The sequence below is a fragment of the Avibacterium paragallinarum genome (assembly GCF_900450705.1).
Classification (GTDB): Bacteria; Pseudomonadota; Gammaproteobacteria; order Enterobacterales; family Pasteurellaceae; genus Avibacterium; species Avibacterium paragallinarum.
This window is the reverse complement of the sequence record NZ_UGHK01000002.1, coordinates 907,938-1,023,280: the sequence shown is the minus strand read 5'-3', so window position 1 is coordinate 1,023,280 and position 115,343 is coordinate 907,938. Positions and strand designations below refer to the sequence as shown.

Below are 115,343 nucleotides of genomic sequence, written 5' to 3'. Positions count from 1 at the left end.
TGTACTCGCGTTTAATCCTTCCCATTTAGAAATTGTGAATCCAGTTGTTCTTGGTTCCGTTAGAGCAAGGCAAACTCGTCTTAATGATATTGAACGATCGCAAGTTTTACCAATCACTGTTCATGGTGATTCTGCTGTTGCAGGGCAAGGCGTTGTTCAAGAAACCTTAAATATGTCGGCAACAAGAGGATATTCTGTTGGAGGGACGATCCGTATTGTAATTAATAACCAAATTGGTTTTACCACATCCAACCCACATGACACGCGTTCAACGGAATACAGTACAGATATTGCCAAAATGATCGAAGCACCAGTGATTCATGTCAATGGAGATGATCCAGAAGCCGTAGCCTATGCAGCAAGAATGGCAGTGGAGTTTAGAAATAAATTTAAACGAGACATTTTTATTGATTTAGTTTCTTATCGCCGTCATGGACATAATGAAGCGGATGAACCTTCAGTAACACAGCCATTAATGTATGAACGTATTAAACGCCATCCTACCCCACGCAAGGTTTACGCAGATCGCTTAATTGAATCAAATGTGATTGATGAAGCTTACAGTTTAGAATTGATGAATAATTATCGAGATGCACTTGATAATGGTGATTGTGTTGTACCTGAATGGCGTGAGAGAGATGTAGAAGCAGCGGATTGGATGAAGTTTCTGAGTAAAGAATGGAGCGATTATAATGGCAATTTTGATGAGCAGCGTTTTACAGATCTTGCACTTAAAGTATGTGAATACCCAGAAAATCATCTCCTTCATTCAAGAGTAAAAAAAATCTATGACGATCGCAGATTAATGGCGAAAGGTGAAAAGCTATTTGATTGGGGAATGGCTGAAACGATGGCTTATGCGACTTTATTAGATGAAGGTTATAACGTTCGGCTATCTGGAGAAGATGCAGGACGTGGTACGTTTTTCCATCGTCATTCTGTCTTACATAACCAAAAAAATGGTACGGTTTATACACCACTGACACAGTTACATAACCAACAGGGACATTTTGAAGTATGGGATTCAGTGTTATCTGAAGAAGCTGTGTTGGCTTATGAGTACGGTTATGCGACGACAATGCCTAAAACGCTAACATTGTGGGAGGCCCAGTTTGGTGATTTTGCCAATGTCGCCCAAGTGGTCATTGATCAATTTATCAGTTCGGGAGAGCAAAAATGGGGCAGAATGTGTGGTTTAGTGATGTTGCTTCCACATGGTTATGAAGGGCAAGGACCTGAACATTCCTCCGCACGTTTAGAACGTTACTTACAACTTTGTGCCCAGCAAAATATGCAAGTATGTATTCCTTCTACGCCAGCACAAATTTATCATTTATTACGTCGTCAGATGTTGCGTAGAGTGCGTCGCCCATTAATTGTGATTACGCCAAAATCCTTACTTCGTCACCCTCTTGCTATTTCAACTAAATCAGAATTAGTAAATGGAACCTATCAAAATGTGATAGGAGAAATTGACAGCATCGATCCAAAACAAGTGAGAAGAGTGGTTATGTGTTCAGGTAAAGTATATTATGATTTACTGGAGCAACGACGTAAAAATAATCAAACTGATATTGCGATTATTCGAGTGGAGCAGTTGTATCCTTATCCACACGAAGAAATGAAAAATGCATTACTTCCTTATCAGCACGTTACGGATTATGTATGGTGCCAAGAAGAGCCACAAAATCAAGGGGCGTGGTATTGCAGTCAGCATAATTTTATCAGTTCGTTGCCTGAAAATGGAAAACTTCGTTATGTGGGAAGAGAGGCTTCAGCTTCACCAGCGGTGGGGTACTTGGCTTTGCATAATGAGCAACAACGTGCTTTAGTTACTGAAGCATTAGCATAATTTAAAGAAAGTGCGGTCAAAAATTGCCGCACATTTGAATGTAAATGGCATAATTAAAACAAAAAATAAGGAATACAAAATGAGTGATTTCGAGATCTTAACACCCGTTCTCCCAGAATCTGTAGCAGATGCGACAGTTGCAACTTGGCATAAAAAGGTAGGAGATGAAGTAAAACGTGACGAAGTGTTAGTGGAAATAGAAACAGATAAAGTGGTATTAGAAGTACCCGCACAGGCAGATGGTGTGCTTGAAAGTATTTTCGAGAACGCAGGGGCCACTGTTGTGAGTAATCAAGTTCTAGGTAAAGTCACGGCATTAGCGGTTGCAGGAAGTACAACAAAAGAAAGTGTACAAAAAGTGGAACAAACTCCAGCAGATCGTTATTCAGCAAATTTATCTGTAGAAAACCCAAATAGTGATATTCTAACTCCTGCGGCACGTCGTCTATTAGCCGAAAATGATCTTACGGCAGAAGAAGTACAAGGAACAGGGGTAGGCGGGCGTATTACCCGTGAAGATATTCAGAGAACTGTGGCACAAAAAGCAATTCAAACGCCTTCTACACCATCTCAGCCACAAAGTGTAGAAGATTCCGGATTGAACTTTTCGGGACGTACGGAAAAACGGGTACCGATGACTCGTCTGCGTAAACGGGTAGCAGAGCGTTTATTAGAAGCGAAAAATAATACAGCAATGCTCACAACATTTAACGAAGTTGATATGCAGCCCATTATGCAGTTGCGTAAAAAATATACTGAAAAGTTTGAGAAAATGCACGATACCCGCTTAGGTTTTATGTCTTTTTATGTGAAAGCCGTTGTTGAAGCCTTAAAACGTTATCCTGAGGTTAATGCTTCTATTGATGGTGATGACATTGTGTATCATAACTATTTTGACATTAGTATTGCAGTTTCTACACCTCGGGGCTTAGTCACTCCCGTGCTGCGTAACTGCGATAAATTGAGTATGGCAGGTATTGAAAAACAAATTAAATTGCTCGCAGAAAAAGGGCGTGACGGTAAACTTACGGTGGAAGATCTTACTGGGGGAACTTTCACGATTACAAATGGCGGTGTATTTGGTTCATTGATGTCCACACCGATTATTAATCCGCCACAAAGTGCAATTTTAGGTATGCACGCGATTAAAGATCGTCCAGTGGCATTGAATGGTGAAGTAGTCATCCGTCCAATGATGTATTTGGCTCTGTCTTATGATCATCGCTTAATTGATGGACGGGAAAGTGTGGGCTTTTTGGTTACGATTAAAGAAATGCTCGAAGATCCAACACGTTTATTACTAGAAGTTTAAGTCTAATATTAAGGCGATAGGGATTCTTATCGCCTTATTTGTATCAAAATAGGGATAAAAAGGGAGAACAAGAGAAGATGAATTTACACGAATACCAAGCAAAGCAACTTTTTGCTCAGTATGGTTTACCAATTAGCGAAGGCTATGTGTGCGAAAATGTAGAGCAAGCTTTTGAGGCAGTGAAAAAGCTAGGCGGTTCAAAGTGGGTGGTAAAGTGCCAAGTTCATGCCGGCGGACGGGGCAAAGCAGGCGGCGTAAAAGTGGTCAGCTCTGAAAAAGAAGTGCGGTCATTTTTTGATAAATTTTTAGGTAAACCTCTAGTTACTTTCCAAACAAATGCTAAAGGTCAGCCTGTTAATAAGATTTATCTTGAGCCTTGTATTTCAGTTAAAAAAGAGCTTTATCTAAGTGCTGTGATTGATCGTAGCTCACAGCATATTGTCTTTATGGTTTCTTCAGAAGGTGGGGTAAATATTGAAGAAGTGGCAGAAAAATCACCGCACTTACTGCACCGTATTCGCCTTGATTTACTCGTGGGAGGAATGCCTTATCAAGGGAGAGAATTGGCCTTTAAGCTTGGTTTAAAAGGTAAACAAATTAAACAATTTAGTGAAATGTTTTGTCAGCTTAGTCGGTTATTTATTGAAAAAGATCTTGCCTTATTAGAGATTAATCCATTAGTTATTTTAGATAATGATGAACTGCATTGCCTTGATGCAAAAGTGGTAGTGGATAGTAACGCGTTATATCGTCATCCTGATTTGCTTGCAATGCGAGATTTGAGTCAAGAAGATCCCCGTGAAGCTGAAGCAGAAAAATGGAATCTAAATTATGTGGCATTAGATGGTAATATTGGCTGTATGGTAAATGGGGCAGGTCTAGCAATGGGAACGATGGATATTATTAAATTATACGGCGGACAGCCAGCCAACTTCCTTGATGTTGGTGGCGGTGCAACTAAAGAACGCGTTGCTGAGGCGTTTAAAATCATCTTAACTGATCCCGCTGTAAAGGCGATTTTAGTAAATATTTTTGGGGGGATTGTGCGTTGTGATTTGATTGCTGAAGGTATATTAGCCGCGAGTAAAGAGGTGGGAGTGAGTGTGCCTGTTGTTGTTCGTTTAGAGGGAACGAATGCCGAACAAGGTAGAATGATGTTGACTCAAAGTGATACCAATATTATTTCAGCACAAAGTTTACAGCAAGCGGCAATTGAAGTCGTTAAGGCAGCAAAGGGAGAATAAAATGTCAATTTTAGTCGATAAAGATACCAAAGTAATTTGTCAAGGTTTTACTGGAGGGCAAGGTACTTTTCATTCGGAACAAGCACTGGCTTATGGTACAAAATTAGTGGGAGGTGTGTCACCAGGTAAAGGAGGGACGACACATCTTGGATTACCCGTGTTTAATACTGTGCGAGAAGCCGTGCTACAAACAGAGGCAACAGCAACAATGATTTATGTTCCCGCTCCTTTTTGTAAGGATGCGATTTTTGAAGCTATTGATGCTGGGATATCGCTGATTGTTTGCATCACTGAGGGAATTTCAACGTTAGATATGCTACAAATCAAACAAAAACTTAACGAAACGGGCGTGGTGATGATTGGACCAAACTGTCCTGGTATTATTACGCCTGATGAATGTAAAATCGGCATAATGCCAGGAAATATTCATCAAAAAGGATATATCGGCATTGTATCTCGCTCAGGAACATTAACTTATGAGGCAGTAAAACAGACTACGGATGAAGGCTTTGGGCAATCCACCTGCGTCGGTATTGGTGGAGATCCAATTCCAGGTTCCAGCTTTATTGATATTCTTAAACGTTTCCAAGTGGATCCTGAAACACGAGCAATCGTAATGATAGGAGAAATTGGTGGTACGGCAGAAGAGGAGGCAGCATCTTTTATTCGTGATAATGTTACTAAACCTGTCATTGCGTATGTTGCTGGCATCACCGCACCTAAGGGTAAACGAATGGGGCACGCTGGAGCTATTATCAGAGGTGGAAAAGGCACAGCAGATGAAAAAATTCACGCATTACAACAAGCAGGGGTAGTGACAGTGAGTAGTTTAGCGGAGATAGGATTGGCATTGAAAAACGTGTTAAGTTAAGGCAATAAATTATTTTATAAAAAATGTAAGGGGAATCTATTTCCCCTTTTTTTTAAGTATGCTTATGAAATTATCGCGAATATTCTTTGCAATGTGAATAGTGCCGTTTTTGTGCTGTTATGTAATAGCTTTCTGAATGGCATTTAAGAAATAACAAAATTTTTGAAAAATCCCACAGCACTTTGAAAGGTTTCGCCATAAAAAATCAGTGGAATGCGGTTGCGTTGCCACACGGGGACATTATGGGCTTGCCAGCATTTTTTGATATCTTGGTTAATGCCATTTGGGTTTCTCACTTTGCCTGAATAGGCGAAGCGAATACTAATAGGGGCTTCAGGTTTAGGCAGGGGCTGAATGTAATCTTGCCACATTGCTTGCACGCCCGTTGGGGTTTCCGTTAAGCAAATTTGCCCTAACTTGTCGGGCAAAGTTATAGGTTGGTTGAGGGTTACGGGCAGGCTAAGCTGGCGGAGATCGGCAAAATGCTCGGTGAGATACAACCGATGTTGATAACGGCGGAGCATTTTATCACCAAGCTGAAATTGCGGATTGCGATCCACCTCGGCAAGAATCACGTCTTGAATGATTTGTGAGAGCTGTTTACTGCTAGGCATTGGCTGTTGCAAGGTTTCCAGCCATAAGCGGAGCAGGGCTTTTTGCTTCAGCATTGACCATTGGTGAAAATTCGTCAGGTCAAAAGTGCGGTCGTTTTTTCGACTATTTTTTTCTAGCTCTGCTTGGAGCAATTCCGCTAATAATTGCTGTTGTTCGGCACAATGGTTAGCACTGCGTTGCACTGCTTGATCGAAATACGCCCAGCGTTCACGCAGTTGGGGCAAAATTTGATTGCGTAAAAAATTGCGTTCGTACTGGTTATTTTGATTGCTTTCGTCTTCAATCCAATTTAGCTGATTTTCAATGGCATATTGATGAAGTTGCTGGCGAGAGAAGGGGAGCAGGGGGCGAAAAATCGTGAAATTAAACACCGCACTTTGCGTTTTCATCGCTGATAATCCGTTGACACCGCTACCTCTTTTCAAGGCAAGAAAAAAGGTTTCCGTTTGATCTTGTTGGTGGTGGGCGGTAACCAACATTTCTTGCGGCAAAATATGGCATTGAATGGCGTGATAACGGGCTTGGCGAGCAGCTGCTTCCACCCCCATTCCCCGTGAAAGTTGCACTTTTTCAACGATCAAGGGAATGGAAAATTGCTGGCAAAGCTGTTGGCAATGTGCAACCCAGTGATCCGCATTCGGGCTTAACCCGTGATGAATGTGGATCGCCCGCAGTTGTAAGTGCGGTTGTTTTTGGCGATATTTTTCCCATAATGCGAGCAGCACGGTAGAATCCAGCCCACCGCTTAAGGCAATCAGAAAATGCGAGTGGGGCTGGCGTTGTAATTGCTGTTGAAATTGCTCAATTAGCGTCATAGCAAGGGCAATGTTAGGCGATTTTCACTGCGTTAAATTGGCTCACAGGGCGAACAATCTGTTCACGTGCAGCCACAATTTGCAGTTCATAGTTATCCTGCTGTTGTGTTACCGTCATCACATCATTAACGGCATTGGCGGTATGCTCAAAGGCTTCCACATCGCTTTTGCCGTTGAGTAAATTTGCCATAAATAGCCCTGCGGTTAAATCGCCCACGCCCACAGGTTCTTTAGCAAATTGGTGTAGCGGACGGCTGATGTGCCAAATGCCTTGCTCATTGGCGAGGAGCATTTCAAACTGGCTCGGATCTTGCCCCACTTTGCTAAGATGTTTCACCAGCACTTTTTTCGGCCCTTTGGCTAAAATTGCTTTTACCGCTTCAATGGCTTGAGCAAAGTTTTCTACTGGTAAACCGCTCAGTTCACGCAGTTCCACCAAATTCGGTGCGATAATATCCGCTTTCGCCATAGCAAGGTTGATGAGGTTTTCTTTCACGCCATCAGCCACGATGCAGCCTTTGTCAGGGTGTCCCATCACGGGATCACATAAATAAACTGCGTTAGGGTTGCGAGATTTCACTTTTTGCACAGCGTGGATAATTTCTTCCACTTGCTCCGCTGAGCCAATGTAACCCGAAATTACCGCGTCGCATTTGTGTAATTGACCAATATTATCAATGCCTTGCACGATTTCCCCAATTTGTTCTGGTGGCATTACCATTCCCGTCCACTGCCCATATTGGGTATGGTTGGAAAATTGCACCGTGTTTAACGCCCAAACATCAATGCCGAGTAATTGCATTGGAAAAGTGGCAGATTTATTTCCTGCATAACCATAGACAACGTGAGATTGAATTGAAAGTAAACATTTCATTTAAGAATGCTCCTTAATCAGTTGGTACATAATTTCTAATACTACATTATATTTTGGCTATTTGTTGAGTAAAATCTATGGAGAGTAGCCAAAGTGGCTACAATGATCTTTACAGCTTATAGAAAACAAATTTGTAAAGTCAAAACTTTTATTATTTAATCAAGCCAAGTAACTAATTCTTTTAATGATTTTCTTGATTTGGGTTTAATATTTTTGGCTCGATATCCAAAGGTCACAATTACCGATACTCCCCACTCATTAGGATCAAAAGCCGCTGAGTCGGCTAAAATTTGGTTAACAGCATCATAATTAAATCCTTCAATTGGGCAGCTATCAATACCAATGAGTGCCGCCCCTGTCATCATATTTGCTAAAGCAATGTAAGTTTGTTTGCTGCACCAATCAAATAATGTACGTTCATTTTCGAGTATTTTCATATCATCTTGTTGGAACGTGCGATATTTCTCTTTAGCTTTAGTAATTTGTTCTGAACTTAAGCCTCGCTTTAGTAGTATGTTATGAAAATAATCTGAATCATAGCGAGCATTTTTCTTTGCTAAAATTGCTACAATATAGCTTGCATCATCAAGTTGCGTAGCCATTCCCCAACTTACGGGTTTTAATTTTTCATGCAATTCTGCATTGAATTACGATAAAATGCCAAGGCTCAGATCCAACCGAACTTGGTGATAAACGTGCAAGTTCGAGAATATAATCAAAGTCTTCACGGGACACTTTTTTATTCGGGTCGTAGAAGCGTGTTGCGGCACGAAAATGAAATTTTTCTAATACTTGTTCTTTACTGATGAAATCCATTCTTAGTCCACCCAATAATGTTAAAATACCCTTATTATAGCAATATATAGAATAAACATAGAAAGGCTATATTTACCTAATTTGATCGCGGCTAAATAAAAAAGTTACTCACTTTTGATGAGTAACTTTCTTTTTTTAACTTAAAAATGTAGATTATTCAACGACTAATGTGCGACAAGTATTTGTTCCACCAGAAGTTAATAAATCTCCTTGTGTTAATAATACAAGATCACCAGTTACTAAGTAACCTTTATCTTTCAATAATTGAATTGCTGATTTTAATCCTTCAATGGTACGACTTTCTTGATCGAAATGTACTGGTATAACACCACGATATAAAGCACAAAGATTTAAGGTTTCTTGATGACGAGATAATGCAAAAATAGGTAATCCAGAACTAATACGAGACATTAGTTTGGCGGTATGTCCGCTATTTGTCATTGCAATAATTGCAGCGACCCCTTTCATATGATTAGCTGCAAACATCGCAGACATTGCGACAGCTTCTTCTATTGTGTCGAATGTACGGTCTACGCGATGGCGTGAAACATTTACGCTAGGCATTTTTTCGGCACCTAGGCATACTTTTGCCATTGCTGCTACCGTTTCAGAAGGATATTGACCAGCTGCAGTTTCTGCTGAAAGCATTACCGCATCTGTGCCATCTAATACTGCATTAGCAACATCCATTACTTCAGCACGGGTTGGCATTGGATTGCTAATCATTGATTCCATCATTTGCGTTGCTGTGATGACTACACGATTTAACTGGCGAGAACGACGAATCAATTTTTTCTGTACGCCTACTAATTCAGGATCACCAATTTCAACCCCTAAGTCACCACGCGCCACCATAATAACATCAGAAGCAAGAATAATATCGTCCATTGCTTCATCCGTCGCGACGGCCTCAGCACGTTCAACTTTAGCGACTATTTTGGCTTTTAATCCCGCATCTTCAGCAAGTTTACGTGCATAATGTAAGTCTTCGCCAGAACGAGGGAAAGAAACTGCTAAGTAATCTACGCCAATTCGTGCCGCAGTGATAATGTCCGCTTTATCTTTTTCAGTTAAAGCATCAGCAGATAAGCCTCCACCTAGTTTATTAATCCCTTTATTATTTGAAAGTGGACCACCAACGGTAACTTCTGTGAATACTTTTGCACCTTCAGTAGATAAAACTTTTAACTGAACTCGACCGTCATCTAATAATAAAATATCGCCTGGAACAACATCTTGAGGCAAAGTTTTATAATCTAAACCTACTGATTCTTGGGTACCTTCACCTTTTGGTAATTCGGCGTCTAAAACAAATTTCTCACCAACATTTAAGAAAATTTTGCCATCTTTAAAGGTGGAAACACGAATTTTAGGACCTTGCAAATCTCCAAGAATGGCTACAGTTTTACCTAATTTTTGTGCAATTTCACGTACACGTTGAGCTCGACCAATATGATCTTCAGGGGTTCCGTGAGAGAAATTCATTCTTACTACATTTGCACCTGCTGCAATAATTTTTTCTAAATTATTACCACGATCAGTTGAAGGTCCCATAGTACATACGATTTTTGTTCGTCTAAGTCTTCTAGACATTATTTATCTCCATTATTCATAATATTCAATTAAAAAATTGCCCCACATTATATGCTTAAAATAGAAGAAAATCGAGATCGTTGATGATAAAAAATAAAACGCTATGGTTAATTTTATAGCGATTACTAGGCAAGTTTTATAAACTCTATTGTATTAGTTAATGGAATTAGATATACTCACAGGAAATAATACATGCGACTATAGCTCAGTTGGTTAGAGCACCACCTTGACATGGTGGGGGTCACTGGTTCGAGTCCAGCTAGTCGCACCAAACAGCCTATCTGAGCCTTTCGAAACCTCTCGGAAGGCTTTTTTAATGCCCGAAATATTAAGGTGTTAGCCTATTTTACCCCTTGCAACTCATCATAATTAACTGCCTATAACCAAAGATTTTAGTAACAAGAGCCTACATTTTAACTTCTCACAATGTTGCGATTAGAAGAAGGGAAATCTTTACACCACTGATCACTAATACTAATTTTTAATAAAAATAATCCAATCTTGCCGGTTTTTATCTGTCAAAGTTAAAAAAATGATACTTGGATCACAAATTTAGTTAAAATATTTTAACTTTTGTTTGAGTAAGTAGTAAACTATTTTTAACTAATGGAGGGGATATGTCAGTAGAGTTATCAAAGAAACTTTCAGTAGGGGATCAAAAAATTTTAGCATCGTATTTTCCTTTGGCAGATCTATTAGCCAGTTTATTGGGGGATTTTGCGGAGATTGTCATTCACGAACTGAGTGAGTTAAGCTGTTCGGTGGTTAAAATTGTGAATGGGTTTCATACTGAACGTAAGGTAGGCTCACCTATAACAGACAAGGCATTAAAAATTTTAAAGGCCTATCAGGCTAACCCAACACATATTGAGCAGAGCTATTTTTCCACAGCCGCTAATGGCAGTGTAATGAAATCAACCACCCATATTATCATTGGTGAACAAGGGCAGCCGATCGGTTTGATTTGTATTAATCTGAATTTATCTTTTCCTTTTCATTCTATTTTGCAATCTTTTCAATTACCTACAGGAAACCTCGTTAATAATGAGGTTTTCGGGGCTGATGTTGAGCATTTGGTTGAGCAATCGTTACAAAAAGCAAGAATGCAACTTGAGCAACATCATAATGTTACGGCGAAAAATAAAACGAAATTATTAATTTCATTATTAAATGAAAGCGGTATTTTTGAGCTAAAAGAGGCAATTAATGTTACCGCAGAGAAATTAGGGATTACAAAACACGCAGTGTATAAACATTTGCGTGAATTAAAATCAAATTAATGTTTAAAACATCAAGGAGAAATACTATGGGTACGCCACTTTCTAAACAAGAAATGAAACAAGCGATGAAATTTGATTCCACCGATTTCGGTTGGGTGATTATGAGTATTGGTATGGCGATTGGGGCAGGGATTGTGTTTTTACCTGTACAAGTTGGATTAATGGGAATGTGGGTGTTTTTGCTTTCCTCCATTATTGGTTATCCCGCGATGTATTTATTCCAACGGCTTTTTATTAATACCTTGGCAGAATCGCCAAAATGCCAAGACTATCCCAGTGTGATCTCGGGCTATTTGGGTAAAAACTGGGGTGTGTTATTAGGGTTGCTTTATTTTGTGATGTTGATTATTTGGATGTTCGTTTATTCCACTGCCATCACCAATGACAGTGCCTCTTATTTGCAGACTTTTGGCGTTACAGATGAACTGCTATCCAAAAATCCATTTTACGGTTTAGTGATTATTTGTTTTTTAGTGGCGATTGCTTCACGCGGTGAGCAATTATTATTTAAATTGTCGAGTTTTATGGTGCTAACTAAACTTTTCGTGGTGATTGCACTAGGTTTTTCAATGATCGGTATGTGGCACTTGGCAAATATCGGAGCCTTGCCTGAAACAGGGCTGTTAATTAAAAATGCCATTATTACCTTGCCTTTTACGCTTACTTCAATTTTATTTATTCAAACACTCAGTCCAATGGTGATTTCATACCGTTCCAGAGAACAAGATCCTGAAATTGCCCGTCGTAAAGCGTTGCGTGCGATGAATATTGCGTTTTTGGTTTTATTTACCTCTGTGTTTTTCTATGCCGTTTCTTTTACTCTCGTAATGGGGAAAGAAGAAGCACTCAAAGCTTATGAACAAAATATTTCTGCATTAGCCATTGTGGCTCAATTTTTTCCTGGCTCCTGGGCAACTTATGTGGGAATGATTTTAAATATTTTTGCTGTAATGACCGCCTTTTTTGGCGTATATCTTGGTTTCCACGAAGCAACACAAGGTATTGTATTGTATTGAATATGCTACAGCGTTTTATGCCTGCTGAAAAAATTAATCATAAATGGGTTGCGAAAGGCATTATGTTGGCGGCGATTTTACTTGCTTGGGGAGCGATTGTATTGAATGCTCCAGTATTGAGTTTCACCTCAATCTGTAGCCCGATTTTTGGTTTAGTGGGTTGTCTTATTCCAGCTTATTTAGTGTATAAAGTACCAATGTTGCATAAATATAAAGGAATAGGGCTTTACATCATTATTATTACTGGTATTTTATTGTGCCTTTCACCATTCTTAGCATTAATGTAGGAGCTTACGATGAACGAAAATTTACGAAATTTTGAAACCGCACTAATTGATATTGTTCAACAAGATGTGGTTCCTGCTTTAGGCTGTACAGAACCGATTTCGTTGGCGTTAGCTTCAGCAACTGCCGCTCATTATTTAGGGCTATATCCCGAAAAAATTGTTGCAAAAGTTTCACCTAATCTAATGAAAAATGGTTTAGGCGTTGCTGTACCGAGAACCGGAATGGTTGGGTTACCCATAGCCGCAGCAGTGGGTGCACTAGGTGGTGATGCCTCAGCGGGTTTAGAAGTGTTGAAGAAAATTACCCCAGAACAGGTTGAACAAGCCAAACAGCTACTTCAGCAACATAAAGTAAAAGTAAGCATTAAGCAGACCGACCAAATTCTGTATGCAGAATCCACGATTTATGCGGGTGAAGATTGGGTGAGAGTGGTTATTCAAGGGCAACATACGAATATTATTCTGATTGAAAAAAATGGCGATGTGTTGTTTAAAGCGGAAGAAAGCCAAGCACAGCAGATCGATCCTTATGCAATGTTTAACCAATTAAAAGCCAAAGATATTTTTGATTTTGCTACACAAATTGAATTAGAAAAGATCAAATTTATCCAGCAAGCGGAAAAACTTAATGCGGCATTATCAGCGGAAGGGCTTCGTAACGATTACGGCTTACATATTGGACGCACGCTACAAAAACATATTGGCGATGGCTTAATGTCAGATGACTTGCTTTCCCGCATAATGATTAACACCACCGCCGCGTCCGATGCCAGAATGGGCGGAGCAACACTTCCCGCGATGAGTAATTCAGGATCTGGAAATCAGGGGATTACAGCGACAATGCCTGTGGTTGTGGTTGCCGATCACATTCAAGCTGATGAAGAGAAACGAATTAGAGCATTATTTTTATCGCATCTAATGGCGATTTTTATTCATAGCAAATTACCGAAACTTTCTGCCCTTTGTGCCGTAACAACGGCAGCGATGGGAAGTTGTGCGGGGATTTCTTACCTACTCACCAATAAATTTGATACGGCAGCAATGGCAATCAGCAGTATGATTGGTGATATTAGTGGAATGATTTGTGATGGTGCAGCGAATAGCTGTGCGATGAAAGTTTCAACCAGTGTGACTTCAGCCTATAAATCCGTGCTGATGGCAATGAACCAAACCGGTGTTACAGGAAATGAAGGCATAGTGGATCACTGTGTGGATCAAAGTATTGATAATTTATGTGCGATCGCTTGTAAAAGTATGCAACATACTGATGTACAAATTATTGAAATAATGGCGAGTAAGCCACAAGATTAAGTAAGCATTTTTCATTGCTTAGCCAGGATAAAAGTGCGGTGTTTTTTTGATCTGCACCCCAAAAGTTAGACTAAACAACCAACTGATTAAGGTGCAGATTTTTTATGACTAAATATACTCAACGTTTCAAACAACAAGTGCTCGACTTTTATCATCAAAATGGAAAAAACCGTTCGCTTACTCGCCAGTATTTTCAGCTTCCCCAAAGCACGTTAGCACGTTGGATTGCGAAATTTAATCATAATGGAATCAATGGATTAGCTGTGTTAGGTAAAAAACGATATTATTCTGTTGAGTTTAAATTAAAGGTTATTCAAGCTATCAAAAAAGGCCAGTGCTCCGCTGAAGCCGCCTGCTTTCGCTTTGATATCCCCAGTTCAGGGATAATTAGTCAATGGTTGCAACGCTTTGAAAAACAAGGTATAGATGGGTTATTACTCAAACCTAAAGGTCGTCCAAGTATGAAACTCAACTCACCTAAAATGCCACCAACGCCCAAAACAGAAGAAGAACGCTTGCGTTACCGAATTTTGGAATTAGAAGCGGAGAATGCAATGCTAAAAAAGTTGCAGGAACTCAACCAACAAAAAATGCAGAAAAAGCCGTCATCGTAAATGCCTTACGCTCGCGTTTCCCGTTGGAATTGTTACTCAGGCTAATCGGATTGGCACGCAGTTCGTTCTTTTATCATCTCAAGCCAAAGTCGGATAAAAATGTAGCGATTTCACAGAAAATAGAGGAAATTTATCGCAAAAATGACGAAAATTATGGTTATCGTCGAATTACCTTGGAATTAAGGAAATACTTGATTATCAACCACAAAAGGGGGCAAGCGATAATGCAACGTTTGGGGTTAAAAGGAAAAAGTAAGCAGAAAAAATATCGTTCTTACCAAGGCAAAGTGGGACACATTGCCGATAATCTGTTGCAACGGGATTTTACGGCAACGATGCCGAATGAGAAGTGGGTAACGGATATCACCGAGTTCAAATGTGCGGAAGGCAAAGTGTATTTATCGCCGATTAAAGACTTGTTTAATAACGAAATTATTGCTTATGATGTGGCGAGAAGTCCGAGTTTTGAGCAGATAACCAGAATGCTGACCCAGGCGGTGAACCGATTAGCGGGGGAAAAACCGATACTGCATTCCGACCAAGGATGGCAGTATCAAATGATGGGTTATCGGGAGATATTGAAAAAACACGGTATTACGCAAAGTATGTCGAGAAAAGGCAATTGCCTTGATAATGGTGCGATGGAAAGCTTTTTCGGGCGATTGAAGACGGAATGTTACTTTGGCAAGCGGTTTGAAACCTTTGAACAGCTTGAAAAAGTGATTCACGAGTACATTCATTACTACAACAATGAGCGTATTCAAGTGAAGCTCAAAGGACTAAGCCCTGTGGAATACAGAACTCAGTCCTTGAATGAAATTAGAATATAGTCTAACTTTTTGGGGGCAGATCATTTAACGCCTTTCTCATTCAGCTCTCGATATTTATCACAGCCCTCTTGGCTACCCGCATCACAGGCTTCGCCAAAATAGACTTTCGCTTTAGACTGATCGCTTTCCTTTTCGCCTAGCAAGATCAAGATTTTTGGCTCTTTACTCGCCACCATTTCCTCTTCTAACTGCTCAATTTTATCTTGAACAAGCGGATCATCAATTTTATCTTTCATTCCTACAATATAAATTTTTAAATCCGATAAGGTAGCAATATCCTCTTCCTGTGCGATTTCTGGAATTTCAGCCAACAACGCTACCGCTTTATCCTCATTTTTTGCTGTGCCACTTCCTCCACTAACATTAAGGCGGTGAGCTTATCATCCTCTTCTAGTGCGTTTACTGCCAATAACATCTGACTACCTTTATCCCCAAGCTGATAGGCTTGTTTCAGAAATTCGATATATTTTTGTTGGTTGTCGTGTTTTCGTGCTTCAATAAGGGCTAACTGGCGATAAGCCATTGCAAAATGCTGTTCTGCTGCTTTTTTAAACCACGTTTCTGCTAGTGCTTTTTTATCTTTACTATCGTAATAAACCCCTAATTGATATTGTGCTGCAGCGTTGCCTTTTTCCGCCAGCAATCGTAAACGCTCATGGGGAACTTGTTCAAGGGCTTTCCAAGCTTCTTCATCGTCATAATCTCGCACTAGTTGTACATTTTTTTCTAACTGGCGAATTTCCCGTTGTTCAGGAGTGAATTGTGTATAGTAAACGCCCCCACTGATGACCGCAGAAATAAAAAGTGCGGTGAAAATTTTTGTTGTATTTTTCATTATTCTTCCTTTTCGCTAAACCAATACCATAACAGCCCACTTATCACGCCCACGGGTAAGCACACATAAGTAATTTTCACTCCCACATAGGGTAAAAAGGCAATGCAAGCGGCTAAAATCGCAAACGCCAAAAACGCCATCTTGCCAAAGAATGAAGCTAATTTTGCTCGCATTTATTTTCCCTCATTTAACATACGATACACATCACACCCATTTTGCTCTCCATTCTCACAAGCTTTGCCCGCCCACATTTTGGCAAGATTATCATCTTGTTTAACGCCTTTCCCTAAGCGATACATTATCCCCAAATTATTTTGAGCCGATGCATCTCCCTGCTCTGCGGCTTTTTGATACCATTTCACCGCTTGGAAATCATCCTGTTTTACCCCTTGTCCATTTTTATACATCAAAGCCAAATTAAATTGAGCATCTGCATTTCCCTGCTCTGCCGCTTTTTGATACCATTTCACCGCTTGGAAATAATCCTGCTTTACCCCTTGTCCCTTACGATACATCAAAGCCAAATTAGATTGAGCACTTGCATTTCCCTGCTCTGCTAAAGGCTTCCATAATTGCAATGCGGTCGCAAAATTACCACGTTCCGCTGCCTCTAAGCCTTGTTGGAACTGTGTTTCTTGATCTGAAACCGCATATGCCATTTGCGAGGCACTCAATACAGAAAATGAAAAAAGAGCGGTGGTTAATAATGTTTTTGTGAATTTCATTGTGTTTCCTCTTAAAATAATTCTCTTAAAAAATAATAATACGAATGTTATTTCAATTTTAATGTAGCTAGTTTATTTACTAAAAAAGGTGAGTAAGGTAAAAAGTCTTTTACAACCTGTGCATGAGGATGTTTATATCTACAGTTAGTATTATCCGCAGAAAAAATACTAACTGTAGGTTTTATCTGAGAAGCTAACCCGCTGTACCAATTAGAGCTAGCACCGTGATGCATTACTTGTAACGCAAAAATATTGCTAATTCTGTCATTACCTAATACTTTCTGTAAATTAGCCCATTCAGTCGGATTAGATAAATAGCCGTCTCCAGTATAAAGAATTGCATTTTTAAAACGCCCCCATTTTTTACAAGTTATTTGATTAAAAACCACTGTATAAGGAGGCTGAATTTGATAATATTCTGCCGAACTAAATCCAAATGAATTTAATTCATTTACATAAACAAACAATGATATTTTATTTCTATTTCTTTTACCAAAAGTGCTATCATATAACTTAGTTAAATTTTGAATCATTGCCTTAGCATTATTGGAATTTTTTATAATAGTATCAATTTTAGGCTGAATATTTTGAAGAATATTTCCAGACAAATTCAATGTATTCAATGGTACATTATAAGGTACAAACTCAACATCGTTACACAACAAAGAATAATAGGGATCTAATAGTTTTATATGCTGAGCATTGCTATAGCTTTCATCTTGTTTAAAATCTTTTTTTATTTCTTTAAACCATAAATTATCATTATTTATCTCAGAAGTGGGAGAGGTAATTTTTTCGTATTTATTTTCTATCTCAGGTAATAATAAAAAAGTACATTCTTTCAAACTATCGCCATATTTTTTCTTTAAATAATTAACAGGATCAAGATAAAAAGAAAATAATTCATTTTCTTGGTTTATCCCTGAAAGATGAGCAACTAACAACCGCTTCCAAAGAGGATAATAAGGTAATAACCAATAACGAACTTTATAATTTCTCAATAACTCATCAATACCATTAATATGATCTCTATCAAAGTGAGAAATCATCATCAAATCAATGTATTCTTCTGGATAATCTTGCTTCATTGCCTGAATGGCATTACTAATAAATTTTTTTGCAGAGGATGTTCCACAATCATAGACCCAAATAAAATCATTGTTATCTCTTTTAATTTTTCCACTAGAAAACAAGCCTTGCCCAACGCCCCAAAAGGTGCAAATTAAACTACTCATCTTATTTCCCCTCATTTAACATACGATACGTATCACACCCTTTTGGATTTCCATTATCACAAGCTTTGCCCGTCCACATTTTGGCAAGATTTAAATCTTGTTTTACCCCACGTCCGTTGTCATACATAAACCCTAAATAAGATTGAGCTAGTGCATATCCCTGCTCTGCGGCTTTTTGATACCATTTAAACGCTTGGAAATACTCTTCTCTACTTGCATATGCGAAACCCAAAACACTCTGTGCCATCACATTTCCTTGAGCAGCTAGTGGTTGAGCCAAAGAAATAACCGTATCAAATTCTTCCCTTTCAAAAGCCTCCATAACTCGTTTTAATTGTTCTCCATCAGATAAAATAGCTTGCTCAACAAGCTCAGCATTATTGGTTTCTGCATACGCTATTTGCGTGGTGCTAAATACAGAAAGTGAAAAAAGAGCAGTGGTAAGTAATGTTTTTGTAAATTTCATTGTGTTTTCCTTATATAAAGCAATTAAACCAATGATTGAAACAATAAGGCAAAGAGAAGGCTTTCCACAAAGAAAAAGGCAGTGAGCATATTCCTTTCTCTCTGTTGTACATATTTCAATCGAAGTAACAAGATTTTTTCCTTTCGGCAAAGGGTTTTGTTCTCTCTGTAAAGAGAGAACAACAGGGAGTATACTCCCTTGAAATTGTTGAATATTTAGCCTAATTTTAAGAGAGGGAGATGATGAAAAATGGCTTAAAAAACCACCGCACTTTTAAGAGAAAATGCCTGTTTTATACGCTGATAAGAAAACGAAAAAAACCGAGCGAGGTTTTGCCCCGTTCGGTTAAATTTGCTGAAAAAATGAGGGGTTATCTTTAACGAGAAAGAAACAATGCCGCCGCCCCACGCACGCCGCCTGAGTCGCCGTATTTGGCTTTTTTAATCACTGGCACTTTGGCACTTCGCATTAAGTGGTTAGGGAGGGCTTTGGGTAAGGCTTGGTAGAGATAATCAAAATTCGACAAGCCGCCGCCTAGCACGATGAGATGAGGATCAAGGGCGGTGATGATGTTGCCGATAGAAATCGCGGCGAGTTCCACAAACATTGCCACAAAATCCACCGCACTTTGCTCTTGGGCGTAAAAACGTTGAATGATGTCTTTCGCTGAGAGGGCTTCGCCTTTGAGGTCGCGATAGAGCATTTCAAAGCCTCGCCCTGAAAGATAGGTATCTAAGCAGGCGGAATTGCCACAGCCACATTGGTAAATTGGTGCATTATCCCAGCCGAGCAATTTTAATGCGTGGTAGTTGAGCTGCATATGCCCTAGCTCGCCTGCCATTCCAATTTGCCCTGAATAGATTTTGCCGTCAATCACTAACCCGCCACCAAAGCCTGTGCCAAGAATGAGCCCTAACACGCTAGAATATTGCTGATTTTCCTCCGCCCACGCCTCAGATAATGCGAAGCAATTTGCGTCATTTTCCGCCCGCACTTCACGTTCTAAACGCTGGCTTAAATCTTGTAAAATGGGTTTGTTGTCTGCTACGCGAATGTTGGTTATTTCTGCCAAGCCTGTATCCTGATTTACAAACCCTGGCAAACCTAAGCCCACCGAGCCTTGCGAACCAAATTTTTCATCGGCTTTTTTCACCAAATTCACAATGGTATCAAGCCATTGTTCGTAGCTTTCTTTTGGTGTATCCACCCGTTCGGAATAGTGCTTTTCTAATTTTTCATCGAAAACAGCCAGCTCAATTTTCGTGCCGCCAATGTCGAAACCGTATAACATTTTCTCCTCCAGATAAAAACTTTCTCGAAATCCTACCGCACTTTTATTTTATGCGAATCACTGCCGTTTACTGATTTTTCGGCTGAAAAATACGCCAACGAGGTAGCAAGACGAACAGCACGCAATGGAAAAGCCACGCGATCAACACCGATGCCAATAAATCAACAGGATAATGCATTCCTAAACGCAAACGGCTGACTAGTATTAACACCGCCCAAACGGCAATGCCTGCAGTGAGATATTTCATTCCTTTATTGTTACGTCCAAGCAACTGCCCAAAGCCTACTGCAAGCATTAGCCAAGTAGCGGCAAAAATGCTGTGGCCAGAGGGGAAAGAATAGCCTGTTTCTTTGCTACGGTGATGTACTAAATGCATATCAATTTGTTTATCTGCATAATAATCTAACACGATTTGTTCACGCACTTTGCGAGGTTGTCCGTAAAAATAGTCAGGGCTAACGCTTGATTTTTCCCCCAATTGCACAATAAAAGGACGAGGTTCAGCAAACACCGTTTTGAGCACCGATTTCACCCCTTGGGTTACCCCAACAGAAATCGCCATCACTGCAATCACCGCAAGGGCTTGTTTTTTATTCCGAATAGCGAAAAAATATACCAATGCAAAAAAAGCACAGGTCAGTATGGCATAAGGTGAACTGCCTGTTTCGGTAATAAAATAAAGCAACGTATCAATTTGTGTATAATTTGTATCCCCTTGCCAATGCCAGTTAATTAACCACGCAAAAAAAGGCACACAACAAAGCAATAAGGTATATAATGAAAGGCGTTTTAACATTTTAATCACTCCATAAATTTGAGTGCATATTTTAGCATTATTCAATAAAAAAAGAATGAAGGATTTAGCGATGACAAAAATTCAACGGGTTACCGAAGCCAATTTACCGACCGAATTTGGTTTATTCCGCATTGTGGGCTTTGAGTTTCCCGACACTAAAAAAGAACACGTTGCCTTAGTAATGGGCGATATTTCAAACCCTGATGAACCTGTTTTAGCCCGCATTCATTCGGAATGTTTAACGGGCGATGCGTTACATAGCCTGAAATGCGATTGCGGTTTTCAGCTCGCCACAGCACTACGCCAAATTAGTGAAGAAGGCCGTGGCGTGCTGATTTATCACCGCGAAGAGGGGCGTGGCATTGGCTTAATTAACAAAATCCGAGCCTATTCCCTGCAAGATCAAGGAATGGATACCATTGAAGCCAATCTTGCCTTAGGCTTTGCCGCAGATGAGCGTAATTTTGAAGTTTGCGCGGATATTTTTGATCTACTCGGTGTAAAACAAGTTCGCTTGCTCACCAACAACCCAAATAAAATCGATACAATGAAAAAAGCGGGGATCAACGTGGTGGAACGTGTTCCATTAAACGTAGGCGAAAACCGCTACAACACGGAATATTTAGGCACCAAAGCAAAAAAAATGGGCCATTTCATCGTGCATAACAACCAAAAACACCTAATGACCTGCCCACATTGTCAGGAAGAAATTCCACAAAAAAAATGACCGCACTTTAGACTATGAAGTAAGTGGCTCAGTATTCTGAGCCATTTTTGCGATCACTATCGCAAACTTTAAATATGCCGATTCACAACACAAAATCGTTTCGTTAGTCTATTCTCATTTTGAAGTCGATACCGTTTTAAACATAATGCAAATGCAGTTTTTAGAAAGTATATTTGAAAATATCCGACATCAGTTTACTAAAATCTGGACTAGTTTTTGTAACGAAAGAAAGTGCTGAAGCAATGGCTAAATCCCTACTTAATTATAAAGTGGAAGTGAAAAATGAGTGGGTAGATTAGAACTAACGAAAAACAGCCAGAAATTGATTCTGAAATCTTAATTATTCACCATAGAAACTAAAAAATGTTCAATATTTTCAAAAAACCTTATGAAAAAGGGACATTAGAAGCGTGGACGAAAATGTGTGATGACATAGCAAAAGTTGCTATTTTAGCCGTACCTGTGATACTTTATAACAACGATCCCTTTTTGCAAAAAGTCATTAACCTCATTGCACTCGCCATTAGTGCATACAGTACAATATGGAGTGCAAGAATTTGTCGTAAACTCACAGAAAACAAGGAGGACTAAATGGGATTAACCGTCGGATTAATTATTCTTGCCATTGCAAGCCTTACCTTTGCAATTAAAATGAAGGGGCTGTCCTAGATAACTAGACTAAACTCCCTTTAACCAATTGTTTTAAAATAGAAATTTGACTTTTTATGTTGCTGTAATTAAAACGCCATTCACATTCCTTTAAATAAAGCTCAAAATGTGCTTTTGGGATACCATTAAATTTGCGTAAATGGCGTTTTGCTTGGCTTCAAAAATTCTCAATTCCGTTAATGTGGTTATGATTTTCAGCAAAATGTGTGCTGTGATTGATACGAAAATGACTAAATTCACTCACATCAAGCACGTCATAACTACGATAATTATCGGTGTAAACAATACTATCAGGCTTTACCTGCTCCCGAATAATGGGTAACAAGGTGGCAGATTGCGTATTTGGAACCGCAACGGTATAAACCTTGCCATTGCGCTTGAGAAGCCCGAATACCGCAATTTTCCCTGCCGCACCACAACCACGTTTGCCTTTGCGAGCACCGCCAAAATAACTTTCATCGGCTTCAATTTCACCTTCAAACATCTCTAAGTGAAGGCTGTTTTGATAGATGAGTTGGCGTAAACGATGAAAGTAATATGCGGCAGTCGTTTTGTTTACATTGACTAACTCTGCTGCTGTCCTTGCAGTAACACCTGCAACAAATAGCTCAATGAGTTTATTTTGTTTGTGCTGACTTAGACGACTTTTTCTCATTGGTTCATTCTAACCTAAATAGATTTTTTAGTTGTTATCTAGGACAGCCCCAAAATGAATAATCAACTTAAAACCAAATAAGCCAAAGCGGGCTTTTTAATTAAGGGGAATTTTCCTTAATTAAAAAATTTTACAAGTCATCAAACCAGCTAAACACAAAAAACACTACTTTTTTGCTGAAAAATACATAAAATAGACGGCACATTTGCACCCTGAATAAAATATTGTTAAAGTGCGTGGCAAATTTTGCCGAAATAAAACTAGGAAGAATGAATGAGCCAAGAATATTTAGATTTTGAACTCCCGATCGCCGAATTAGAAGCGAAAATTGAATCCTTGCGTGCGGTTGCGGGGCAAGACAGCGAAATCAATCTTGATGATGAAATCGCTCGCTTACAGAAAAAAAGCGAAGAATTAACCAGAAAAACCTTTGCCAATTTAGATGCGTGGCAAGTTTCGCGTATGGCACGCCACCCAAATCGCCCTTATACCTTAGATTATATCGAACAAATCTTCACCGAATTTGAAGAGCTAGCGGGCGATCGTGCCTTTGCAGACGATAAAGCCATTGTGGGTGGTTTAGCCCGCTTAGACGGTAAACCCGTTATGGTAATTGGACACCAAAAAGGACGCAGCGTAAAAGACAAAGTTAAACGCAACTTCGGGATGCCTGCTCCAGAGGGCTATCGCAAAGCCTTGCGTTTAATGGAAATGGCGGAGCGTTTTAAACTCCCGATCATTACCTTTATTGACACACCGGGAGCATACCCAGGTGTGGGGGCGGAAGAACGTGGTCAATCAGAGGCGATCGCTCGCAATTTGCGTGAAATGTCGATGCTTAAAGTGCCAATTATTTGTACGGTGGTTGGTGAAGGTGGCTCAGGCGGTGCATTAGCCATTGGCGTGGGCGATAAAGTGAATATGTTGCAATACAGTACTTATTCCGTGATTTCCCCTGAAGGCTGTGCTTCCATTTTATGGAAAAGTGCCGACAAAGCATCCACTGCTGCCGAAGTGATGGGACTCACTGCACCACGCCTACAAGAGCTAAAACTTATCGATAGCATCATACCAGAGCCATTAGGCGGTGCACATCGTGATTATGAACAAATGGCACAAAATCTAAAACAGCGTTTACTGGCTGATTTAGCTGATTTAGAAATTCTTGATCCAGATACCCTACTCGAACGCCGTTATCAACGCTTAATGAGTTACGGATATTGCTAATACAAAAAAGTGATCTGCCCCCAAAAAGTTAGACTATATTCTAATTTCATTCAAGGACTGAGTTCTGTATTCCACAGGGCTTAGTCCTTTGAGCTTCACTTGAATACGCTCATTGTTGTAGTAATGAATGTACTCGTGAATCACTTTTTCAAGCTGTTCAAAGGTTTCAAACCGCTTGCCAAAGTAACATTCCGTCTTCAATCGCCCGAAAAAGCTTTCCATCGCACCATTATCAAGGCAATTGCCTTTTCTCGACATACTTTGCGTAATACCGTGTTTTTTCAATATCTCCCGATAACCCATCATTTGATACTGCCATCCTTGGTCGGAATGCAGTATCGGTTTTTCCCCCGCTAATCGGTTCACCGCCTGGGTCAGCATTCTGGTTATCTGCTCAAAACTCGGACTTCTCGCCACATCATAAGCAATAATTTCGTTATTAAACAAGTCTTTAATCGGCGATAAATACACTTTGCCTTCCGCACATTTGAACTCGGTGATATCCGTTACCCACTTCTCATTCGGCATCGTTGCCGTAAAATCCCGTTGCAACAGATTATCGGCAATGTGTCCCACTTTGCCTTGGTAAGAACGATATTTTTTCTGCTTACTTTTTCCTTTTAACCCCAAACGTTGCATTATCGCTTGCCCCCTTTTGTGGTTGATAATCAAGTATTTCCTTAATTCCAAGGTAATTCGACGATAACCATAATTTTCGTCATTTTTGCGATAAATTTCCTCTATTTTCTGTGAAATCGCTACATTTTTATCCGACTTTGGCTTGAGATGATAAAAGAACGAACTGCGTGCCAATCCGATTAGCCTGAGTAACAATTCCAACGGGAAACGCAAGCGTAAGGCATTTACGATGACGGCTTTTTCTGCATTTTTTGTTGGTTGAGTTCCTGCAACTTTTTTAGCATTGCATTCTCCGCTTCTAATTCCAAAATTCGGTAACGCAAGCGTTCTTCTTCTGTTTTGGGCGTTGGTGGCATTTTAGGTGAGTTGAGTTTCATACTTGGACGACCTTTAGGTTTGAGTAATAACCCATCTATACCTTGTTTTTCAAAGCGTTGCAACCATTGACTAATTATCCCTGAACTGGGGATATCAAAGCGAAAGCAGGCGGCTTCAGCGGAGCACTGGCCTTTTTTGATAGCTTGAATAACCTTTAATTTAAACTCAACAGAATAATATCGTTTTTTACTTAATACAGCTAATCCATTGATTCCATTATGATTAAATTTCGCAATCCAACGTGCTAACGTGCTTTGGGGAAGCTGAAAATACTGGCGAGTAAGCGAACGGTTTTTTCCATTTTGATGATAAAAGTCGAGCACTTGTTGTTTGAAACGTTGAGTATATTTAGTCATAAAAAATCTGCACCTTAATCAGTTGGTTGTTTAGTCCAACTTTTGGGGTGCAGATCAAAATACTGCAATTTCCACGATACACGCCTTGTACAAAAGTACCACGCTCTCTTTTATCTGCCACAAATTTTTCTGCAAAAATTTCAGCTAGAAGGAAAAGTAATAACGTGCCGAATACACATACCCAGATCATCATTAACTGCTCATTTAAATGCTTAATCGGGTTCTGAAAAACATTCAAAAATAATAACGCAGGTAAGGTAATTTTGAACACGATTCCCGTAGCCTGCTGACTAAACCTATCATCAATAACGTTACGTTTTCGCAAAAATATTCCAAGAATTAACAAAAATAAAGTGGGTAACGTTACACTAATGGAAAATAATATTGATCCCCAGAAATCATTCTGCATTTTGCACTCCTAAAAAGTGCGGTGAAAAATAACTATATTTTTCACCGCACTTCACTTTTTCTATATCATTGCTTTTCTCTATAGCGTAAATAACGCTCCACCGTATCGACAATAGCCTGTGTTTGTGGGTCGATTTCAATATTGACGAAATCCCCCACTTCACGCTTACCAATTAATGTACGATGAAGTGTTTCAGGAATAAGGTTCACACAAAATGCATTGCCTTTCACTTCCCCTATGGTCAGGCTGATCCCATCAATGGCAATAAACCCTTTGGTGAGAATGTATTTCATCAAGCTAGGCTCAGGCAACTCGAACCAAATTTGCAGGTTATTCTCTGAAACAATACGCTGAAAAACCTTAGCTGTGGTGTAAACGTGGCCAGATAAAATATGCCCCCCAATTTCATCCCCCATCTTCATAGCACGTTCAATATTCACAAAATCACCTGCTTGTAACTGCCCCAAATTGGTGATACGGAGCGTTTCCGTCATTAAGTCAAAACTCACTAACGAGCCTTCAATTTTCGTTACGGTTAAACATACACCGTTATTTGCCACTGAAGCACCGATTTCTAGATTTTCCATCAATTCCTGTGGCATTTTTACGGTCTGTGTTCTAAAATGCGATTTTTCGTCAATAGAATGAATTTGGGCAATGCCCTGCACAATTCCTGTAAACATAATTAACTCTCTTATTCTTAAATAATCATCGCCGATCATTCGGTTAAAACTTGCAATAGTATATAACAAATTCGGATATTTTATGTTATTTCGTTTTATTCAACGCCATCAATTAGAAATACAAAAATTATTAGCTATCGCCTTTCCTATTTTACTTGCTCAATTTGCCCAAAATTCAATGGGCATTGTTGATACCATTATGGCAGGGCGTGTCAGTGCGGCGGATATGGCTGCCGTTTCTGTGGCTGGATCAATTTGGTTTCCGTTAGTTTTAATGGGGCACGGCTTACTGCTTGCATTACCGCCCATTATTTCTTATCTCAACGGCTCAGGACAACGTCATCGTATCGCTCATTATGTACACCAAGGCTTGTGGGTGGTGGTATTAAGCTGTCTTCCTATTGGCTTAATTATTTATTTTAGCGATTATGTCATTAGCCATATGGGAATGGATCCGAAATTAGCACAGATTACCATTGATTATTTGCATATTATGCTTTGGGGCTTACCCGGTTACTTATTAATGATTAATTTTCGTTGCCTCAATGATGGCATTGCCAAAACCAAACCCGCGATGGTGATTACCTTTGCAGGATTACTCCTCAATATTCCGCTCAATTATATTTTCATTTATGGCAAATTCGGTATCCCTGCTTTTGGAGCGGTGGGCTGCGGGATCGCAAGTGCAATCGTCAATTGGGCGATGTGTTTGATGATGATCACCTATTCTCATCAAGCAAGAAATCAACGAGATCTAAAAGTTTTTCAAGGGCTTATTGAGAAACCGAATATCACCACATTAAAAAAAGTGCTAGGTTTAGGCTTTCCTATCGGCATTGCATTATTTTGTGAAGTGGCATTATTTGCCCTTTCCTCGCTTTTGCTCTCCCCTCTGGGTACGGAAGTGGTGGCAAGTCATCAAATTGCTTTAACCACAAGTTCCTTTATTTTTATGCTACCGATGTCTTTGGGAATGGCAACCACAATTTTGGTCGGGCAACGTTTAGGCGAGGGGTTGTTAAAACAAGCCAAAGCCATTTTTTATTCAGCCCTAATCGTTGGGTTAAGTTTGGCTTGTATCACAGCATTAATTATTGTGCTATTTAATCAACAGATCCCTAGAATTTATGTTTCCGATCAGCACGTTATTTTAATTGCGAGCCATTTGCTCTTAATCTCCGCCCTTTATCAATTTTCTGATACCATTCAGGTCATCACCGCAGGTGCATTGCGTGGCTATAAAGACACGAAATCTATTTTATACATCACGATGTTTTGTTATTGGGGGATTGGTATGCCACTAGGTTACCTTTTATCTCGTACGAATTGGCTAATTCCAAGCATAGGTGCGGCGGGATTTTGGGTTGGATTTGTGGTTAGCTTAACCGTTGCTGCGGCATTGCTTATACAGCGTATAAGAAAAATCCAGTCATTACCCGAACAACGTATTTTGGAAAAATTAACAGAAATACAATAGGAAATTAAAATGCAAAAAATTCATATCGCTATTGCTGGCTTTGGAATGTCTGCCAAAACGTTCCATATGCCATTTTTAGATCTCAATCCTCGTTTTCAGGTTTGTAAAGTGTTTGAGCGTCAAACGGAAAATGCCAAAAAAGCCTACCCTTATCTTGAGGTGGTACATCACTTTGACCAATTACTCACTCCAGACATTGATTTAGTGATTATTACAACGCCGAATCTTACTCATTACGAAATGGCAAAAAAAGCCATTCTCGCGGGAAAACACGTGATTGTAGAAAAACCCCTTGCTATTTATGCCAAGCAAGCAGAGGAACTTGATTTACTCGCCAAACAACATAATGTAATGCTTTCGGTTTATCAAAACCGCCGTTGGGATAACGGTGCATTAACAGTGAAAAAATTACTGAAGCATAAGATGCTTGGCGACATTGTTCGTTATGAAATGCGTTATGAACGTTTTAGTCAAAAACCTAACAGCAAAGCGTGGAAAGAAACGGGCGAATTTGGTACGGGATTAGTTTACGATCTGGGCGTGCATTTAATCGATCATTGTGTGGATTTATTCGGAATTCCTACCGCACTTTATGCGGATATGACCGCTCAACGTCCCGATGCCAAGTCAGAAGATAATTTTGACATTACCTTTTATTATCCCGATAAAAAAGTTGTGCTTTCCGCCACAAAATGTGCAAGAGAACCCGCCCCCTATATTATTCTACAAGGCACGCAAGGTAGCTATATCAAACCAACAATCGACAATCAAGAAGCCTTATTATTAAAAGGCATTAAGCCTCAAGGTCATTGGAATGCTGAACCAGAAAAAGATTGGGGGTTATTGCATACCGAAATAAATGGAATAGTTATTCGTAGCCCAATAGAGAGCGAACGCGGTAACTACCAAGCCTATTATGACAATATTTATACGGTACTCACTGAAAAAGCCCCATTGCAAGTTACCGCTCAACAAGCAATTCAAGTCTTAAAACTGATTGAGCTTATTTATCAAAGTGCAGAAGAGAAAACAAGAATAAATATCACCAAATAAATAATAACAATTCTCATTGATTGAAAGATAGAGTTTCTCTATAATTTTCCTCACCTCTCACTGAATAGAGGGGTGAGGAACGACCGCCTTTGAGCAATCAACTTAACAATGAATGAGAAAACTATGCAACCGACTATTCCTGTAAAATATAGCGTAATTTACACCGCACTTTTTCTAAGCCTTTCTTTTACAGCAAAAGCTGAAACGAATAAGCCTGAAAATAGCTTAGAACAAATCAATGTCATCACTGAACTTGAATCTTTTAAAGCCACAAACAAATTAAAATCAAATGTAAACTTAAGCCTATTAGGTGAACAACTCGCCTTCACTTCTCCCATCACCGTGATTAATTACGATGAACAAGCCCTTGCCGATACGCAACCTCGCAACATTGTTGATGCCCTTGCGAAAACAGATGCGTCAATAATGAATTTTGGTGGTGAAACCAATACCTTACAAGGGGTCTATGTGCGAGGTTTACAACTCGATGCCCGTCAATTTAGCTTAAATGGACTAGCTGGTCTTTATTCAACCTATAATTCCCCAACAGCCGCGGTGAGTTCAGCTCAATTAATTAAAGGGGCTTCTACCGCAACGGTGGGTATGGATCCAGAAGGCTCATCAGGTGCTTCTATCAATATTGAAACAAAACGTGCCACTGATAAAGCCATTAATCGTCTGGGTTTCGCTTGGTTTAGCCGTTCCCGTTTGTAAGAATCTATCGACATTGGACGACGTTTTGGCAGCAATAATGAATGGGGCATCCGAATCAATGGGCTTTTTCGTGATGGAAATACCCCGAGAGATCATTATGATGAACGCAACAAGGAGCTTGCCATTTCCGCCGATTATCGAGGCGATCAACTACGTGCCGCCATTGATTACCTTTATGCCAAACGCACCACTCATGGTGGACGAGCCAGAGTACAAGATATTCAAAATTTAACTTATGCCCTACCTACAGCACCAGAGGGAAGCATTAATTTAATACCCGCTTGGTCAGGTCAAACAACGCGAGATCAAACCTTAATGCTCACCGCTTCTTATGATTTTCCTTATGAGATCACTTTATCCGGTGGAATTGGACATATGCTATCCAGATATTATGGAAACTTCGGGCAAATACTCGCAACAGATATAACTCCCAATGGCGATTATAAAATCAGTCAAATGCGAGCAATAGATTATATTACACGCACTACCAGTGGAAATTTAAAATTACAAGGTAATCATTTTATCGGTAATGTAAGTCATAACTGGAATCTGGCATTAGATGCCGTAGTGCGAGAAAGAGATTTTGACCAAAGCCCAATTATTAAAAAATTTTCTGGTGGAAATATCTATCACCCGAATTTTGCTCCTGCCGAAGATTTTAAACCGTTAGCACAAGGCTCAACCGATCAAAAAATAAGGGGCTGTCCTAGATAACTAGACTAAACTCCCTTTAACCAATTGTTTTAAAATAGAAATTTGACTTTTTATGTTGCTGTAATTAAAACGCCATTCACATTCCTTTAAATAAAGCTCAAAATGCGCTTTTGGGATACCATTAAATTTTCGTAAATGGCGTTTTGCTTGGCTCCAAAAATTCTCAATTCCGTTAATGTGGTTATGATTTTCAGCAAAATGTGTGCTGTGATTGATACGAAAATGACTAAATTCACTCACATCAAGCACGTCATAACTACGATAATTATCGGTGTAAACAATACTATCAGGCTTTACCTGCTCCCGAATAATGGGTAACAAGGTGGCAGATTGCGTATTTGGAACCGCAACGGTATAAACCTTGCCATTGTGCTTGAGAAGCCCGAATACCGCAATTTTCCCTGCCGCACCACGACCACGTTTGCCTTTGCGAGCACCGCCAAAATAACTTTCATCGGCTTCAATTTCACCTTCAAACATCTCTAAGTGAAGGCTGTTTTGATAGATGAGTTAGCGTAAACGATGAAAGTAATATGCGGCAGTCGTTTTGTTTACATTGACTAACTCTGCTGCTGTCCTTGCAGTAACACCTGCAACAAATAGCTCAATGAGTTTATTTTGTTTGTGCTGACTTAGACGACTTTTTCTCATTGGTTCATTCTAACCTAAATAGATTTTTTAGTTGTTATCTAGGACAGCCCCTTAATTTTTTAAATATCGGCAAAAGGGGCAAACTTTCCCCTATATTATCCTCCTCTATCCCCCAAATAACACTGCACCACCTTGTACAGGCAAGGTGGTGCCATAAAACAGAGTCACGGCGAAAAAGATCACCACAAAACCCGCAATAAATTTTACGATAATGTCAGCATAGGGCATTTTCCCCATCGAAAAATACCAACGCCCTAATTTTACTGCACTTTGGCGGGCGTATTGCACGATCAAAGCAAACAAAGAAAGAGTGATTCCCGTTCCCAATGCCATTGCCATTGTTGCAGCCACGCCCCATTCATACAGATTGAGCATATAAGAAAGAAAGAGAATAAAAATTGCCCCTGAGCAAGGCCGCACGCCAATCGCCAATACCACTAATAAACGAGATTTAAAGGTAGTAGCGTAATTGAGTTGCTGTGAATTGGGCAGATGTTGGTGTCCACAGCGACAAGATGAATGATGCTGGCAAGAAGATTGAGAGGGGGAAAGATCCTCCCTTTTGAGGGGGTATTTTGCCATTGGTTTGATTGCGTGAATTTTTACCTCAGAAATCGTTTTTTTATTTTGTCGAAATTCGCGATAAAATCTGACCGCACTTTGATAAATCCAGTAACTCCCGAGCAAAAACATTAATAGAAATGCCGAGCGTTCAAGCCAGATCTGGCTCAATTTGAAGTAATTGGAGGAAAGGCGTAGCCCAACCACAATAATTGAGGTGGCTAACACTGCAACAATACCTTGCATTAGCGAGGCAGATAAGGTGAGTTTAACGCTGGTTTTCAATTTGGATTGATGTGTAGATAAATAACTGGCAATCACAAATTTGCCGTGTCCGGGGCCCAACGCGTGTAAAACGCCGTAAAGAAAACTCATCGCAATCAGCCCAATCCCTGCTTGTACGGGGCGTTGTGCAATTTGGCGAAGAGAGCTAGAAATGCTCTGATTAAACAGCTTTTGCCATTCGATAGTTTGTGCGAATAGGTATGGAAACAGAAAATAGCTGGCAGCAATCAGTATCGCTAAAAGCAATATGAGTTTATAAGATCGAGTTAATTGCATAGAATTTCGACTTTTTGGCTGAAAATTTGTCCTAAAGAGCGGTCTTCATCACGCTGATTGCGATCTAAAGCGGCGGCATATTGACGTATTTTTTCATCAACATTAGGTTCTATCACTTTGCCTTGACATTGGGGCGGAAGAGCTGAAAAATCCACCGTATTTTGTTTTTTATTGAGGTGTTTATGAGCTTCAGGGTAACTCATCGCGACAAAATAAGTGGGATCATAAGTGCTTAATTCAAAACGATTATTTTTTAATAGCTGCGGTTTGGAAAGTAAAAAATCAAAATAATATATCACTTGCGAACCGTTTGATTTCATTCCATAGTTTTGTGGTTGTGCTTGATATTTAATTTTTTTCTTATCTTTATCAAAGAGATAACTAAAATAATGCTCGTTCACAATATTTTTCATCGCTTCATCAACGAGCTTTTGCTTCTGTGCTGGCTCGCGTGATTGATTGAGATCGTAAATAATGCTGGCAGAGCTGGGTTCATCAAGTGTCCATTGCATTGAAAATCCAATAAGTTGCTCCTCTTGCACTAACACTTTGTTTTGCATATCAATAAAGGCGTGCGGGTGGGCAACGCTCAGCAGCGGGATAAACCACAGCAAGCCTAAGCTTTTCTTTAACATAGCTTTCAAAATCTAGTTCTTAAAATATATTGGATATAAAATATGAAAAATAGTTCACTTTTAAACCTGATGTTTCATCAAAACATAAGTATTTTTTATGATATACATCAAAAAAATGTAAAGTCATTATTTATTTGTCTATGTATTATGAGTAGTATACATTGCATCAAGTAATGTGATAACTTGATATTCATAAAGTTCCTAAATAAAATAATCAAAATAAATAGCTAAACTACTTTCCTACCTCCCTTTTGGGAGGTTTTTTTTCGCTTTCAATTCGCCAAAAGGCAAAATCTCAAGTAAAATAGACCGCACTTTTTATAGCTAAGAGAAGAATTTATGTCATCACAATTTGTTTATACGATGCACCGTGTCGGTAAGGTTGTGCCGCCGAAACGTCATATTTTAAAAGATATTTCCCTAAGCTTTTTCCCTGGTGCCAAAATTGGTGTGCTGGGGTTAAATGGTGCAGGAAAATCCACCCTACTCCGCATTATGGCTGGCGTGGATAAAGAATTTGAAGGGGAAGCACGTCCACAGCCAGGCATTAAAATCGGTTATCTTCCGCAAGAGCCGAAACTTGATCCTCAACAAACTGTGCGTGAAGCGGTAGAAGAAGCTGTTGCGGAAGTGAAAAATGCCTTAACCCGATTAGATGAAGTGTATGCACTTTATGCTGATCCTGATGCGGATTTTGATAAACTTGCCGCAGAACAAGCAAAACTAGAAGCCATTATTCAAGCACACGACGGGCATAATTTGGATAACCAACTGGAGCGTGCCGCTGATGCCTTGCGTTTACCAGATTGGGACGCAAAAATCGAGCATCTTTCAGGGGGCGAACGCCGCCGTGTGGCACTGTGCCGTTTGTTGCTTGAAAAACCCGATATGCTGTTACTCGATGAACCAACCAACCACTTAGATGCCGAATCTGTAGCTTGGTTAGAGCGTTTCTTACATGATTATGAAGGCACGGTGGTGGCAATCACTCACGATCGCTACTTCCTTGATAACGTGGCAGGCTGGATCTTAGAACTCGACCGTGGCGAAGGTATTCCTTGGGAAGGCAACTATTCTTCTTGGTTAGAGCAAAAAGAAAAACGTCTAGCCCAAGAAGCAGCGGCGGAATCGGCTCGCCAAAAATCCATTGAAAAAGAATTAGAATGGGTACGCCAAAATCCAAAAGGTCGCCAAGCGAAAAGCAAAGCGCGTATGGCTCGCTTTGAAGAATTAAACAGTGGCGAATACCAAAAACGTAATGAAACCAATGAGTTATTTATCCCACCAGGCCCACACTTAGGGGATAAAGTGATCGAAGTGAGCAATTTGAGTAAATCCTATGGCGATCGCACTTTGATTGATGACTTATCTTTCAGCATTCCAAAAGGTGCGATTGTTGGTATTATCGGGGCGAACGGCGCAGGGAAATCCACCCTTTTCCGTATGCTTTCTGGGCAAGAACAGCCAGATCAGGGTAGCATCACCCTTGGTGATACTGTGGTGCTTTCTTCTGTGGATCAGTTCCGTGATGAAATGGACGACAACAAAACCGTATGGGAAGAAGTTTCACACGGACAAGATATTTTGCGTATTGGCAACTTTGAAATCCCAAGCCGTGCCTATGTTGGGCGTTTCAATTTCAAAGGTGTCGATCAACAAAAACGCGTTGGCGAGCTTTCAGGTGGGGAACGTGGACGCTTACATTTAGCTAAGCTATTGCAAGCGGGCGGTAACGTTTTACTACTGGACGAACCAACCAACGACCTTGATGTGGAAACCTTGCGTGCCTTAGAAAATGCGATCTTAGAATTCCCCGGTTGTGCGATGGTGGTTTCCCACGACCGCTGGTTCTTAGACCGTATCGCCACCCATATTTTGGACTACGGCGATGAAGGCAAAGTCACTTTCTACGAGGGCAACTTCTCAGACTATGAAGAATGGAAAAAGAAAACCTTCGGTGCAGAAGCTACTCAGCCACATCGTATTAAATATAAACGTATTGCGAAGTAACCAATCAAAAAAACTGAACACTTCGTTACTTTTTAGATAGTAAACCAAAAGAGCGGTAATTTTTCACCGCTCTTTCAATTTCATAAAATTTCACTCACTCTTTCAAAGGTTGAAGCCCCTTAATCCTATTGCCAGCGATAAAACCACTTTAAATGTTTTATTCAATTTTATTAAGACAACTTCATATTGCAAAAGCGATGATGATTTCAGCATTTATGTCTTTATATTGCTCTTTTTCTTAAATTAAGAGAAAGATATTTACTAGACCATTCATTATCACCAAGCTAAGAAATCCCTCTACTCTTTCATTTTATTTTGCAGCCAATTCAATCAACTTCAATGTTAATTCACAAGACTTTACAAAAGCTGGAATAGGCAGAAACTCAAAACGGGAATGAAAGTTATGTGCGCCAGTGAAATAATTAGGGGTGGTGATACCTCTCACAGATAGAGCAGCACCATCTGTACCGCCACGCATAGGGATCACTTTGGGCTCTACATTGATCTGTTCCATTGCATTAAATAGTAAATCAATGGATCGGCGATCTTCACCTAAACTATTGGCGATATTGCCATAAATATCAGAAATTGTGCAATTGATTACCGCTCTTGGATAACGCTGTTGAATTTGTTGTACTGCTTGTTCGATGAAAGCTTTGCGTTGCTCAAATTGGGCTTTATCAAAATCTCGAATCGCAATGCTAAGCTAAGCTCAGCTTGGCTTTGGTTTGCTTCAAAATAATTAAACCACCAGTAGCCTTCTTTGTTTTCTGTACATTCTGGGGTTTGGCTGCGATCAAACAAGGCGATGAAATCTTGTGCGACTAAAATAGGATTAATCAGCACATTTTTTGCCGACATTGGGTGTGCACTGACGCCTTGAATAGTTATGCTGGCAGAAGCGGCGTTAAAGTTTTCATACACCACTTCGCCTAGCTCGCAACAATCAATGGTGTAGGCGAACTGTGGCTTAAATTTGTTAAGATCCAATAACTTCGCACCACGTAATCCAATTTCTTCATCAGGCACAAAAGCGATATAAATATCCCCTGTGGCAATATTATTCTGCTTAATCATTGAAAGTGCGGTCATAATATTGGCAATTGCCGCTTTGTTATCTGCACCTAACACACTCGTGCCATCACTAAAAATGATCTCTTGCCCTTGGTAAGGCAAAATTTCAGGGTGTTCAGCAACTTTCAGCCAAATATTTTTCTCCGCATTAAGTTGTAAATCCTGTCCGTTAAAGGTTTGAATTTGCGGTGTGATATGAGGAGATAACGCAACATCTACGGTATCCATATGAGCACAAAAACCGATGGCAGTGGCATTCGTTTTAGTGCCTTTCAAAACGCCTGTTACATTGGCGTGTTGGTCAATTTCAACCTCTTGCACGCCTAATTCTTGCAATTCTTTCGCCAATAGCTTTGCCATTTCCCATTGTCCTTGGCTACTCGGCACAGAAGGATTACTTGCATCACTTTGACTGCTAATCGCAAGATAACGAAAAAAACGATCAATTAATTGTTGTTGCATAATGCCTCCCTCTTTTCACTATGCTTTAGGATATGTGTAGCCGCTATCAAAACCAAGCGGAATGCCTAAGCCCCAGAATACATATAACACAAGGGTTAGCACAATAAATAAGCCGATAGTATATGGAATCATCATCGAACAAAGCGTTCCCACGCCAGTATTTTTACAATAACGCTGACAATAAGAAATAAGCAATGGATAAAACGCAAACATTGGCGTTGAAACATTCATTACTGAATCACTAATTCTAAATGCCGCTTGGGTTAATTCGGGTGAAATATTCACTGACATTAGCATTGGTACAAGAATTGGCGACAAAATAGCCCATTTTGATGTGGCGGACGTGATAATAATATTTAGCAATGAAGCCGTCCGCGAAAAATGAGAAAAGCATCCACATAACTTGAGAAAAAAATTTCCCACGTTATGTGGATTTTTTATGATATTTAAACACTATTTAAACTGCTTTTAAACGATGCTGAAATAGACCTCCATACCTCCCCAGCTACATTGTTAGTCAGTCGGCTTAACTACTGCTTATTTCCCCTTTACTCCTCGTCCCCAACGAGCAATGATGCCCCCAACACAAAACAACAGGGACATAAAAATGAAATTTAATACACGAGAATTTATTCAACACTTAACCACCAGACTTGAAAACCATCACGGCTTTAAAAATGGGGAATTTGTGCAAGGGAAACGTCGCTTTCAAGTCCGTCAAGATAGTTATCAAAATGAGCCAACAATTTATTTACTTTATATGCCACAAGGCACGCTGGTTGAACACTCTGAACATTGTCGCCAACGCGTTTCAATCGAGACTAACTTTGACATTGTCGCCCAGCAAATCGCTGACAAAATCGCAAACATTTTAAGAGGGAAATAAACAATGAAAAAACCAACTGAAAAAACCATCGCAAAAATATTAGAAACCATTGCAAAAGAGGTGGGGGATATTGAAACATTAGAAACCCGAATGAGCGACCATTTAGATTTTTATGATATGGGCGTGTGGAATATCAAACGCCTTATGCGTGCGGCTTATGAGGCAGGCTATAAGGCGGGCATTGAAAAATAGGGGCGTTAGCCCCTTAATTTTTAGAATTTAAGCACCAAATTATCCTCATAGCTAACCTGATAGTTTAACGATGTTTGAAGGACTATCCGCTCAGCTCCATCAAAGGCTTGCCAGTTATCCTTTTTCGCCTGCACCATATACGCAATAAACCGCACAAACTCTGACTTAGTGGAGCTAAAAAACACATAAGGCGGTCGTGTTCGGTCAATAAGCTGCAAGAAATCAATCAAATCAAAATAATTTGCCATTTTATAGCTGTTTTGCTTGGTGCAAAGATAAGGCGAGTCTAACACAAACAGGGCTTTAGGGTTGTCGGCAAACTTAGGCAGAAGCTGTTGAAATGGCTCGCTGACTATCTCAAGCCCATCAAGGTAATCCTCTGCACTAGGATAATCAGCCAGCTTTATTCCATTCCAAAATGTCTTGCTAAATAGCTCCTCAAATGAGCTGACTTGTTGCCCACTGAAAAGCAACCAACTTGCAATGGTGTTGAGGTCTTTAAATCCCTTAAAATCATTGATTTTATTGATGATTTCTTGCTTTTTATTGTTATCTAATCGCTTGTTTTTGGGTACAATATCGCCAACAATTTGAAGCAGTTCAGCTCGTAAACGATTTGTATCGCTTATGTGTTTTAACCTGTCGGCATAGCCATCAAAATCATTATAAATCACCCGTGCTTTGGACTTGATACGCTTTGCCACATGGCTTAATAAACCACTTCCTCCAAAAGCATCGACAATCGTCCACCCCTCCCCATCATCAGAAATATGCTCATTTAAAACCTGTTTAAAGGCATTTAAAAACAGCCGTTTTTGCCCGACAAACGGCAACGGTGCTTGATTAAAATGACGCATCGTTACCCCCTAATACCTCAATAATACGACGATAAATATCGTGGATAAGCGGCAACGGAATGGCTGAACGGGCGTTATAACTGTGTAAACAGTCAAACATCGTTTTGCCCGAAATATAATGCTGATAACGCAAATTTAGCGGAATATTGCTTTTAAACTTAGTCGCCTTTTTGCAGGGCCAGCCATAATTCCCATAATAGGTAGGGTTCGCATAAGGAAGAGGAAAGGCTAAAATCTCATCAAGATAGTGCCAAAGGCGGCTCGCATAAGGGTTTTCAATCACATAAATTTTCGGCTGATACCGTTTAATAATCTCAATGGTGTTATAAATGCAAAGCTCACCATTAATTCGATTTAAAAAAGAGGTCTCATAACGATAACGTCGCTTTTTAACCGCTGCCGCGTCAAAATCTTTGCGACGACGAATAGCAAAGCGTGTATTTCCCTGCCATTGCCAACAGACATTCCCGCCCTTAATAGAGTTGGCAACGGAAAAACTCTCACAAGGCGGACTGGCTAAAATGACATCGGGTTTAGGGAGGCTATCTAGCTTATTAAACAGGGTTTTATCACCAAACAACCGCCCAAAATCCGCTAAATTCAGCGGTAGAAAATGCCGATTTTTACGCTCAATATCAATGCCGATAGGATAGATTTTAATATTGCGAAATGCTTTTGCTGCTTGGGTATAGCAGCCGTTGCCGCTATCAAATAACGCCCAAACAATGATTTTCTTGTTTGCCATAATTTATCCTTAAATTATGGCGTTCTGACGCTCAAGGCATTCGGACACTCTGAGTTGTTTAACGAGTAGGTTTAAATGTGTTTAAGGTTTTACACCGCACACATTTAATTTCTAAATATTGATTATCTTTTGTGCGTGCAAGGAGCTTTTTACAGCACTTGCACCGCATTTCTTGCAAATCTTTTTGCATAGACTTTCTCACTTTACGCGGTTTTGTTACAATCCGTCCGTCTGGTCAGACAAAGCGGTCTCGGGTCTATGCAGGTGCTATCTGCTTAGGCTGATGTGGTAGAGGTCAGAGCCTACCACATCGCCGCTTCTTTATGTTTACTTGTTACATTCTCAATCTTTGTAAGTAATCGCTTTTACACTCCACATTTGAGCGGTTTGTGCTTCAGTGATTGCCACGCTGGCTAAACGCTTAACCTCTAGTATATTTGTTGAGTTACGTAACTCATTAAGTTGATCAATGATATCCGCATAAAGCCGTTTGCACTTTGTCACTTCATCGTTATTATCAGGATTAAAAGTTAATCCTACTGCTTTTTGTCCAAATGTTAGATTTCCTTTCATCTACAATTTACTCCTTATGTTTTAATTTAAAAATTGCCGCTAAATGATTTGGACTAAACCGCCAGCCCTCATCACCGCCATTAATCGCATTTGCACACCACTCACTGCAAAAAAAATTTGGGGCTGTCCTAGATAACAACTAAAAAATCTATTTAGGTTAGAATGAACCAATGAGAAAAAGTCGTCTAAGTCAGCACAAACAAAATAAACTCATTGAGCTATTTGTTGCAGGTGTTACTGCAAGGACAGCAGCAGAGTTAGTCAATGTAAACAAAACGACTGCCGCATATTACTTTCATCGTTTACGCCAACTCATCTATCAAAACAGCCTTCACTTAGAGATGTTTGAAGGTGAAATTGAAGCCGATGAAAGTTATTTTGGCGGTGCTCGCAAAGGCAAACGTGGTCGTGGTGCGGCAGGGAAAATTGCGGTATTCGGGCTTCTCAAGCGCAATGGCAAGGTTTATACCGTTGCGGTTCCAAATACGCAATCTGCCACCTTGTTACCCATTATTCGGGAGCAGGTAAAGCCTGATAGTATTGTTTACACCGATAATTATCGTAGTTATGACGTGCTTGATGTGAGTGAATTTAGTCATTTTCGTATCAATCACAGCACACATTTTGCTGAAAATCATAACCACATTAACGGAATTGAGAATTTTTGAAGCCAAGCAAAACGCCATTTACGCAAATTTAATGGTATCCCAAAAGCGCATTTTGAGCTTTATTTAAAGGAATGTGAATGGCGTTTTAATTACAGCAACATAAAAAGTCAAATTTCTATTTTAAAACAATTGGTTAAAGGGAGTTTAGTCTAGTTATCTAGGACAGCCCCAAATTAATATGTTCCAATGTCGGTGCAGGATCGGATTGCTCCCCCTGATAAACGCTAAACACATAATCAGGGCTGGTTTCATCGGTGGTGGGTTCGGGATATAACCCATCTTCTAACGGGCTAACATCGTCATACACCACTTCATATTCCAACGCATAAGCAGTAATTGAACTCGCGTTAAACTTAGCATTGTTAAAAATGGTACGCACTGCCGTAGGCTTAAGCGGTTTGACCAATCCCCCTAAGGTTTGGCTATCTAACAAACGGCGAACCGCACTAATGAGCTGATTAACCCCCACCTCGCGTTTATCCACGCCACCTTGACGGGCGGCTTGATTGCTCCGCAAAGAACGCACGGCAAGCATAATCACAAAGGTATCGGTGGATTGATAACGCTTTGCATTCGTGGCTTTTCGTTCAATGCGAGAGCCACCATAAGTGATTAAACACATAGGTAGCCGAGCTGTGCCAAAGCTCTCATCATCAAATTCACCGCCATAACTTTTCACCGTATTAACCAGTTTGCCTAATCCTCGTTGCAAGCGGTCAGTTAAGGCTTGTTCAATCTTTGTTATCACGGCTAAATACCCTGTTTTTATTGTTGCTAAAAAATATTGCCCCTGAAAACTCGCTGTCCTCACTGTCTGCATTAAGCTCTGGCAACCCTAATGAGATAGCCCCTTTAGCTAGCTGTTCCAGCTCTTTGAGGCTGAGCTTGTAACGCTCAATAATCTCATCAGTAATATCCACTCCCGACATACTGGCAAGGCGGTAGCGGGTTAAATCACAACACAACCGCACTAAGTTTTGTGGGACGGAGGGCAAGGGCAGGGCATAACGAGCTGACAAATAACCGTCCATCTGGCTTGAGCTATCCGCTAGTCCAAGTTCTAACACCTGCTCATTAATTTCCCCCACGCCATCACGGTCAGTCAGCTCAATAGCTTGTAACTCACCCACACGCAAGACAAAATCGGCAACGGTTGCATAAGCCATCGCTATTCCTCACACACTGGCACAAGTTCTAACCACGGATCTTCCGCAAGGGTTAAAACCTGCTCGCCCGTTAAGTCGTTCGCTGGGATTTCCGTTTCTTTTTCTTTGTAAAAACGGTAACCGCAACGCCCATAGCTGTCGTGCGGGTGGAAAGCACGTAACTTAATGGCATAAGCAATCGGATTAATCACTTGCCCACCTTCAACCACCTTGTCATCTTCTAAAGTGCAGTTAGTTTCAGCGGTGTTTTTCAATGTTTCATCGCCCGCCTCGGCTGTTGTACCCTCTTCTAAAGTGCGGTCAGTTTCGTCAGCGTTTTTTAATGCCTCGTCTTTTACCTCGGCAGAATGGTCAGCACTCAAGTTAGCTTCTGAGCTAGCGTTTTGAGCGTCTTTTTTTTCTTTCGCCGTGTTTGATTTTCTTGCCATAATCCTTCTCCTTAACGCCCCGCCCGCAGGCGGGGAAAAATGATTATTCGATAATGTAAGGGGATACCATTACCTGTAAGCGACCTTTTAAGGTGTTGGTGGTGCCGTTAATGACATCCGCATTACAAATATCTAACGCCGCTTTTTCTAAACTTGGTGGCACTAAAAGCGTGGTTGGACGCACATTGATAAAGGCACCGCCATCGGCTTTTAAGGTGGTCATTTTGGTAATAACCGCCATCACATTATCCGCAGTTAAGTTAAGCTGTTTTGCTTTGTGGGCAAGCTGCCAGAAACCAAAACCTGCATTGCAACGATAACGCACACCCCACAAATACACATCTTCCATAAACACCGTATCGGACTTGGACGGGTCAAATTTGCCCTCAAATTCAGGCTTGGTGCGTTCTTGGAAAATAAACGGTTTGATCACGTTGTTGGTATCTAGCACATACCAAGATTTCGCACCGCTATCAGAACCTGTGGTAATGTTACTTTGTGCCGCTCCCGCATTGGTGCCGTCCACGTCTTGATAAAACGGGTGATCGGTGTCGAAGAAGTTTTGCCCGTCATAACAGAGCGTACTTTCACCCGCAAGCAACAATTTAAAGATCAACTCATCAGGCAATTCCGCTGCCGATTGCCCTGCTTGAGCCATCATATTGCGGAATAAGCCCACTTGGTCATCTTCAATGGCTTCACGTGGTACGCCAACCGTGCTTTCGTATTTTTTGTTATCAAGGGTCATTCCCACCGCTGACATATTTTTAATCGTACGCTTGCCTGCCCATTCCGTCATTTTCGGGAACGCACGCATAAAGCCGTAGGTATTGGTTGCGGTGTTAGACGGCACGGTCATCGCAATTTTGGGGTATTGCGGCTCAATATGAGCAATCCCTTTGCTAAATTCCGCACGGAATTGGGTATCCAATTTTTTTAGCACTTCGGATTTTTTAAATTCTACGGTCATTGTCTTAGGCTCCTGTTTCTAAATTTTTACGGTATTCGGCTTCGGTTAAGCCCAGCATTTTCGCCACAGCTTTATCTTCTGCACTTAACGCTGCCACTTTATTTTCATTCGGATCAGCCTTAGCTTGTTTTTCGCCACTTAATGCGGCAATGGCTGGGGCTTTGGCTAAATAGTTTGTTAAATCGGCAAGGCTTAAACTTTCCGCCCATTCTTTTAATGCTGGTGGGAGCTTGCCTTGTGAGAGTGCTACCGTGATAAGCTCGGCTTTTTTGTCCTGCTCAATCCCTTGCTTAAATTGGTTAAATTCCGCCGTTAATGCAGCAACTTGCTCCACTGGCACAAATTTAGCAGGGTCAGGATTTGCTACCTGTGCCGTTAAAGCAGCAACAGATTGCTCTTTTTCGGCAAGCTTAATGTAAACCTCTGATAACGCCACTTGGCTCTCTCCTTTGGATTGTGCAAGTGCGGTGATTTTTTGGCTGATTTCAGCTTCGGTGGCATTAGGTGTGTTAAATAACGCACATAATACCGCTAATAAGGCTTTATCCATGGTTGGTGTATCCTCTTGGTTGATTAAAAATTGTTGGCTGGCTGCCACCATAGCTTCCTCCATGCCATCTAAAGCGGGCGTGTTGGTTAAGGCGGCGTGAAAGATTTTGCGCACATAGCCTTGCGTGTCATAGCTAAACACCGCAGAGATATAGCGATATTCCCCGTTTTTGATATAGTCGGCGGCTTTGTCCGTCCAACGCACATCGGCAAAAATACCTTGCGGGGTAAAATAGAGGTAATCCATCCACCCCGCACTTGGTGCTTCTTTGCCATTTTGTTGTGAGTGCAAAATCTGATGTTCGTAATCAATTGGGAGTGGGTTGCGTTGGCTATTTGCCAATGCCACCACATCGTTACCATTTGTGTCTGTTACATACCAAGCCTCCACGTCAAAAGGTCGTCCGTCTGTGGCTCGAAATGCACCGTAAGGCAACAACTGGATACGCCCATTTTTGGCTTGGCTCAACTCAAAACTACAGGCGGCAAGTTTCATCAAAAAAATCCTTTATTGCTTAATCTTGACATAGCATAGCGATTTGCGATGTGCTAAAACTGTGAATAGGCTTCCACACAACAGAAAGGAGAGGGAAAAGAGAGATATCTGAAAAATAGAAAGAAGCTGACTGATTTAAAACACAACCCATTTTAAAACCGTTTTAAATCGTTTTAATTTATTTTAAAAATTTTTGAATGATTAAATCGTACCCCTAAAAGAAAAAATCGCACAGCGTGCGATTTAGGGGCTAAATAGCATTATTTAATTATCTGTTTAAAATAGTCTTGCACGTCCTCTAAAATATCTGCCTCATCTTGTGGGGTTAGGGTTAAAAATGGACGGGCGGGAATATTGCTCCCAGGGTGATTAACAGATTTTCGCACAATACCCCCAAAGCTCAAGGCTTTTTTCATTACAGGTTTAATCTTATGCGGTTTGGTTTTGCCACCAAATTGATGAATTGCCGCATAGGCTAAATTTGTGCCAACAAGGGCTTTATCATTATCCCAACTGGCACGAATGCTATTGCGTAACGCCCCACTATCAATCAAGGGCGAACCGTTAGGACGAGATTTTACCCCCAGCCATTTAGGGCGACCACCCGCCTGAAAGTTTTGATCGACCGCTGATTGCATTGTCCCAGCAATAGTACGCATTAAAGGGGCGTTATAACGCACACCTTGACTTAAGCGTTCCAATAGTTCAAAAACGTCTTTTTCGTTGTTGATTTTTATTTCAATCATAGTTACATTGTCCTTAGCCACTAGAAAAGCGATGAATCTCCCAGATCGCGGACGAACGGTTGAAAGAGTACCGGGGATTGTGTGTAGGTGTGGGGAGCCCTACCTAGTGGCTATTACTTTTTCCCACTCCTTGTCTTTTAATTTTCTGAATGATTGAATGAAAATTTCCTTACCTAAAACCTTCAAAACTACACTATATTTTTTACCATTGATTTGTTTTACCAACTGATAATGTTTTTCCCTTGTATTAATTGTTTTTGCTGGCTCATAAATCAACTCTGGCAATACGGCATATTCTTCCGCCCCAAAATTTTGCCCCTCACGACTACTAAACTGCTTAATCAAGGTATCATCAGAGAGCCATACGGTTGCCGTTTGGCTACCGAGTTTGGCTTTATCTTGTGCATTTAGCACTCCAGCGGTAAATTTATATTCACGGCGTAGCTGGTTGCGAATGGCGGTCAGTTGCGTACTATTCGGTTTATCGCCTAACTTTAAGGCTTGTTTAGCTGCCTTAAATTCCTTTTCAAATTGGCGAAAATCCCATTGAAAGCCCGCCCCGCTCATTTCCCGTTTGGCAAATTGGTGAGCGAGTTTTTCAGGGTAAAGGTCTAAGTTGGGTTTATAGCTCGTTCGCCCTACGTTGTAATCAAACCCACGGTCGGTAATCACCCAACGATCTTCGCTGACCTTAAACGCCGTAGTTTTCTCGGTTTCCCGTTGGTTGATTTTGCGTTCATATTCCACTAATCGCCCTTCGCTTTGGCTCACAGTTAAATTACGCCGTTTAATATCCCGCTCGGCAAGGGCAATCACGGTACAACGGCAGTTAAAGCCATTTGGTGGGTAAAAGGTATGCCAGAATGGATCATCATAGGCATACACCAACCCATTCATTGCACTATGGCTGGGGCGAGTGCGATCATCATTGACGGCACTATACTGCCAATAAGGGCGACTATCTACATTATCCCGCATTTGCTGATAACGCTGTGCCGAGTAAGCCGCCTGCATATTGGTGCGGTAAATGGTTTCAAGCCGTCTTGGTGTGCCAAAAAACTCACCTGTTTTTGGATCAGCCAATAAATAGCCTTTGTCATAGCCTGCAATCCAACCTTTCTTTTTAAAATGCTCAAAGATATTTTTCTTCCACTCGCCGAAAGATTGCCCCTTTTCTTGGGCGGTGATCAAGGATTGGTAAATATCCTTAGTCATATCAAGGCAGGTCAAATTGGCAATGCGTGTGGCTTTGGCTCTGGCACTTTCCAGCAAGCCTTTCTCGTCCAAATGGTCAAGTAAGGCTTTTTTGCTTTTCAAAAACGCAATGGCTTCTTTGGGTTCTAACCCCAAAGCAAAATTAACGGCGGGCATTGCTGCCTCCTAATAATTCGCTTAAAAATAATGCACGGCTTAAATAGGCGTGGTGTTCGCCACTCTCTAAATCTGGGTAAGCCTCGGCGAGCTTCTCGCCTGCCTCCTCGTAGCTCTCACAACTTAGCATTAACGCCACGGCTTTTTGTACCATAGGATCAAGTTGGGCGTTAAAATCAACCTGTTGCAAGCCCTCATCTAGCACATTATCTAAAATCTGCTGTTCGTTTTGGCTTTCTTTTTGCGTGGACAAGGCGGTTTTGTCGCAGCCGCAACCACAGCCAGCGCGATGGCTGAAAGTAAGTGCGGTGCGTTTTTGCTCTGTTTTTTCTTCTGTTTCATCATCGTTTAACTCTCCTTTAAAGTCGTTTTGAACAGCTTTTAAAATCACTTCGCCCTCTTGGGGTTCTGGAATACCTAATTTTTCCCGCACCCAACTTTCAGGCACAGCCACGCCGATATTGACTAAATCAGGCAAGGCTTTGGCGAATTTTTCTAAATCCTCATATTCTGCGGTGTCAAACTCAAAGCGAGGGCAGCGACTTTCGTCAATATTGGGATCAACATTGAGCTGTAAATAAGGCAAAATAATTTGCTTGGTAATGGTCTGTGCAATTTGTTTGGCATCAGCAACAAGCAAATCACGGCGTACCTCATTATGCACCTTGCCAAGTGCATGGGTTGAGCTTTTGCCATCTGCCCCTGAGGTAAGGGTTTGCCCTAAAATCAGGCGGGCAATTTCCGTGCGACACCACTCAATCATTTGCAAAAATGGGTTATTAACGCTTGAGCCATTCGCCGCATTATGTAACTCAATTTCCATACTTTCAGGCATAATGCCCGCCGCGTTATGTCCAATTTGAGCCAAAGCACGCAAAAGGGTACGTTTTTCCTCATTGGTTGCCCCTGCACCGTATTTTCCAATGCGAATAGGCATACCGTACAGCTCTAAAAATTCGGCAAAATCGTGAACGGAATAATGCTTAAACATATAGTGCCACGCAAGCGTGCGATAAAGCCCCAAGCGGGCTAACTGGGTTGAGCCTGATTTATGGCGATGTACCACCCAACCGAGCGGACGCAAGGCTTCGCCCTCTTGGTTAGCTGGGGTTTTGAGTAATAAATTGTCGTCTTTATCAATCTTAAACCACGATTGCGGGCGGTGTATAAAGGTTTTTGGTTGCCATTTTCCGTTAATAAAATGCCAATCAATTTCTAACGCAGAAAAGCCGTGGCCCACCGCGTCCATTAAATCCATTAGCAGGTTTTCCAGCTCGGAAAATTGATAAAAATATTCATCCACTTCTTGCTGATAGCCTTGTTCGGCAGGCGTAGCATTGCGAGGTTCGGCAATTCGCCAATCCAGCGTTAAAATCGCACGTTTACGCGTTGCCATATTCGCCGCAATATCGCCGTCCCGCTCTTCAATATCCATAAAGAGTTCGTGCTGGGTTTGGATATTGCCCGCCTCGGCATCTTCAAAAATACTTTTTAACTTGGCAGGGGTGATTTTATTGCTCGGGTGGTCGGAAATAATCCGCCCGTTTTCTGTAATACGGGCTTCGTTGGTTTGAAAATCTTGCCCGATTTTGACCGCACTTTTATTGGGTGCAGGTTTGTGTTTATTGCGTTTTTTCTTTGCCATTGTTTATCCTTTCCAAATGCTATAAATATCCTCGTCCTCATCACGCCAATCATTTTCTAACTCCGCTTCATTTAGGCTTGTCCATTCGATCGGAGCAGAGTTGCTCACCGCATTTTTCCATAGCATTTCTAAGGCATCGGGACCATCATCGTGGTCGGCTTTTGGGAAATGACGTAGCTGCGAAATCAAGGTGGATTGACTGTGATGCAACAAAATTAAGCCATTGGCGATATGGGGCTGTAAGCTCTCAATGCGTAGCATTTTGTCGGTGTTCGGCTTAATCGCCGTGGCAGGCACAGGCTTGCCTCGTTGGGCGGAACGTTTAATCAGTTCCGTTTGTAAAAACTCCTGAAACTGCACCGTTTCCACAAACCAGCGGTGGCATTGGTATTGGCTATGCAATCTAATCACATCTTCAATAATTAAATCCGGCAGGCGTTTTTTAATTTGAGCCTCAACTACATAGAGTTTGCCTGTTTCGCGGTGATAGCCCCCGACTAAAATGGCTGACGGATCACGACTTGCCCCTGCTTTGCCCATTGAGGGATCTAATGCCCCGAAATAAATCAGGTTGTCAGGGAGTGATGTCCAATATTGGATACTGTTGGCAAAAATGGCATCATCACCACTAACAGGGTCGTTTTGATATTCGCTATCAAAGGTGGCGTGTCCATCACGGGCGCGGATTTTCATTAACGCCAAGAGTGGACGAGCGGCCCAAGAGATTTCCGCCCCCGCGTCCATCTCCAACTGATTTTGCTGATAAAAAGCATCGGCGACCGCTTCGCCCTCGTTTAGGTAAAAATCTTCCCACTTATCCCATAACGCCATATTGTCGGGCATTTTTGTGAGGGCTTTAAATTTTGCCGTATGCCACGCTTTATTGTGCAAGGTGCGATTGAGTACACTGTCGTAATGCAGGATTGTGCCAATATAAACAATGTCGAATTTATCCCCCGCAGAGCCAAGCGGTAACACGGTCTTTTTCAGCCAGTTATGCAATTTATCCCGCTGTTCTGGGCTTCTGACTTGTTCATCATTTTCAATATCATCTAGCACCACCAAATCAGGGCGAAATGCCCCGTGGCGTAAACCACGCAATTTTTTGCCTGACCCTGCCACCTGCACTTTTTGATTAGCGCGGGTCACAATGGTTGCCGCTTGCCACACACGCCCAACCCCTGCCACTTCAGGAAAATCAATGCGTAGCCGTTGGTTAAACTCTAACTCCACCTTGATTGCCTCTAACATTGGGTAGGCTTGGTCGATACTGTCCATGACAATTAGGCAGTATTTTTTCTGTTGGGTCACCAAGCAATACAGGGTATAAAGCTGTGAAACAAGGGTTGATTTTGCCTCACCACGGGGAGCAGCAATGGCATCTAAACAGCCTTTCTCTTGTTGTAAAATGGCGGGCAAGCGTTCAAATAGATAATGATGCAGTTTGGATTTTGAGCTTGAGCCGGTGTAATGCGGAAAGTAATGATTGACAAAATATTCATACCCCGAAACCTTATCAAACACTTTTTTACGGCGTTCAACAACGGCTTCAGGGCTATCATTCCAGCCCTCAAAAGATGCTTCAAGTTTTTGTCGTAGGCTGTCGGCATAAGCACTCAATTCTTTCAAAAAATCTTTGCTTTTCATTTTAATCACTCACCAATAACGCAAAAAATACCCACCAGCCCCAAGCGCCACCATCACGGGCGGACAGGCACGCGATAATCACAAAAATAAAGCTCAACAAGTTCATTTTTTAAATTCCTCATTGAGCGTTTGCCCAAAGCCACTTAACGCCTCAATAAAAGGCTCCATTAAGGCAGAATGATGTTGATGGATATACTCACCAAATAACTCAACGGTACGCATTGCCACCGCCAGTTCAGAAACTTCTGGCAAAATCCGCTTACTCGCTGCCGTCATTTTGGTAAAACTATCCGCAAGGGCGGCAAGTAACATCACCTTGTCTTTAGCACTCAATTCAGTGTTTTGCTGTAATTCGTCCATTGTGGTGCGATACTGCAAAATAAATCCCGCCAGTAAACCTTGCGAAATCATATTTACTTCACCACCTGCCATAATATGCACATCTCGGGCTTTATCCCAATCGTCCCCTTTATTTAGGGCTTGTGCTTTCCAACGGCGTGCCGTGCCAAAAGACACTTCGGCTTTTTGGGCGGCTTGCTCAAGGGTAAAACGGTCAAACACATAATAACGGCGTACTAATGCCCGCACTTTCTCATCGTGAGCCATTTAGCCCCCAAATTTCGCTTTGATTAACTCAATGCCCACCGCAACCATTGCACCACCTAAACCGCCTGCTACAAAGGCTTTGGTGGTGACTTTGCCCACTTGGGTTTCGAGTGAGGACAAACGATGATCAATGTTATCCACCCGCTCGCCAATACGGTCGATTTTGCGATTGGCTTCTTTGCTTAAATTCAACAGTTCATCTAATTTGTCGCTGGTGTTGCGTTCGCGTAACCGCTTTTGTTCTCTGGCTGACATTATTTATCCACCTTGCTGTCTAATTTATGATTCATTGCTTTTAATTCGTCCCGAATTTCCGCCAAAATATTGTCCGTGTGTGTGCTATGCACCTTGGCAAGCTCTTTCGTTTGGTAGTTATTGCGGATGTCTTTGCATTCCTGTTTGATTTCTTTCAGCTCTTCTTTGACTGATCGCAACCAAAAGCCCACAAAAGTAACGGCAATGGATACCACCCCGTTAAACACCCATTCACCGCTAATTTGTAGATCCATTTTTCACCCCGCAAATTTGCTCGTAGGCTAAATTATGGTTCAGCACCTGCCGTTTGGTCTCAAGGGTATCTTGACGACTGGGGTAAATCAGCCCAAACGCACTGCAACCTGTAATCTTAGTCACGGAAGTAACCCTTTGACTGCAGCTGCTCATCAACACCGTGAGAGTCGAGACGGCGATTAGCCTGTTCAATTTGTTTGCTTTTTTCAGCATTTTCCATTTCCTCTGCAATAGCTCGGGCTTCTGCCTTGACCATTTCGATTTCTTTCTGCTTTTCAGTGAGTTTTTTACTTTGCCAATGTAGCCGTGCATAAATCGCTACAAAGATCGCCCCTAGCCCAACAAGCACATAAAATTGCCATATCATTGTTCTTCTCCTTGTGGTGGTGAAGATTTACGGCGATTAAGGGCATTGGCAAAGCCTTTGGTTGCCACACCTCCGCCACAAAATAAGGCAAAAGTAGTGAATAGTTCGCCCACATTTGAGCGGTCTAAATAGACGCTATAAGCCAAAATTCCCGCCATTAGCACCGCACAAAAAATTGGATAAAAGCGGTGGTGCTAAGACGACCGTTGTCGTTGGTGATGAGTTCTTTAAATTGCATTGTTGTCCTCGTTTTGTAGCAACTGTATTCCGCTAAAAAGCAAAAATACAAATTCGTTAATTAAAGTGCGTGAGCGTCCCATTGCGAGTCATCGCGGACAATCGCATTTAAAATGGTGAGAAGTTTACGCATACAGGCGTTAATCGCCACTTTGAACGCCTTACCATTAGCACGTAAGCGTTCGTAAAATTGTTTGAGTTTAGGCTCAAAACGCACACAAACAAATGTTGCCATATACAGTGCATTTCGTACGGCTTTGCGACCACCTGAACAGCGGCTTTTCCATTTGGTGTTGCCACTTTCTTTAGGATGGGGTGCAACACCAACAAGTGAAGCGATTTGTTTATGTGTGTATTGACCTAACTCAGGCAACATTGACATCAAAACGGCTATTGTTTGTGTACCCAACCCTTTGATGTCTTTAAACTTTTTTATTGTATCGTCAAAATGTTTGAGATGCTGTTCGATTTCCCTATCCAGCTCATCAATACGCAGGCTGAGATAGTCGATATGCTGTTCAACACTGAATACTTGTGTGGAATGAACTTGTTCAAGGCGGTTTTTCTCCGCAAAACGCATTTCAACAAGCTGATTACGGCGTGAAACAAGGGCTTCAAGCTGTTCCTGCTCGGGAGTGGGTGGTATGTAAAGCTGCTGTGCTACATTATCACGCATTGCGAGCATTTGGGCGTAAAAAGCCAACATTTTGGCATCTTTATTGTCGGTTTTTGCTAGTGATTGCGACATCGCAAACTGATTGGTTTGTCGCGGGTTAGCAATCACCACACGAAAGCCTGTGCGGTGGAGTGCTTTAGCTAATGGAAGTTCAAGCCCACCGGTGCTTTCAAGGACAATTAAGTCCACACTGAAACGACGTAAATACTCAATGGTATGCGCAATCCCTTTCGGATTGTTGGTTTCGGTCTTAGTTCGTTTTTGGGTAGAAAGCCCAATGACGAAATGACGTTTAGCAACATCAATACCACAATAAGTTTGTTCATTCATCATTAACCTGCCTTGCATTCGGGTTTAAGTCTGGCAACTGTTCGGTTTTTTGGTGAAATGTTATCTGCTCTCATTGCTACAACTCGGTTTGTTGCCTGGGGCGTATGCGAGATGCAGATAACGGGGTTTTGTTGCTATTTTATATTAATTTTAATATACAAGGGGGTAACGCATAAATGCGGCGTTGTCGAGCAGGGTGAGGTAGTTGCGGAACACGCTGAAAAATGCCCCTGTGGCACGGTTTTCGAGGCGATGGCTTTCGGGCAATGCCAGCAAGGAAAGAAACATCACGCCGCCAATCACCGCGAGCAGGTAAAAAATGGCGTGCCACGAGCTGAGGCGGAGCAGTTGCCCGCCAATGAGTGGGGCGGAAATCGGGGCAATCGCCATAATAATGGTAAGGGTGGACATCATTTGCACCGCACGGGTTTTGTCGAACAAATCACGCACCATCGCACGCACCAACATTGGTGCGGTGCAAGCACCAAAGGCTTGAAAGACACGCCAAAAAATCATCTGTGGCATCGTTTCCGACATCGCACAGCCCAGCGAGCCGACGATAAACAATAGCATACCGAGATAGAGCGGTTTTTTCCGCCCAATGCGGTCGCTAATCGGGCCCCATAACAGTTGTGCTAAGGCGAAACCGACCAAAAAGCCCGTTACCGTCAGCTCCGCCCGCCCGTTTAAATCCCGGGCCATTTGTGGCATTGCGGGCAGATAAATATCGGTGGAAAGCGAGGTGGTCGCCATTAATAAGCCCAAAATCATGAATAAAACAATGGGGGGGAGGCTGTTTTTTGACTGCATATTGTTCTCTTATTTTTGTTTTCACTTGAATGTCGGCTAGTGTAACGCAATGGCATTGTTTTGATTAGTAGGAAAATATTGCATAGGGTTTTGAATAATATTCAATAATCTAAAAATTGCATTGATATAGAGAGGTTTATATAATGCCGTGCAATTTATGTTTAGAAATGGCTGTGTTATGAAGAAATTCACCCTTGTTTTGTGTAGCCTTTTGTTATCGGCTTGCACGGTAACCTCTTCCCTCTCAACGGTTCACCCTGCTCATAGTGCCGCCCAAGAAGCCGCATGGGCGTTACTGAATCAAGCGGTTACCGCTTATCACGCTCAAGATTACGCCCAAGCCCTGCCATTGTTTCGCCAAGCCGAACAAGCAGGCGATATGAAAGCTCCGCGTTATCTTGGCTTGATGTCGCTCAACGGGCAGGGCGTGCCACGTGATGCGGCACAGGCGTTCACCTATTTTCAGCAAGCCGCCAGCAAAGGCGACATCACGGGGCAATATTGGCTCGGTTATTGTTATGAAAATGCCATTGGCACAGCGCAAAACCTCGCCCTTGCCAAAAAATGGTATGAACAATCCGCCCAGCGTGGCGATGTGATCGCCGCCCCAGCGATGGTGGCATTGGGCAGATTTTACGAACAAGGCAAAGGCGTTGCAGCCGACCGCTAACAAGCCTTAGCCTATTATCAACAAGCCAAAAACGCCGGCGATGCACAAGGCGAAGCCGAATGGCAACGTTTGCAAACGGCACATTAACACAAGGAAAATTATGAAAAAATCACTTCTCACCCTCAGCCTATTTGCATTGGCTGCCTGCACTCATCTCACCGATACCACCAGCCCACAGGCGGCAAGCCAGCAAGGTGCGTGGAACAACCAATACGGCGGTGCGAATAAAAGTTACGATCAACAACTCATCACAATGCGTGAACAAATCGCCCCATGTTTTCAACAACTTAGCTTCAAAGACAGCGTAACGGGCAAAACAATGGCGTATAACCTCTACACGCCGAAAAATCTCGACCCGAACAAAAAATACCCACTGGTGATGTTTATTGCCGATGCCAGCACCGTAGGCAAAGGCGTACAAGCCCCCTTAATGCAAGGCTACGGCGGCATTATTTGGGCGACCGATGAAGCCCAAGCCAAGCACCCCGCGTTTGTCCTTGTGCCAGCCTTTAGCGGCCCACAATCCGCCGTGAATGACGACTGGCAAACTACTGATGAAGTGGGAATCGCCCTGCGTCTGCTCAAACACACCATTGCCAGCCAACCCATTGACAGCAAACGGGTTTACACCACAGGGCAATCCATGGGCGGAATGATTTCCTTCTACCTCAACATCACCGAACCCCAGCTCTTCGCCGCTTCAATGTTTGTTGGCAGCCAATGGAACACCGCCGTGCTTGAACCGCTGAAAAACACCAAATTCATCTACACCGTTGCTGAGGGCGACCCCAAAGCCTCCAAAGGCATGGCAGAACTCAAAGCCCTGTTTGAAGCCAAAAAAATCCCGTTTGACAGCACCGAATTTTCCGCTAAAGCAAGCCTTGCCGAACAAAACGCCGACACCGCCAAACTGCTGGCACAGGGCAACGCCCACAACTTTATCCAATTCGCCCAAGGCAGCACACTGCCTGAAGGCACACTCGCCAACAGCCGCGGCGGTGAACATATGTATTCTTTTGATTACGCCTATCTGCTCGAACCCGCTCGGGATTGGTTGTTTCAACAGCATCGTTAACTTTTAATAGAGTATGTTTCTTCACTTCAGAACCGATATTCAATAAAAAAACAGAATAATGCCTATGTAAGAGAGCATTGTTCAAAACACAACAAAGGAGGAAGCGATGCAGGTGAACACGGTATTATTCGATCAGTTTTTAGAACTTGATGTCTTTGGGGCGTTGGCGGAGTTTAAAAACTTAGGTTTTTTAATGTACTATCTCAGTGCCAATGGCGGCAAGGTTCGTGGGGCGTATGGTGCAGTGCTAGAAACTCAACCTTGGCAACATGCAGAGGGGGATATTTTGTTGATCCCAGGTGGGGCAGGTACGCGTACGCTGGTGCAAAATCAAGTATTTTTGGCAGAGCTGGCGAAGCTGTGCCAATCACATCGCTTTGTGCTAAGTGTTTGCACAGGCTCGGCGTTGCTCGCCGCATCAGGCGTGTTGAATGGCAAAACTGCCACCACCAATCTTAATGCTTTTGATTGGGGGCAATCGCTCAATCCACAAGTGCGGTTTGTCCGCCAACGGGTCTGCCAAGACGGGCAATTTTTCACTAGTGCAGGCGTGAGTGCAGGCATTGAAATGGCGTTGCATTTCACCGCTTATTTATTCGATAACGCCAAAGCGGAAGCGATGGCGAAACTGATTGAATATGAGTTCACACCAGTTTGAAGCGAAGATGAATGACGCCAAACTTTTACCACATAAAGTGCGGTGGGATTTTTCCGCATTTTGTGATGTTTGGTTTCTTCCTAAATAGGTTGGAAAGTCAAGCCTATTGTTCTTTGGACTGCCTGAAAACGGAAATGAAGCCGAAAAACCAATGATTACCTAGCAAAATGCTGAGAGATTGTTAGGTTTAACTTAATAGAGAATAAACAAATAGTACACTACCGCTTACCAATAAAAACAATGATAATAAGCGGCATCCATTATTCACAATAAAAGGACAACAAAATGCAAAACTTAAAAGACAAAGTCGTCATTATCACTGGTGCATCATCAGGCATCGGCGAAGCCACTGCCTATAAACTGGCACAAGAGGGGGCGAAAATCGTCTTGGCGGCACGCCCTCAAGACAAGCTCAAAGCCATTGCCGATAAAATTGTTGCAAATGGCGGCGAGGCGGTGTATCGCAGCACCGATGTAACCAAGCCTGAAGACAATCACGCCTTAGTAGAGTTGGCAAAAAGCACTTTTGGCAAATTGGACGCGATTTTCTTAAACGCAGGCTTAATGCCAAGTTCGCCATTTTCCGCGTTGGAAGCTGCCAACTGGAATGCGATGGTGGACGTGAACATCAAAGGTGTGTTGAACGGCATTGCCGCCGTGTTGCCCACTTTTGAAGCACAAAAATCAGGGCATATTCTCGCCACTTCTTCTGTGGCTGGGCTGAAAGTGTACCCAGGGGCTGGCGTGTATTGCGGCACAAAATGGGCGGTGAAAGCCATTATGGAAGCCTTGCGTATGGAATCGGCACAGGCTGGTACAAATATCCGCACCAGCACTATTTACCCTGCGGCGGTGCAATCGGAATTGGTGGCAGGCATCACTAACGACAACGTGTCGAAAGCCTATCGTGAGCTGTACGACAACTACGAAATCCCCGCCGAACGCGTGGCAAACGTGGTGGCGTTCGCCCTCAGCCAGCCTGAAGACACCAACATCAGCGAATTTACCATTGGGCCGACTACACAGCCTTGGTAAGCCACCTAGCACGAGCCGTACTCGGCTCGTTAAGCTAAGCCGCTTTGCTTCTTTGCCTATTTGGGGCTGAATAGCAGAGTTGCAGAGCGACTCAAATTAAGTAACCCTATACGGCTTGTATAGGGTTTATCAACGTTATTTTTTCAGACGGCATTAAAGTGCAGTCAAAAAAATAGACGTTTTTTAGCCGTTTGATTTCAACATAATACGGCGTTACTTCGCCTTGCCGTACTATTTGTACTGTCTGCGGATCAAAGCCTTGTCTTATGTTGAACTTAAACGACTATAATAAGATGTTTCGTTCAATATCGGCTCACTTTGCACACAAATTCGCTGAAAAAACAAGTCTATAATGGCAAAATATAAAAGGCTATAATACCGCTTTTCAGATAACAAAAGAGGTAAAAAATGGCGTGGTTATGGCTGGCTTTGGCGATTGTGTCGGAAGTATTTGGCTCAACAATGTTGAAATTAAGCGAAGGGTTTAGCAAATTATTGCCCTCCGCAGGTGCGGTGTTGGGCTTTGGCTTGGCGTTTTATTTTCTAAGTCTTGCCCTCAAAACTTTACCGCTGGGAACGGCTTATGCGGTGTGGGCAGGCGTGGGCTTGGTGCTAACTGCCATCGTGAGTATGCTGTTTTTCGGCACAAAAGCAGACGCAATGGGGCTACTCGGCATTGCGTTTATTCTCGTGGGTGTGGTGATTTTGAACGCATTTTCACACATGGCCGCCCACTAAATCGCCCAAGCCCACACAGCAAAGTAACGCCGTATGATGTTGAAAGCAAACAACCATCCTACGGCGTTACACATTGATAGCTATTGAACGAAACACCCTCAACCACAACAACGATAGGGACAACCATGAAAAAAATCCTCACCACCCTTACCCTCGCCGCCAGCCTCAATGTGCAGGCAGCCCCCGTGATGAACTTCTTTGAACTGGGCATCGCACAAGGGCAGCACGCCGAATTTAACCAAGTGGGCAAACACAATATCGACACATCCATTGCCAAGGAAAAAGGCACACTGGCGATGTATGCCGTGCAGCCGAGCGAACAGCCCGATATGGCCTATATGGTGGAAATCTACGCCGATGATGCGGCATATCAAACCCACCGTCAATCGCCACAATACCAAGCCTTTTTAGCCCAGTCCCCCACCATTTTGACCGATCACAAAGTCTTTACCCCGCTTGTGCCACAATTTTTAGGCGACAAAAAAGTGCAAGCCACTGCATCCTATCGCACTAATTTAGTGATGGTGGAAGTGAAACCACAACACAACACCGACTTTAAACGCATCGTCAGCCAAGAAATGGCACAATCGCTCAAAGCCGAAAATGGTGTGCTGGCAATGTATGCCGCCACTTACAAAAATCAACCGAACAAATGGCTGTTTTTTGAAATCTACGCTGATGATGCCGCCTACCAAGCCCACCGCCAAACGCCCCATTTCCAAGCTTATCTCAAAGACACCGCGGCAATGTTGGAAAGCAAAAATTTCCGAACCATTCAACCGCTGTATCTTGGCAATCAAGGTGGGTTGAATTGGGTGGAAAAATAAATCAATGTTGTTTGAAATATGATATTTCAGATGCTATTTGCATTGGGGTATCTGAAGAAGAATTTAACGAGATAATATAATTAATGGGGCTGTCCTAGATAACTAGACTAAACTCCCTTTAACCAATTGTTTTAAAATAGAAATTTGACTTTTTATGTTGCTGTAATTAAAACGCCATTCACATTCCTTTAAATAAAGCTCAAAATGCGCTTTTGGGATACCATTAAATTTGCGTAAATGGCGTTTTGCTTGGCTTCAAAAATTCTCAATTCCGTTAATGTGGTTATGATTTTCAGCAAAATGTGTGCTGTGATTGATACGAAAATGACTAAATTCACTCACATCAAGCACGTCATAACTACGATAATTATCGGTGTAAACAATACTATCAGGCTTTACCTGCTCCCGAATAATGGGTAACAAGGTGGCAGATTGCGTATTTGGAACCGCAACGGTATAAACCTTGCCATTGCGCTTGAGAAGCCCGAATACCGCAATTTTCCCTGCCGCACCACAACCACGTTTGCCTTTGCGAGCACCGCCAAAATAACTTTCATCGGCTTCAATTTCACCTTCAAACATCTCTAAGTGAAGGCTGTTTTGATAGATGAGTTGGCGTAAACGATGAAAGTAATATGCGGCAGTCGTTTTGTTTACATTGACTAACTCTGCTGCTGTCCTTGCAGTAACACCTGCAACAAATAGCTCAATGAGTTTATTTTGTTTGTGCTGACTTAGACGACTTTTTCTCATTGGTTCATTCTAACCTAAATAGATTTTTTAGTTGTTATCTAGGACAGCCCCTAATTAATAGTTTGGTATTTTAGTAAGATTAATGGAAAATTATTCATTTTTCTAACAATAAACCTAGCGTATATGTCTTTGATTGTTGAGGTGAGAGGCATCGCTTTTTGTCTAATGGAAATAGCCAAGTATTATGATACTAATAAATGAAAATAAGGCGAAAAGAAAGAGGAGTAAATTATTTGTAGAACCTTGTTTGAAAAACTTGGTGGCAAAAATGATATAGCTAATTAATAAAGCAAATTTGGTGATAATCCACCAAGGGAAGCCTATTCCTAGGGAGAATAATAAGATTGCACCGCTTACGATCAGTAGCGTATCGGATAAGTGCGGTAGGATTTTGAGTAATTTTATGGCACGCCAATCTTTTCCAGCAAATTGCATTAAGGCACGAATAATAAATAATCCTAAGCTAATAAAAGCACAAAAAAAGTGGGTGTAAATAGCATAAAAAATCATTGTTGAAATTCCTATAGAATGGTTTGGGATTTAAAAAGTCCAGTGTGAAAAAAGGTTTCAGCTTTGGGAAAAGAGAAAGTGGGCGAGTTGCCCACTTTGTTTTTATTCTTCCACATTGTCTGTTTCAATGTCCGATTCTTCGTCGTCCACATCACAAACACGTTCAAGGCTTACTACTTGCTCATCTTCGGCGGTGCGAATTAAGCGAACCCCTTGGGTGTTTCTTCCCACAATGCTCACTTCGTTCACACGGGTTCTAACCAATGTTCCTGCGTCCGTAATGAGCATAATTTGGTCGCTTTCTTCCACTTGGGTTGCTGCCACCACTTTGCCGTTACGCTCACTCACTTTGATAGAAATCACCCCTTTGGTGTTGCGTGATTTGGTTGGGTATTCCTCAAGTGCGGTACGTTTTCCGTAACCATTTTGCGTTGCAGTTAAGATTGCTCCCGCATTTTTTGGAACAACAAGGGAAACCACTTTATCAATGTTGAGATCAAGGGTTTCTTCGCTGTTATCCTCGGAAACGTCTTCAATTTCCACCGCACTTTCATCATCAGAAAGATCGTTAGTTAGGGCGAGTTTAATCCCGCGAACCCCTGTAGCGGTGCGTCCCATTGGGCGAACCGCACTTTCTGCAAATCGCACTACACGACCTTGTGAGGAGAACAACATAATTTCGTCATTGCCATTGGTAATGTCCACCCCGATGAGTTCATCTTCATCACGCAAGTTCAAGGCGATAATTCCACTTGAACGTGGGCGGCTAAATTCTGTGAGGGCGATTTTCTTCACGATCCCGCCTGCGGTTGCCATTACGACAAATTTATCTTCCTCATAAGCGGAAATTGGCAAGATGGCGGTGATACGTTCGTTTTCATCCAATGGCAGAATATTGACGATTGGGCGACCACGCGCACCGCGGCTGGCTTGCGGTAATTGATACACTTTGAGCCAGTATAAACGTCCGCGGCTAGAGAAACATAAAATCGTGTCGTGGGTGTTGGCAACCAATAATTTTTCGATGAAATCTTCTTCTTTCATCTTGGTTGCTGATTTCCCTTTACCGCCACGGCGTTGGGCTTCGTAATCGGTAAGTGGTTGATATTTCACATAACCTTCGTGAGAAAGGGTAACAACCACGTCTTCTTGAGCGATGAGATCTTCAAGATTAATATCGCCAGATGCCATTGTGATTTCGGTGCGGCGTTCGTCATTAAATTCGGTTTTAATGCGTTCTAATTCTTCACGCACCACTTCACGCAAGCGTTCAGTGCTGTTTAAAATGTGTAAAAGTTCGCCGATTTCGACTAAAATTTCTTGGTACTCGGTAACGATTTTTTCGTGCTCTAGCCCTGTTAGACGTTGTAAGCGGAGATCTAAAATCGCACGGGCTTGTTCTTCGGAAAGGTAATATAAGCCATCACGCACGCCTAATTCAGGGGAAAGATCTTCAGGGCGAGACGCGTCCATTCCCGTAGCTTCGAGCATCGCACTCACATTGCCTAGTTCCCAACCACGAGATAGCAATGCTTCACGGGCTTCATCACCTGTTTTTGAAGCACGGATCACTTCAATGACAGGATCGATATTCGCCAACGCGATCGCCAAGCCTTCTAAAATATGCGCACGTTCACGGGCTTTACGCAATTCAAACACCGTACGGCGAGTAACCACTTCACGGCGATGTTTCACGAAGGCTTCAATAATTTGCTTTAAATTGAAGAGCTTAGGTTGCCCGTGATCAAGTGCCACCATATTGATCCCAAAGGTCACTTGCATTTGGGTGAGAGCATAGAGGTTATTCAGCACCACTTCGCCCACGGCATCACGCTTGATTTCAATTTCAATGCGGAAGCCCTCTTTGTTGGATACATCAAGCACGTTGCTAATGCCTTCGATTTTTTTATCTCGCACCAGCTCCGCAATTTTTTCCACTAAACGGGCTTTGTTTACTTGATAAGGAATTTCCGTAACGACAATGGTTTCACGCCCTTTCTCACTGGTTTCAATCTCGGCTTTAGCACGAACGTAAACCTTGCCCCGCCCTGTTTTATACGCGTCCTCAATCCCTTTGCGACCGTTAATTAATGCCGCTGTTGGAAAATCTGGACCAAGAATAAACTGCATTAATTCATCAATGCTGATTTCCTCGTTATCCAAATATGCCAAGCAACCATCTAGCACTTCACCTAAATTGTGTGGGGGAATATTGGTTGCCATACCCACCGCAATCCCTGATGAACCATTGACTAACAAGGCTGGAATTTTGGTTGGCAACACATCAGGGATCATTTCTTTGCCATCATAGTTTGGCGAGAAATCCACGGTTTCTTTGTCTAAATCGGTCAGCAATTCTTGCGTAATTTTCTGCATACGCACTTCGGTATAACGCATTGCTGCTGGCGCATCGCCATCTACTGAACCGAAGTTACCTTGACCGTCCACCAACATATAACGCAATGAAAACGGCTGTGCCATACGCACAATAGTGTCATAAACTGCACTATCACCGTGCGGGTGATATTTACCGATCACATCACCCACCACACGGGCTGATTTTACATAGGCTTTATTATGGGTAATCCCGCTTTGATCCATTGAATACAAAACACGGCGGTGTACAGGTTTTAACCCATCACGCACATCAGGCAAGGCACGTCCAACAATCACGGACATTGCGTAGTCGAGATAAGAAGATTTTAACTCTTCCTCAATACTCACAGGGGTAACGTTTGAAACCAAATTTGTCATTGAAATATTCCCTAATTACATAAAAAATTAGGCGAGATTGTAGCATAATTTCAATGATTTCTCTAATTTAATAAAGATTGTTATGGCGTAAATTTGCTTTTTTCTTTGGGATTAATAACGAGTTTCGCTCGTTGAGCGACTTCCTTTCTTTTGCTTACCCAAAAGAAAGGAAGCAAAGAAAAGGGAACCCCGATCAAACCGCTTTTCCTCATTTCAATAAAATTTTCTTAACGAAAAATCAGCCTGATGTTCGCTTCGCTCTCGCTCGGCGTGATTTTTCTAAAAATTTTATCTCCATTCGGGCGGTTTGGACGGGGAATACGGTTAGGGTAAATTTTAAAGTGCAGTGGGAATTTTGGGATTTTTAGAAAGTGCAAAGAAAATTCCCTTATCTCAGCCACAGCGTGGCTGTGTTATCTAACCGCCTACGGCTCGTAGGTGGTGAAGTGTCTTCCAAAACAAATCTCCCCTAACCCCTCTTTACTAAAGAGGGGGACTAGTAGGTGTAACCTATTGAAAGTGTATTATCATCTCCCGTGTAAATTGCCTTCATTTTTGACAAATTTTTAGAAAAGTAACGCCTAAACGCAGCGTAGCGAGTATGGGCTTACTTTTCGTTAAGAAAATTTGTTAAAAATGAAGATAAGCAATTTAGTCGGGTGTTTTTTTCTTTGCCTACTTTCTTTTGAGCAAGCAAAAGAAAGTAGGTCGCTCAATGAGCGAAACCCGTTACCCAAAAAAAAATAAAAAAGAAATTTAACGTAGAAAAAATATTTTCTTTAACTACAAAAATAGCTATTCGAACCATAAAGTGCGGTCATTTTCCATAAAATTTTAAAAACTTGAAAAACTCCCGCTGTACTTACAATTTAGCGTTACATTCTCCCGTCCAAACTACCCGAATGGAAATAAAATTTTTAGAAAAATCACGCCGAGCGAGAGCGAAGCGAACATCAGGCTGATTTTTCGTTAAGAAAATTTTATTGAAATGAGGAAAAAGCGGTTTGATCGGGGTTCCCTTTTCTTTGCTTCCTTTCTTTTGGGAACGCAAAAGAAAGGAAGTCGCCAACGGCGAAACCCGTTATCCCCCAAAAAAATAAAAAAGAAATTTAACGTAGAAAAAATATTTTCTTTAACTACAAAAATAGCTATTCGAACCATAAAGTGCGGTCATTTTCCACAAAATTTTAAAAACTTAAAAATTTCCATCGTACTTGTAATATAATCCCCGTCCAAACCGCCGTCATTCCAATAAAATTTTTAGAAAAGTAACGCCTGAACGCAGCATAGCGAGTATGAGCTTACTTTTCGTTAAGAAAATTTTATCAGAATGAGGAAAAAGCGGTTTGATCGGGGTTCCCTTTTCTTTGCTTCCTTTTGGGTAAGCAGAAGAAAGGAAGTCGCTCAACGAGCGAAACCCGTTATCAGCTCCAAAGAAAAACGAAATTTAAAAAGACGAGAAAAATAATGCAAAACATCGACCAACAAGAATTGGACAAATTCGAAAAAATGGCAAAAACTTGGTGGGATCCTGAGGGGGATTTTAAACCCATTCATCGTTTAAATCCCGTGCGTTTAGCTTATATTTGTCAGCAAACACAAGGATTATTTGGGAAAAAAGTGTTAGATGTTGGCTGTGGTGGGGGCATTTTATCAGAAGCAATGGCAAAACAAGGGGCAACTGTTACGGGGATTGATATGACCACCGCCCCGCTTGAAGTGGCAAAATTGCACAGCCAAGAGCAGGGGCTACGTATTGATTATCAACAAACCACAGTGGAAAATTTTCTTGAAAAACACATCGCACTTGGTGAGGAAAAATTTGATGTCATCACTTGTATGGAAATGCTTGAACACGTTCCTGATCCTAATTCGATTATTCAGTCGTGCAAAGCGTTGCTTAAACCTGATGGCGTGCTGTTTTTTTCAACCATCAATCGTACTTTAAAGGCGTGGGCATTGGTGATTGTTGGGGCGGAGTACGTGCTAAAAATGCTACCTAAAGGCACGCACGATTACGAGAAATTTATTAAACCTGCGGAATTATTGGCGTGGACAGACAATGCGGAGTTAGAATGCGTAGATATGGTGGGATACCATCACAATCCTCTAATGGGAACCTTTAAGCTAAACCACGATGTGAGTGCCAATTATATTGCGACATTTAAAGTGAAAAACTGATCTAAAAAAATACCGCACGTTATTAAAAGTGCGGTATTTTGATCTGCCCCCAAAAAGTTAGACTATATTCTAATTTCATTCAAGGACTGAGTTCTGTATTCCACAGGGCTTAGTTCTTTGAGCTTCACTTGAATACGCTCATTGTTGTAGTAATGAATGTACTCGTGAATCACTTTTTCAAGCTGTTCAAAGGTTTCAAACCGCTTGCCAAAGTAACATTCCGTCTTCAATCGCCCGAAAAAGCTTTCCATCGCACCATTATCAAGGCAATTGCCTTTTCTCGACATACTTTGCGTAATACCGTGTTTTTTCAATATCTCCCGATAACCCATCATTTGATACTGCCACCCTTGGTCGGAATGCAGTATCGGTTTTTCCCCCGCTAATCGGTTCACCGCCTGGGTCAACATTCTGGTTATCTGCTCAAAATTCGGACTTCTCGCCACATCATAAGCAATAATTTCGTTATTAAACAAGTCTTTAATCGGCGATAAATACACTTTGCCTTCCGCACATTTGAACTCGGTGATATCCGTTACCCACTTCTCATTCGGCATCGTTGCCGTAAAATCCCGTTGCAACAGATTATCGGCAATGTGTCCCACTTTGCCTTGGTAAGAACGATATTTTTTCTGCTTACTTTTTCCTTTTAACCCCAAACGTTGCATTATCGCTTGCCCCCTTTTGTGGTTGATAATCAAGTATTTCCTTAATTCCAAGGTAATTCGACGATAACCATAATTTTCGTCATTTTTGCGATAAATTTCCTCTATTTTCTGTGAAATCGCTACATTTTTATCCGACTTTGGCTTGAGATGATAAAAGAACGAACTGCGTGCCAATCCGATTAGCCTGAGTAACAATTCCAACGGGAAACGCAAGCGTAAGGCATTTACGATGACGGCTTTTTCTGCATTTTTTGTTGGTTGAGTTCCTGCAACTTTTTTAGCATTGCATTCTCCGCTTCTAATTCCAAAATTCGGTAACGCAAGCGTTCTTCTTCTGTTTTGGGCGTTGGTGGCATTTTAGGCGAGTTGAGTTTCATACTTGGACGACCTTTAGGTTTGAGTAATAACCCATCTATACCTTGTTTTTCAAAGCGTTGCAACCATTGACTAATTATCCCTGAACTGGGGATATCAAAGCGAAAGCAGGCGGCTTCAGCGGAGCACTGGCCTTTTTTGATAGCTTGAATAACCTTTAATTTAAACTCAACAGAATAACATCGTTTTTTACCTAACACAGCTAATCCATTGATTCCATTATGATTAAATTTCGCAATCCAACGTGCTAACGTGCTTTGGGGAAGCTGAAAATACTGGCGAGTAAGCGAACGGTTTTTTCCATTTTGATGATAAAAGTCGAGCACTTGTTGTTTGAAACGTTGAGTATATTTAGTCATAAAAAATCTGCACCTTAATCAGTTGGTTATTTAGTCCAACTTTTGGGGTGCAGATCATCCGCGATGACTCGCAATGGGACGCTCACGCACTTTAATTAACGAATTTGTATTTTTGCTTTTTAGCGGAATACAGTTGCTACAACGCTCGAAAACAAGCGAGAAGCGAACATCAAGCATTATTTTTCTAAAAATCCTATCTCCACTCAGGCAATTTACACGACAAAATAAAAATTTCCAAAATAACAAAAATTTCTTTATAGTTATCCGCATTCCCCCTCATTTTGTAAAGGATTTGCTATGACAATCGCCACTTCACATCTTGATAATACGCTCAATCAACTCGCTGAGCTGTTATGTCACCATTTTCCTGATGACTATAACGCTGAGATTTATCAGCAGATTGCGAAAGACAAAAACGATCCCGCAAGCAAAATCGGAAAACTCGCACAGGGCATTGCAATGTCTGATTTTGTGGCAGAAGTCTTTAAAAAACAACCGCACTTTTTGCACCAATGTTGGCAACAGCTTCCCCATTTGGAAAGTGCGGATTATTATCGCCAAGCCTTGCAAACCTTGCTAAGTGATGTTGTGGACGATACAGAATTTCACCACCAGCTTCGTTTATTCCGTCATCGCGAAATGGCAAAGCTCAGTTTGTGTCAAAGCTTGAATTTCGCCACCGTAGAAGAAATTTTTATTCGTCTTTCTCAACTGGCAGAAAGCCTGATTATTGCGGCGAGAGATTGGCTGTATGCGAGAGCTAGTGCGGAAATGGGAACGCCAATGGATAGCCAAGGCAATCCGCAGCAGCTTTACATTTTAGGAATGGGCAAATTGGGGGGCTTTGAGCTGAATTTTTCTTCTGATATTGATTTGATTTTCACCTATCCTGAAAACGGGCAAACGCAAGAGGCAAGGCGGTCTATTGAAAATAGCGTCTTTTTCACTCGGCTTGGGCAACGCTTAATTAACGCGTTAGATCAATATACGCCCGACGGCTTTGTGTATCGTACCGATATGCGATTGCGTCCCTTTGGGGAAGCGGGTGCGTTAGCCCTGAGTTTTAATGCGATGGAGCAATATTATCAAGAACAAGGGCGTGATTGGGAACGTTATGCGATGATCAAAGGGCGAATTTTAGGGGCAGATCCGCACGATCCCAATGTAAAAACCTTGCAAAATTTGCTCCGCCCTTTTATTTATCGTCGCTATATTGATTTCAGCGTAATTCAATCTTTACGCGAAATGAAAAGCAAAATTGAGCGTGAGGTCCGCCGTCGTGGTTTGGTGGATAACATTAAATTAGGTGCGGGGGGCATTCGTGAAATTGAATTTATCGTACAAGTGTTTCAGCTGATCCGTGGCGGGCGAGAAGCCAGTTTGCAACAACATTCGCTGTTGAAGATTTTGTCTGAGTTAGAAAGGCTGACACTGCTTAATTCGCAAGAGCGACAAGACTTGCAAAATGCCTACCTTTTCTTACGCCGAGTGGAAAACGTGCTACAAGCCATTGATGATAAGCAAACGCAAACCCTACCAGAAAAAGCCCTTGATCGTGCAAGGTTAATCTTCGCGGCTCAGCATTACACCCAATGGAACGCACAACATCAGCCGATTGAAGTAAATAATCCGATTGAAAATTGGGTGGATTTTTATGCCTTGGTGCAACATCATCAACAAAAAGTGCGGTGTGTTTTTTCACAATTAATTGGTGAGGAAAATGAAAGCGAGCCACAAGAAGCCAATCAGTGGAATGATTTTCTTGAGGAAGATTTAAATGAGGACGATGTGCGACAAATGCTATTACAAAATGGCATTAATCCAGAGGAAAATGCCCCGCTTTTACAACGGCTTAATCAATTTAGAATGGAACTTCCCCGCCGCCCGATTGGCGTGCGTGGACGAGGCGTGTTGGCTCAGTTAATGCCGATTTTGCTCAATCAAGTTTTCTGTCATCAAGCCTATCAAACCTTGCTGCCAAGAATGTTGGATATTGTGGAAAAAATCCTCACTCGCACCACTTATTTAGAATTGCTGGTGGAAAATCCGCAAGTTTTAAATCAGTTAATCGAGCTGTGTTCGCAATCGCAACTTATCGCCGAACAAGTGGCTCGCCACCCGATTTTGCTTGATGAATTGTTAGATCGCGAGGCTCTGCTCAACCCTGTTCATTTCAGCCAATATCCTGCGGAATTACAGCAATATTTGCTCCGTTTGCCACAAGATGATGAAGAACAATTTATTGATGCCCTGCGTCAATTTAAGCAAAGCACCTTACTGAGAGTTGCTGCCGCCGACATTCTGGGTGCGTTGCCGGTGATGAAAGTGAGCGATCATCTCACCTATTTAGCCGAAGCCATTATTGACGCGGTGGTAAATTTAGCGTGGCAACAGATTACCGCTCGTTTTGGCGTGCCTGAGTTTCTCGCTCCGAATGAAAAAGGCTTTTTGGTTGTTGGCTATGGTAAATTGGGCGGGCTTGAGTTGGGCTATAAATCGGATTTAGATCTTGTTTTCCTTTTTGATGGAACTCAAACGGGACAAACCGTCGGCGGGAAAAAAGTGATTGATAGCAATCAGTTTTATCTCAAGCTTGCTCAAAAAGTCATCAGCATTTTTAGTATGAATACGAATGCGGGCATTCTTTACGAAGTGGATATTCGCCTACGCCCTTCAGGTGATGCGGGATTGCTCGGCTGTTCGCTCAAGGCATTTGAAAATTACCAGCTTAACGAGGCGTGGACGTGGGAAAAACAAGCCCTTGTGCGAAGCCGTGCTGTTTATGGTGAGCCTGAACTCCGCCAGCGTTTTGAAGACATTCGTCATCGGGTTCTCTCCGCTCCGCGAGATCTCGCACAGCTTAAGCAAGACGTGAAAGCAATGCGAGAAAAAATGTATCAACACCTCGCCAGCACCCATTCTGAAGAATTTCATATTAAAACCGACAAAGGCGGTATTACGGATATTGAATTTATCGCCCAATATTTGGTGCTGGCTTACGCTCCGCAGTATCCCGCCTTAACAAAATGGTCGGATAATGTGCGGATTTTTGAGTCAATGGCAGACGAAGCCATAACACAAAGTGCGGTGCTAAATTTTAACGTTTCTGAACAATTAAAAAACGCTTACACCCAATTACGCGACCGTATTCACCACTTAAATTTACTCGGGCTACCCGCGGTGGTAAACCAAGAGGAATTTCGCCAACAACGAACTTTTATTGAACAGGTTTGGCAAGAGCTGTTTGATTAATTTGCCATTTTATTGGCTAGCTCAACAAGCTTAACAATCACCCTTGTGGCGTCCCACATTCCTTCAAGGGTGGTCAATTCTTGCTTGCTATGGAAATTATAGCCGCCAGTAAATAACATTGGGCAAGGAATCTGTTTTTCTGCCAATTTCGCACCGAGATAGCCTGAACGGATTGGCGTGAGAATCGGCTCAATATCACATTGCTTCATTGCTAAATCGGCAAGTTGGATAGATTTTGGTTGCTGTTTGATGACTTCACCCATATTGCCGTATTGATCTTCAATGCTTAACTGAGCTTTCTTCCTTAAGCGTTTTTTGCGGTTAAAATCCACGATCATCATCGCCAAAAATGCTTTGCGTTGTTCAAAACTCACGGCATCAAAATCGCAAATTAAATATCGCATTTCCACTTTTTCAATGTCCCCAATTAAACTTTCTAAATGAAAAAAACCTTGTTTTCCTTCTGTTTTTTCGGGAATATCTTGAGCGGGTAACCCTTTTTGAAATTCGCACGCAAGGGTTAAGGCATTGCACATTTTTCCCTTCGCTAGCCCTGCTTGAATATTACGACCATAAAGAACAACAGTGGCGGTGGCAATATTTATATTTTCATAACCGAAACTCCCCACGCCTTCACTTGCAAAACAATACGCCCAATCACAAATAAATTTCTCCAAAGGAAAATATTTCATTCCTTGTCCAATTTCTTTATCTGGCACAAAAGCAACACGAATATTACAATGGGGCGTTCTGTTCTGACGCAGAAAATAAAGTGCGGTCATAATTTCAGCCATTCCTGCTTTATTCTCTGCCCCTATCACGTTTTTCCCATCACCCACGATTAACGTTTTACCAATCAATTTTTGCAAAAAAGGGTGATATACAGGGCTGATAAATTCCTCCCCTATGCCAAGAGAAATATCCCCACCACGATAATTTTCAATAACTTCAGGTAAGGCATTTTTGCTACTGCATTGAGGCGATGTATCAAGGTGGCTAATAAAGCCAATAGTTAGCATTTTAGGGCTAAGGTTAGAGGGCAAAAATGCAGTAAGCACGCCTTGCTTGTTCAACTCGATTTCTTGTAGTCCTAAGGCTGAAAGCTCTTGTTGTAGAAATTTAGCTAATTTAAGCTGCCCAGAAGAGCTAGGGCACGTCTTGGCATTAAATTTTGATTGTGTATCAAAACTGACATAATTAAAAAAACGTTCTAGCAATCCTCGTTTATATTGTTCGTGATTTTCCTCGTGCATTCTTCACTCTCCCTTAAAATACATTTTTCCATTCTAACCTTTCAAAAATCTGCCGCATTGATATATAACAAGATTAAAGGCAATTTTTTTCGGTTAAACACGATTAATTACTTTTCATTATGGAATGATCGCTATATCATTAGCACTTATTTTTATCTATGTATGTTGCAATCAATTTCTTAGGGAGAAAACCAAAGCTAGTGGAAAATTCAGTTCAAACCAAGCCGATTATTGAGCTTCGTTCTTTATCCAAATCTTATGGTGATAAAACGATTATTGATGGTTTAAACCTTACCATTAACAATGGCGAATTTTTGACAATTTTAGGGCCTTCAGGCTGTGGTAAAACGACGGTTTTACGCTTGATCGCAGGGTTAGAAGATCCTAATGGTGGTAAAATTATTCTTGACGGTCAGGATATTACTGACGTCCCCGCAGAACGCCGTTTTGTTAATACCGTATTCCAAAGCTACGCACTGTTCCCACATATGACCATTTTTGAAAATGTGGCATTTGGTTTGCGTATGCAAAAAGTGCCAAATGCGGAGATTAAACCCCGTGTAATGGAAGCCTTGCGTATGGTTCGTTTGGAAGAAATGGCAGAGCGTAAGCCAACCCAGCTTTCAGGCGGGCAGCAACAGCGTATCGCTATTGCAAGAGCGGTGGTAAATAAGCCAAAAGTGTTGTTGTTAGACGAATCTCTTTCCGCATTGGATTATAAATTGCGTAAAGAAATGCAAAATGAACTGAAAGCCTTGCAACGTCAGTTAGGCATTACTTTTATTTTCGTTACCCACGATCAAGAAGAAGCCTTAACAATGTCTGATCGTATTATCGTGATGAATAAAGGCAATATTGAACAAGATGGTACGCCACGCGAAATTTACGAAGAACCTAAGAATTTATTTGTGGCACGCTTTATCGGTGAAATCAATGTGTTTGATGCCAAAGTGATCGAACGCGTGAGTGAAAAAACCGTTAAAGCCAATGTGGAAGGAAGAGTGTGCGAAATTTACACCGCACTTCCTGTTAAGCCAGAACAGCATTTGAAAGTGCTTCTGCGCCCAGAAGATATTCTGATTGAAGAATTAGACGAAAACGAGCAATCTAAAGCGATTATTGGGCATATTTCTGATCGTAACTATAAAGGAATGACTTTGGAATCCAGCGTTATTCTTGATCACAATAATATGAAAGTGCTTGTTAGCGAATTTTTCAATGAAGACGACCCGCATATGGATCACTCCATTGGACAAAAAGTTGCCCTCACTTGGCACGAAGGCTGGGAGGTTGTGTTAGACGATGAAGATAGCTAATAACAAATTCCAGAAAATCACCATTGCAATTATTTTTGCTTGGTTAATTTTCTTTGTGTTAGCACCAAATTTATTGGTGCTGACCGTGAGCTTTTTAACTCGTGATAGCAGTAATTTTTATGCTTTGCCTTTCACCTTTGAGAATTACACCCGCTTATTTGAACCGCTGTATGCACAAGTGGTGTGGAATTCCCTTTATATGTCAGGTATCGCCACCATTATTTGCTTAATCATCGGCTACCCTTTTGCCTTTATGATTAGTCGAATTAAAGAAAAATACCGCCCAATTTTGCTTTTTTTAGTGGTATTGCCGTTCTGGACGAACTCTTTAATTCGTATTTATGGAATGAAAATTTTCCTTGGCGTGAAAGGCATTTTAAATAGCACCTTACTCACTTTAGGCATTATTAATGAGCCAATTCGTATTCTTAATACAGAAGTGGCAGTTATCATTGGCTTGGTTTATTTATTATTGCCATTTATGATTTTGCCATTGTACGCGGCTATCGAAAAATTAGATCATCGCTTGTTAGAAGCTGCCAAAGATCTAGGGGCAAACAGCTTCCAACGTTTTGTTAAAGTGATTATTCCGCTCACAATGCCAGGCATTATTGCGGGTTGCTTATTAGTATTATTACCCGCAATGGGAATGTTCTATGTAGCTGACTTATTAGGTGGTGCAAAAGTGTTACTGGTGGGTAACGTAATTAAGAGCGAATTCTTAATTTCTCGCAACTGGCCATTTGGATCAGCGATTAGCATTGGTTTGACTATTTTAATGGCATTACTCATCTTTGTTTATTACAAAGCAAGCAAATTAATGAATAAGAAAATGGAGTTGGAATAATGAGCCGTTTACTGCGTAATGTCTTTATGTTGGTGGTGTACGCTTATTTGTATATCCCAATTATCATTTTAGTTACAAATTCCTTTAATGCAGATCGCTATGGTTTAAGCTGGAAAGGCTTTAGCTGGAATTGGTATGAGCGTTTATTTAATAACGATACCCTAATCCAAGCTGCATTTCATTCTGTTACGATTGCCTTTTTTGCGGCCACTTTTTCCACTATTTTGGGTGGCTTAACGGCGATCGCCTTGTATCGCTATCGTTTCCGCGGTAAACAGGCGGTGAGCGGAATGTTGTTTATCGTAATGATGTCGCCGGATATTGTAATGGCGGTGTCTTTGCTTGCATTATTTATGATCGTAGGTATCTCCCTCGGATTTTGGTCATTGCTTTTAGCACATATCACTTTCTGTCTGCCTTATGTGGTGGTGAGCGTATTCTCTCGCTTAAAAGGATTTGACGCAAAAATGCTTGAGGCGGCGAAAGATTTAGGGGCGAGTGAAGTTACCATTTTGCGTAAAATTATTTTACCGCTCGCCCTTCCTGCCATTGTTTCAGGCTGGTTATTAAGCTTTACCATTTCCCTTGATGACGTCGTGGTTTCTTCCTTTGTGAGTGGCGTAAGCTACGAAATTTTGCCACTGAAAATTTTCTCATTGGTAAAAACAGGGGTAACGCCAGAAGTGAACGCCCTTGCCACCATTATGATTATTTTCTCGCTCACCTTGGTAATTTTAAGCCAAGTTATCGCGAAAAAAGATAAATAATCGAAAAAGGAAAATAATACTTCACAAATAAGTATAGACAAAATAGAATACGCCTTAACGCACTCAAGGCGTTTTTTTATTCATATTTTGTTTTGCCAAAACAAAATATGCCCCTAACCCTCTTAACAGGAGAATGATAGAAATGAAAAAATTTGCAGGTCTTTTCACAGCCGGAATGATCGCAGTTACTTTAACAGCTTGTAATGATAAAGAAACAAAGAATGCGGACGCTAAAGCACCAGCTAACGATACCGTATATCTTTACACTTGGACAGAATATGTTCCAGATGGTTTATTAGACGAATTTACCAAAGAAACTGGCATCAAAGTCATTGTTTCAAGCCTTGAATCTAACGAAACAATGTACGCGAAATTAAAAACACAAGGTGAAGCTGGCGGTTACGATGTTATCGCACCTTCAAACTACTTTGTGTCAAAAATGGCGCGTGAAGGTATGTTAATGCCATTAGATCACAGCAAATTACCTGTTATCAAAGAATTAAACCCAGATTGGTTAGACAAACCTTACGATAAAGGCAACAAATATTCTTTACCACAATTATTGGGTGCGCCGGGCATTGCCTATAACACCAATGATTACAAAGGTTCTGACTTCACCTCTTGGGGCGATTTATGGAAACCAGAATTTGTGGGTAAAGTACAACTTCTTGATGACGCACGCGAAGTTTTCAATATCGCGTTGTTAAAACTAGGTCAAGATCCAAATACACAAGATCCTGAAGTAATTAAACAAGCTTACGAAGAGTTATTAAAATTACGTCCAAACGTACTTTCTTTCAACTCTGACAATCCAGCTAACTCATTCATCTCTGGTGAAGTGAATGTGGGTCAATTATGGAATGGTTCTGTACGTATTGCGAAAAAAGAAAATGCGCCTTTAGATATGGTATTCCCGAAAGAAGGCCCTGTGCTTTGGGTTGATACCCTTGCTATTCCAGCAACCGCGAAAAACCCAGATGGTGCGCATAAACTTATCAACTATATGTTAGGTGCGAAAACCGCTGCAAAATTAACCGAAGAAATTGGCTACCCAACATCAAATGTTGAAGCATTAAAATTACTTCCAGATGAAATCACCAAAGATCCTGCTATCTACCCAACCGCTGAAGTCTTACAAAACAGCTACTGGCAAGATGATGTTGGTGACGCGGTTCAATACTATGAAGAGTACTACCAAAAATTAAAAGCCGCAAAATAATTTTCTCTAAACAAAAACCTCGCGAAATGCGAGGTTTTTTATTTTCTTAAATCGAAGTGCGGTCAAAATTTTAGGGGCTGTCCTAGATAACAACTAAAAAATCTATTTAGGTTAGAATGAACCAATGAGAAAAAGTCGTCTAAGTCAGCACAAACAAAATAAACTCATTGAGCTATTTGTTGCAGGTGTTACTGCAAGGACAGCAGCAGAGTTAGTCAATGTAAACAAAACGACTGCCGCATATTACTTTCATCGTTTACGCCAACTCATCTATCAAAACAGCCTTCACTTAGAGATGTTTGAAGGTGAAATTGAAGCCGATGAAAGTTATTTTGGCGGTGCTCGCAAAGGCAAACGTGGTTGTGGTGCGGCAGGGAAAATTGCGGTATTCGGGCTTCTCAAGCGCAATGGCAAGGTTTATACCGTTGCGGTTCCAAATACGCAATCTGCCACCTTGTTACCCATTATTCGGGAGCAGGTAAAGCCTGATAGTATTGTTTACACCGATAATTATCGTAGTTATGACGTGCTTGATGTGAGTGAATTTAGTCATTTTCGTATCAATCACAGCACACATTTTGCTGAAAATCATAACCACATTAACGGAATTGAGAATTTTTGGAGCCAAGCAAAACGCCATTTACGCAAATTTAATGGTATCCCAAAAGCGCATTTTGAGCTTTATTTAAAGGAATGTGAATGGCGTTTTAATTACAGCAACATAAAAAGTCAAATTTCTATTTTAAAACAATTGGTTAAAGGGAGTTTAGTCTAGTTATCTAGGACAGCCCCAAATTTTATTCCATTTTTTACAGCTTAAATGAATGAGCTAACACAAACAATTAAGCCTTCATTCAAATTCAATCGACAATAAGACGCAACAAAACCTAATACACAACTTAACAAGTGTTTAACCCAACACCGAAATCCGCTTTTGAAGATGTCCACCTTTGACCGCTTCATCAATCATTGCGATGGCATAAATTTATCAGAAAAAAACCGCACTTAAATAAATTAAGTGCGGTTAAATTTTTGCGTATTTTTAATTAGCTTTTAACACTTTCCGAATCAGGATCACCGTTAGCAATCGGTTTTAACAAGGTAAAGAAACAAATCACTGCTAATACTGTTAAACCTGTGCCAACCCAAACAGATACATCGTAGCTTAAGCCTAAACCGATTTTCGCGTAAGCAAGGAAAGTAGCTGATACCATTGTCATAAAGATCGCTGGAATAGTACAAATCCAGTGGAATTTATGATAACGGTATAAATAAGCCGCGGCTGTCCATAACATTACCATTGCGGTAGTTTGGTTTGCCCAGCCGAAATAACGCCAGATCACTTGGAAATCAAGTTTAGAAATAATGAAACCTAACACGAATAATGGAATTGCGATCATTAAACGTTTCACTAAGCTACGTTGATCGATTTTGAAGAATTCAGCAATAATCAAACGTGCAGCACGGAATGACGTATCCCCAGAGGTAATTGGTAAGATCACCACACCAAGTACCGCTAAGATACCACCAAAGTAGCCAAGCATATGGGTTGCAGAATCATACACCACTTTTGACGGTGTGCCTGCTGTGATCGCCTCATTCATTAATGCTGGGCTATCGTAGAAAGTTAAGCCTACCATACACCAAATTAAAGCAATTACGCCTTCACCGATCATCGCACCATAGAAAACAAAGCGACCTTCTGTTTCGTTTTCCATACAACGTGCCATTAATGGAGATTGTGTTGCGTGGAAACCAGAGACCGCACCACAGGCAATGGTTACGAAAATTAACGGCCAAATTGGTAAATCTTTTGGATGCATATTTTCAAAGAATTTAGAGAAACTCATCTCGCCAACCGTGTGGAATAAAGCTTTATCTTCAAACAATAAGGCAAATAGCATTCCGAAAGACATAAATAGCAATAACGCCCCGAACAGTGGGTAAATGCGACCAATAATTTTATCCACTGGCACTAAGGTGGCAATGATGTAATAACCAAAGATGATTGCCGTCCAAACTAACAAGGTGCTTTTCATTTCTAAGTTAAACATTTCACCCACATTATCCACCGTTAGGTTGGTTAATAAGCTGGCTGGTGAAATAACGAACACTACCCCAACAAGGATTAATAATACGAGGGCGAGTGCATTCATAAAATGCTTAACGGGTACACCTAAATATTTCCCTGCAAGGTTAGGCACAGATTGACCGCCATTACGAACACTCAACATTCCGCAGAAATAATCGTGGACTGCTCCTGCGAAAATGCAGCCAAAAACGATCCATAGCATTGCAACAGGCCCGTACAACGCACCAAGGATTGGACCGAAAATCGGACCCGTTCCTGCAATATTTAATAATTGAATAAGCCAGATTTTCTTTTTAGACATCGGCACATAATCCACGCCGTCTGCCATTGTGTGAGCAGGTGTTGCACGGTTTGGATTAATTTTGAACACATGTTCAACAATCCCACCGTAAATAAAATAACCGAGTAGCAATAAAACTACACAAGACAGAAACCATAACATAAAGAACCTCATAAAAATTTAAAGATAAAATTCCGTGCGAGAGTTTAACAAGAGTAAAATTTGTGTAAATATATTGTTGCAATTTCTGTGATCTTCCGCACAGTTTTTATTCATAAACATAGAGAGAAAACAATCAGATAAATAATAAATACCTATTTTTAAGCATAAATTCAAACTGGACGAATACTTTCTAGCTCCAATATGCCATTAAATTCTTCACAAAAACGTTGTAATTTTTCATCGTGTTGTAAAGCATTGCGGGCTTGTTGGCTTAGTTCGAGGTAGATTTTTTTGCGATGTTCCATTGGGGTGAGTTGTGTGGAATGCGGGCTGGTTTCTACGGATAAATGAATTTCTTTACCGTAAAATTGGCTTAACGCATTTTGTAGCTGGGTTTGGAGTTTTTCGTTATTGAGGTGTAGCTTATCCTGTGCCAAGCCAAGGGTGAGCTGTGTTTCAGCTTGCTGAAGAATAAAACTATTCATCGCCATTTGCTTTAACAAACCTGAAATGCCTAGCTGTTCGATGGTTTCTGTCCATTTATCCTGTGCTTTTGCCATCGTGAGAATTTTTTCTTTCAGCTCTGGGGTGCTGTTATCCAAAATGGCTTTACGGATCTCCGACGGACTGGCACTTTCTTGATCTTTTGCCATTTCGGGATTACGCCAATTCCAACGATAATTTTCATCAAGATTGATGTCTTCTTCATTTTCGTTGTCTGAGGAAAAATCATCCGAATTTTCCACCGCACTTTGATTTCTTGGCGGATTTACTGGCGTTGTCATTGCAACAGGCGTTGCTTTTTCTTGCGATACCGCCTGAGGCTTCGCTCGAGTAAATTTGCGTTCAACCACTGGCAAAGAGATCGCGGCGATATCTAACTGTGGTTCAGCGTTTTTTTTTTCTTGAATTGGCGTGCTAGAAAGCTGATCTAAGGCATTCAAGGCATCTAACGCAGGATTGCCTAAGCTTTGCACTGAAGAGGGTTCGATCGGCGATGGGATCGTCGTCGCCTGTGGCATAGCCGTGGTGGCGTGTTGTGGATTTATCGGCTGAGGCGTTTTCCCTCGCTGTGCGATCCCTGCGGGTGAAACCACGGGCATTTCAACTAATTTGCCGTGATTTTCGACCGCACTTTTTCCCACGCCATTTATTTCCGCCGCTTTTTTCCCAGCCGTATTTTGCACGCTACCATTTATTGTACTGCTTGTTGCCGTGCTGTTTTCCGTGCGACTGGAGGAGTTTACTTGGCTATCCACAACTGACGCGATATTTATTAATTTGGGGTGAAATGCAAGGGCACGTAAGAGAACCATTTCCGTGCCCATACGCTGATTGGGAGCAAACGCCAGCTCTTTTTGCCCGATTACAATAATTTGATAGAAAAATTGCACATCTTCGGGGGATATATGCTTCGCCAAAAAGCCGATATGGCTTTCATCGCTGATCTGCGGTTGTGGCAATAGTTGGCACATCGCAATTTGATGTAGTGTTTCTGCCACCGCTTTGAGCAACTCGAGCCAATCGCCACCGTTATCTGCCACCGCTTGAATGGCTTTCATTAAGGCTTCGCCGTTGCCTTGCTGTAAGGCATATAAAATCTCGATGGGCTGATTGTCATCAAGTAAGCCCAGCATTGTATTGACCGCTTCAAGGCTGATGTTACCGTTGCTCATTGCAATGGCTTGGTCGGTTAAACTTAGGCTATCACGAATGCTACCTTGTGCGGCTTTAGCTAATTTTTCAATGGCAAGGGGTTCAAAGGGGATCTTTTCTTGCTGCAGAATAAAGGACAAATGATCGGCGATTTGTTGCTGATCGAGCGCTTTCAGATGAAATTGAATACAGCGAGATAAAATGGTAATCGGCAATTTCTGTGGAGCAGTGGTTGCCAGCAGGAATTTTACATATTCAGGCGGTTCTTCAAGGGTTTTCAATAACGCGTTGAAAGAATGACGAGAAAGCATATGCACTTCGTCAATCAAATAGACTTTGTAACGCCCTTGCACGGGTTTGTATTGCACATTGTCGAGCAATTCGCGAGTGTCTTCCACTTTGGTGCGTGAAGCGGCATCAATTTCAATGAGATCGATAAATCGCCCCTCTTCAATGGCTTTGCAATGTTCGCATACACCGCAAGGCTCAGCGGTTACGCCATTGACACAATTTAACCCTTTGGCGAATAAACGAGCAATCGAGGTTTTGCCCACCCCTCGCGTCCCTGAAAACAGGTAGGCGTGATGTAGGCGATTTTCATTTAATCCGTTAGCAAGTGCTGTAAGAACAGGTTTCTGCCCTACCACATCGGAGAACTTTTGCGGTCGCCATTTTCTTGCTAAAACTTGATAACTCATTTTTGCTCGTTTTATCCTTAAAAATTAATGATGAGAATTAATGCCCTTCAAAATTAACCAACGAAAACGGCACAACCCCTAACTGGCGTAAACGCTGTTCGCCGCCAAGCTCAGGTAAGTTGATGACAAACGCGGCATTTTTCACTTCACCGCCTAAGCGTTCAACCAGTTTTACCGTTGCTTCCACTGTGCCACCTGTAGCTAATAAATCGTCAATAATCAAGACATTATCGCCCGTTTGAATTGCATCAGTGTGAATTTCAAGGGTGTCTTGTCCATATTCTAATTGGTAAGATTGTGCGATGGTTTCGCGTGGCAATTTGCCTAGTTTACGCACTAATACAAAAGGCACATTCAACGCTAATGCCACAGGCACACCAAAAATAAAGCCGCGGCTTTCTGTGCCGATCACTTTACTGATGCCTTTTTCTTTGTACTCCGCCACGATTAAATCAATGGTCGCTTTGAACGCTTCTGGCACTTCCACAAGGCTTGTAATATCACGAAAAATAATGCCTTCTTTGGGATAGTTTGGAATTGATTTAATTGATGATTTAATCAGTTCTAATTGTTTATTCATTTTATTACCTAAAGTGCGGTCAGATTTTCGACCGTTTTTTCATAAAAAAGAGCGGCACGCATATTACCACAGATTCCGCCATTTAACGATAAATATCCGCACCATCTTTTCGGGTTTTTAGCAAACGCAAAATCCAAACATATTGTGCGGGCGTTGGGGTAACAAATTGCTCAATTTCTTTGTTCATTTCCCTAGCCATTTGAGCGGGATCATCGCTCATTGCCATTGGCGGGTGAATTTCCATTTCATATTTTCCCCGCTCGGCGTTATAACGCGGGAACATTGGGATCACCACCGCTTTCGCCAATTTTGCCATTTTATTTAAGCCCGGTAAGGTGGCTTTGTAAGTGGCGAAAAAATCCGCATATTCGCTTAATTCTTCGCCGTAATCTTCATCGGGTAAATAATAGCCCATTTCCCCTTTTTTCACCGCGTTTAGGAACGGTTTTATTCCGTTTTGACGTGCGTGCATTTTGCCACCAAAACGCTGGCGGGTTATTGTCCATAGCCAATCCACTAAGGGGTTGCGGTGCGGGTTGTACATTGATGTCATCGGCATTCCGTAGGTGTGCAAAATAATCCCCGAAGCATCAATCGCCCAGCCGTGAGGCACCATTAGAATAATGTTATGCCCCGCGGCTTTGGCTTGCTGAATATAGTCCAAGCCGATAAATTCGCTACGTTGTTGCAGATGTTTTTTAGAACGCAATGCAATTTCACCAATGCCGAGCATCACTTGGCTGACGCAAATGAACATTTCGTCAATCACCTTTTCCCGCTGAGCGTCCGTCCAATCAGGGAAACAATATTGCAAATTGACCCTCGCCCGATGGCGTTGTTTTTTCGCTTTTTTGACCACAAGCAAGCCGATTTTGGCTGCGAATTTATCTCTTAAGCGAAAAGGAAGCAATGCCAATAATGCCAACGCGAAAATACCGAGCCACACGCCCCAATATTTCGGCAATAAAAATGCCCATTGCCATTTCGCTTCATAGCCTACGCGGGCGGTTAAACGTACATCATCTTGTTGTGTCATAAATCCTCAATTAACCAAACCAGCCTTGATCATAAGCCATTTTTGCAGTCATTATAAACGACATTATCACCACCATTGGGCGTATGAGTTGCTTGCCTTTGCTCAACACCATTTTCGCCCCCAAATTCGCCCCAATCATTTGCCCGAACATCATCACTAAACCTGCTTGCCACCAAATTTGCCCGCCGATTAAGAATAATAAAAGTGCGGCAATATTTGAGGTGAAATTTAGCACTTTGGCGTGAGCGGTGGCTTTGGCAAGATTAAAACCGAGCAAGGTAACGAATGCCAAACTTAACAGCGATCCCGTTCCGGGCCCAAAAAAGCCGTCATAAAAGCCTATGCCAAATCCTGCCGTAAAGGCAAAAGTGGCATAAGAAATGCGTTTGTGCCGATCTTCATCCCCTAAATTGGGGGTGAATAAAAAATACGAGCCTATGGCAAGCACTAAAAAGGGAATGACTTTTTTAATCAACGCACTATCCACTAACTGAATAAGGATCGTGCCAAGCACTGCGCCGATGAAAGTCATCAGCACCAACAGCCAAATCTCTTTTAAATTCACCTCTTTTTGGCGTAAAAAATACAAGCTGGCGGAAAAAGATCCGCCACAGGCTTGTAATTTATTTGTGCCTAATGCCATCGCGGGGGGAATGCCCGTCATTAGCAAGGCGGGAATGGTAATTAAGCCACCGCCGCCCGCAATGGCATCAATAAATCCTGCAATAAATGCCACACAAAACAAGATAGCAATAAGGCTTAGGCTGATTTCCATTTGTCGCTCCCTTTTTTAATCCAACCATTCACTTTGATTCGGGGCGTTGCTCACTTGCTGGCATAAAATTGGCTCAGGCGGACGCGTTTTGGGCGTAGCTGTGCCAGTGGACGGTTTAGCAGGCTTAAACCAAGAATATAGCTCATCGCCACAGCCCTCGCCTGCTGGAACGGGTGCTTGATTTTCACAATAAGTCGCCCCTTTCGGACAAGTTAAACGGACGTGAAAATGTGAATCGTGTCCAAACCACGGGCGGATTTTTTGTAACCAGCGGCGATCACCTCGCACCGTTTGGCACAATTTTAATTTAATCGCAGGATTGACGAAAATTCTCGCCACTTGTTTATCTTCCGCTGCGAGGCGAATTAAATTTTCGTGGTCTTCTGTCCAAAGCCGATCATCGACCCGTTGTTTTTTTCGATCCACCACCAATAAGCCCATTCCCGCAGGGTTTTGTGCGTCTTGAGCGGATAAACGCCCTAAGCGTAACCAAATATCCGCATCAAGCCCCATTTGATGGCTGGCGTGTCCCGTGAGAAAACGTCCGCCCCCCGGCATTGCGATATCGCCAATGAGCATTGTGGGAATGCCTGCGGCTTTCACTTTTTTCCCTAAGTGCTGCAGATAGGCGATCATATCTGGGTGGCCGTAATAACGATTTTTACTCGTGCGGATTACCTGATAACCCTCGCCATCAAAAGGCAAGGCTTTCGCACCAATAATACAACCGTTGCTGTATGATCCCACAGGCGTTGGATCGCCCGTAATAGGGCGTTTCACTTTTTGCCAATATTCAGGGCTAGCCAATGCGGTGGTCGCGGAAAAAATGCCACAAAAAAACACCGCACTTAATAATTTGATTGCGTATTTCATTTACATTGAGCCTTAAAACGCAGTAGGTGATCTAACAGCACAATCGCCGTCATTGCTTCCGCGATTGGCACGGCTCGAATACCGACACAAGGATCGTGGCGACCTTTGGTGATCACTTCCACGGGTTCATTGTTAAGATTGACCGAACGCCCTGCAATGGTAATGCTTGAGGTGGGTTTTAATGCAATGGTGGCGATAATCGGTTGCCCTGAGCTAATCCCGCCCAAAATCCCGCCTGCGTGGTTAGAACAAAAACCTTCAGGGGTCATTTCATCACGATGCTGTGTGCCTTTCTGTTCCACCACAGCGAAACCATCACCAATTTCCACCGCTTTCACCGCATTGATCCCCATTAAGACGTGAGCGAGATCCGCATCAAGGCGATCGAAAACGGGTTCGCCTAACCCCACTGGCACATTCTCCGCCACCACTGTTAATTTCGCTCCAATGGAATTGCCCTCTTTTTTCAAGTCGCGGATTAATTCATCAAATTTTTCCACCGCACTTTGATCGGGGCAAAAAAATGGGTTGCTGTTCACCTGTTGCCAATCGATCTGTGCGATATTTTCTACCGTTTTCGGATTAATTCTTACTGAGCCAATTTGTGAAAGATAGCCTCTCACTTCAATGCCAAAATGTTCACGCAAATATTTTTTTGCAATCGCCCCTGCTGCCACTCGCATTGCGGTCTCCCGTGCGGAAGAACGCCCGCCCCCACGATAATCACGCAAGCCATATTTTTGTTGGTAAGTATAATCGGCGTGACCAGGGCGGAAGCGATCCTTAATTTCGCCGTAATCTTGCGAACGCTGATCGGCGTTTTTGATGATCATTCCAATGCTCGTGCCAGTGGTTTTGCCTTCAAACACGCCAGAAAGAATTTGCACATCGTCATCTTCACGTCTTGGCGTGGTGTAACGTGAAGTGCCGGGTTTACGGCGATCCAAATCAGGCTGAATATCTTGTTCGGATAGCTCAAGCCCCGGCGGTACGCCATCCACAATACAGCCCAAGGCAACGCCGTGGGATTCACCAAAGGTGGTTACGCGAAAAAGTTGTCCTATGCTATTTCCTGCCATTGTTTTTCCTTATATTGTTCCTTATGATTTTGCTAAATTTTCTGACACAATTTGTACTTCTTGTGCTGTCGCTTGATTTTTAATAAATACATCAAGCTGGTTAAAGGCGATTTCTACATCGTGTGCGGCGAAGAGTTCATCAATGCGACGATTGAGATGATCAATGGTTTTCGTTCTCTCGTTGAGGTTGCCAACGTAAACCCGCAATTCGTGATCCAGCGTGCTTGCACCAAACACGAGGAAGTATGCCATAGGTTCAGGATCTTTCAATACATATTCACATTCATCAGCGGCTTGCAATAATAAACGCTTCACTAATTCAAGATCCGAACCATAAGCCACGCCAACATTAATCACCACGCGGGTCATTGAATCCGTTAATGCCCAGTTAATCAAACGTTCCGTTACAAAGGCTTTGTTTGGCACAATCACTTCTTTTTTATCAAAATCAATCAAGGTAGTTGAGCGGATACGGATTTTTGATACCGTACCTGAAAATTCGCCGATGGTAACCACATCACCAATACGAACTGGGCGTTCAAATAAAATGATGATCCCCGAAATAAAGTTGGCGAAGATTTCTTGTAAACCAAAACCTAAACCTACCGAAAGCGCGGCGAATAGCCATTGTAATTTTGACCACGACATTCCCAACACTGAAAACGCCGCACCGCCACCAATCGCAATGATAAAATAAGTGAGCAATGTAGTGATCGTATAAGGCGTGCCTTGAGAAAAACTCATTCGGGAAAAAATCAGCACTTCCAACAGCCCTGAAATATTCCGCACCAAAGCATAAGTGCCAATAATGATGATCAAGGCAAATAAAAGATTTAATAGCGTAATTGATTCGCTTACCGTTCCCGTATCCGTTACCACTTGTTGTTGCCACAGGGTTACGCCCTCTAAATAGTAGGCGACGGTAATCAGATCCGACCATACCCAATAAAACAGCCCAAACAAACCGACCCAAAGTAAGAGATCCACCACGCTTTTCACTTGGCTCTTCACTTGAGCAATATTCAGCACTTCTTCTTGCTGAATTTCGGCATTCATTTCGCTATCGCTTCCCTCACCTTTCTGCGTTTGCATTTGCTCACGTTTTTCTAATAAACGGCGGTAGGCAAGACGACGGGCGGACACAGTGAAGCTGCGATAAATCACATCTTTTGCAATCATCCAAAGCACCAACACAAAATAAGTGGACATTAAATGTTCCATTAAATTAAGTGCGGTATAATAATAGCCCATTACGATCAAAATAATTAATGCAATCGGAGCGATAACCAATAATAAACGGGCAATTTTAAATAAATAACTTTGCTCGCCTGCTTGTTCTTGGGTTTTCTGATAAATGCTCACCGCATAGCGTAAACGAGGGCCTACAATAAATAACGAAATCACCAAAATAGAAATGGTTAAGACCTCACCAATAACATCATTGGTAATTCCCCCCTCTAAATGGGTGAAAATAGAGGCGTTTAGCCATAAAGCATAAATCCAAACCGAACGTTTTGATACGGAATAAAATAACTGCACATTATATTGCGGCATATTAAAATGACGATACGCCAAACCATTTGGACGTAACATTGCTAAAATAAAGGCAAAAAAGAGCCAATATCCCGCCATTTTTACTGACCACAACCAAAAGCTTTCAGGGGATTCAAAACAGAAGGTACTAATTAAAATTAATAACCCTAAGAAAACAAAAGTCGAGCGTAAACATAAAATCACCGTCCATAAAATGGCTTCTGGCGTATAATGTTGTCGCTCCCCTCTTAGCGTATTAATTTTGCTATTAATATAGGTAAGACGATGTTTTATTTTTTGGTTATTTAATTGAATTAACACAGTAAAAATACTGAGTAAAATAACAAAAAAACTGCCCGCTAAAATATTATTCTTCCAATTGGAAAAATTAATCAGATGGTGAATATCTTGCAACTGTGCTTTCACTTTTGGTAAAAATGTAGCGAACCAAGCAAAATCAATGGGTGGATTACTTTTCACCCAAAAACTTTGCTGTTGCAATTTACCTTGCAAGGTATCACTAATCGAGCTCACTTGCTGTTGGTTTAATTCAATATTGATCGCAAGATTTAATTGATTATTTAATGTTGTAATCGTGTCAGATAATAATTTACGCCGCTCTTGTAAAATTGTGGTTAATTGCGTTTTTTCATTATCGCTAAAAGGCTTTTGTGCATTTTTTTCTAAATTCGCAATATAACTATCAGTATCATACAAATTATCGCGTAATTCCGTTACATCAAAAATTTGTACGCGTAAATCAGTAATTTGTTTTGAAAGCCCTTGCACCATTTGATCTTGAGGCAATAATTGTTTTTGTTTATTAATAATGCGAGAAAGCACTAATGTGCCTTGCAAGGCACTAATTTGCTCATTAATATTTCTTTCTGTTTGCTGTAAATTATCTAAAACGCCTTTAATTCGCAAACTATCCTGAGCCAAAATATTTAATTGTGCCGTTTGTTTAACTAAATCTTGGCTAATACGTAAATTTTGATTTTGTTGCTCAACAATAATTGGATTGCTGTCTTGAATATTGGTTTGTGATTGTTTTAATTGTTCCGCTTGTTGCTGAGTTTCTTGTAAATTTTTATTATTAATCACCTCTTGCAACATTGATAATTTGGCTTGTAGTTGTTGCTGAATTAAATTCTTTTCTTCTAATTGAACGGTATATAATGACGTTAAATCATTATTCCCTTGCAACAGCATTTGATTATAACTATTTTGTAAATTAATAAAGGCTAACTCCGTTTCTAATTTTGTTTTTTCAACATTATCTACGGTCGTATCAAATAATAATTTATCAATTTCTTGTGAACGAATTAAATTCGTACTCAATACTGATTGCACTTTTTCTGGAGCAGTACGCTGGCTAACTAATTGTGCATTAATAGAAACCAAATCCGTTTGCGTTTGTTGTAAACGCTGCTGCGTACTAAGTAATTGATTTTGCAGTTCAATTAAAGAGAGACGATTAAAATCCCCGATTTGCAAAGCTGGAGCCGTTTTTAATTTATCAATATCCTTTTGTACCGCACTGGCTTGTGCGGGAGCATTGCTCACCATATTTTTCAGCGTTGCATTATCCGTTTTTTGCTTAGCAATTTTATTTAAAAAATTGAGAGTTTCTTCTAAATTTTGCTGTAAAACCTTATTATTGGGATCATTTTGATCCGCACTTTTTGCCGTATTGAGCTGTGCTTGAATTGCATCTAGCGTAGGCAAATCCGCAAAACTTGCATTGGAAAACGTCAATAATAACAACACACTATAAAAATAAATCAGACACTTACGAAATAACTTCATTTGCTTTTCCTACTAATTCTTTTAATGCAGATTTCGCCGCTTGGCGTGAAAGTTTAATTTGCCCGTTTAATTGGAATAATTCAAGGGGGAAGGGAAAATATCGCACAGGCTGTTTAAATCGCTCCAAATGCTGAGCAAGAAAAACGCGTAAATTTTCCACCTCACTTTGCTTAAAGCCTTGTTCAAATTCGACCATCGCCACGGGGCGTTGCCCAAATTCCTGATCGTCAATGGGCAATACAAAAACCTGTTTCACGCTAGGATACTGCAAAATAATCCCCTCAATTTCCTCAGGCTGAATATTTTCACCACCTGAAATAAACATATTGTCTGCCCGCCCTAAAATGATTAGCTCGCCGTTGAGCCATTCGCCAAGATCTTTGCTATGTAGCCAGCCATCTTGTTGAATTAAAGGGACAATTTCGCCATTTTGCCAATACCCCAAGCCTAGCCCCGCACCACGCAAGCAGATTTCACCCTCAATAAGTTGCAATTCTCTACCTTGTAAGGGAGTACCAACGCCATTGCGATTATCACTTTTTTTCGCACAAACCGTGGACGCCATTTCCGTCATTCCATAGCCAGAATAACAGGTCAGCCCCCATTTTTCTGCTTCCTGTGTTAAAGCTAAAGGAATATGGCTACCGCCTAATAAAATATGCTGTGTTTGAATTGATTGAGCGGGCGATTGTTGCAAATATGCCAAAAACCGCTGTAATTGAGTTGGCACAAGGGATAAATGCGAAACCTGCGTTGCGGCGGCGTAAAAATCTTCACTTGGCAAATGCAACGCCGCCCCAACCACTAGCCAACGCCACACAATGCCTTGCCCTGAAACGTGGTATAAGGGCAAGGAAAGCAACCACGCGTCATCTTGCTCAAATGCCATTAACTCACAAACCCCTTTGGCATTCTCCCAATGGGCTTGGAGATGATGAACCACTGCTTTGGGGTTACCTGTTGAACCAGAAGTGAGCGTCATTGTAGCTGGACGCTGTGCATCATAAGCTGCCATTGTTTTCGTTGAGGTTCTTCTATCAGCGGAAAAATCATCATCAGCAAGATAAAGTGCGGTCAGATTTTTTAATGTTTTTTTCGCCTCAAGTGAAAAGTAGAAATGAACGCCATTTGCCTCACAAAGTTGCTGGATTTTATCTTGCGGAAAGGCGGGATTGAGCCCTAATACTCTTGCCCCAAGCTGAATGCCTGCTAAATAAGCCAAGAGCAAAGAAAAATGGTTTTTCCCCCACAACGCAATGCCATCACCCTGTTTAACCCCTTGCTGCGAAAACGCTGCGGCGACGGCATTGATTTTATTATTCAACTGAAGCCAAGAAAAAAGTTCGCCTTGCTCGTTACGCAAGGCTACTTTGGTTTGAAAGGGAGCTTGAGTGGCGTAGTGTTGCCAAGGGTACATCATCACAACACCGTTAATTTACCGTGAAGAACGTACGTACTTCATCGATCAAGGCTTCTGGCAAGTGCATTGATTGCATTGCCCCCTCTAACATCAACATTTTTCTTGCACTGTTGGTATTGGTAATCACCCAATAAGGGGTGTCTGGAATTTGTTTTGGCTTGGTGTGATTGCCTGCCATCAATAATGTGCCTTCATCGCGGGCAAAGTAAATCCGCGTACGTCCCTGTAAAGATTCTGTCGCTTGGGCGAAACTTTCGGGATTGGTGCGATAAAGTATGCGTAAAATGGCGAGAAACCGCATCACCGCTTTGCTTTCTTGCTGAAAATCTGCCGATTGGATCAGCTCTCGCACTTTGCTACTCACTTTATTAATGGCTTCGTTGGATTGTTTTTTGGTCGCCACTTTAGATTGGCTTTCCGCGTGAGTTACCGCTGACGCATTCCCCCTCTCCGCGGAGGTTTTCTGATTGCTACGCGAAGAAGCCTCACTGTGCGGGGCAGTGCTTTGACTTTGCGGGGTTGAACTTAAAGAAGAAAAATTCAGTAAACGGCGTAAAATATCAGATGCACTCTCGCCAATGGATTTCGTTTGGCTCGCAATGTATTGATAAAGTTCTTCGTCCACTTCAATAATTTTCATTTTTTCTCTCCAGTTGCTTGATCTCTTTACGCTTTTGCAACATTATAACGATTTATTTTCAAATACTCACGCAAAAATTATGTTGCAATCTCATTTACTTAACTTTCAATTTCACCCGTTAGAAACCGCCTCCACACAACCCACCTTAGTGTTTATTCACGGGCTGTTTGGTGATATGAATAATTTGGGCGTAATCGCCCGTGCCTTTGCGGAACACTACCCGATTTTACGCGTAGATCTGCGTAATCACGGGCAAAGTTTTCACTCCGAAACAATGAATTACGATCTAATGGCTCAAGATCTGCTTGCCACACTCGATCATTTAGGCTTAAACGAGGTGATTTTGATCGGGCATTCAATGGGCGGCAAAACCGCAATGCGAGCCGCAGCCCTACGCCCTGATTTGGTGCAAAAATTGGTGGTGATCGACATCGCCCCTGTCGCCTATGGCGAACACGGACACGATAGCGTTTTCGCGGGCTTATTTGCCGTCAAAGCCGCCCAGCCAGCCACTCGCCAACAAGCCAAACCCATTTTGGCACAGCACATTCCGCAAGAAAGCGTACAGCAATTTATGCTGAAATCCTTTGATCCCGCGTCAGTAGAAAAATTCCGTTTTAATCTGACCGCACTTTATCAAAACTACGCTCAAATAATGGGCTGGCAACCTTGCTTCTACCCCAATCCGACCCTTTTTATTCGCGGCGGGCTTTCTGATTACATTCTACCAGAATACAGCGAACAGATTTTGGCACAGTTCCCCAACGCGACATCATTCACCATTAACGGCAGCGGGCATTGGGTACACGCGGAAAAACCTGATGCCATCGTGCGGATTATTTCCCGCTTTTTAGCCAGCTAACGCAAAAGAGGCAATCTTTGTCGCAGGGTTTTATTCATTCAGGAATTATGATATAGTTCGCCCTAATTAGTAGTTGTAGCTTCTCATTCTCAATTAGCTACATTTTAGACAACATCAGTGATTTGAAAAATGGCAAAACAAGATGCTGACTGTATAACGCTCGATCTGTTTGCTAACACGCCAAAAGTGGGTCGTCCAAAAACAAATCCACTGAGCCGAGAACAACAACTTCGCATTAATAAACGCAACCAGCTGAAACGTGATAAGTCCAGCGGATTAAAACGAGTTGAGTTAAAATTACATACGGATTTAGTGCAACAGTTAGAAGATTTAGCGTCAATAAAGCGTGTTAGTCGTTCAGAATTGATCGTAACGATTTTACAAGAACATTTTAAATAAAATAGGAAATAAAAATGGCTATCGTTGGTTTATTTTATGGTAGTGATACTGGTAATACCGAAAACATTGCCAGAATGATTCAAAAACAACTCGGTGCAGAAGTCGTGGACATTCGTGACATCGCCAAAAGCACCAAAGAAGACATTGAAGCGTATGATTTTTTAATGCTGGGAATCCCAACTTGGTATTACGGCGAAGCCCAGTGCGATTGGGACGATTTCTTCCCAACCCTAGAAGAAATTGATTTCACCGACAAATTAGTCGCCATTTTCGGTTGCGGCGACCAAGAAGACTACGCAGAATACTTCTGCGACGCAATGGGAACAATCCGCAATATTATTGAGCCGAAAGGGGCAATCATCGTCGGACACTGGCCAACGGAAGGCTACACCTTTGAAGTGTCGCAAGCACTGGTTGATGACAGCACATTTGTCGGTCTATGTATTGACGAAGATCGCCAACCTGAGCTGACCGCAGAGCGTGTTGAAAAATGGACAAAACAAGTTTTCGATGAAATGTGTTTAGCCGAACTCGTTGAGTAAGCCGTTAATCCCAAAATAAGGAACGATTATGTCTGAAGAAAATATCAAATTACTAAAAAAAGCGGGCTTAAAAATTACCGAACCCCGCTTAACGATTTTGGCATTAATGCAAGAACATAGTATGTCGCATTTTTCTGCCGAAGAAGTGTACAAATTGCTTCTCGAACGCGGCGAAGACATCGGCTTAGCCACCGTTTATCGCGTCCTAAACCAATTTGACGAAGCCAACATTCTGACTCGTCATAACTTTGAAGGCAACAAATCGGTTTTTGAACTTGCCCCAACAGAGCATCACGACCACATTATTTGCGTAGATTGTGGCAAAGTATTTGAATTTAATGATGAAATCATCGAACAGCGACAAAAACAAATTAGCGAAGAACACGGCATCAAATTAAAAACTCACAGCCTTTACCTCTACGGAAAATGTAGCGATATTGACAACTGTGATGAAAAAGATAAAGAGAAAAAATAATCTCTTGTGTAAAAATCCTCACTTAAAAAATGATCTGCACCCCAAAAGTTGGACTAAACAACCAACTGATTAAGGTGCAGATTTTTTATGACTAAATATACTCAACGTTTCAAACAACAAGTGCTCGACTTTTATCATCAAAATGGAAAAAACCGTTCGCTTACTCGCCAGTATTTTCAGCTTCCCCAAAGCACGTTAGCACGTTGGATTGCGAAATTTAATCATAATGGAATCAATGGATTAGCTGTATTAAGTAAAAAACGATATTATTCTGTTGAGTTTAAATTAAAGGTTATTCAAGCTATCAAAAAAGGCCAGTGCTCCGCTGAAGCCGCCTGCTTTCGCTTTGATATCCCCAGTTCAGGGATAATTAGTCAATGGTTGCAACGCTTTGAAAAACAAGGTATAGATGGGTTATTACTCAAACCTAAAGGTCGTCCAAGTATGAAACTCAACTCACCTAAAATGCCACCAACGCCCAAAACAGAAGAAGAACGCTTGCGTTACCGAATTTTGGAATTAGAAGCGGAGAATGCAATGCTAAAAAAGTTGCAGGAACTCAACCAACAAAAAATGCAGAAAAAGCCGTCATCGTAAATGCCTTACGCTTGCGTTTCCCGTTGGAATTGTTACTCAGGCTAATCGGATTGGCACGCAGTTCGTTCTTTTATCATCTCAAGCCAAAGTCGGATAAAAATGTAGCGATTTCACAGAAAATAGAGGAAATTTATCGCAAAAATGACGAAAATTATGGTTATCGTCGAATTACCTTGGAATTAAGGAAATACTTGATTATCAACCACAAAAGGGGGCAAGCGATAATGCAACGTTTGGGGTTAAAAGGAAAAAGTAAGCAGAAAAAATATCGTTCTTACCAAGGCAAAGTGGGACACATTGCCGATAATCTGTTGCAACGGGATTTTACGGCAACGATGCCGAATGAGAAGTGGGTAACGGATATCACCGAGTTCAAATGTGCGGAAGGCAAAGTGTATTTATCGCCGATTAAAGACTTGTTTAATAACGAAATTATTGCTTATGATGTGGCGAGAAGTCCGAGTTTTGAGCAGATAACCAGAATGCTGACCCAGGCGGTGAACCGATTAGCGGGGGAAAAACCGATACTGCATTCCGACCAAGGGTGGCAGTATCAAATGATGGGTTATCGGGAGATATTGAAAAAACACGGTATTACGCAAAGTATATCGAGAAAAGGCAATTGCCTTGATAATGGTGCGATGGAAAGCTTTTTCGGGCGATTGAAGACGGAATGTTACTTTGGCAAGCGGTTTGAAACCTTTGAACAGCTTGAAAAAGTGATTCACGAGTACATTCATTACTACGACAATGAGCGTATTCAAGTGAAGCTCAAAGGACTAAGCCCTGTGGAATACAGAACTCAGTCCTTGAATGAAATTAGAATATAGTCTAACTTTTTGGGGGCAGATCAATTTTGGCATCTTTATTGTCGGTTTTTGCTAGTGACTGCGACATCGCAAACTGATTGGTTTGTCGCGGGTTGGCAATCACCACACGAAAGCCTGTGCGGTGGAGTGCTTTAGCTAATGGAAGTTCAAGCCCACCGGTGCTTTCAAGGACAATTAAGTCCACACTGAAACGACGTAAATACTCAATGGTATGTGCAATCCCTTTCGGGTTGTTGGTTTCGGTTTTTGTTCGTTTTTGGGTAGAAAGCCCAATGACGAAATGACGTTTAGCAACATCAATACCACAATAAGTTTGTTCATTCATCATTAACCTGCCTTGCATTCGGGTTTAAGTCTGGCAACTGTTCGGTTTTTTGGTGAAATGTTATCTGCTCTCATTGCTACAACTCGGTTTGTTGCCTGGGGCGTATGCGAGATGCAGATAACGGGGTTTTGTTGCTATTTTATATTAATTTTAGGAGCTGTAGTAGATTAGCAACAATGCTATACTACAAAAATGAAGATAACATATTGTAAATTAAAGCAATCCATACAGAAAAAACTACTTGAGTTTTTTGTCGCAGAAGTTACTGCAAGAACAGCAGCAAATTTGCTAGATATTCAACCGAATACAGCCGCTTTGTTCTACCATAAAATCAGGCTTGTGATTGGCTATCATTTATCCCTTGAAGTTAACGAGATTTTTGAGGGGGAAATTGAACTAGACGAAAGCTATTTTGGTGGTCATCGAAAGGGAAAACGAGGACGAGGAGCGGCTGGAAAAGTTGCTGTTTTTGGGTTACTAAAACGACAAGGAAAGGTATTTACTGTTGTGGTTGAAAACACCAAGAGTGAAACATTACTCCCTGTTATTAAAAGAAAAATCAAGCCTGATAGCTGGGTTTATACGGACACTTATCGCAGTTATGATGCGCTTGATGTGAGTGAATTTCACCACGAATGAATCAATCATTCCGAGCTATTTGCGGTGAAACAAAATCATATTAATGGCATTGAAAATTTTTGGAATCAGGCGAAGCGGATACTGCGAAAATATAATGGAATTAACCGAAAAAACTTTCCTTTATTCTTGAAGGAATGTGAATTTCGGTTTAACTTTGGGACACCAAAAGAGCAGTTAAAAATATTGCGAAAGTGGTGTGAAATTTAGGGCTAATCTACTACAGCCCCAAATTTTTTTAACGAAAAGTAAGCCTGATGTTCGCTTCGCTCTCGCTCGGCGTTACTTTTCTAAAAATTTTATTGGAATGAGGGCAATTTACACGGGGAGAAGGGATTTTTAAAAGTGCGGTGGGATTTTTCGATAAATTTAGTTTTGGAAAGTTCCGCACTTTTTTATTATTTCAGGTAGATTTAGGGATTGCTAAACGCTTTTTTACCTACATAGAGTTGTTTTCCTTTGCTGGATTATTTCAGCTTAACGCTTTGTATGAAAGTAAAATGAATTCCGCTATAATGCAACCGAGTGTACACTCAAATTAGTCGGGGTGCTTGATAAGCTGAGATCATACCCGTGAACCTGATACAGTTAATACTGACGTAGGAAACTAATTTTTCTCCGCTTTTTGCGTCAATATTGCTGGTCATTCTTTATTATTTTAAGGAAAAACTATGCAATTTCATCGTTCTAAATTATTTTCGCTCACATTTTTGACCGCACTTTTCGCTTCGGTGCAAACTTTTGCCGCTCAAGAGGTGAATGTTTATACCTATGACAGCTTTAGTGCAGATTGGGGGGCTGGACCGAAAGTGAAAGCCTTGTTTGAACAAGCCCACCCGCAATGCCAAGTGAATTATGTTCCCTTTAATAGCACGGGAACGCTGTTTAACCGCGTACGTTTAGAGGGTAAGAAAACCAAAGCGGACATTGTGTTAGGGCTAGACAGCACAATGCTTGATGAAGCGAAGAAAACGCAATTATTTGCTCCAAATAAGGTGGCGACGGATAAACTTTCGCTACCCGTCAAATGGCAAGATAACGTTTTTTTACCCTATGATTTCGGTGCGTATGCCTTTGTGTATCGTAAAGACAAATTGCTAAATCCGCCAAAAAGTTTAAAAGAATTGGTGGATAATCAACAACTTCGCGTGATTTATCAAGACCCTCGCACCAGTGGTGTAGGGCGAGGCTTGGTGATTTTGATGAATGAAGTCTATGGCGATGACGTAGCGAAAGCGTGGAAAACTCTCGCCAGCCATACGGTTACGGTAGGCAAAGGTTGGTCGGAAACCTACGGGGCGTTTTTGAAAGGCGAGGCGGATCTCGTGTTCAGCTACAACACCTCACCGCTTTACCATTTATTGAATGATAAAGATGAAAATTATGCCGCGACGGATTTCAGCGAAGGGCAAGTGTTGCAAATTGAAACTGCGACGAGAGTGGCGAACCACGAAAATGCCTGTGCTGATGAATTTATGAGCTTCCTTGTTACACCGACGGCACAGCAACAAATTTCACCAAGAAATGTGATGTTCGCTGTGATTGATGAAGCCGTTGAACCGCATTTTGATGCCTTGAAAAAAGCCCAAAGCAGTAAGAAAACGCTGGGTAGTCAAGCGAATGCGGAACAAATCAAACAATGGACGAACACTTGGCAAGCCAGCTTAACGCAATAATTCGTCGTTATCGGCAAAAATTCCCTCTCACCGCTGTGGAGGGAGGGCTTGGCGTGATTGTGCTGTTAGTGGCATTTTACGCCTTTGCCTTAAGTGCGGTGCTAAACATTGGGCGTGATTATCAATGGTCAGCCCTCTGGCAAGATAGCTATATTCGCCACGTTATCGCTTTTAGCTTCGGGCAGGCGTTTTTATCCGCATTGCTTTCCGTGCTGATTGGCGTGCTGTTCGCACGGGCGTTTTTTAATCAGCCTTTTCGTGGTAAGTCCTTAATTTTAAAAGTATTTTCCCTCACTTTTGTGTTACCCGCCTTAGTGGCAGTGTTAGGATTATTGGGCATTTACGGACATTCAGGCTGGCTAGCTCATCTGTTTGCCGCATTAGGCATTGATTGGCAACCGAATATTTATGGCTTGAGTGGCATTTTGATCGCTCATCTCTTTTTCAATATCCCCCTTGCGAGCCGTTTATTTTTGCAAGCCTTATCCAGCATTCCCAACCAACAACGGCAACTGAGTTCGCAACTTAATATTCGCGGCTGGCAGTTTGTTCGCTTAATCGAATTGCCCTATTTGCGGTCGCAATTTATCCCTGCATTTGCCTTGATTTTTATGCTGTGCTTCACCAGTTTTACACTGGTTTTAACCCTTGGCGGCGGGCCGCGTTATACCACGCTCGAAGTGGCGATTTATCAAGCGATTTTATTTGAATTTGATCTCCCAAAAGCCGCAACGCTTGCCTTGTTGCAATGCGGTTTTTGCCTTGGTTTACTCATTATTAGTACGGTGTTTAATGGCAAGCCCGAAGCCTCGCTTAACTTTCGTGCTTTTTGGCGAGAGAAACAATCAAGTGCGGTGCAAATTTGGCAAGTTTTTTTTCTGAGTATCATGCTGGTTTTTCTTTTTTCCCCTTTACTGTCGCTGTTGGTTTCAGGTTTACAATGGGAAGTTTGGCGTGGGCTGTGGAGAAATGCCCCCCTTTGGCGTGCATTAACATTCTCTTTAACCCTTGCTCCCACTGCCGCATTTGTTGCGATTTTATTATCAATGGCATTGCTCTTATTTGCTCGCCGATTGGCTTGGCTAAACGCCGCTTATCGTGCTAATTTCATCACCAATATTGGAATGATCGTGCTGGCGATTCCCACTTTAGTGGTGGCATTGGGGCTATTTATCCGCTTGCAAGACATTGATTTTCAGCAATGGCATTTATTTTTGATCGTGGCATTTTGCAATGGCATTATGGCGATGCCCTTTGTGGTGCGAACTCTCGCTGTGCCGATGTATCAAAATATGCAATATGAACGGCTGTGCCAATCTCTTGGCGTGCAAGGTTGGCAACGTTGGCGGATAATGGAATGGCAGGCGTTAAATGCCCCAATGCGGTATGCCTTTGCACTTGCCTGTGCCTTATCTTTGGGGGATTTCACCGCTATTGCATTATTTGGTAGCCAAGATTTTACCTCATTGCCTTATTTGCTTTATCAGCAACTAGGGGCTTATCGCGTCAAAGAGGCGAGTGTTACTGCCTTGATTTTATTACTATTATGCGGGGCATTATTTGTGTTTATCGAACAACAACGCCCTAAGACGGAAGAAAAAACAGGGGCAAAATAACACCGCACTTTTAACGCGTTAGAGTGCTTGAATTTTTGCCCGCTGAGCTGAATGTAGCCAACCACGCGATAAAAGGCGTTAAGATTAATTTCAACCTATTTGGATCACGAATGATTAAACTAGATAGCTATTTTCATTACCCCAACCAAACAATGCACTTTCAACTGCACATTCAGGCTCAAGAAAAAGTGGCGATGATTGGTGCGAGTGGAGCGGGCAAAAGCACTTTGTTCAATTTAATCGCAGGCTTTGAACTGGTGGATAAAGGGGAAATTTGGCTCAACGGGCAAAATCACACCTTCACCGCCCCTTATCAACGCCCTGTTTCGATGCTGTTTCAGGATAATAATTTGTTCACACATCTCACTGTAGAACAAAATATTGCCTTGGGGTTAAAACCAAGTTTGAGCCTAAACTCGCAAGAAAAATCCCAAGTGGCAGCGGCGGCGAATGCCGTGGGCTTAGCAGATTTTTTAACCCGCTCACCCAATGCCCTTTCTGGCGGACAAAAACAACGGGTCGCCTTAGCACGCTGTTTATTGCGGGACAAACCGATCTTATTGCTCGATGAGCCCTTTTCCGCCTTAGATCCCGCGTTACGGCAAGAAATGCTGAGTTTATTAGATGCGTTATGCCAGCAAAAAAAATTAACCCTACTTATTGTTACGCATCAGCCCGATGAGCTTAAAGGCAAAATTGATCGCATTATTTCCGTGCAAAATGGTAGGATTTGCAATAAATCATTACCATAACGGAAAAATTATGTCTAAAATAGACCGCACTTTTTAAAACAAGGATACTTTATGACAACGACAACCATTCAAATTCCTTCACTCACACCGCACCCAACCCTTGAATATTGGTCGGTGTGTAAGGTGGAAGCCTTATTTGAAACGCCTTTTTTAGGGCTTGTGTATCGTGCGGCACAGGTGCATCGGGAAAATTTCAACCCGCGAGCCATTCAACTTTCCACTTTAATGTCAATTAAAACGGGCGGTTGCCCAGAGGATTGTGGTTACTGTCCGCAATCGGCTCGTTATCACACGGGCGTACAAAATCAGCAACTGCTTGATATTGAAGAAATTGTGGAAAAAGCCAAAGTGGCGAAATCTCGTGGTGCGAGCCGTTTTTGTATGGGGGCGGCGTGGCGAGGGCCAAAACCTAAGGATATTGAAAAGATCACCACGATCATCAAAGCGGTGAAAGATCTTGGCCTAGAAACCTGCGGTACATTCGGTTTATTGCAAGATGGAATGGCGGAAGATCTGAAAAATGCGGGCTTGGATTATTACAATCACAACATTGATACCGCTCCAGAACATTACGAAAAAATCATTGGTACGCGTCAGTTTGATGATCGCATAAACACCCTTGGCAAAGTGCGTAAGGCGGGTTTAAAAGTGTGCTGTGGTGGCATTGTGGGAATGGACGAAACTCGCAAAGAGCGTGCGGCCTTTATTGCCAGCCTTGCAAATCTTGATCCGCAACCTGAATCCGTGCCAATCAACCAATTAGTGAAAGTGGAAGGCACGCCATTAGCGGAAGCGGCAGAATTAGACTGGACGGAATTTGTGCGTACCATCGCCGTGGCTCGCATTGTAATGCCGAAAAGCTATGTGCGTTTATCCGCAGGTCGTCAAGGTATGTCAGAAGAAATGCAAGCAATGTGTTTTATGGCAGGGGCGAACTCCATTTTCTATGGCGATAAATTGCTTGTTACCGAAAACCCTGAGGAAGACGGTGATCAACTGTTAATGGCGAAACTCGATCTCGAACCCGAAACAGAGGAAAATCGTTGGGTAAAAGAAGACGCATAATACTCCGCAAAAATAGCAGCATCAAGGCTGCTATTTTTATGGATTAGAATAAATTCTTTTTGCGTAAATCACGGCTGATTCGAATGGCGGTTTCTGTTTCACAACCAGCATATTCCCCAATTTCTCGATGCGTCCAATGATATTCAGGAAAATTTTCTTTGAGAAAATAAATACTATCTATTACCCGATCTAGGCTTTTTAAATACGCACTTTTTGCTAAACGCCCTTCAGCCTCTCTTAGTTCATTAGATAATAGCTGAAATAATAAACGGATAGTTGCAGGATTTTCTAAGAAAAAATGATCAATATTCAGTGGAGTAATTTTGATGATTTCCACTTCCATTAATACTTTTGCTGTGCAGTGGTATTTTTTGTCTCCAAATAGCGTGCGAAAACCAAAATAATCGCCTGACTTATAAATTCTAACAAGGCTTTCTTTGCCATTTTCAAGGGTGTGATATAAACCAATTAAACCTTGTTGAATAAAATAGAACGATTGGGCGGTATCTCCTTGATGATAGATAGGGATACCTTTCTCTACTTTATATGAATTGGAGAGCTGACATTGATTGAAATCACGATATATATCCATATTTTATTTTCCTATTTAAGCCAGTTTAGTATCAGCATATATAAAGCAAGTAAAAATAGTATGATACCTAAGAGTTTATTTGCAAGTTCGTCTTTGAGAATCCCTCGGATTTTCATACTAAGGAAGCTCATAGCAAAGGAGCTTAATACCATAATAAATACAATAGAAAAATTTACATAGCCTAGCTGAAATGAATTGGGGATAAAAAAGTCGGGTGTTTTACTTAGGTAGCCATAGAGATTGCCAATACCGCCAATGACCATCATATAATTTGTATAAACCGCAACATTTTTTATATTAATACTAGGAAGCTGGCTTAGGAGGGGTGACATAATTGATCCTCCACCAATTCCTGTAAGCCCAGCAATTCCTCCGCCGAAAAAGCAAAAAAAGCTACCACGAAAATTATCATTTATTGGCTCACTTCTGTGCGTTTGCCCTTTACGTTCAAATGGAAAGAATGTTTTAATTGAAAGGGTAAGCAATGCAAGTATGAAAACAGTAATAATAAGATTGTCAGAAACATTAAAGCTAAGGTAAAAGCCCATCTGAACGCCAACAATCATACAGAGAGACCAAAGCAGTAATTTCTTTTTGTTAATATAAATTTTTAGTTTATAGAAGTAGCAAAGGTTAATTAGTGCTGAACCCATCACAATGGTAAGAGCGGTAGCAGAGATCATTTGTATAGGCATATTCGGGAAGAGAGTATGCAGTATAGGAACAATAAGCACTCCACCACCAATTCCAAATAATGCTGAAATGAGATTCGTTAGAGCACCGCATAATATAAGAATGAAAATCAGAAAGAGATCCATAGCATTTCCTGTTCTGTTTTCTTTCTATTATGAAATATTAAGCAGTGTGGTACTTATGATCAGTATCATAATTAATTATATGAAATATTGTTTTAATATTTTTGTGATCTAGATCTTGTTTTTGTGTTTTTCTTCTTTTTATTAATAAATGCTTTTCATATCATTAGGGGGAATGCTCAATTCTAGTTATTTTTTATGTTGTTTTAACCAGTTTGAACATAATACGAAAGGTTCAGATTCGTCACAGAATGATGAAATTTGCCTGTGTTTATCCATAAAGAATAAGGATTATTTTTATATGAAAAAGACATTTTCTTTTCTGACATTATCTCTCTTATCCATCACTGCGACTACAGTAAATGCAGTAGAGATTTATAAAAAAGAGGGGACAAGTGTGCAAATTAATGGACAATTTAGACCAATGCTAGCCAACACAGAGGGGCAACGTACGGATTTACGAGATCGTGGTTCTCGAATAGATTTTGTGTTTGGTCAAAAACTAGGGGAAGATTGGAAATTAATCGGGCAAACGAGAATAATTTTTAATGGTCAAGATTCGAGTGGGAGTAATCATTCTGGTTTTGGTGATCCTCGTGTTGGGCAACTATTTTTGGGTGTAGAGCAAAAATCAATTGGACGCTTATATTTTGGACGCTTTGCAACTAATGGTGATGCAGTGATGTTTGGTAACTGGCAATTAGGCGGCGGCGGACGTAATCCGCTTAGAGCTGCAATGGAAAAAGGAATTCATTTCCGTACCATAGAGTTTGCGGGTTTTCAATTTGGAGCCGATTATTTATTGGGTTCAGCAACTAAGAAGATGAATTCCAAAAAGAATTTGCAAAATGGTTATGGTCTCGCTTTATTTTATACAAATAAATTAAATGATGATTGGCGTATTCGTTTTAGAGCAGGGTATACCCGTGATAATTATGACAGTTATGAATTCTCCGCTCCAGATAGCACGGGAGTAAATAAAAAATGGATTGGACAAAATATACATCGTGATGCTTGGCGTGTTACAGCAGAGGTGAAATATCGTGATTTTGAGTTCGCATATAATTATGGTGAGCTGAAAGATTTGCAATATGCCAGCTATCTCGATAGTAAACAAGTCAAAGAAAAAAGACATTTTCTAGCAGCAAAATATTTCGTTACAGCTGACTTTGCAGGCTATAGTCAATTCCGTTATGAGAAACGGGGCGAACAAATTAACCAAGGCTATACTTTAGGGGTAGATTACCGACCTGTTAAAAATTTCATCACGTTTATTGAATTTGCAAGAGATCGCAATATTGGTGACATCAATGTACATAATAAATATGTAAATCAATATTATACGGGTTTCCGTTTGCTATTTTAAGTAAGGGTAAAATATGAAAGTCACATTATTATCTCGTTTAACTTTTTTGACTGCTAGTTTAATGATGGGAACGGCAAGTGCAAATTACTATGTTTGGGATTTTTTTGAGGGGGAAAAACTCCCTGATTCTATGACTATTAATGGCGGGCAGGTTGCACCAAGTCAATTGCGTTATAAAGATGGGCGACAATCTCTACGCTGGCAATTTCAGCCTAAAAGTGAATTGGTTTTCAACCAACAAATTGATTTATCAAAAGATGATGCAATTTTGCCACAAACTTTTATGTTGTGGCTTTACAATGATAAGCCGTTCAAACAGCCTTTACAATTTGATTTTGAGCAACAGGGGAAGGTGAAAAAGTCATTCAAAATCAATTTAGATTTTACTGGCTGGCGAGGTATTGCAGTACCATTTCGTGATATGCCTGGTGGAAAAGTGTTGTCTTTAGATAAACTCGTCATTAAAGCACCGAATGAAGCAGGAACATTGTACCTAGATCAGCTTTTATTTAATGTCCCTGTAGATAATCGCTACCCGATTCCTGATTATCAAGCAGATTTTGTTAATCCAACGGCAAGTACCGCAGTAAATAAAAACTGGAATGCCTTATTAATGAATGATCAACGTTTGAGCCAAATTTACCCACATTTAGATTTTAATGCCAAACTTCATTCTGATCCAAAAATTGAAAGTATTTATCAGCGTTTTGAACAAGTACTCAATATTTCAGAAACGAAGAAAAGTGCGGTGGATTTTTCAGCGATTTTGAAAAAATACCAAGCTTTTAATATCAGTGAAAAAGATGGGGTAATTCAAGGGGCAATCTTAGATTTTCCTGCTCGTCAAAAATTTATGAAAAATGATCAGGTATTTAGCAAGCAAGAGCAAGCTTTTTTACTGAATTCCATTTCAATGAGAGAGCTAGGAAAAGTGATGCTGGAAAGTGCAAAAGTGTTACGAATGGGCGAACTTACGCCAGAACAACGTCAGCAATTAGAAAATCAATTCTTACTTGCGACTCGTTATCTATTTGACCAAGGTTTTGTGCGAGGGAGCAGCATTCAAATTGTGAGCCATATGGGGTATCAGAATCGAGAAATTTTTGATGCTTGGTTCTTAATGAGGGATTTATTATCTCAGCAAGGACTGCTTGAGCAAGCACAGGGTGCAATGGCGTGGTTTAGTGGGGCTGGACGTATTTTTGAACCAGATAGCAGTATTGTAGAGGCGAATGTAGATATTCTTAATACGCAACTGCAATGGATGTTGAAGAGTATTTTATTATTACCTAATGAAAATCAACGTGCTGGGCTTTTAAAACAGTTTTCACATTGGTTGAGTACGACTGTTTTACAATCTCAAGGGGTTGCCGGTGGGTTTAAGCCTGATGGTTCAATGTTCCACCATTCACAGCATTATACAGCCTATGGAAAAGATGCGTTTACAGGGCTTTCTCCTGTTGTTTATGCAATTAGTGGAACACCTTATGCACTCACTCAAGAAGCTAAAAAACGTCTTGATGATGTGCTGTATAAAATGTGGGTTTACACTAAAAATGGCAATATCCCAATTGTCATAAGTGGGCGTCACCCAACAGGGAAATTCTCTATCGCCTCTTCACCATTTAAATGGTTTGCTTTGGTTGGTGATGAAAAAACGGGCGAAAAAATTAACCGCACTTTTGCTTCTATTTATGCTGCCTTAGAACATAAAGAGGAATTTGAAGGTGTCCCTGCTGCGGCAGAACCTACGGGAGCTTGGACAATGAATTACGCCTCGATGGTGGTTCAGCGTCGTCACCAAGATGATCCAAAACATTCTTGGCTTGCCATTGCACGAGGATTTAGTCGTTATTTAGTTGGTAATGAGTCCTATGAGAAAAATAATCTGTATGGACGTTATATGTCTTATGGGGCATTAGAAATTATTCCAACCCATTTTAATGATAGAGGGTATCGTTATGATGGCTGGGATTGGAATCGTTTCCCAGGGACGACCACGATTCATCTCCCTTATGCCGAATTGCGGGCGAAGCTAGCCCAGCTTCCTTCAGCGGGTCTTGAAGAAATGCTATTATCAACAGAAACTTACGCCGGTGGGACAGATTTGCATAATAATAGTATGTATGCAATGAAATTACGCGGGCATAGCAAGTATCAGCAAGAATCATTGTTTGCACAAAAATCTTATTTCTTGTTTGATAATCAGATTATTGCATTGGGAACAGATGTTCAAAATACAGATAGTCAGCACAAAACAGAAACAACATTATTCCAACATAATGTGGATGATCTTAAGCCAATATTTGTAAATGGAAAATCGATCGCAACCTTAGGTTCAGTGCAGGAAATGCAAAGCCCTGTAACTTTAGCTGATCCAGCGGGTAACCGCTATTATGTTCCTGAAGGACAGACGCTGACATTGTATTATCAAAATCAAGAATCTGTTGATGAACGTAATGATAAGCCAACTAAAGGAAAATTTGCGACAGCTGTACTGGAACACGGCAAAGCACCAAAAGATGGAAAATATGAATATGCGGTACTGATTACGCCAAAATCGGAAGAAAGTGTGGCATATCAAAAACTATCCCATAATAGCAAACTGCACGCTATCCGAGATAATCGAAGTGGTCAGGAAGGCTATGCTTATTTTGATGCTTTGCAAAAGGATGTGGGTGGAATAATACTTGGTGCAGATAAACCTTTGATGGCAATGGCACAGCAGGGTAAAAATACGTTAGATTTATCTATTGTGAACCCAGATTTAGCTTTCTATCAAGGCACTGAAGAAGATCAAGTGAAAGACGGCAAACAAGTGGAAGTGAGTATTTATTCTCGCTCTTGGCGTAAATCCCCATCGCAACCACAGTATTCTACGGTTACGGTAAAAGGAAAATGGAAACTTGAGAACGCGAGTCAATGTGCGAACATTGAATTAAAAGGAAAGGCTACAATGGTTTCTACTCATACTACTGATGCCACACCTTGTAAAGTGCATTTAGTCGCAGTGAAATAACCATTAATAAACAAGCAATAAAAAACACCGCACTTTTAAAGTGCGGTGTTTTTTTGTTGCGTATTTGAAATTTAATTTCGCATTATCCCGCAATATTTAGGAAAAATGTAATAATGAGTGCATTACTGATATTGCTAATGAATCCACCGATTAAAGGCACAACGAAGAAAGCGATTTGTGAATAATGATAGCGATTACAAACCGCGGTCATTGTTGTCATTGAAACTGGAACCGCACCTAATCCAAAACCTGAATGTCCAGTTGCGATAATGGCGGCATCATAGTTTTTGCCACATAATCGGAAGGTAATAAAAACACAAAATAAATAACACAATAAGACTTGGAGTAATAATATGGTAAGTAAAGGCAAGGCAAGATCAGCTAATTTCCAAAGTTGCATTGTGGTAATGACAACAGAAACAAAAATGGCTAATGAAACTTCCCCGATAATCGCAATATTTTCATAAAGGGCATAATGATCACGTGAATTTCTATCAAGGAATAAACGTAAAAGTAACCCACCTAGCATACTCATTACGTGAATAGGAATATTGACACTAGGGAAAAGGGTTTTAGTGACGAAAAAAAGCGTCTGCCCTAATCCGCAAGCGATTAAAAGTAAAAATATTGCTTGGCTAGTATGGCGATAACTCAGGGTAGGTAAAGGGCGTTCCTCTTTTTTCTGCGACGCAGTGTTTGAGGAGGGGGCATCAGCAAGCTGATGTTTTTTAATCAATCCTCGTCCTAATGGGCCGCCCAGCACACAACCGGCGACCAAGCCAAAAGTAGCTGCTGCCACGGCAACCTCAATCGCTCCATTTGCCCCCATTTGTTCTGCTATTGGAGCAAATGCTGCCGCATTGCCGTGTCCACCAGTGAGAGGAATAGAACCTGACATTAACGCAACAAGCGGATCCATTCCAAAGCTTATACCAATGCCGAGTGATAGAATATTTTGCAAAATAGCGAGCAGGGCGGCTAAAAGGCTAAAAATAAGGACTAATTTTCCACCTCGTTTCAATAATGCGGTACTTGCTGCGAATCCCATTGCAGCAAAGAAAAGATTGTAAAAGAAAGTATTAATGGTTTTGTAATCAAATTGTAGCGAAAATAGTTCAAAAGAGTGGAAAAGCGTTGTGAATATCGCAAAAAGTGTGCCGCCAATAACAGGGGCTGGAATACAGTATTTTTTTAGAATGGGAAATTGTTCTCGGATAAATTTTCCCACATAGATAGCAACGACAGCTAATGCGAGTGTTTGGAACATACCTACTTTAATGATGAGCATTGAAACCTCCCAATGATAAGAAAAAGATGTTCTTTTGTTATATTAATGTTAATAAAATGAAAATCAAGTGTAGATTTATAAGATTGTGACAGAGATCTCTCAATGAGAGAGGCTAGGAAATTTTAGATGAAGCAGTTGTATATTCTACAACTGCATTTTCTGTTTTATAAAAAGGTGGTATTTTTTGCTTAGTTTAATGTCAGTAGCACAATTTGAGCAGGGTCAATGTGGCATCGAATAGATTGGGTTGAAGGAATTTGTTCGGCACTCGTTAAACTGGCATAGCATTTTTCTTTACCATTTTTTTCACCGCTGAGAGAAAGTTCTATTTCTCGTTGTTGATTGTCATTAATAACATTGTCCACCGTTGCATTGAAAAGGTTTTGAGCATATTGTTCAACATCAGTAACGAGTTTTACCCAAGGTGCTTTTACCATTAATAGCACCTCTTTGCCTAAATCAAGCTGTAAACGTACCGCACTTTGTTGTGTGATAAAAACGTGCATTAGCAGCTTAGATTGAGCCAGCTCCACTTCAACATCATAATAATATTGCTGGGGTGTAAGGGATTTTATGCTGCCCAAAAACTGATTTCTCGCACTGCTTTGTGGTGAGAATTGCGTGGTTGCGGAAAGTAGGCTGTCAAGGGGGATATCCTCATTTTGTAAAATTTCAAAGGCTCGTTGTTGGGTTTGTTCAAGTAAATCATAAAGTTGTAATAGCCGTAACGCATAGGGGGTGAGTGATGTGCCGCCGCCATTTTTGCCGCCAATATTGCGGTCGAGTAGAGGACGAGGGCTGATTTTATTCATCGCTTCAAGGTGATCCCACGCACTTTTGTAGCTTACTTGAGCGTTTTTGGCGGCTTGGTTGATTGAACCGCATTGTTGGATTTCACGCAACAGGCGAATGCGTTTGGGATCGACAAAAAGCTGTTGTTGAAGTTTTATGGTGAGTAGCACTTCGCTGTCTTGCATAGTTTATTCCTTACTTAAACTTTTCTAGCGTATCTCTGAATTCATTTTTCTTTCGTAGGAGCAATTAGTCCATTAATCCCGCTAAAAGTGGGGAAATTTAGTGATATTTTACGGGAAGTTGGCTTTTTTATGTAGCTTTTCTTTTTTATATCGTTATATAATTTTATTTATATATCTAAATAAGGAGAAACACAAATGTTTAAATTTAAAACCCTACTGCTTTCCACCGTTGCCGCTTGTGCAATGCTTTCAGTTTCGGCACAAGCCAAACTTACGGTTTTTGCCGCAGCCTCAATGACGAATGTGTTGGAGGCTGCGAAAATCAGCTATTTGAAAGCTCACCCTGAGGAAGAAATTGATTTTTCCTTTGCCTCGTCTTCGGTGTTGGCTCGCCAAATTTCACAGGGTGCGCCCGCTGATCTGTTTGTTTCAGCTAATCAAAAATGGATGGATTTTTTGGCAGAGAAAAATAGCATTGTGCCTGAAACACGAACCAATTTAGTGCAAAATGCGTTGGTGATGATTGCACCGAAAAACAGCCAAATTGCACAGATTGATGTTAAAAATCCGCAATGGCAAGCGGCTCTCAATGGCAGTTATTTAGCGGTGGGCGATCCCGCGCACGTTCCTGCGGGGAAATATGCTCAAGAGGCGCTCACTTCGTTAAATCAATGGGCTGGGGTTGAAGATAAATTGGCTCGAGCAAACAATGTGCGTGCTGCCTTAGCTTTGGTGGAACAAGGGGAATCGCCATTAGGTATTGTGTATGCTACAGATGCTGTCGCAAGCCAAAAAGTGAAAGTGGTTGCCACCTTTCCTGCGGATTCGCACGCGCCGATCGAATATCCCGCTGCCATTGTTACAGGGCATAATAACCCTGAGAGCGAAGCGTTTTTAGCCTATTTAAAATCGGATGAAGCAAAAGCGATTTTCCAAAAATTTGGTTTTATGGTGAAATAGTCGCTCGTTTGTGGAATGGATAATTTTGTAATGAATGGAATGGATTTTTTTCACCTCTCTCAAGGGGAACTGAATGCCATCGCGTTGAGCGTGAAAGTGGCAGTGGTTTCCGTCTTGGCAGGCTTGCCACTAGCCATTTTTGTGGCGTGGTTGTTGGCTCGCAAACATTTTTGGGGAAAATCGCTATTAAACGGGATTATCCATTTACCCCTCGTTCTGCCCCCTGTGGTGGTGGGCTATTTGTTACTGATTTCAATGGGGCGAAACGGGATCATTGGGCGATATTTATTGCAATGGTTCGACTTTAGCTTTGGCTTTAATTGGTATGGGGCGGCATTGGCTTCGGCGATCGTTGCTTTTCCTTTGGTGGTGCGATCCATTCGCTTAGCTTTAGAAAATGTGGATTTTAAATTAGAGCAAGCCGCTCGAACGCTAGGGGCTTCCGCCGTACGAACCTTTTTTACTATCACCTTGCCCCTAGCTTTGCCCGGTGTCCTCGCAGGGGTGATTTTGGGCTTTGCACGCTCGTTGGGTGAATTTGGGGCGACCATCACCTTTGTGTCTAACATACCAAAAGTTACCCAAACCATTCCCCTTGCGATGTTTTCCTTTATTGAAACACCAGGGGCGGAGGGGGCAGCGGCTCGCTTATGTGGGATCGCCATTGTTATTGCTCTCATTTCCTTATTGCTTTCAGAATGGCTTGCGAAATACACACAAAAACGTTTAGGACAATCCGATGTTAGAAATTAATGTACAAAAAACATTAGGCAAACTTCACTTTTCGGCGAATTTAACCTTGCCAAATCAAGGCGTTACGGGCATATTCGGGTTGTCTGGCTCGGGCAAAACCACCTTGATTAACCTCGTCAGCGGATTATTACAGCCTGACGCGGGCTACATTCGCTTGAATGGACGCGAGTTAGTGAATTGTGCTAAGGGGATTTGCCTCCCGCCCAACCAACGGAAAATGGGCTATGTGTTTCAAGATGCCCGTTTATTTCCGCATTATCGGGTTAAGGGAAATTTGTGCTACGGAATGAAAAAGGGAACTGATGGGGAAACCTTTGAACGCGTCGTGCAACTACTCGGCATAGAACCCTTGCTAAAACGCTACCCGATCACCTTATCTGGCGGCGAAAAACAACGCGTTGCTATTGGACGTGCCTTGCTCTCTAAGCCCGATATGTTATTGATGGACGAACCGCTTTCGGCCTTGGATCTTCCGCGTAAAAGGGAATTGTTGGATTATCTGGACAAACTCACGAAAGATATTTCCATTCCTATTTTATATGTTACTCACAGCCTTGAGGAATTACAGCGTTTGGCTCAGCAGGTTGTGCTATTAGATCAAGGTAAAGTGAAAGCCTATGAGCGTTTAAATAATCTGTTAAATAACCCGTTATTTAAACAATGGAAAATGGCGGAATAAAGATAACCTTTTTATTTCAAAAAATTCTAATTTAAATGACCATAGATATAATTTTCCTTATAGCAAGAAATTGGCTCGTCTCCTTTGAACGTAAGCATTGAGATGGTTGTTTTCGAGTAGTTGTAGAAGAAATGTTTGAAATTCCGTTGGGTAATGGTTTCCTATAAAAAATCTGCTCCTTAATTCTTGGAAGATGTCCAGCGTTTGGGGAGCAGATCAAAGTGTGGTGTTTTTTTGTGATATTGAAATTACATTTTCTCTACGGTTTTAATCCCTAGCAGATCCAACCCTTGTTTTAAGGTTTTCTCTGTCAGCAATGCCAATTTCAAACGGCTGAGTTTAATGCTTTCATCTTCATTGTTAAGAATTGGGCAATGCTCGTAGAAACTTGAGAACACGCCAGCCAATTCATAAAGATAAGCACAAAGAATATGTGGTGAGCCTTCTTTTGCCACTTGTTGGATTGCTTCTTCAAACTGGAGCAATTTAATGGCTAAAGCGCACTCTTTTTCATCGACCACTTTGATTGGTGCATCTGCAAGCTGTGCAGGGCTAATGCCGGCTTTGTTGAAAATGGAACGGATACGCGTGTAAGCATATTGCATATAAGGCGCGGTGTTGCCTTCAAAGCTAAGCATATTATCCCAATCGAACACATAATCGGTGGTGCGATTTTTGGATAAATCCGCATATTTCACTGAGCCAATTCCTACCGCTTCAACCACGGCGGCTTTTTCTTCTGGAGAAAGTGCGGTGCTTTTTTCGCTAATTAATTTATCCGCACGCTCAATGGCTTCGTCAAGAAGATCCGCTAATTTTACTGTGCCACCGCTACGGGTTTTGAAGGGTTTGCCATCTTTGCCAAGCATCATTCCAAAGTTTTTATGCTCTAATTGGAAGCTCTCTGGCACATAACCTGCTTTGCGGGTAATCAACCACGCTTGTTGCATATGTTGGCTTTGACGGGTATCCGAGAACACCAATACGCGATCGGCGTTTAAGGTTTCATAACGATATTTTGCGGCGGCGATGTCAGTGGTAGTGTATAAAAATCCACCATCTTTTTTCTGCACGATCACGCCCATTGGATCGCCATCTTTGTTTTTAAATTCATCAAGATAAACCACCAATGCACCGTCATCTTCCACGGCTAATCCTTGTGCTTTTAAATCTTCCACAATGGCAGGGAGCATTGGGTTATACAGGCTTTCGCCCATCACATCTTTTTCTGTCAGAGTAACATTTAAGCGATCATAATTGCGTTGATTTTGTTGCATTGTAATATCAACCAATTTTTTCCACATTGCACGGCAGTATTCATCGCCACTTTGCAATTTCACCACATAACCGCGGGCTTTTTCAGCAAAGGCCTCATCATTGTCGTAATGTTCTTTCGCCGCACGGTAAAAGGCTTCTAAATCGCTTAATTCCATTTCACTGGCGTGTTCATTTTCCATTTTTTCTAAATAGGCGATGAGCATACCGAATTGCGTTCCCCAGTCGCCAACGTGGTTAGCACGGATCACCTTATGCCCTAAAAATTCAAGGGTACGCACCACGGCATCACCAATAATGGTTGAACGCAAATGCCCAACGTGCATTTCTTTTGCTACATTAGGTGAAGAATAATCCGCCACGATGATTTCTTTTTTATCCGTGTGAATGCCAAGGTGATCATCTTTTAATGCGGTTTGCACATTATCCGCAAGCCAAGTTGGTGAAAGAAAAATATTAATAAAGCCAGGGCCTGCAATCTCAATTTTGTCGGCAATAGGGCTAAGGTCAAGATGTTCTAGTACTTTTTGTGCAAATTCACGGGGATTTAAACCCAATTTTTTCGCTGCTGCCATAATGCCATTAGCTTGATAATCGCCAAATTGTGGTTTGTTAGATTGGCGTACTAGGGCTTCGCATTGTTCATCAGCCCCCGCTTGGAGCATTGCGTGCTTAATTTTGTCAGATAAAATGGATTGAATATTCACGGTTTATCCTTAATTTTAAATTGTGGAAATAAAATAATTCGTTATGATACCGTTCTTTCCTTATTAAGACAAAAAATAAAGTAAGAAAATATGACAACATCAGAACGAAGTACTTTTTTATTTGAAAATCCTTTCTTTTCTCACAATGCATTTGTCAAATTTGAGTAAAATATTTTACAGCTTGCCAAAAAAATGGCATTACCATTGCAAAATTATGAAATTGACCACATAGCCGTGCGAGTAAATACAGAACAGTCTGCACAGCGTTGGCTAAGTGAATTAACAAAGTGCGGTAAAATTTTGAGCAGTAATTTGGTGAATGGAAGAAAAATCTACCTAATTCAGCTTGATAAACCATTAATAATTGCTAATCAGCTTGTTGATGTTATCGAGCTGCCTTTTCCCAAAAATAAACAATATCCACAAGAAGGGTGGGAACATATTGAGGTGGTTATTCCTTTTTTGCCTAAGGAAACAACAAATGAATGGATTGAACGCATAAATTCTTATTTTCTATGGAATAAAATATCAGAGGTGAGCATTAAAATAAGCACACCGAAAGTAGAGGGGGAAACATTAGCAAATCCTTCTATTGCTGTGAGTTTTGTGAATAGTGAGGGGCATCATTGCTGTATTAAAGTACATCCTTATCATATCAAAAGAGTAGTTATTTCTTAGATCAAAAATTCTATCTAATTGGAACTATACTCAAAATTGAGCTATTTTCTTTTTGCATTTAGTTTTAAATATAATAATTAAGATTTTTGATACAGATAGAAAAATATTTCAGTATAAAGTACTTTTCTTTTTTACAAATTGGATTTCCCCGTTCTTTTACTTAAACCCCACTGCAATTTGGTATATGATAAGCGGTAAATTTTAGTGTGATGTAAAAGTAATTTATGGCAAAACAACCTTCCTCTGGGCAAAAAAATGTTGCTCGAGATAAAAAAATAGAACAAATCAACGTTCCACCGCATTCCATTGAAGCGGAGCAGGCGGTGATCGGCGGAATGTTGCTCACTAACACCCATTGGGATGCGGTGGCTGAGCGGATTATCGCGGACGATTTTTATACTTTTGAACATCGTTTGATCTTCCAAGAAATTATGAATTTGATCCGTCAAAATCAACCTGTGGATCTATTAACCCTTGATGAAGCCTTGAAAAATCGTGGTGTGAGCGAAGAAGTGGGCGGTTTTGCCTATTTAGCGGAGCTTTCCAACAATACGCCGAGTGCGGCGAATATTATTGCTTATGCCGACATTGTGCGAGAAAAAGCGATTTTACGCGAGTTAATCGGGGTCAGTAACCGCATTGCGGAGATGAGCTATCAAACCAAAGGGCGAGATTCTAAAGATATTTTAGACGAAGCGGAACGTGAAGTGTTTGCCATTGCCGAGAAGCGGACGACATCAAACGAAGGCCCGCAGAATATTATCGAAATTCTGGGAAAAACCATTGATAAAATCGAAACCTTGAGCCAAAGTGCAACCCACAATGGGGTAACAGGGGTTACCACAGGGTTTATTGATTTGGACAAAAAAACCGCAGGGTTACAGCCTTCGGATCTGATTATCGTGGCAGCCCGCCCTTCAATGGGGAAAACCACTTTCGCGATGAATTTATGTGAAAATGCCGCCTTGGCGAGTGATAAACCTGTGCTAGTGTTCAGTTTAGAGATGCCAGCCGAACAAATTATGATGCGTTCTTTGGCCTCTCTTTCCCGCGTGGATCAAACCAAGATCCGTACAGGGCAAGGGCTAGATGATGAGGATTGGTCGAAAATTGGTAGCACGTTAGGCATTTTCAAACAAAAACCGAATTTATATATTGATGATTCTTCAGGGCTTACGCCAACGGAGTTGCGTTCGCGAGCAAGGCGGGTGTATCGTGAAAACGGTGGGCTAAGTTTGATTATGGTGGACTATTTACAATTAATGCGTGCGCCTGCATTTTCTGATAACCGAACCCTCGAAATTGCGGAAATTTCTCGCTCATTGAAAGCCTTAGCGAAAGAGTTGGAAGTGCCAGTGATTGCCCTTTCACAGCTCAACCGTACCTTGGAAAACCGTGCGGATAAACGCCCTGTCAATTCCGATTTGCGGGAATCTGGCTCTATTGAGCAAGACGCGGATTTGATTATGTTTATTTATCGCGATGAAGTCTATAACGACAATTCAGAAGATAAGGGGATTGCTGAGATTATTATCGGTAAACAGCGTAATGGACCAATTGGGCGAGTGCGGTTGAAATTCCAAGGGCAATATTCGCGTTTTGATAATTTGTTAGACCAACCTGAGTATATTCACGAGTAGGAAAATGAATGTAAAACCCGCAACGGCAAAAATTAGTTCACAGGCATTAAAACAAAATATTGAGATTATTAAGCAAAAAGCCCCGCAAAGCAAAGTGATTGCAGTGGTGAAAGCTAATGCTTATGGACACGGCGTGGCGTTTGTGGCTGCCGCGTTAGAAGAGATGGTGGATTACTTCGGCGTGGCACGGCTTGAAGAAGCACTTACTTTACGCTCTAACGGCATCACCAAGCCGATTTTATTGTTGGAGGGCTTCTTTCACGACAAAGATTTGCCTATTTTGGCAGTGAATAATATTCAAACCATCGTGCATAACGCGGAACAATTACAGGCGTTACAACAAGCGAAATTGCCAAATCCGATTAAAGTATGGCTGAAAATTGACACGGGAATGCACCGCCTTGGTGTAGCACTTGATGAGGTGGGGTATTTTTGCCAACAATTAGAAAAATGTGAAAATATCGAACCGCACTTTGGTTTTGTCAGCCATTTTAGCCGAGCCGATGAGCTGGAATCAGATTATACGCAAAAACAACTGAATGCCTTTTTACAAGCCACCGCAGGCAAAGCGGGGGAGCGAAGTATCGCCGCTTCAGGGGGAATTTTATTCTGGCAAGATTCTCATTTAGATTGGATTCGCCCGGGGATTATTCTCTACGGCATTTCCCCTAATAATACCCCGAGCCAAGAATATGGCTTAACTCCCGTGATGACGCTCACCTCCTCGCTGATCGCTGTGCGTGAGCATAAAAAGGGCGAACCTGTGGGTTATGGCGGAAAATGGATCAGCGAAAAAGACACCAAAATTGGCGTAGTCGCCATTGGCTATGGCGATGGCTATCCGCGAGATATGCCAATGGGAACACCCGTTTATCTTAATGGTCGCCGTGTGCCGATTGTGGGCAGAGTATCAATGGATATGCTCACGGTGGATCTTGGGGCAGACAGCCAAGATCAAGTGGGCGATGAAGTGATTTTATGGGGTAAGGAATTGCCTATCGAAGAAATCGCAGCAATAAGCGGCATTTTAAGTTATGAATTAATAACAAAACTCACCCCACGAGTTTTGACGGAATATGTTGATTAAATATGTGTAGCATTTTGGGTTCCCTTTCAGCGTTGCCCGAATGGAAGTTAAATTTTTAGGCGAAAAAAATTGTAATTTTGCGAAGCAAAATCTCTTTTTTCGCCGCCCGAAAAATTTGACTGGAATGAGGAAAAGCAACGCTGCAAGGGTGTGTTTCTTTTGTCTACTTTGCTTTGCACAAGCAAAGAAAAGTAGGTCGCCCTTCAGGGCGAAACCTGAATTGCTATAAGGTTATTTAACTGATTAAATTTGAATTTATTTTACTATTAAGAAGGAAACTCAAATGAAAAACATCAACCCAACTACCACTAACGCGTGGAAAGCCTTAGAACAACACAAAAGCAACCTAGGCGAAACTACAATCCAGCAACTATTTGCACAAGAACCGAATCGTTTTAAAGATTATTCTTTAACCTTTGATAACGAGATTTTGGTGGATTACTCAAAAAATAACCTTACCCAAGAAACTTTAGGGTTATTACGTCAATTAGCAGAAGAATGTGGCTTGCAAGAAGCCACAGAAGCAATGTTCACTGGGGAAAAAATCAACCGCACGGAAAATCGTGCCGTTTTACACACCGCACTTCGTAATCGCTCAAATACACCAGTATTAGTGGACGGCAAAGATGTAATGCCAGAAGTGAATGCGGTGCTGGCGAAAATGAAATCTTTCTGCGATCGCGTGATTTCAGGTGAATGGAAAGGCTACACAGGCAAAGCCATTACTGATGTGATTAACATCGGCATCGGCGGCTCGGATTTAGGGCCTTATATGGTAACGGAAGCCTTGCGTCCTTATAAAAACCACCTCAATATGCACTTTGTGTCTAACGTGGACGGCACGCATATTGCGGAAACTTTGAAAAAAGTGAACCCAGAAACCACCCTTGTGTTAGTGGCATCAAAAACCTTTACCACCCAAGAAACAATGACCAACGCAAATTCTGCCCGTGATTGGTTCTTAGCCAGTGCGAAAGAAGAAGCTCACATCGCAAAACACTTTGCCGCCCTTTCTACTAACGCAAAAGAAGTGG

106 protein-coding genes, 1 tRNA gene, 12 pseudogenes and 1 riboswitch (2 of these 120 cut by a window edge) are annotated in these 115,343 nt (G+C 41.5%); of the genes and pseudogenes, 52 read left to right on the top strand and 67 right to left on the bottom strand.

The features are described 5' to 3' along the window. The 4 genes from sucA to sucD form a co-directional block, all read left to right on the top strand. Nucleotides 1–1,852: the 3' portion of a 2-oxoglutarate dehydrogenase E1 component gene (sucA, locus tag DXZ23_RS09765; RefSeq protein ID WP_017805861.1), read on the top strand. It extends 944 nt beyond the left edge of the window; the window shows 1,852 of its 2,796 coding nt (coding positions 945–2,796); its start codon lies beyond the left edge, outside the window; it ends in the stop codon at nucleotides 1,850–1,852. Nucleotides 1,853–1,931: 79 nt separating this feature from the next. Then, the gene (odhB, locus tag DXZ23_RS09760; RefSeq protein WP_017805860.1) at nucleotides 1,932–3,164 is read left to right on the top strand and encodes a 2-oxoglutarate dehydrogenase complex dihydrolipoyllysine-residue succinyltransferase; all 1,233 of its coding nucleotides are present in this window, start codon (nucleotides 1,932–1,934) and stop codon (nucleotides 3,162–3,164) included. 77 nt (nucleotides 3,165–3,241) lie between these two features. Continuing rightward, entirely contained in the window at nucleotides 3,242–4,408 is a 1,167-nt protein-coding gene (gene sucC / locus DXZ23_RS09755; protein ID WP_017805859.1) for an ADP-forming succinate--CoA ligase subunit beta, read from the top strand. A gap of 1 nt (nucleotide 4,409) precedes the next feature. After that, on the top strand, nucleotides 4,410–5,279 hold the full coding sequence (sucD, locus tag DXZ23_RS09750; protein ID WP_017805858.1) for a succinate--CoA ligase subunit alpha: 870 nt from the start codon (nucleotides 4,410–4,412) through the stop codon (nucleotides 5,277–5,279). Nucleotides 5,280–5,422: 143 nt separating this feature from the next. Here sucD and tilS read toward each other — a convergent pair whose 3' ends face one another. The 4 genes and pseudogenes from tilS to pyk all read right to left on the bottom strand — a co-directional run bounded on the left by tilS (nucleotide 5,423) and on the right by pyk (nucleotide 9,992). Continuing rightward, entirely contained in the window at nucleotides 5,423–6,709 is a 1,287-nt protein-coding gene (tilS, locus tag DXZ23_RS09745) for a tRNA lysidine(34) synthetase TilS (RefSeq protein ID WP_021724049.1), read from the bottom strand. Nucleotides 6,710–6,722: 13 nt separating this feature from the next. Continuing rightward, on the bottom strand, nucleotides 6,723–7,583 hold the full coding sequence (gene pdxY / locus DXZ23_RS09740; protein WP_017805857.1) for a pyridoxal kinase PdxY: 861 nt from the start codon (nucleotides 7,581–7,583) through the stop codon (nucleotides 6,723–6,725). 155 nt (nucleotides 7,584–7,738) lie between these two features. After that, nucleotides 7,739–8,399: pseudogene (locus DXZ23_RS09735) on the bottom strand (NAD(P)H-dependent oxidoreductase). A 153-nt stretch (nucleotides 8,400–8,552) separates the two neighbouring features. Then, the gene (pyk, locus tag DXZ23_RS09730) at nucleotides 8,553–9,992 is read right to left on the bottom strand and encodes a pyruvate kinase (protein ID WP_081603121.1); all 1,440 of its coding nucleotides are present in this window, start codon (nucleotides 9,990–9,992) and stop codon (nucleotides 8,553–8,555) included. Between the two features lie 194 nt (nucleotides 9,993–10,186). Here pyk and DXZ23_RS09725 point away from each other — a divergent pair. The 6 genes from DXZ23_RS09725 (at nucleotide 10,187) to DXZ23_RS09705 (ending at nucleotide 15,330) form a co-directional block, all read left to right on the top strand. Further along, nucleotides 10,187–10,263, top strand: a tRNA-Val gene (locus tag DXZ23_RS09725). Between the two features lie 346 nt (nucleotides 10,264–10,609). Continuing rightward, nucleotides 10,610–11,272: a helix-turn-helix transcriptional regulator gene (locus DXZ23_RS09720; protein WP_017805855.1), complete on the top strand. Its 663-nt coding sequence runs from the start codon at nucleotides 10,610–10,612 to the stop codon at nucleotides 11,270–11,272. A gap of 26 nt (nucleotides 11,273–11,298) precedes the next feature. After that, on the top strand, nucleotides 11,299–12,288 hold the full coding sequence (locus DXZ23_RS09715; protein WP_021724054.1) for an SLC5/6 family protein: 990 nt from the start codon (nucleotides 11,299–11,301) through the stop codon (nucleotides 12,286–12,288). Further along, entirely contained in the window at nucleotides 12,285–12,575 is a 291-nt protein-coding gene (locus DXZ23_RS15930) for an amino acid permease (RefSeq protein ID WP_238544409.1), read from the top strand. The genes DXZ23_RS09715 and DXZ23_RS15930 overlap by 4 nt, the downstream gene beginning before the upstream one ends. Nucleotides 12,576–12,584: 9 nt before the next feature. After that, nucleotides 12,585–13,886, top strand: a complete 1,302-nt coding sequence (locus tag DXZ23_RS09710; protein WP_021724056.1) for an L-cysteine desulfidase family protein — start codon at nucleotides 12,585–12,587, stop codon at nucleotides 13,884–13,886. 104 nt (nucleotides 13,887–13,990) lie between these two features. Next, nucleotides 13,991–15,330, top strand: a protein-coding gene (locus DXZ23_RS09705; RefSeq protein ID WP_114995503.1) for an IS3 family transposase whose coding sequence is annotated in 2 segments (ribosomal slippage) — nucleotides 13,991–14,441 and nucleotides 14,441–15,330 — 1,341 coding nt in all. Because the reading frame shifts where the segments join, the coding sequence is not laid out codon by codon here. Between the two features lie 20 nt (nucleotides 15,331–15,350). On the opposite strand, the gene DXZ23_RS09700 is transcribed toward DXZ23_RS09705, so the two are convergent. From DXZ23_RS09700 to DXZ23_RS09670, 8 genes are all read right to left on the bottom strand, one after another. After that, a complete protein-coding gene (locus DXZ23_RS09700; protein WP_152416088.1) occupies nucleotides 15,351–15,641 on the bottom strand; it encodes a hypothetical protein in 291 nt (96 codons plus the stop codon). Nucleotides 15,642–15,646: 5 nt separating this feature from the next. Further along, a complete protein-coding gene (locus DXZ23_RS09695; RefSeq protein WP_017805852.1) occupies nucleotides 15,647–16,165 on the bottom strand; it encodes an SEL1-like repeat protein in 519 nt (172 codons plus the stop codon). Continuing rightward, the gene (locus tag DXZ23_RS15465; RefSeq protein WP_017805851.1) at nucleotides 16,165–16,338 is read right to left on the bottom strand and encodes a hypothetical protein; all 174 of its coding nucleotides are present in this window, start codon (nucleotides 16,336–16,338) and stop codon (nucleotides 16,165–16,167) included. Before DXZ23_RS15465 ends, DXZ23_RS09695 begins: the two co-directional genes overlap by 1 nt. Then, on the bottom strand, nucleotides 16,339–16,890 hold the full coding sequence (locus tag DXZ23_RS09690; RefSeq protein WP_021724057.1) for a tetratricopeptide repeat protein: 552 nt from the start codon (nucleotides 16,888–16,890) through the stop codon (nucleotides 16,339–16,341). A gap of 47 nt (nucleotides 16,891–16,937) precedes the next feature. Next, nucleotides 16,938–18,125: a ComEC/Rec2 family competence protein gene (locus tag DXZ23_RS09685; RefSeq protein ID WP_017805849.1), complete on the bottom strand. Its 1,188-nt coding sequence runs from the start codon at nucleotides 18,123–18,125 to the stop codon at nucleotides 16,938–16,940. Nucleotide 18,126: 1 nt separating this feature from the next. After that, the gene (locus DXZ23_RS09680; RefSeq protein WP_017805848.1) at nucleotides 18,127–18,591 is read right to left on the bottom strand and encodes a tetratricopeptide repeat protein; all 465 of its coding nucleotides are present in this window, start codon (nucleotides 18,589–18,591) and stop codon (nucleotides 18,127–18,129) included. 376 nt (nucleotides 18,592–18,967) lie between these two features. Continuing rightward, entirely contained in the window at nucleotides 18,968–19,882 is a 915-nt protein-coding gene (gene nagK, locus DXZ23_RS09675) for an N-acetylglucosamine kinase (RefSeq protein ID WP_017805846.1), read from the bottom strand. Nucleotides 19,883–19,949: 67 nt separating this feature from the next. Continuing rightward, entirely contained in the window at nucleotides 19,950–20,678 is a 729-nt protein-coding gene (locus tag DXZ23_RS09670) for a phosphatase PAP2 family protein (RefSeq protein WP_017805845.1), read from the bottom strand. A gap of 70 nt (nucleotides 20,679–20,748) precedes the next feature. On the opposite strand from DXZ23_RS09670, the gene ribA reads away from it, so the two are divergent. Further along, nucleotides 20,749–21,405, top strand: a complete 657-nt coding sequence (gene ribA, locus DXZ23_RS09665) for a GTP cyclohydrolase II (protein ID WP_017805844.1) — start codon at nucleotides 20,749–20,751, stop codon at nucleotides 21,403–21,405. Between the two features lie 363 nt (nucleotides 21,406–21,768). Further along, complete coding sequence (locus DXZ23_RS09660) at nucleotides 21,769–21,996, top strand: hypothetical protein (protein ID WP_017805843.1); 228 nt, start codon at nucleotides 21,769–21,771, stop codon at nucleotides 21,994–21,996. Nucleotides 21,997–22,078: 82 nt separating this feature from the next. On the opposite strand, the pseudogene DXZ23_RS09655 reads toward DXZ23_RS09660, so the two are convergent. After that, a pseudogene (locus tag DXZ23_RS09655) lies at nucleotides 22,079–22,729 on the bottom strand (IS1595-like element ISHpa1 family transposase). A gap of 273 nt (nucleotides 22,730–23,002) precedes the next feature. Between DXZ23_RS09655 and accA the strand changes: the two are divergent. Beyond that, nucleotides 23,003–23,956: an acetyl-CoA carboxylase carboxyl transferase subunit alpha gene (gene accA, locus DXZ23_RS09650; RefSeq protein WP_017807549.1), complete on the top strand. Its 954-nt coding sequence runs from the start codon at nucleotides 23,003–23,005 to the stop codon at nucleotides 23,954–23,956. A 33-nt stretch (nucleotides 23,957–23,989) separates the two neighbouring features. Here the strand turns inward: accA and DXZ23_RS09645 are convergent. The 3 genes from DXZ23_RS09645 to DXZ23_RS09635 all read right to left on the bottom strand — a co-directional run bounded on the left by DXZ23_RS09645 (nucleotide 23,990) and on the right by DXZ23_RS09635 (nucleotide 26,421). Further along, a protein-coding gene (locus DXZ23_RS09645; RefSeq protein ID WP_114995501.1) for an IS3 family transposase occupies nucleotides 23,990–25,329 on the bottom strand; the annotation gives its coding sequence in 2 pieces (ribosomal slippage) (nucleotides 23,990–24,879 and nucleotides 24,879–25,329; 1,341 coding nt in all). Continuing rightward, complete coding sequence (locus DXZ23_RS09640) at nucleotides 25,322–25,738, bottom strand: AEC family transporter (protein ID WP_017805841.1); 417 nt, start codon at nucleotides 25,736–25,738, stop codon at nucleotides 25,322–25,324. The genes DXZ23_RS09645 and DXZ23_RS09640 overlap by 8 nt, the downstream gene beginning before the upstream one ends. A 65-nt stretch (nucleotides 25,739–25,803) precedes the next feature. After that, nucleotides 25,804–26,421, bottom strand: coding sequence for a riboflavin synthase (locus tag DXZ23_RS09635; RefSeq protein ID WP_017805840.1), 618 nt, complete (start codon nucleotides 26,419–26,421; stop codon nucleotides 25,804–25,806). Between the two features lie 82 nt (nucleotides 26,422–26,503). Between DXZ23_RS09635 and DXZ23_RS09630 the strand changes: the two genes are divergently transcribed. From DXZ23_RS09630 to DXZ23_RS09620, 3 genes and pseudogenes are all read left to right on the top strand, one after another. After that, a complete protein-coding gene (locus DXZ23_RS09630) occupies nucleotides 26,504–27,898 on the top strand; it encodes an MATE family efflux transporter (protein WP_017805839.1) in 1,395 nt (464 codons plus the stop codon). 9 nt (nucleotides 27,899–27,907) lie between these two features. Continuing rightward, nucleotides 27,908–28,951 carry a Gfo/Idh/MocA family oxidoreductase gene (locus tag DXZ23_RS09625; RefSeq protein ID WP_017805838.1) on the top strand — a complete coding sequence of 348 codons (1,044 nt, stop codon included), beginning with the start codon at nucleotides 27,908–27,910 and terminating at the stop codon, nucleotides 28,949–28,951. A gap of 135 nt (nucleotides 28,952–29,086) precedes the next feature. After that, nucleotides 29,087–30,355, top strand: a pseudogene (locus tag DXZ23_RS09620) (TonB-dependent receptor plug domain-containing protein); the annotation flags it as partial. A gap of 24 nt (nucleotides 30,356–30,379) precedes the next feature. Here the strand turns inward: DXZ23_RS09620 and DXZ23_RS09615 are convergent. The 3 genes and pseudogenes from DXZ23_RS09615 to zevA all read right to left on the bottom strand — a co-directional run bounded on the left by DXZ23_RS09615 (nucleotide 30,380) and on the right by zevA (nucleotide 32,787). Next, nucleotides 30,380–31,030, bottom strand: a pseudogene (locus DXZ23_RS09615) (IS1595-like element ISHpa1 family transposase). 105 nt (nucleotides 31,031–31,135) lie between these two features. Then, a complete protein-coding gene (gene zevB, locus DXZ23_RS09610; protein ID WP_017805833.1) occupies nucleotides 31,136–32,152 on the bottom strand; it encodes a zinc transporter permease subunit ZevB in 1,017 nt (338 codons plus the stop codon). Further along, nucleotides 32,143–32,787, bottom strand: a complete 645-nt coding sequence (gene zevA, locus DXZ23_RS09605) for a zinc transporter binding subunit ZevA (protein WP_017805832.1) — start codon at nucleotides 32,785–32,787, stop codon at nucleotides 32,143–32,145. Before zevA ends, zevB begins: the two co-directional genes overlap by 10 nt. 339 nt (nucleotides 32,788–33,126) lie before the next feature. On the opposite strand from zevA, the gene ettA reads away from it, so the two are divergent. Then, nucleotides 33,127–34,797 (top strand): energy-dependent translational throttle protein EttA, encoded by a 1,671-nt coding sequence (gene ettA / locus DXZ23_RS09600; RefSeq protein ID WP_017805831.1) that lies wholly within the window; start codon nucleotides 33,127–33,129, stop codon nucleotides 34,795–34,797. Nucleotides 34,798–35,107: 310 nt separating this feature from the next. Here the strand turns inward: ettA and DXZ23_RS15700 are convergent, their stop codons facing one another. From DXZ23_RS15700 to DXZ23_RS15925, 4 genes are all read right to left on the bottom strand, one after another. Beyond that, a complete protein-coding gene (locus DXZ23_RS15700; protein ID WP_017805830.1) occupies nucleotides 35,108–35,311 on the bottom strand; it encodes a hypothetical protein in 204 nt (67 codons plus the stop codon). An 86-nt stretch (nucleotides 35,312–35,397) separates the two neighbouring features. After that, entirely contained in the window at nucleotides 35,398–36,333 is a 936-nt protein-coding gene (locus DXZ23_RS09595; RefSeq protein WP_021724390.1) for a peptidase T, read from the bottom strand. Between the two features lie 18 nt (nucleotides 36,334–36,351). Then, a complete protein-coding gene (locus DXZ23_RS09590) occupies nucleotides 36,352–36,651 on the bottom strand; it encodes an AbgT family transporter (RefSeq protein WP_244432133.1) in 300 nt (99 codons plus the stop codon). Next, the gene (locus DXZ23_RS15925) at nucleotides 36,581–36,733 is read right to left on the bottom strand and encodes a hypothetical protein (protein WP_244432136.1); all 153 of its coding nucleotides are present in this window, start codon (nucleotides 36,731–36,733) and stop codon (nucleotides 36,581–36,583) included. Before DXZ23_RS15925 ends, DXZ23_RS09590 begins: the two co-directional genes overlap by 71 nt. Nucleotides 36,734–36,940: 207 nt before the next feature. Between DXZ23_RS15925 and DXZ23_RS09585 the strand changes: the two genes are divergently transcribed. Both DXZ23_RS09585 and DXZ23_RS09580 read left to right on the top strand, forming a co-directional pair. Then, a complete protein-coding gene (locus DXZ23_RS09585; RefSeq protein ID WP_017806894.1) occupies nucleotides 36,941–37,219 on the top strand; it encodes a hypothetical protein in 279 nt (92 codons plus the stop codon). Between the two features lie 3 nt (nucleotides 37,220–37,222). Further along, on the top strand, nucleotides 37,223–37,411 hold the full coding sequence (locus DXZ23_RS09580; RefSeq protein WP_021724025.1) for a DUF6900 domain-containing protein: 189 nt from the start codon (nucleotides 37,223–37,225) through the stop codon (nucleotides 37,409–37,411). A 20-nt stretch (nucleotides 37,412–37,431) separates the two neighbouring features. Here the strand turns inward: DXZ23_RS09580 and DXZ23_RS09575 are convergent, their stop codons facing one another. The 5 genes and pseudogenes from DXZ23_RS09575 to DXZ23_RS15920 form a co-directional block, all read right to left on the bottom strand. Beyond that, complete coding sequence (locus tag DXZ23_RS09575) at nucleotides 37,432–38,268, bottom strand: hypothetical protein (protein ID WP_035695683.1); 837 nt, start codon at nucleotides 38,266–38,268, stop codon at nucleotides 37,432–37,434. Continuing rightward, the gene (locus tag DXZ23_RS09570) at nucleotides 38,255–39,013 is read right to left on the bottom strand and encodes a class I SAM-dependent methyltransferase (RefSeq protein WP_021723659.1); all 759 of its coding nucleotides are present in this window, start codon (nucleotides 39,011–39,013) and stop codon (nucleotides 38,255–38,257) included. Before DXZ23_RS09570 ends, DXZ23_RS09575 begins: the two co-directional genes overlap by 14 nt. A 58-nt stretch (nucleotides 39,014–39,071) precedes the next feature. Continuing rightward, a complete protein-coding gene (locus DXZ23_RS09565; RefSeq protein WP_082188684.1) occupies nucleotides 39,072–39,182 on the bottom strand; it encodes a Com family DNA-binding transcriptional regulator in 111 nt (36 codons plus the stop codon). 173 nt (nucleotides 39,183–39,355) lie between these two features. Further along, entirely contained in the window at nucleotides 39,356–39,586 is a 231-nt protein-coding gene (locus tag DXZ23_RS09560) for an Acb2/Tad1 domain-containing protein (RefSeq protein ID WP_017807578.1), read from the bottom strand. A gap of 7 nt (nucleotides 39,587–39,593) precedes the next feature. Next, nucleotides 39,594–39,701: pseudogene (locus tag DXZ23_RS15920) on the bottom strand (enoyl-CoA hydratase); the annotation flags it as partial. Nucleotides 39,702–39,756: 55 nt separating this feature from the next. Between DXZ23_RS15920 and DXZ23_RS09550 the strand changes: the two are divergent. After that, nucleotides 39,757–40,407, top strand: a pseudogene (locus DXZ23_RS09550) (IS1595-like element ISHpa1 family transposase). Nucleotides 40,408–40,411: 4 nt separating this feature from the next. Here the strand turns inward: DXZ23_RS09550 and DXZ23_RS09545 are convergent. The 17 genes and pseudogenes from DXZ23_RS09545 to DXZ23_RS09470 all read right to left on the bottom strand — a co-directional run bounded on the left by DXZ23_RS09545 (nucleotide 40,412) and on the right by DXZ23_RS09470 (nucleotide 52,751). Beyond that, complete coding sequence (locus tag DXZ23_RS09545; protein ID WP_017805824.1) at nucleotides 40,412–41,002, bottom strand: DUF1834 family protein; 591 nt, start codon at nucleotides 41,000–41,002, stop codon at nucleotides 40,412–40,414. Next, complete coding sequence (locus tag DXZ23_RS09540) at nucleotides 40,986–41,420, bottom strand: gp436 family protein (RefSeq protein ID WP_017805823.1); 435 nt, start codon at nucleotides 41,418–41,420, stop codon at nucleotides 40,986–40,988. Before DXZ23_RS09540 ends, DXZ23_RS09545 begins: the two co-directional genes overlap by 17 nt. A gap of 2 nt (nucleotides 41,421–41,422) precedes the next feature. After that, entirely contained in the window at nucleotides 41,423–41,848 is a 426-nt protein-coding gene (locus DXZ23_RS09535; protein WP_017805822.1) for a hypothetical protein, read from the bottom strand. A 43-nt stretch (nucleotides 41,849–41,891) separates the two neighbouring features. Further along, nucleotides 41,892–42,818, bottom strand: coding sequence for a Mu-like prophage major head subunit gpT family protein (locus DXZ23_RS09530; RefSeq protein WP_017805821.1), 927 nt, complete (start codon nucleotides 42,816–42,818; stop codon nucleotides 41,892–41,894). Between the two features lie 4 nt (nucleotides 42,819–42,822). Continuing rightward, the gene (locus tag DXZ23_RS09525) at nucleotides 42,823–43,863 is read right to left on the bottom strand and encodes a phage protease (protein WP_017805820.1); all 1,041 of its coding nucleotides are present in this window, start codon (nucleotides 43,861–43,863) and stop codon (nucleotides 42,823–42,825) included. Between the two features lie 260 nt (nucleotides 43,864–44,123). Beyond that, the gene (locus tag DXZ23_RS09520) at nucleotides 44,124–44,609 is read right to left on the bottom strand and encodes a phage virion morphogenesis protein (RefSeq protein ID WP_017805819.1); all 486 of its coding nucleotides are present in this window, start codon (nucleotides 44,607–44,609) and stop codon (nucleotides 44,124–44,126) included. Between the two features lie 99 nt (nucleotides 44,610–44,708). Continuing rightward, nucleotides 44,709–45,980 (bottom strand): phage minor head protein, encoded by a 1,272-nt coding sequence (locus DXZ23_RS09515; protein WP_035695883.1) that lies wholly within the window; start codon nucleotides 45,978–45,980, stop codon nucleotides 44,709–44,711. Next, the gene (locus DXZ23_RS09510) at nucleotides 45,967–47,625 is read right to left on the bottom strand and encodes a DUF935 domain-containing protein (protein WP_017805818.1); all 1,659 of its coding nucleotides are present in this window, start codon (nucleotides 47,623–47,625) and stop codon (nucleotides 45,967–45,969) included. Before DXZ23_RS09510 ends, DXZ23_RS09515 begins: the two co-directional genes overlap by 14 nt. A gap of 3 nt (nucleotides 47,626–47,628) precedes the next feature. Next, nucleotides 47,629–49,272, bottom strand: coding sequence for a phage terminase large subunit (gene terL, locus DXZ23_RS09505; RefSeq protein WP_017805817.1), 1,644 nt, complete (start codon nucleotides 49,270–49,272; stop codon nucleotides 47,629–47,631). Nucleotides 49,273–49,374: 102 nt separating this feature from the next. Further along, nucleotides 49,375–49,878, bottom strand: coding sequence for a DUF1804 family protein (locus DXZ23_RS09500; protein WP_017805815.1), 504 nt, complete (start codon nucleotides 49,876–49,878; stop codon nucleotides 49,375–49,377). Then, on the bottom strand, nucleotides 49,879–50,133 hold the full coding sequence (locus tag DXZ23_RS09495) for a hypothetical protein (RefSeq protein WP_017805814.1): 255 nt from the start codon (nucleotides 50,131–50,133) through the stop codon (nucleotides 49,879–49,881). Then, a complete protein-coding gene (locus tag DXZ23_RS09490) occupies nucleotides 50,133–50,387 on the bottom strand; it encodes a hypothetical protein (protein ID WP_017805813.1) in 255 nt (84 codons plus the stop codon). Before DXZ23_RS09490 ends, DXZ23_RS09495 begins: the two co-directional genes overlap by 1 nt. Further along, nucleotides 50,371–50,511, bottom strand: coding sequence for a hypothetical protein (locus DXZ23_RS15460; RefSeq protein ID WP_165381637.1), 141 nt, complete (start codon nucleotides 50,509–50,511; stop codon nucleotides 50,371–50,373). The genes DXZ23_RS09490 and DXZ23_RS15460 overlap by 17 nt, the downstream gene beginning before the upstream one ends. After that, nucleotides 50,504–50,755 (bottom strand): DUF2681 domain-containing protein, encoded by a 252-nt coding sequence (locus DXZ23_RS09485; RefSeq protein ID WP_017805812.1) that lies wholly within the window; start codon nucleotides 50,753–50,755, stop codon nucleotides 50,504–50,506. The genes DXZ23_RS15460 and DXZ23_RS09485 overlap by 8 nt, the downstream gene beginning before the upstream one ends. After that, a pseudogene (locus DXZ23_RS09480) lies at nucleotides 50,752–50,993 on the bottom strand (DUF2644 domain-containing protein). Before DXZ23_RS09480 ends, DXZ23_RS09485 begins: the two are co-directional and overlap by 4 nt. Nucleotides 50,994–51,053: 60 nt before the next feature. After that, complete coding sequence (locus tag DXZ23_RS09475; protein WP_017805811.1) at nucleotides 51,054–52,001, bottom strand: IS110 family transposase; 948 nt, start codon at nucleotides 51,999–52,001, stop codon at nucleotides 51,054–51,056. Between the two features lie 147 nt (nucleotides 52,002–52,148). Then, on the bottom strand, nucleotides 52,149–52,751 hold the full coding sequence (locus DXZ23_RS09470; RefSeq protein ID WP_238544408.1) for an MFS transporter: 603 nt from the start codon (nucleotides 52,749–52,751) through the stop codon (nucleotides 52,149–52,151). 235 nt (nucleotides 52,752–52,986) lie between these two features. Here DXZ23_RS09470 and DXZ23_RS09465 point away from each other — a divergent pair, with 235 nt between their 5' ends. From DXZ23_RS09465 to DXZ23_RS09440, 6 genes are all read left to right on the top strand, one after another. Continuing rightward, nucleotides 52,987–53,478, top strand: a complete 492-nt coding sequence (locus tag DXZ23_RS09465; protein WP_017805809.1) for a tetratricopeptide repeat protein — start codon at nucleotides 52,987–52,989, stop codon at nucleotides 53,476–53,478. A 100-nt stretch (nucleotides 53,479–53,578) separates the two neighbouring features. Continuing rightward, entirely contained in the window at nucleotides 53,579–54,553 is a 975-nt protein-coding gene (locus DXZ23_RS09460; RefSeq protein WP_017805808.1) for a carboxylesterase family protein, read from the top strand. 106 nt (nucleotides 54,554–54,659) lie between these two features. Continuing rightward, nucleotides 54,660–55,211 (top strand): DJ-1/PfpI family protein, encoded by a 552-nt coding sequence (locus DXZ23_RS09455; RefSeq protein WP_035695885.1) that lies wholly within the window; start codon nucleotides 54,660–54,662, stop codon nucleotides 55,209–55,211. A gap of 285 nt (nucleotides 55,212–55,496) precedes the next feature. Next, on the top strand, nucleotides 55,497–56,246 hold the full coding sequence (locus tag DXZ23_RS09450) for an SDR family oxidoreductase (protein WP_021724401.1): 750 nt from the start codon (nucleotides 55,497–55,499) through the stop codon (nucleotides 56,244–56,246). Between the two features lie 408 nt (nucleotides 56,247–56,654). Continuing rightward, entirely contained in the window at nucleotides 56,655–56,984 is a 330-nt protein-coding gene (locus DXZ23_RS09445) for a DMT family transporter (RefSeq protein WP_017805805.1), read from the top strand. 125 nt (nucleotides 56,985–57,109) lie between these two features. Further along, nucleotides 57,110–57,811 carry a putative quinol monooxygenase gene (locus tag DXZ23_RS09440; RefSeq protein ID WP_017805804.1) on the top strand — a complete coding sequence of 234 codons (702 nt, stop codon included), beginning with the start codon at nucleotides 57,110–57,112 and terminating at the stop codon, nucleotides 57,809–57,811. A gap of 102 nt (nucleotides 57,812–57,913) precedes the next feature. On the opposite strand, the pseudogene DXZ23_RS09435 reads toward DXZ23_RS09440, so the two are convergent. The 4 genes and pseudogenes from DXZ23_RS09435 to DXZ23_RS15455 all read right to left on the bottom strand — a co-directional run bounded on the left by DXZ23_RS09435 (nucleotide 57,914) and on the right by DXZ23_RS15455 (nucleotide 62,205). Further along, a pseudogene (locus DXZ23_RS09435) lies at nucleotides 57,914–58,564 on the bottom strand (IS1595-like element ISHpa1 family transposase). Between the two features lie 162 nt (nucleotides 58,565–58,726). Then, nucleotides 58,727–59,074 carry a SirB2 family protein gene (locus DXZ23_RS09430; RefSeq protein WP_017805802.1) on the bottom strand — a complete coding sequence of 116 codons (348 nt, stop codon included), beginning with the start codon at nucleotides 59,072–59,074 and terminating at the stop codon, nucleotides 58,727–58,729. Nucleotides 59,075–59,176: 102 nt separating this feature from the next. Then, nucleotides 59,177–61,828 carry a DNA topoisomerase (ATP-hydrolyzing) subunit A gene (gene gyrA, locus DXZ23_RS09425; RefSeq protein WP_017805801.1) on the bottom strand — a complete coding sequence of 884 codons (2,652 nt, stop codon included), beginning with the start codon at nucleotides 61,826–61,828 and terminating at the stop codon, nucleotides 59,177–59,179. Nucleotides 61,829–62,055: 227 nt separating this feature from the next. After that, complete coding sequence (locus DXZ23_RS15455) at nucleotides 62,056–62,205, bottom strand: hypothetical protein (RefSeq protein WP_158529145.1); 150 nt, start codon at nucleotides 62,203–62,205, stop codon at nucleotides 62,056–62,058. Nucleotides 62,206–63,295: 1,090 nt separating this feature from the next. Here DXZ23_RS15455 and ubiG point away from each other — a divergent pair. Next, complete coding sequence (ubiG, locus tag DXZ23_RS09415) at nucleotides 63,296–64,009, top strand: bifunctional 2-polyprenyl-6-hydroxyphenol methylase/3-demethylubiquinol 3-O-methyltransferase UbiG (RefSeq protein ID WP_017805798.1); 714 nt, start codon at nucleotides 63,296–63,298, stop codon at nucleotides 64,007–64,009. Nucleotides 64,010–64,071: 62 nt separating this feature from the next. Here the strand turns inward: ubiG and DXZ23_RS09410 are convergent. Next, nucleotides 64,072–65,411 (bottom strand): IS3 family transposase gene (locus DXZ23_RS09410; protein WP_114995496.1). Its coding sequence is split into 2 segments (ribosomal slippage): nucleotides 64,072–64,961 and nucleotides 64,961–65,411, totalling 1,341 coding nucleotides; the frame shifts between segments, so codons are not numbered across the junction. Between the two features lie 297 nt (nucleotides 65,412–65,708). Between DXZ23_RS09410 and glnE the strand changes: the two genes are divergently transcribed. Further along, nucleotides 65,709–68,663, top strand: coding sequence for a bifunctional [glutamate--ammonia ligase]-adenylyl-L-tyrosine phosphorylase/[glutamate--ammonia-ligase] adenylyltransferase (gene glnE, locus DXZ23_RS09405; RefSeq protein ID WP_017805796.1), 2,955 nt, complete (start codon nucleotides 65,709–65,711; stop codon nucleotides 68,661–68,663). Here the strand turns inward: glnE and pepT are convergent. Continuing rightward, entirely contained in the window at nucleotides 68,660–69,916 is a 1,257-nt protein-coding gene (gene pepT / locus DXZ23_RS09400) for a peptidase T (protein WP_017805795.1), read from the bottom strand. The genes glnE and pepT overlap by 4 nt on opposite strands. Nucleotides 69,917–70,116: 200 nt before the next feature. Here pepT and potA point away from each other — a divergent pair, with 200 nt between their 5' ends. The 5 genes from potA to DXZ23_RS09375 all read left to right on the top strand — a co-directional run bounded on the left by potA (nucleotide 70,117) and on the right by DXZ23_RS09375 (nucleotide 74,840). Beyond that, a complete protein-coding gene (gene potA, locus DXZ23_RS09395) occupies nucleotides 70,117–71,232 on the top strand; it encodes a spermidine/putrescine ABC transporter ATP-binding protein PotA (protein ID WP_021724407.1) in 1,116 nt (371 codons plus the stop codon). Then, a complete protein-coding gene (potB, locus tag DXZ23_RS09390; protein WP_017805793.1) occupies nucleotides 71,219–72,079 on the top strand; it encodes a spermidine/putrescine ABC transporter permease PotB in 861 nt (286 codons plus the stop codon). The genes potA and potB overlap by 14 nt, the downstream gene beginning before the upstream one ends. Further along, nucleotides 72,079–72,846 (top strand): spermidine/putrescine ABC transporter permease PotC, encoded by a 768-nt coding sequence (potC, locus tag DXZ23_RS09385; RefSeq protein WP_017805792.1) that lies wholly within the window; start codon nucleotides 72,079–72,081, stop codon nucleotides 72,844–72,846. Before potB ends, potC begins: the two co-directional genes overlap by 1 nt. A gap of 142 nt (nucleotides 72,847–72,988) precedes the next feature. Then, complete coding sequence (locus DXZ23_RS09380) at nucleotides 72,989–74,065, top strand: extracellular solute-binding protein (protein WP_017805791.1); 1,077 nt, start codon at nucleotides 72,989–72,991, stop codon at nucleotides 74,063–74,065. 124 nt (nucleotides 74,066–74,189) lie between these two features. Then, the gene (locus tag DXZ23_RS09375) at nucleotides 74,190–74,840 is read left to right on the top strand and encodes an IS1595-like element ISHpa1 family transposase (RefSeq protein WP_017806567.1); all 651 of its coding nucleotides are present in this window, start codon (nucleotides 74,190–74,192) and stop codon (nucleotides 74,838–74,840) included. 271 nt (nucleotides 74,841–75,111) lie between these two features. On the opposite strand, the gene DXZ23_RS09370 is transcribed toward DXZ23_RS09375, so the two are convergent. The 10 genes from DXZ23_RS09370 to seqA form a co-directional block, all read right to left on the bottom strand. Then, the gene (locus DXZ23_RS09370) at nucleotides 75,112–76,599 is read right to left on the bottom strand and encodes a carbon starvation CstA family protein (protein ID WP_017805790.1); all 1,488 of its coding nucleotides are present in this window, start codon (nucleotides 76,597–76,599) and stop codon (nucleotides 75,112–75,114) included. Between the two features lie 170 nt (nucleotides 76,600–76,769). Continuing rightward, nucleotides 76,770–78,953, bottom strand: a complete 2,184-nt coding sequence (dnaX, locus tag DXZ23_RS09365) for a DNA polymerase III subunit gamma/tau (RefSeq protein ID WP_035695890.1) — start codon at nucleotides 78,951–78,953, stop codon at nucleotides 76,770–76,772. Nucleotides 78,954–78,990: 37 nt separating this feature from the next. Next, nucleotides 78,991–79,533, bottom strand: a complete 543-nt coding sequence (gene apt / locus DXZ23_RS09360) for an adenine phosphoribosyltransferase (RefSeq protein ID WP_017805789.1) — start codon at nucleotides 79,531–79,533, stop codon at nucleotides 78,991–78,993. An 82-nt stretch (nucleotides 79,534–79,615) separates the two neighbouring features. Next, nucleotides 79,616–80,569, bottom strand: coding sequence for a lauroyl-Kdo(2)-lipid IV(A) myristoyltransferase (gene lpxM / locus DXZ23_RS09355; RefSeq protein ID WP_017805788.1), 954 nt, complete (start codon nucleotides 80,567–80,569; stop codon nucleotides 79,616–79,618). Between the two features lie 10 nt (nucleotides 80,570–80,579). Next, entirely contained in the window at nucleotides 80,580–81,344 is a 765-nt protein-coding gene (locus DXZ23_RS09350) for a TSUP family transporter (protein WP_017805787.1), read from the bottom strand. Between the two features lie 15 nt (nucleotides 81,345–81,359). Next, nucleotides 81,360–82,217 carry a penicillin-insensitive murein endopeptidase gene (gene mepA, locus DXZ23_RS09345; protein ID WP_017805786.1) on the bottom strand — a complete coding sequence of 286 codons (858 nt, stop codon included), beginning with the start codon at nucleotides 82,215–82,217 and terminating at the stop codon, nucleotides 81,360–81,362. Then, a complete protein-coding gene (aroC, locus tag DXZ23_RS09340; protein ID WP_017805785.1) occupies nucleotides 82,214–83,296 on the bottom strand; it encodes a chorismate synthase in 1,083 nt (360 codons plus the stop codon). Before aroC ends, mepA begins: the two co-directional genes overlap by 4 nt. Before the next feature lie 21 nt (nucleotides 83,297–83,317). Continuing rightward, nucleotides 83,318–86,638: a mechanosensitive channel MscK gene (gene mscK / locus DXZ23_RS09335; protein WP_017805784.1), complete on the bottom strand. Its 3,321-nt coding sequence runs from the start codon at nucleotides 86,636–86,638 to the stop codon at nucleotides 83,318–83,320. Beyond that, nucleotides 86,622–88,055, bottom strand: a complete 1,434-nt coding sequence (gene menE, locus DXZ23_RS09330) for an o-succinylbenzoate--CoA ligase (protein ID WP_017805783.1) — start codon at nucleotides 88,053–88,055, stop codon at nucleotides 86,622–86,624. The genes mscK and menE overlap by 17 nt, the downstream gene beginning before the upstream one ends. A gap of 13 nt (nucleotides 88,056–88,068) precedes the next feature. After that, nucleotides 88,069–88,698, bottom strand: coding sequence for a replication initiation negative regulator SeqA (gene seqA / locus DXZ23_RS09325; protein ID WP_017805782.1), 630 nt, complete (start codon nucleotides 88,696–88,698; stop codon nucleotides 88,069–88,071). 79 nt (nucleotides 88,699–88,777) lie between these two features. Here seqA and DXZ23_RS09320 point away from each other — a divergent pair, with 79 nt between their 5' ends. The 5 genes from DXZ23_RS09320 to DXZ23_RS09300 all read left to right on the top strand — a co-directional run bounded on the left by DXZ23_RS09320 (nucleotide 88,778) and on the right by DXZ23_RS09300 (nucleotide 92,403). After that, the gene (locus DXZ23_RS09320; protein ID WP_017805781.1) at nucleotides 88,778–89,560 is read left to right on the top strand and encodes an alpha/beta fold hydrolase; all 783 of its coding nucleotides are present in this window, start codon (nucleotides 88,778–88,780) and stop codon (nucleotides 89,558–89,560) included. 129 nt (nucleotides 89,561–89,689) lie between these two features. Then, complete coding sequence (gene ybfE, locus DXZ23_RS09315) at nucleotides 89,690–89,959, top strand: LexA regulated protein (protein ID WP_017805780.1); 270 nt, start codon at nucleotides 89,690–89,692, stop codon at nucleotides 89,957–89,959. A 14-nt stretch (nucleotides 89,960–89,973) separates the two neighbouring features. Further along, nucleotides 89,974–90,501, top strand: coding sequence for a flavodoxin FldA (gene fldA / locus DXZ23_RS09310; protein WP_017805779.1), 528 nt, complete (start codon nucleotides 89,974–89,976; stop codon nucleotides 90,499–90,501). 28 nt (nucleotides 90,502–90,529) lie between these two features. Further along, a complete protein-coding gene (gene fur, locus DXZ23_RS09305; RefSeq protein ID WP_017805778.1) occupies nucleotides 90,530–90,976 on the top strand; it encodes a ferric iron uptake transcriptional regulator in 447 nt (148 codons plus the stop codon). A gap of 87 nt (nucleotides 90,977–91,063) precedes the next feature. Then, a protein-coding gene (locus DXZ23_RS09300) for an IS3 family transposase (RefSeq protein ID WP_114995494.1) occupies nucleotides 91,064–92,403 on the top strand; the annotation gives its coding sequence in 2 pieces (ribosomal slippage) (nucleotides 91,064–91,514 and nucleotides 91,514–92,403; 1,341 coding nt in all). 22 nt (nucleotides 92,404–92,425) lie between these two features. Here the strand turns inward: DXZ23_RS09300 and DXZ23_RS09295 are convergent. Beyond that, a pseudogene (locus tag DXZ23_RS09295) lies at nucleotides 92,426–92,731 on the bottom strand (IS110 family transposase); the annotation flags it as partial. Nucleotides 92,732–92,920: 189 nt separating this feature from the next. Here DXZ23_RS09295 and DXZ23_RS09290 point away from each other — a divergent pair. From DXZ23_RS09290 to bioB, 5 genes and pseudogenes are all read left to right on the top strand, one after another. After that, nucleotides 92,921–93,574: pseudogene (locus DXZ23_RS09290) on the top strand (IS1595 family transposase). A gap of 323 nt (nucleotides 93,575–93,897) precedes the next feature. After that, a riboswitch (TPP riboswitch) is annotated at nucleotides 93,898–93,987 on the top strand. 48 nt (nucleotides 93,988–94,035) lie between these two features. Continuing rightward, on the top strand, nucleotides 94,036–95,040 hold the full coding sequence (thiB, locus tag DXZ23_RS09285; RefSeq protein WP_017805775.1) for a thiamine ABC transporter substrate binding subunit: 1,005 nt from the start codon (nucleotides 94,036–94,038) through the stop codon (nucleotides 95,038–95,040). Then, the gene (thiP, locus tag DXZ23_RS09280; RefSeq protein ID WP_242510711.1) at nucleotides 95,004–96,656 is read left to right on the top strand and encodes a thiamine/thiamine pyrophosphate ABC transporter permease ThiP; all 1,653 of its coding nucleotides are present in this window, start codon (nucleotides 95,004–95,006) and stop codon (nucleotides 96,654–96,656) included. The genes thiB and thiP overlap by 37 nt, the downstream gene beginning before the upstream one ends. Nucleotides 96,657–96,766: 110 nt before the next feature. Next, complete coding sequence (thiQ, locus tag DXZ23_RS09275) at nucleotides 96,767–97,408, top strand: thiamine ABC transporter ATP-binding protein (RefSeq protein ID WP_017805773.1); 642 nt, start codon at nucleotides 96,767–96,769, stop codon at nucleotides 97,406–97,408. 51 nt (nucleotides 97,409–97,459) lie between these two features. Further along, nucleotides 97,460–98,473, top strand: a complete 1,014-nt coding sequence (bioB, locus tag DXZ23_RS09270) for a biotin synthase BioB (RefSeq protein ID WP_021724419.1) — start codon at nucleotides 97,460–97,462, stop codon at nucleotides 98,471–98,473. Between the two features lie 43 nt (nucleotides 98,474–98,516). Here the strand turns inward: bioB and DXZ23_RS09265 are convergent, their stop codons facing one another. Both DXZ23_RS09265 and DXZ23_RS09260 read right to left on the bottom strand, forming a co-directional pair. Then, nucleotides 98,517–99,065: a Crp/Fnr family transcriptional regulator gene (locus DXZ23_RS09265; RefSeq protein WP_017805772.1), complete on the bottom strand. Its 549-nt coding sequence runs from the start codon at nucleotides 99,063–99,065 to the stop codon at nucleotides 98,517–98,519. Between the two features lie 11 nt (nucleotides 99,066–99,076). After that, nucleotides 99,077–99,883, bottom strand: a complete 807-nt coding sequence (locus tag DXZ23_RS09260; RefSeq protein WP_017805771.1) for a sulfite exporter TauE/SafE family protein — start codon at nucleotides 99,881–99,883, stop codon at nucleotides 99,077–99,079. A gap of 298 nt (nucleotides 99,884–100,181) precedes the next feature. Between DXZ23_RS09260 and DXZ23_RS09255 the strand changes: the two genes are divergently transcribed. Further along, nucleotides 100,182–101,246: a porin gene (locus DXZ23_RS09255; RefSeq protein WP_017805770.1), complete on the top strand. Its 1,065-nt coding sequence runs from the start codon at nucleotides 100,182–100,184 to the stop codon at nucleotides 101,244–101,246. A gap of 13 nt (nucleotides 101,247–101,259) precedes the next feature. Continuing rightward, nucleotides 101,260–104,265 carry a chondroitinase family polysaccharide lyase gene (locus DXZ23_RS09250; RefSeq protein ID WP_017805769.1) on the top strand — a complete coding sequence of 1,002 codons (3,006 nt, stop codon included), beginning with the start codon at nucleotides 101,260–101,262 and terminating at the stop codon, nucleotides 104,263–104,265. An 82-nt stretch (nucleotides 104,266–104,347) separates the two neighbouring features. On the opposite strand, the gene gltS is transcribed toward DXZ23_RS09250, so the two are convergent. Together gltS and DXZ23_RS09240 are read right to left on the bottom strand one after the other, a co-directional pair. After that, nucleotides 104,348–105,553, bottom strand: coding sequence for a sodium/glutamate symporter (gltS, locus tag DXZ23_RS09245; RefSeq protein ID WP_017805768.1), 1,206 nt, complete (start codon nucleotides 105,551–105,553; stop codon nucleotides 104,348–104,350). Nucleotides 105,554–105,741: 188 nt separating this feature from the next. Further along, nucleotides 105,742–106,530, bottom strand: a complete 789-nt coding sequence (locus DXZ23_RS09240) for a TOBE domain-containing protein (protein ID WP_017805767.1) — start codon at nucleotides 106,528–106,530, stop codon at nucleotides 105,742–105,744. A 195-nt stretch (nucleotides 106,531–106,725) separates the two neighbouring features. On the opposite strand from DXZ23_RS09240, the gene modA reads away from it, so the two are divergent. From modA to modC, 3 genes and pseudogenes are all read left to right on the top strand, one after another. Beyond that, entirely contained in the window at nucleotides 106,726–107,490 is a 765-nt protein-coding gene (gene modA / locus DXZ23_RS09235) for a molybdate ABC transporter substrate-binding protein (RefSeq protein ID WP_017805766.1), read from the top strand. Between the two features lie 30 nt (nucleotides 107,491–107,520). Next, nucleotides 107,521–108,243, top strand: coding sequence for a molybdate ABC transporter permease subunit (modB, locus tag DXZ23_RS09230; protein ID WP_017805765.1), 723 nt, complete (start codon nucleotides 107,521–107,523; stop codon nucleotides 108,241–108,243). Continuing rightward, nucleotides 108,230–108,910 (top strand): annotated as a pseudogene (gene modC / locus DXZ23_RS09225) (molybdenum ABC transporter ATP-binding protein); the annotation flags it as partial. The gene modB and the pseudogene modC, both read left to right, overlap by 14 nt. Nucleotides 108,911–109,170: 260 nt before the next feature. Here the strand turns inward: modC and argS are convergent. Beyond that, the gene (argS, locus tag DXZ23_RS09220; protein ID WP_017805763.1) at nucleotides 109,171–110,904 is read right to left on the bottom strand and encodes an arginine--tRNA ligase; all 1,734 of its coding nucleotides are present in this window, start codon (nucleotides 110,902–110,904) and stop codon (nucleotides 109,171–109,173) included. A 171-nt stretch (nucleotides 110,905–111,075) separates the two neighbouring features. Here argS and DXZ23_RS09215 point away from each other — a divergent pair. The 4 genes and pseudogenes from DXZ23_RS09215 to pgi all read left to right on the top strand — a co-directional run. Further along, a pseudogene (locus DXZ23_RS09215) lies at nucleotides 111,076–111,582 on the top strand (VOC family protein); the annotation flags it as partial. 224 nt (nucleotides 111,583–111,806) lie between these two features. Then, nucleotides 111,807–113,222 (top strand): replicative DNA helicase, encoded by a 1,416-nt coding sequence (locus DXZ23_RS09210; RefSeq protein ID WP_017805761.1) that lies wholly within the window; start codon nucleotides 111,807–111,809, stop codon nucleotides 113,220–113,222. Between the two features lie 4 nt (nucleotides 113,223–113,226). After that, entirely contained in the window at nucleotides 113,227–114,309 is a 1,083-nt protein-coding gene (gene alr, locus DXZ23_RS09205; protein ID WP_017805760.1) for an alanine racemase, read from the top strand. A 283-nt stretch (nucleotides 114,310–114,592) separates the two neighbouring features. Beyond that, nucleotides 114,593–115,343, top strand: the beginning of a protein-coding gene (pgi, locus tag DXZ23_RS09195) for a glucose-6-phosphate isomerase (RefSeq protein ID WP_017805759.1). The gene runs 896 nt beyond the window's last position; the window shows 751 of its 1,647 coding nt (coding positions 1–751); it begins with the start codon at nucleotides 114,593–114,595; its stop codon lies beyond the right edge, outside the window.

Coding starts and splice junctions, on each gene's coding strand:
- DXZ23_RS09670 (WP_017805845.1), bottom strand. CDS start 20,678: ATGTTAAAACGCCTTTCATTATATACCTTATTGCTTTGTTGTGTGCCT.
- lpxM (WP_017805788.1), bottom strand. CDS start 80,569: ATGACACAACAAGATGATGTACGTTTAACCGCCCGCGTAGGCTATGAA.
- DXZ23_RS09715 (WP_021724054.1), top strand. CDS start 11,299: ATGGGTACGCCACTTTCTAAACAAGAAATGAAACAAGCGATGAAATTT.
- modB (WP_017805765.1), top strand. CDS start 107,521: ATGAATGGAATGGATTTTTTTCACCTCTCTCAAGGGGAACTGAATGCC.
- tilS (WP_021724049.1), bottom strand. CDS start 6,709: ATGACGCTAATTGAGCAATTTCAACAGCAATTACAACGCCAGCCCCAC.
- DXZ23_RS09370 (WP_017805790.1), bottom strand. CDS start 76,599: ATGTTATGGTTTCTGTCTTGTGTAGTTTTATTGCTACTCGGTTATTTT.
- dnaX (WP_035695890.1), bottom strand. CDS start 78,953: ATGAGTTATCAAGTTTTAGCAAGAAAATGGCGACCGCAAAAGTTCTCC.
- DXZ23_RS09515 (WP_035695883.1), bottom strand. CDS start 45,980: ATGCCCGCCGTTAATTTTGCTTTGGGGTTAGAACCCAAAGAAGCCATT.
- DXZ23_RS09450 (WP_021724401.1), top strand. CDS start 55,497: ATGCAAAACTTAAAAGACAAAGTCGTCATTATCACTGGTGCATCATCA.
- nagK (WP_017805846.1), bottom strand. CDS start 19,882: ATGTTATACGGTTTCGACATTGGCGGCACGAAAATTGAGCTGGCTGTT.
- DXZ23_RS09565 (WP_082188684.1), bottom strand. CDS start 39,182: ATGCGGTGCAAGTGCTGTAAAAAGCTCCTTGCACGCACAAAAGATAAT.
- bioB (WP_021724419.1), top strand. CDS start 97,460: ATGACAACGACAACCATTCAAATTCCTTCACTCACACCGCACCCAACC.
- DXZ23_RS09475 (WP_017805811.1), bottom strand. CDS start 52,001: ATGATGAATGAACAAACTTATTGTGGTATTGATGTTGCTAAACGTCAT.
- DXZ23_RS09635 (WP_017805840.1), bottom strand. CDS start 26,421: ATGTTTACAGGAATTGTGCAGGGCATTGCCCAAATTCATTCTATTGAC.
- DXZ23_RS09375 (WP_017806567.1), top strand. CDS start 74,190: ATGAGAAAAAGTCGTCTAAGTCAGCACAAACAAAATAAACTCATTGAG.
- DXZ23_RS09210 (WP_017805761.1), top strand. CDS start 111,807: ATGGCAAAACAACCTTCCTCTGGGCAAAAAAATGTTGCTCGAGATAAA.
- DXZ23_RS09525 (WP_017805820.1), bottom strand. CDS start 43,863: ATGAAACTTGCCGCCTGTAGTTTTGAGTTGAGCCAAGCCAAAAATGGG.
- DXZ23_RS09660 (WP_017805843.1), top strand. CDS start 21,769: ATGTTCAATATTTTCAAAAAACCTTATGAAAAAGGGACATTAGAAGCG.
- accA (WP_017807549.1), top strand. CDS start 23,003: ATGAGCCAAGAATATTTAGATTTTGAACTCCCGATCGCCGAATTAGAA.
- fldA (WP_017805779.1), top strand. CDS start 89,974: ATGGCTATCGTTGGTTTATTTTATGGTAGTGATACTGGTAATACCGAA.
- DXZ23_RS09580 (WP_021724025.1), top strand. CDS start 37,223: ATGAAAAAACCAACTGAAAAAACCATCGCAAAAATATTAGAAACCATT.
- DXZ23_RS09240 (WP_017805767.1), bottom strand. CDS start 106,530: ATGCAAGACAGCGAAGTGCTACTCACCATAAAACTTCAACAACAGCTT.
- zevA (WP_017805832.1), bottom strand. CDS start 32,787: ATGTTAAAGAAAAGCTTAGGCTTGCTGTGGTTTATCCCGCTGCTGAGC.
- DXZ23_RS09490 (WP_017805813.1), bottom strand. CDS start 50,387: ATGGATCTACAAATTAGCGGTGAATGGGTGTTTAACGGGGTGGTATCC.
- potC (WP_017805792.1), top strand. CDS start 72,079: ATGAGCCGTTTACTGCGTAATGTCTTTATGTTGGTGGTGTACGCTTAT.
- zevB (WP_017805833.1), bottom strand. CDS start 32,152: ATGCAATTAACTCGATCTTATAAACTCATATTGCTTTTAGCGATACTG.
- DXZ23_RS09495 (WP_017805814.1), bottom strand. CDS start 50,133: ATGTCAGCCAGAGAACAAAAGCGGTTACGCGAACGCAACACCAGCGAC.
- DXZ23_RS09710 (WP_021724056.1), top strand. CDS start 12,585: ATGAACGAAAATTTACGAAATTTTGAAACCGCACTAATTGATATTGTT.
- DXZ23_RS09575 (WP_035695683.1), bottom strand. CDS start 38,268: ATGCGTCATTTTAATCAAGCACCGTTGCCGTTTGTCGGGCAAAAACGG.
- DXZ23_RS09585 (WP_017806894.1), top strand. CDS start 36,941: ATGAAATTTAATACACGAGAATTTATTCAACACTTAACCACCAGACTT.
- ettA (WP_017805831.1), top strand. CDS start 33,127: ATGTCATCACAATTTGTTTATACGATGCACCGTGTCGGTAAGGTTGTG.
- thiB (WP_017805775.1), top strand. CDS start 94,036: ATGCAATTTCATCGTTCTAAATTATTTTCGCTCACATTTTTGACCGCA.
- DXZ23_RS09380 (WP_017805791.1), top strand. CDS start 72,989: ATGAAAAAATTTGCAGGTCTTTTCACAGCCGGAATGATCGCAGTTACT.
- DXZ23_RS09680 (WP_017805848.1), bottom strand. CDS start 18,591: ATGAAATTTACAAAAACATTACTTACCACTGCTCTTTTTTCACTTTCT.
- DXZ23_RS15925 (WP_244432136.1), bottom strand. CDS start 36,733: ATGTGGATGCTTTTCTCATTTTTCGCGGACGGCTTCATTGCTAAATAT.
- fur (WP_017805778.1), top strand. CDS start 90,530: ATGTCTGAAGAAAATATCAAATTACTAAAAAAAGCGGGCTTAAAAATT.
- DXZ23_RS09470 (WP_238544408.1), bottom strand. CDS start 52,751: ATGGCGACCACCTCGCTTTCCACCGATATTTATCTGCCCGCAATGCCA.
- DXZ23_RS09500 (WP_017805815.1), bottom strand. CDS start 49,878: ATGGCTCACGATGAGAAAGTGCGGGCATTAGTACGCCGTTATTATGTG.
- thiQ (WP_017805773.1), top strand. CDS start 96,767: ATGATTAAACTAGATAGCTATTTTCATTACCCCAACCAAACAATGCAC.
- DXZ23_RS09350 (WP_017805787.1), bottom strand. CDS start 81,344: ATGGAAATCAGCCTAAGCCTTATTGCTATCTTGTTTTGTGTGGCATTT.
- DXZ23_RS09540 (WP_017805823.1), bottom strand. CDS start 41,420: ATGGCTTATGCAACCGTTGCCGATTTTGTCTTGCGTGTGGGTGAGTTA.
- DXZ23_RS09455 (WP_035695885.1), top strand. CDS start 54,660: ATGCAGGTGAACACGGTATTATTCGATCAGTTTTTAGAACTTGATGTC.
- DXZ23_RS09560 (WP_017807578.1), bottom strand. CDS start 39,586: ATGAAAGGAAATCTAACATTTGGACAAAAAGCAGTAGGATTAACTTTT.
- DXZ23_RS09485 (WP_017805812.1), bottom strand. CDS start 50,755: ATGATATGGCAATTTTATGTGCTTGTTGGGCTAGGGGCGATCTTTGTA.
- mscK (WP_017805784.1), bottom strand. CDS start 86,638: ATGAAGTTATTTCGTAAGTGTCTGATTTATTTTTATAGTGTGTTGTTA.
- terL (WP_017805817.1), bottom strand. CDS start 49,272: ATGAAAAGCAAAGATTTTTTGAAAGAATTGAGTGCTTATGCCGACAGC.
- DXZ23_RS09510 (WP_017805818.1), bottom strand. CDS start 47,625: ATGGCAAAGAAAAAACGCAATAAACACAAACCTGCACCCAATAAAAGT.
- aroC (WP_017805785.1), bottom strand. CDS start 83,296: ATGGCAGGAAATAGCATAGGACAACTTTTTCGCGTAACCACCTTTGGT.
- gyrA (WP_017805801.1), bottom strand. CDS start 61,828: ATGACAAATTTGGTTTCAAACGTTACCCCTGTGAGTATTGAGGAAGAG.
- DXZ23_RS09640 (WP_017805841.1), bottom strand. CDS start 25,738: ATGCAGAATGATTTCTGGGGATCAATATTATTTTCCATTAGTGTAACG.
- modA (WP_017805766.1), top strand. CDS start 106,726: ATGTTTAAATTTAAAACCCTACTGCTTTCCACCGTTGCCGCTTGTGCA.
- DXZ23_RS09570 (WP_021723659.1), bottom strand. CDS start 39,013: ATGGCAAACAAGAAAATCATTGTTTGGGCGTTATTTGATAGCGGCAAC.
- DXZ23_RS09255 (WP_017805770.1), top strand. CDS start 100,182: ATGAAAAAGACATTTTCTTTTCTGACATTATCTCTCTTATCCATCACT.
- sucD (WP_017805858.1), top strand. CDS start 4,410: ATGTCAATTTTAGTCGATAAAGATACCAAAGTAATTTGTCAAGGTTTT.
- DXZ23_RS15700 (WP_017805830.1), bottom strand. CDS start 35,311: ATGGAACAGATCAATGTAGAGCCCAAAGTGATCCCTATGCGTGGCGGT.
- DXZ23_RS15465 (WP_017805851.1), bottom strand. CDS start 16,338: ATGCGAGCAAAATTAGCTTCATTCTTTGGCAAGATGGCGTTTTTGGCG.
- DXZ23_RS09690 (WP_021724057.1), bottom strand. CDS start 16,890: ATGAAATTCACAAAAACATTATTAACCACCGCTCTTTTTTCATTTTCT.
- gltS (WP_017805768.1), bottom strand. CDS start 105,553: ATGCTCATCATTAAAGTAGGTATGTTCCAAACACTCGCATTAGCTGTC.
- DXZ23_RS09520 (WP_017805819.1), bottom strand. CDS start 44,609: ATGATTGAAATAAAAATCAACAACGAAAAAGACGTTTTTGAACTATTG.
- DXZ23_RS09250 (WP_017805769.1), top strand. CDS start 101,260: ATGAAAGTCACATTATTATCTCGTTTAACTTTTTTGACTGCTAGTTTA.
- DXZ23_RS09440 (WP_017805804.1), top strand. CDS start 57,110: ATGAAAAAAATCCTCACCACCCTTACCCTCGCCGCCAGCCTCAATGTG.
- DXZ23_RS09530 (WP_017805821.1), bottom strand. CDS start 42,818: ATGACCGTAGAATTTAAAAAATCCGAAGTGCTAAAAAAATTGGATACC.
- DXZ23_RS09630 (WP_017805839.1), top strand. CDS start 26,504: ATGTTATTTCGTTTTATTCAACGCCATCAATTAGAAATACAAAAATTA.
- thiP (WP_242510711.1), top strand. CDS start 95,004: ATGGACGAACACTTGGCAAGCCAGCTTAACGCAATAATTCGTCGTTAT.
- DXZ23_RS09720 (WP_017805855.1), top strand. CDS start 10,610: ATGTCAGTAGAGTTATCAAAGAAACTTTCAGTAGGGGATCAAAAAATT.
- potB (WP_017805793.1), top strand. CDS start 71,219: ATGAAGATAGCTAATAACAAATTCCAGAAAATCACCATTGCAATTATT.
- DXZ23_RS09535 (WP_017805822.1), bottom strand. CDS start 41,848: ATGGCAAGAAAATCAAACACGGCGAAAGAAAAAAAAGACGCTCAAAAC.
- DXZ23_RS09595 (WP_021724390.1), bottom strand. CDS start 36,333: ATGCAACAACAATTAATTGATCGTTTTTTTCGTTATCTTGCGATTAGC.
- pdxY (WP_017805857.1), bottom strand. CDS start 7,583: ATGAAATGTTTACTTTCAATTCAATCTCACGTTGTCTATGGTTATGCA.
- pepT (WP_017805795.1), bottom strand. CDS start 69,916: ATGCACGAGGAAAATCACGAACAATATAAACGAGGATTGCTAGAACGT.
- alr (WP_017805760.1), top strand. CDS start 113,227: ATGAATGTAAAACCCGCAACGGCAAAAATTAGTTCACAGGCATTAAAA.
- glnE (WP_017805796.1), top strand. CDS start 65,709: ATGACAATCGCCACTTCACATCTTGATAATACGCTCAATCAACTCGCT.
- DXZ23_RS09430 (WP_017805802.1), bottom strand. CDS start 59,074: ATGATTTTTTATGCTATTTACACCCACTTTTTTTGTGCTTTTATTAGC.
- seqA (WP_017805782.1), bottom strand. CDS start 88,698: ATGAAAATTATTGAAGTGGACGAAGAACTTTATCAATACATTGCGAGC.
- apt (WP_017805789.1), bottom strand. CDS start 79,533: ATGAATAAACAATTAGAACTGATTAAATCATCAATTAAATCAATTCCA.
- DXZ23_RS09445 (WP_017805805.1), top strand. CDS start 56,655: ATGGCGTGGTTATGGCTGGCTTTGGCGATTGTGTCGGAAGTATTTGGC.
- ybfE (WP_017805780.1), top strand. CDS start 89,690: ATGGCAAAACAAGATGCTGACTGTATAACGCTCGATCTGTTTGCTAAC.
- DXZ23_RS09625 (WP_017805838.1), top strand. CDS start 27,908: ATGCAAAAAATTCATATCGCTATTGCTGGCTTTGGAATGTCTGCCAAA.
- menE (WP_017805783.1), bottom strand. CDS start 88,055: ATGTACCCTTGGCAACACTACGCCACTCAAGCTCCCTTTCAAACCAAA.
- mepA (WP_017805786.1), bottom strand. CDS start 82,217: ATGAAATACGCAATCAAATTATTAAGTGCGGTGTTTTTTTGTGGCATT.
- DXZ23_RS09465 (WP_017805809.1), top strand. CDS start 52,987: ATGAAGAAATTCACCCTTGTTTTGTGTAGCCTTTTGTTATCGGCTTGC.
- DXZ23_RS09320 (WP_017805781.1), top strand. CDS start 88,778: ATGTTGCAATCTCATTTACTTAACTTTCAATTTCACCCGTTAGAAACC.
- DXZ23_RS09460 (WP_017805808.1), top strand. CDS start 53,579: ATGAAAAAATCACTTCTCACCCTCAGCCTATTTGCATTGGCTGCCTGC.
- ubiG (WP_017805798.1), top strand. CDS start 63,296: ATGCAAAACATCGACCAACAAGAATTGGACAAATTCGAAAAAATGGCA.
- DXZ23_RS09695 (WP_017805852.1), bottom strand. CDS start 16,165: ATGAAAAATACAACAAAAATTTTCACCGCACTTTTTATTTCTGCGGTC.
- DXZ23_RS09265 (WP_017805772.1), bottom strand. CDS start 99,065: ATGGATATATATCGTGATTTCAATCAATGTCAGCTCTCCAATTCATAT.
- DXZ23_RS09685 (WP_017805849.1), bottom strand. CDS start 18,125: ATGAGTAGTTTAATTTGCACCTTTTGGGGCGTTGGGCAAGGCTTGTTT.
- ribA (WP_017805844.1), top strand. CDS start 20,749: ATGACAAAAATTCAACGGGTTACCGAAGCCAATTTACCGACCGAATTT.
- DXZ23_RS09260 (WP_017805771.1), bottom strand. CDS start 99,883: ATGGATCTCTTTCTGATTTTCATTCTTATATTATGCGGTGCTCTAACG.
- pyk (WP_081603121.1), bottom strand. CDS start 9,992: ATGTCTAGAAGACTTAGACGAACAAAAATCGTATGTACTATGGGACCT.
- odhB (WP_017805860.1), top strand. CDS start 1,932: ATGAGTGATTTCGAGATCTTAACACCCGTTCTCCCAGAATCTGTAGCA.
- sucC (WP_017805859.1), top strand. CDS start 3,242: ATGAATTTACACGAATACCAAGCAAAGCAACTTTTTGCTCAGTATGGT.